General features: G+C 72.7%; 101 protein-coding genes, 4 pseudogenes and 1 riboswitch (2 of these 106 only partly in view). Of the genes and pseudogenes, 50 read left to right on the top strand and 55 right to left on the bottom strand.

The annotated features are described in order from the left end of the window. Together QIS99_RS15805 and QIS99_RS15800 are read left to right on the top strand one after the other, a co-directional pair. Positions 1-490, top strand: partial view of an IclR family transcriptional regulator gene (locus QIS99_RS15805; protein ID WP_282513976.1) — the 3' portion only. It extends 260 nt beyond the left edge of the window; the window shows 490 of its 750 coding nt (coding positions 261-750); its start codon lies off the left edge, out of view; it ends in the stop codon at positions 488-490. Positions 491-773: 283 nt separating this feature from the next. Continuing rightward, positions 774-2,135, top strand: a complete 1,362-nt coding sequence (locus QIS99_RS15800; protein WP_282513975.1) for an MFS transporter — start codon at positions 774-776, stop codon at positions 2,133-2,135. 254 nt (positions 2,136-2,389) lie between these two features. On the opposite strand, the gene QIS99_RS32335 is transcribed toward QIS99_RS15800, so the two are convergent. Next, positions 2,390-2,659, bottom strand: a complete 270-nt coding sequence (locus QIS99_RS32335) for an outer membrane protein assembly factor BamB family protein (protein ID WP_408909568.1) — start codon at positions 2,657-2,659, stop codon at positions 2,390-2,392. Between the two features lie 180 nt (positions 2,660-2,839). On the opposite strand from QIS99_RS32335, the pseudogene QIS99_RS15795 reads away from it, so the two are divergent. Further along, positions 2,840-3,477: pseudogene (locus QIS99_RS15795) on the top strand (transposase); the annotation flags it as partial. Here the strand turns inward: QIS99_RS15795 and QIS99_RS15790 are convergent. Together QIS99_RS15790 and QIS99_RS15785 are read right to left on the bottom strand one after the other, a co-directional pair. Continuing rightward, the gene (locus tag QIS99_RS15790; RefSeq protein WP_282513974.1) at positions 3,392-4,639 is read right to left on the bottom strand and encodes a hypothetical protein; all 1,248 of its coding nucleotides are present in this window, start codon (positions 4,637-4,639) and stop codon (positions 3,392-3,394) included. The pseudogene QIS99_RS15795 and the gene QIS99_RS15790 sit on opposite strands and share 86 nt — an antisense overlap. 370 nt (positions 4,640-5,009) lie before the next feature. Beyond that, the gene (locus tag QIS99_RS15785) at positions 5,010-5,606 is read right to left on the bottom strand and encodes a TetR/AcrR family transcriptional regulator (protein WP_282513973.1); all 597 of its coding nucleotides are present in this window, start codon (positions 5,604-5,606) and stop codon (positions 5,010-5,012) included. 125 nt (positions 5,607-5,731) lie between these two features. Here QIS99_RS15785 and QIS99_RS15780 point away from each other — a divergent pair, with 125 nt between their 5' ends. Continuing rightward, positions 5,732-6,802 (top strand): FAD-dependent monooxygenase, encoded by a 1,071-nt coding sequence (locus QIS99_RS15780; RefSeq protein WP_282513972.1) that lies wholly within the window; start codon positions 5,732-5,734, stop codon positions 6,800-6,802. Between the two features lie 900 nt (positions 6,803-7,702). Here the strand turns inward: QIS99_RS15780 and QIS99_RS15775 are convergent. Further along, a complete protein-coding gene (locus tag QIS99_RS15775; RefSeq protein WP_282513971.1) occupies positions 7,703-8,152 on the bottom strand; it encodes a spore-associated protein in 450 nt (149 codons plus the stop codon). 245 nt (positions 8,153-8,397) lie between these two features. On the opposite strand from QIS99_RS15775, the gene QIS99_RS15770 reads away from it, so the two are divergent. After that, on the top strand, positions 8,398-8,922 hold the full coding sequence (locus QIS99_RS15770) for a hypothetical protein (RefSeq protein ID WP_282513970.1): 525 nt from the start codon (positions 8,398-8,400) through the stop codon (positions 8,920-8,922). A 160-nt stretch (positions 8,923-9,082) separates the two neighbouring features. Next, positions 9,083-9,673, top strand: coding sequence for a hypothetical protein (locus QIS99_RS15765; RefSeq protein WP_282513968.1), 591 nt, complete (start codon positions 9,083-9,085; stop codon positions 9,671-9,673). A gap of 180 nt (positions 9,674-9,853) precedes the next feature. On the opposite strand, the gene QIS99_RS15760 is transcribed toward QIS99_RS15765, so the two are convergent. From QIS99_RS15760 to QIS99_RS15715, 10 genes and pseudogenes are all read right to left on the bottom strand, one after another. Further along, positions 9,854-10,777: a CobW family GTP-binding protein gene (locus QIS99_RS15760; RefSeq protein WP_282513967.1), complete on the bottom strand. Its 924-nt coding sequence runs from the start codon at positions 10,775-10,777 to the stop codon at positions 9,854-9,856. Between the two features lies 1 nt (position 10,778). After that, positions 10,779-12,446 (bottom strand): amidohydrolase, encoded by a 1,668-nt coding sequence (locus QIS99_RS15755; RefSeq protein ID WP_282513966.1) that lies wholly within the window; start codon positions 12,444-12,446, stop codon positions 10,779-10,781. A 100-nt stretch (positions 12,447-12,546) separates the two neighbouring features. Continuing rightward, a complete protein-coding gene (locus QIS99_RS15750; protein ID WP_282513965.1) occupies positions 12,547-13,920 on the bottom strand; it encodes an MFS transporter in 1,374 nt (457 codons plus the stop codon). Positions 13,921-14,037: 117 nt separating this feature from the next. After that, a complete protein-coding gene (locus QIS99_RS15745) occupies positions 14,038-14,460 on the bottom strand; it encodes an aldehyde dehydrogenase family protein (RefSeq protein ID WP_282514014.1) in 423 nt (140 codons plus the stop codon). A gap of 220 nt (positions 14,461-14,680) precedes the next feature. Beyond that, positions 14,681-14,869, bottom strand: a pseudogene (locus QIS99_RS15740) (aldehyde dehydrogenase family protein); the annotation flags it as partial. 94 nt (positions 14,870-14,963) lie between these two features. After that, positions 14,964-16,235 (bottom strand): annotated as a pseudogene (locus QIS99_RS15735) (amino acid permease); the annotation flags it as partial. Positions 16,236-16,359: 124 nt separating this feature from the next. Next, positions 16,360-16,941 (bottom strand): annotated as a pseudogene (locus QIS99_RS15730) (FAD-dependent oxidoreductase); the annotation flags it as partial. A gap of 8 nt (positions 16,942-16,949) precedes the next feature. Beyond that, entirely contained in the window at positions 16,950-17,318 is a 369-nt protein-coding gene (locus tag QIS99_RS15725; RefSeq protein ID WP_282513964.1) for a (2Fe-2S)-binding protein, read from the bottom strand. Then, positions 17,315-18,547 carry an NAD(P)/FAD-dependent oxidoreductase gene (locus QIS99_RS15720; protein WP_282513963.1) on the bottom strand — a complete coding sequence of 411 codons (1,233 nt, stop codon included), beginning with the start codon at positions 18,545-18,547 and terminating at the stop codon, positions 17,315-17,317. Before QIS99_RS15720 ends, QIS99_RS15725 begins: the two co-directional genes overlap by 4 nt. Positions 18,548-18,739: 192 nt before the next feature. Continuing rightward, complete coding sequence (locus QIS99_RS15715) at positions 18,740-19,342, bottom strand: helix-turn-helix domain-containing protein (RefSeq protein ID WP_282513962.1); 603 nt, start codon at positions 19,340-19,342, stop codon at positions 18,740-18,742. A 229-nt stretch (positions 19,343-19,571) separates the two neighbouring features. Between QIS99_RS15715 and QIS99_RS15710 the strand changes: the two genes are divergently transcribed. The 6 genes from QIS99_RS15710 to QIS99_RS15685 all read left to right on the top strand — a co-directional run bounded on the left by QIS99_RS15710 (position 19,572) and on the right by QIS99_RS15685 (position 28,233). After that, positions 19,572-20,771, top strand: coding sequence for a cytochrome P450 family protein (locus QIS99_RS15710; protein WP_282513961.1), 1,200 nt, complete (start codon positions 19,572-19,574; stop codon positions 20,769-20,771). 195 nt (positions 20,772-20,966) lie between these two features. Further along, complete coding sequence (locus QIS99_RS15705) at positions 20,967-22,124, top strand: acyl-CoA dehydrogenase family protein (protein ID WP_282513960.1); 1,158 nt, start codon at positions 20,967-20,969, stop codon at positions 22,122-22,124. A 1-nt stretch (position 22,125) separates the two neighbouring features. Further along, positions 22,126-23,802 carry a thiamine pyrophosphate-binding protein gene (locus tag QIS99_RS15700; RefSeq protein WP_282513959.1) on the top strand — a complete coding sequence of 559 codons (1,677 nt, stop codon included), beginning with the start codon at positions 22,126-22,128 and terminating at the stop codon, positions 23,800-23,802. A 62-nt stretch (positions 23,803-23,864) separates the two neighbouring features. Then, positions 23,865-25,049 carry a Glu/Leu/Phe/Val dehydrogenase dimerization domain-containing protein gene (locus QIS99_RS15695; RefSeq protein ID WP_282514013.1) on the top strand — a complete coding sequence of 395 codons (1,185 nt, stop codon included), beginning with the start codon at positions 23,865-23,867 and terminating at the stop codon, positions 25,047-25,049. Beyond that, positions 25,046-27,361: an acetate--CoA ligase gene (locus QIS99_RS15690; protein ID WP_282513958.1), complete on the top strand. Its 2,316-nt coding sequence runs from the start codon at positions 25,046-25,048 to the stop codon at positions 27,359-27,361. The genes QIS99_RS15695 and QIS99_RS15690 overlap by 4 nt, the downstream gene beginning before the upstream one ends. Further along, a complete protein-coding gene (locus QIS99_RS15685; RefSeq protein ID WP_282513957.1) occupies positions 27,358-28,233 on the top strand; it encodes an SDR family oxidoreductase in 876 nt (291 codons plus the stop codon). The genes QIS99_RS15690 and QIS99_RS15685 overlap by 4 nt, the downstream gene beginning before the upstream one ends. Positions 28,234-28,310: 77 nt before the next feature. On the opposite strand, the gene QIS99_RS15680 is transcribed toward QIS99_RS15685, so the two are convergent. Beyond that, positions 28,311-29,747: an APC family permease gene (locus QIS99_RS15680; RefSeq protein ID WP_349017301.1), complete on the bottom strand. Its 1,437-nt coding sequence runs from the start codon at positions 29,745-29,747 to the stop codon at positions 28,311-28,313. Between the two features lie 296 nt (positions 29,748-30,043). On the opposite strand from QIS99_RS15680, the gene QIS99_RS15675 reads away from it, so the two are divergent. Beyond that, the gene (locus QIS99_RS15675; protein ID WP_282513956.1) at positions 30,044-30,667 is read left to right on the top strand and encodes a TetR family transcriptional regulator C-terminal domain-containing protein; all 624 of its coding nucleotides are present in this window, start codon (positions 30,044-30,046) and stop codon (positions 30,665-30,667) included. A 196-nt stretch (positions 30,668-30,863) separates the two neighbouring features. On the opposite strand, the gene QIS99_RS15670 is transcribed toward QIS99_RS15675, so the two are convergent. From QIS99_RS15670 to QIS99_RS15660, 3 genes are all read right to left on the bottom strand, one after another. Next, entirely contained in the window at positions 30,864-32,144 is a 1,281-nt protein-coding gene (locus tag QIS99_RS15670; RefSeq protein WP_282513955.1) for a lipase family protein, read from the bottom strand. Between the two features lie 144 nt (positions 32,145-32,288). After that, positions 32,289-33,971 carry an amidohydrolase gene (locus QIS99_RS15665; protein ID WP_282513954.1) on the bottom strand — a complete coding sequence of 561 codons (1,683 nt, stop codon included), beginning with the start codon at positions 33,969-33,971 and terminating at the stop codon, positions 32,289-32,291. Between the two features lie 120 nt (positions 33,972-34,091). Then, a complete protein-coding gene (locus tag QIS99_RS15660) occupies positions 34,092-35,513 on the bottom strand; it encodes a purine-cytosine permease family protein (RefSeq protein ID WP_282513953.1) in 1,422 nt (473 codons plus the stop codon). A gap of 123 nt (positions 35,514-35,636) precedes the next feature. Here QIS99_RS15660 and QIS99_RS15655 point away from each other — a divergent pair, with 123 nt between their 5' ends. Further along, the gene (locus QIS99_RS15655) at positions 35,637-36,272 is read left to right on the top strand and encodes a TetR family transcriptional regulator C-terminal domain-containing protein (RefSeq protein WP_408909566.1); all 636 of its coding nucleotides are present in this window, start codon (positions 35,637-35,639) and stop codon (positions 36,270-36,272) included. Between the two features lie 54 nt (positions 36,273-36,326). Here the strand turns inward: QIS99_RS15655 and QIS99_RS15650 are convergent, their stop codons facing one another. The 3 genes from QIS99_RS15650 to QIS99_RS15640 are packed head-to-tail and all read right to left on the bottom strand — an operon-like array spanning position 36,327 to position 38,128. Next, positions 36,327-37,019 carry a DUF899 family protein gene (locus tag QIS99_RS15650; protein ID WP_282513951.1) on the bottom strand — a complete coding sequence of 231 codons (693 nt, stop codon included), beginning with the start codon at positions 37,017-37,019 and terminating at the stop codon, positions 36,327-36,329. Further along, on the bottom strand, positions 37,016-37,738 hold the full coding sequence (locus QIS99_RS15645; protein WP_282513950.1) for a S1 RNA-binding domain-containing protein: 723 nt from the start codon (positions 37,736-37,738) through the stop codon (positions 37,016-37,018). The genes QIS99_RS15650 and QIS99_RS15645 overlap by 4 nt, the downstream gene beginning before the upstream one ends. 51 nt (positions 37,739-37,789) lie before the next feature. Then, entirely contained in the window at positions 37,790-38,128 is a 339-nt protein-coding gene (locus QIS99_RS15640) for a hypothetical protein (RefSeq protein WP_282513949.1), read from the bottom strand. A 255-nt stretch (positions 38,129-38,383) separates the two neighbouring features. Between QIS99_RS15640 and QIS99_RS15635 the strand changes: the two genes are divergently transcribed. The 4 genes from QIS99_RS15635 (at position 38,384) to helR (ending at position 43,339) form a co-directional block, all read left to right on the top strand. After that, entirely contained in the window at positions 38,384-38,974 is a 591-nt protein-coding gene (locus QIS99_RS15635; RefSeq protein WP_282513948.1) for a TetR/AcrR family transcriptional regulator, read from the top strand. 30 nt (positions 38,975-39,004) lie between these two features. Further along, positions 39,005-39,226 (top strand): hypothetical protein, encoded by a 222-nt coding sequence (locus QIS99_RS15630; RefSeq protein ID WP_282513947.1) that lies wholly within the window; start codon positions 39,005-39,007, stop codon positions 39,224-39,226. A gap of 184 nt (positions 39,227-39,410) precedes the next feature. Further along, the gene (locus QIS99_RS15625) at positions 39,411-40,775 is read left to right on the top strand and encodes an FAD-dependent oxidoreductase (protein ID WP_282513946.1); all 1,365 of its coding nucleotides are present in this window, start codon (positions 39,411-39,413) and stop codon (positions 40,773-40,775) included. Between the two features lie 416 nt (positions 40,776-41,191). Further along, the gene (gene helR, locus QIS99_RS15620; protein WP_282513944.1) at positions 41,192-43,339 is read left to right on the top strand and encodes an RNA polymerase recycling motor ATPase HelR; all 2,148 of its coding nucleotides are present in this window, start codon (positions 41,192-41,194) and stop codon (positions 43,337-43,339) included. Here helR and QIS99_RS15615 read toward each other — a convergent pair. Beyond that, complete coding sequence (locus QIS99_RS15615; RefSeq protein ID WP_282513943.1) at positions 43,336-43,503, bottom strand: hypothetical protein; 168 nt, start codon at positions 43,501-43,503, stop codon at positions 43,336-43,338. The genes helR and QIS99_RS15615 overlap by 4 nt on opposite strands. 88 nt (positions 43,504-43,591) lie before the next feature. Next, positions 43,592-44,416 carry a metalloregulator ArsR/SmtB family transcription factor gene (locus QIS99_RS15610; protein WP_282513942.1) on the bottom strand — a complete coding sequence of 275 codons (825 nt, stop codon included), beginning with the start codon at positions 44,414-44,416 and terminating at the stop codon, positions 43,592-43,594. 288 nt (positions 44,417-44,704) lie between these two features. On the opposite strand from QIS99_RS15610, the gene QIS99_RS15605 reads away from it, so the two are divergent. From QIS99_RS15605 to QIS99_RS15590, 4 genes are all read left to right on the top strand, one after another. After that, positions 44,705-45,721 carry a mechanosensitive ion channel family protein gene (locus QIS99_RS15605; protein ID WP_282513941.1) on the top strand — a complete coding sequence of 339 codons (1,017 nt, stop codon included), beginning with the start codon at positions 44,705-44,707 and terminating at the stop codon, positions 45,719-45,721. A gap of 115 nt (positions 45,722-45,836) precedes the next feature. Further along, complete coding sequence (locus tag QIS99_RS15600; protein ID WP_282513940.1) at positions 45,837-46,349, top strand: hypothetical protein; 513 nt, start codon at positions 45,837-45,839, stop codon at positions 46,347-46,349. A gap of 163 nt (positions 46,350-46,512) precedes the next feature. After that, positions 46,513-47,646, top strand: a complete 1,134-nt coding sequence (locus QIS99_RS15595; protein WP_282513939.1) for a substrate-binding domain-containing protein — start codon at positions 46,513-46,515, stop codon at positions 47,644-47,646. 168 nt (positions 47,647-47,814) lie between these two features. Then, the gene (locus QIS99_RS15590; RefSeq protein WP_282513938.1) at positions 47,815-47,982 is read left to right on the top strand and encodes a hypothetical protein; all 168 of its coding nucleotides are present in this window, start codon (positions 47,815-47,817) and stop codon (positions 47,980-47,982) included. Here the strand turns inward: QIS99_RS15590 and QIS99_RS15585 are convergent. Then, complete coding sequence (locus QIS99_RS15585; RefSeq protein WP_282514011.1) at positions 47,958-49,187, bottom strand: erythromycin esterase family protein; 1,230 nt, start codon at positions 49,185-49,187, stop codon at positions 47,958-47,960. The two genes, QIS99_RS15590 and QIS99_RS15585, sit on opposite strands and share 25 nt — an antisense overlap. 75 nt (positions 49,188-49,262) lie before the next feature. Continuing rightward, entirely contained in the window at positions 49,263-49,424 is a 162-nt protein-coding gene (locus QIS99_RS15580; RefSeq protein WP_282513937.1) for a hypothetical protein, read from the bottom strand. On the opposite strand from QIS99_RS15580, the gene QIS99_RS15575 reads away from it, so the two are divergent. Further along, positions 49,423-50,169, top strand: a complete 747-nt coding sequence (locus QIS99_RS15575) for a TioE family transcriptional regulator (RefSeq protein WP_282513935.1) — start codon at positions 49,423-49,425, stop codon at positions 50,167-50,169. The two genes, QIS99_RS15580 and QIS99_RS15575, sit on opposite strands and share 2 nt — an antisense overlap. A gap of 375 nt (positions 50,170-50,544) precedes the next feature. Here QIS99_RS15575 and QIS99_RS15570 read toward each other — a convergent pair whose 3' ends face one another. The 3 genes from QIS99_RS15570 to QIS99_RS15560 all read right to left on the bottom strand — a co-directional run bounded on the left by QIS99_RS15570 (position 50,545) and on the right by QIS99_RS15560 (position 52,385). Beyond that, a complete protein-coding gene (locus tag QIS99_RS15570) occupies positions 50,545-51,093 on the bottom strand; it encodes a TetR/AcrR family transcriptional regulator (protein ID WP_282513934.1) in 549 nt (182 codons plus the stop codon). 166 nt (positions 51,094-51,259) lie between these two features. Continuing rightward, a complete protein-coding gene (locus tag QIS99_RS15565) occupies positions 51,260-51,850 on the bottom strand; it encodes a sugar O-acetyltransferase (RefSeq protein ID WP_282513933.1) in 591 nt (196 codons plus the stop codon). A gap of 76 nt (positions 51,851-51,926) precedes the next feature. Continuing rightward, the gene (locus QIS99_RS15560; RefSeq protein ID WP_282513932.1) at positions 51,927-52,385 is read right to left on the bottom strand and encodes an Lrp/AsnC family transcriptional regulator; all 459 of its coding nucleotides are present in this window, start codon (positions 52,383-52,385) and stop codon (positions 51,927-51,929) included. A gap of 62 nt (positions 52,386-52,447) precedes the next feature. Here QIS99_RS15560 and QIS99_RS15555 point away from each other — a divergent pair, with 62 nt between their 5' ends. The 8 genes from QIS99_RS15555 (at position 52,448) to QIS99_RS15520 (ending at position 62,077) form a co-directional block, all read left to right on the top strand. Beyond that, entirely contained in the window at positions 52,448-53,308 is an 861-nt protein-coding gene (locus QIS99_RS15555; RefSeq protein WP_282513931.1) for an AzlC family ABC transporter permease, read from the top strand. Beyond that, complete coding sequence (locus QIS99_RS15550; protein ID WP_282513929.1) at positions 53,301-53,630, top strand: branched-chain amino acid transporter permease; 330 nt, start codon at positions 53,301-53,303, stop codon at positions 53,628-53,630. Before QIS99_RS15555 ends, QIS99_RS15550 begins: the two co-directional genes overlap by 8 nt. 140 nt (positions 53,631-53,770) lie before the next feature. Beyond that, positions 53,771-55,381, top strand: coding sequence for a hypothetical protein (locus QIS99_RS15545; protein ID WP_282513928.1), 1,611 nt, complete (start codon positions 53,771-53,773; stop codon positions 55,379-55,381). 223 nt (positions 55,382-55,604) lie between these two features. Next, positions 55,605-56,720, top strand: coding sequence for an allantoicase (gene alc / locus QIS99_RS15540; protein ID WP_282513927.1), 1,116 nt, complete (start codon positions 55,605-55,607; stop codon positions 56,718-56,720). A 328-nt stretch (positions 56,721-57,048) separates the two neighbouring features. Beyond that, complete coding sequence (locus QIS99_RS15535; RefSeq protein WP_282513926.1) at positions 57,049-57,849, top strand: thioesterase family protein; 801 nt, start codon at positions 57,049-57,051, stop codon at positions 57,847-57,849. A gap of 115 nt (positions 57,850-57,964) precedes the next feature. Continuing rightward, on the top strand, positions 57,965-59,092 hold the full coding sequence (locus QIS99_RS15530; RefSeq protein WP_282513925.1) for an amidinotransferase: 1,128 nt from the start codon (positions 57,965-57,967) through the stop codon (positions 59,090-59,092). Between the two features lie 58 nt (positions 59,093-59,150). Further along, entirely contained in the window at positions 59,151-60,668 is a 1,518-nt protein-coding gene (locus QIS99_RS15525) for an FG-GAP repeat domain-containing protein (protein WP_282513924.1), read from the top strand. A 188-nt stretch (positions 60,669-60,856) separates the two neighbouring features. Further along, on the top strand, positions 60,857-62,077 hold the full coding sequence (locus QIS99_RS15520) for an LLM class flavin-dependent oxidoreductase (protein WP_282513923.1): 1,221 nt from the start codon (positions 60,857-60,859) through the stop codon (positions 62,075-62,077). On the opposite strand, the gene QIS99_RS15515 is transcribed toward QIS99_RS15520, so the two are convergent. Next, positions 62,040-63,257: an alkene reductase gene (locus tag QIS99_RS15515; protein ID WP_282513922.1), complete on the bottom strand. Its 1,218-nt coding sequence runs from the start codon at positions 63,255-63,257 to the stop codon at positions 62,040-62,042. The two genes, QIS99_RS15520 and QIS99_RS15515, sit on opposite strands and share 38 nt — an antisense overlap. A 61-nt stretch (positions 63,258-63,318) precedes the next feature. Between QIS99_RS15515 and QIS99_RS15510 the strand changes: the two genes are divergently transcribed. The 4 genes from QIS99_RS15510 (at position 63,319) to QIS99_RS15495 (ending at position 65,346) form a co-directional block, all read left to right on the top strand. Beyond that, complete coding sequence (locus tag QIS99_RS15510; RefSeq protein WP_282514010.1) at positions 63,319-63,696, top strand: MerR family transcriptional regulator; 378 nt, start codon at positions 63,319-63,321, stop codon at positions 63,694-63,696. 54 nt (positions 63,697-63,750) lie between these two features. Next, positions 63,751-63,873: a zinc-binding dehydrogenase gene (locus tag QIS99_RS15505; RefSeq protein ID WP_282513921.1), complete on the top strand. Its 123-nt coding sequence runs from the start codon at positions 63,751-63,753 to the stop codon at positions 63,871-63,873. A gap of 185 nt (positions 63,874-64,058) precedes the next feature. Next, a complete protein-coding gene (locus tag QIS99_RS15500; protein ID WP_282513920.1) occupies positions 64,059-65,159 on the top strand; it encodes a DUF4436 family protein in 1,101 nt (366 codons plus the stop codon). 37 nt (positions 65,160-65,196) lie between these two features. Further along, positions 65,197-65,346, top strand: coding sequence for a hypothetical protein (locus QIS99_RS15495; RefSeq protein ID WP_282513919.1), 150 nt, complete (start codon positions 65,197-65,199; stop codon positions 65,344-65,346). Positions 65,347-65,357: 11 nt separating this feature from the next. Here QIS99_RS15495 and QIS99_RS15490 read toward each other — a convergent pair whose 3' ends face one another. The 3 genes from QIS99_RS15490 to QIS99_RS15480 form a co-directional block, all read right to left on the bottom strand. Continuing rightward, a complete protein-coding gene (locus tag QIS99_RS15490; RefSeq protein WP_349017300.1) occupies positions 65,358-66,581 on the bottom strand; it encodes a low temperature requirement protein A in 1,224 nt (407 codons plus the stop codon). Between the two features lie 331 nt (positions 66,582-66,912). Then, positions 66,913-67,812, bottom strand: a complete 900-nt coding sequence (locus QIS99_RS15485) for a hypothetical protein (protein WP_282513917.1) — start codon at positions 67,810-67,812, stop codon at positions 66,913-66,915. A 212-nt stretch (positions 67,813-68,024) separates the two neighbouring features. Next, a complete protein-coding gene (locus QIS99_RS15480; RefSeq protein ID WP_282513916.1) occupies positions 68,025-68,816 on the bottom strand; it encodes a PepSY domain-containing protein in 792 nt (263 codons plus the stop codon). A 210-nt stretch (positions 68,817-69,026) separates the two neighbouring features. Here QIS99_RS15480 and QIS99_RS15475 point away from each other — a divergent pair, with 210 nt between their 5' ends. The 3 genes from QIS99_RS15475 to QIS99_RS15465 all read left to right on the top strand — a co-directional run bounded on the left by QIS99_RS15475 (position 69,027) and on the right by QIS99_RS15465 (position 71,018). Beyond that, positions 69,027-69,305, top strand: a complete 279-nt coding sequence (locus tag QIS99_RS15475) for a hypothetical protein (RefSeq protein WP_282513915.1) — start codon at positions 69,027-69,029, stop codon at positions 69,303-69,305. 52 nt (positions 69,306-69,357) lie between these two features. After that, positions 69,358-69,840 carry a GNAT family N-acetyltransferase gene (locus tag QIS99_RS15470; RefSeq protein WP_282513914.1) on the top strand — a complete coding sequence of 161 codons (483 nt, stop codon included), beginning with the start codon at positions 69,358-69,360 and terminating at the stop codon, positions 69,838-69,840. A gap of 320 nt (positions 69,841-70,160) precedes the next feature. Then, the gene (locus QIS99_RS15465; protein ID WP_282513913.1) at positions 70,161-71,018 is read left to right on the top strand and encodes an NAD(P)H-binding protein; all 858 of its coding nucleotides are present in this window, start codon (positions 70,161-70,163) and stop codon (positions 71,016-71,018) included. Between the two features lie 254 nt (positions 71,019-71,272). Here QIS99_RS15465 and QIS99_RS15460 read toward each other — a convergent pair whose 3' ends face one another. Continuing rightward, positions 71,273-71,854: a TMEM165/GDT1 family protein gene (locus QIS99_RS15460; RefSeq protein WP_282513912.1), complete on the bottom strand. Its 582-nt coding sequence runs from the start codon at positions 71,852-71,854 to the stop codon at positions 71,273-71,275. 433 nt (positions 71,855-72,287) lie between these two features. Between QIS99_RS15460 and QIS99_RS15455 the strand changes: the two genes are divergently transcribed. Beyond that, complete coding sequence (locus tag QIS99_RS15455) at positions 72,288-72,869, top strand: GNAT family N-acetyltransferase (protein WP_282513910.1); 582 nt, start codon at positions 72,288-72,290, stop codon at positions 72,867-72,869. A 67-nt stretch (positions 72,870-72,936) separates the two neighbouring features. Here QIS99_RS15455 and QIS99_RS15450 read toward each other — a convergent pair whose 3' ends face one another. Beyond that, on the bottom strand, positions 72,937-74,223 hold the full coding sequence (locus QIS99_RS15450; RefSeq protein ID WP_282513909.1) for an MFS transporter: 1,287 nt from the start codon (positions 74,221-74,223) through the stop codon (positions 72,937-72,939). A gap of 105 nt (positions 74,224-74,328) precedes the next feature. Here QIS99_RS15450 and QIS99_RS15445 point away from each other — a divergent pair, with 105 nt between their 5' ends. The 4 genes from QIS99_RS15445 (at position 74,329) to QIS99_RS15430 (ending at position 76,888) form a co-directional block, all read left to right on the top strand. After that, positions 74,329-74,688: an ArsR/SmtB family transcription factor gene (locus QIS99_RS15445; RefSeq protein WP_282513908.1), complete on the top strand. Its 360-nt coding sequence runs from the start codon at positions 74,329-74,331 to the stop codon at positions 74,686-74,688. 265 nt (positions 74,689-74,953) lie between these two features. Next, a complete protein-coding gene (pstS, locus tag QIS99_RS15440; RefSeq protein ID WP_282513907.1) occupies positions 74,954-76,036 on the top strand; it encodes a phosphate ABC transporter substrate-binding protein PstS in 1,083 nt (360 codons plus the stop codon). A 69-nt stretch (positions 76,037-76,105) separates the two neighbouring features. Then, complete coding sequence (locus QIS99_RS15435; RefSeq protein ID WP_282513906.1) at positions 76,106-76,507, top strand: ArsR/SmtB family transcription factor; 402 nt, start codon at positions 76,106-76,108, stop codon at positions 76,505-76,507. A 45-nt stretch (positions 76,508-76,552) separates the two neighbouring features. After that, complete coding sequence (locus tag QIS99_RS15430; RefSeq protein ID WP_282513905.1) at positions 76,553-76,888, top strand: YnfA family protein; 336 nt, start codon at positions 76,553-76,555, stop codon at positions 76,886-76,888. Between the two features lie 12 nt (positions 76,889-76,900). On the opposite strand, the gene QIS99_RS15425 is transcribed toward QIS99_RS15430, so the two are convergent. The 3 genes from QIS99_RS15425 to katG form a co-directional block, all read right to left on the bottom strand. After that, entirely contained in the window at positions 76,901-79,327 is a 2,427-nt protein-coding gene (locus QIS99_RS15425; protein ID WP_282513904.1) for a DUF6333 family protein, read from the bottom strand. Between the two features lie 136 nt (positions 79,328-79,463). Further along, positions 79,464-80,114, bottom strand: a complete 651-nt coding sequence (locus tag QIS99_RS15420; protein WP_282513903.1) for a GntR family transcriptional regulator — start codon at positions 80,112-80,114, stop codon at positions 79,464-79,466. A gap of 327 nt (positions 80,115-80,441) precedes the next feature. Next, complete coding sequence (gene katG, locus QIS99_RS15415; RefSeq protein ID WP_282513902.1) at positions 80,442-82,658, bottom strand: catalase/peroxidase HPI; 2,217 nt, start codon at positions 82,656-82,658, stop codon at positions 80,442-80,444. 249 nt (positions 82,659-82,907) lie between these two features. Here katG and QIS99_RS15410 point away from each other — a divergent pair, with 249 nt between their 5' ends. Further along, complete coding sequence (locus QIS99_RS15410) at positions 82,908-83,324, top strand: Fur family transcriptional regulator (RefSeq protein WP_282513901.1); 417 nt, start codon at positions 82,908-82,910, stop codon at positions 83,322-83,324. Positions 83,325-83,347: 23 nt separating this feature from the next. On the opposite strand, the gene QIS99_RS15405 is transcribed toward QIS99_RS15410, so the two are convergent. The 4 genes from QIS99_RS15405 to cobN form a co-directional block, all read right to left on the bottom strand. After that, positions 83,348-84,364 carry an ABC transporter substrate-binding protein gene (locus tag QIS99_RS15405; RefSeq protein WP_282513899.1) on the bottom strand — a complete coding sequence of 339 codons (1,017 nt, stop codon included), beginning with the start codon at positions 84,362-84,364 and terminating at the stop codon, positions 83,348-83,350. Beyond that, a complete protein-coding gene (locus QIS99_RS15400) occupies positions 84,352-85,191 on the bottom strand; it encodes an ABC transporter ATP-binding protein (protein WP_282513898.1) in 840 nt (279 codons plus the stop codon). The genes QIS99_RS15405 and QIS99_RS15400 overlap by 13 nt, the downstream gene beginning before the upstream one ends. A 48-nt stretch (positions 85,192-85,239) precedes the next feature. Further along, a complete protein-coding gene (locus tag QIS99_RS15395; RefSeq protein ID WP_408909565.1) occupies positions 85,240-86,322 on the bottom strand; it encodes a FecCD family ABC transporter permease in 1,083 nt (360 codons plus the stop codon). Positions 86,323-86,615: 293 nt separating this feature from the next. Beyond that, positions 86,616-90,212 (bottom strand): cobaltochelatase subunit CobN, encoded by a 3,597-nt coding sequence (gene cobN, locus QIS99_RS15390; protein ID WP_282513896.1) that lies wholly within the window; start codon positions 90,210-90,212, stop codon positions 86,616-86,618. A gap of 113 nt (positions 90,213-90,325) precedes the next feature. Further along, a riboswitch (cobalamin riboswitch) is annotated at positions 90,326-90,432 on the bottom strand. Between the two features lie 101 nt (positions 90,433-90,533). Between cobN and cobG the strand changes: the two genes are divergently transcribed. The 3 genes from cobG to QIS99_RS15375 are packed head-to-tail and all read left to right on the top strand — an operon-like array spanning position 90,534 to position 94,023. Then, on the top strand, positions 90,534-91,865 hold the full coding sequence (gene cobG / locus QIS99_RS15385; RefSeq protein WP_408909567.1) for a precorrin-3B synthase: 1,332 nt from the start codon (positions 90,534-90,536) through the stop codon (positions 91,863-91,865). Continuing rightward, entirely contained in the window at positions 91,862-92,524 is a 663-nt protein-coding gene (locus tag QIS99_RS15380) for a precorrin-8X methylmutase (protein WP_282513894.1), read from the top strand. The genes cobG and QIS99_RS15380 overlap by 4 nt, the downstream gene beginning before the upstream one ends. Continuing rightward, positions 92,521-94,023, top strand: a complete 1,503-nt coding sequence (locus tag QIS99_RS15375; RefSeq protein WP_282513893.1) for a precorrin-2 C(20)-methyltransferase — start codon at positions 92,521-92,523, stop codon at positions 94,021-94,023. The genes QIS99_RS15380 and QIS99_RS15375 overlap by 4 nt, the downstream gene beginning before the upstream one ends. Before the next feature lie 137 nt (positions 94,024-94,160). Here QIS99_RS15375 and QIS99_RS15370 read toward each other — a convergent pair whose 3' ends face one another. Next, positions 94,161-94,898, bottom strand: a complete 738-nt coding sequence (locus QIS99_RS15370) for a cobalt-precorrin-6A reductase (protein ID WP_282513892.1) — start codon at positions 94,896-94,898, stop codon at positions 94,161-94,163. Between the two features lie 18 nt (positions 94,899-94,916). Here QIS99_RS15370 and QIS99_RS15365 point away from each other — a divergent pair, with 18 nt between their 5' ends. Then, positions 94,917-96,110, top strand: a complete 1,194-nt coding sequence (locus QIS99_RS15365) for a cobalt-precorrin-5B (C(1))-methyltransferase (protein ID WP_282513891.1) — start codon at positions 94,917-94,919, stop codon at positions 96,108-96,110. Positions 96,111-96,119: 9 nt separating this feature from the next. On the opposite strand, the gene QIS99_RS15360 is transcribed toward QIS99_RS15365, so the two are convergent. The 12 genes from QIS99_RS15360 to QIS99_RS15305 all read right to left on the bottom strand — a co-directional run bounded on the left by QIS99_RS15360 (position 96,120) and on the right by QIS99_RS15305 (position 109,480). Beyond that, positions 96,120-96,317 carry a hypothetical protein gene (locus QIS99_RS15360; protein ID WP_282513890.1) on the bottom strand — a complete coding sequence of 66 codons (198 nt, stop codon included), beginning with the start codon at positions 96,315-96,317 and terminating at the stop codon, positions 96,120-96,122. 55 nt (positions 96,318-96,372) lie between these two features. Further along, the gene (cobM, locus tag QIS99_RS15355) at positions 96,373-97,122 is read right to left on the bottom strand and encodes a precorrin-4 C(11)-methyltransferase (protein WP_282513889.1); all 750 of its coding nucleotides are present in this window, start codon (positions 97,120-97,122) and stop codon (positions 96,373-96,375) included. Beyond that, entirely contained in the window at positions 97,119-98,420 is a 1,302-nt protein-coding gene (gene cbiE, locus QIS99_RS15350) for a precorrin-6y C5,15-methyltransferase (decarboxylating) subunit CbiE (RefSeq protein WP_282513888.1), read from the bottom strand. Before cbiE ends, cobM begins: the two co-directional genes overlap by 4 nt. Positions 98,421-98,673: 253 nt before the next feature. Continuing rightward, the gene (locus QIS99_RS15345) at positions 98,674-99,321 is read right to left on the bottom strand and encodes an HAD family hydrolase (RefSeq protein WP_282513887.1); all 648 of its coding nucleotides are present in this window, start codon (positions 99,319-99,321) and stop codon (positions 98,674-98,676) included. Between the two features lie 34 nt (positions 99,322-99,355). Beyond that, positions 99,356-100,111, bottom strand: a complete 756-nt coding sequence (locus QIS99_RS15340; protein WP_282514009.1) for an SDR family oxidoreductase — start codon at positions 100,109-100,111, stop codon at positions 99,356-99,358. A gap of 168 nt (positions 100,112-100,279) precedes the next feature. Further along, the gene (locus QIS99_RS15335; RefSeq protein WP_282514008.1) at positions 100,280-101,497 is read right to left on the bottom strand and encodes an acetyl-CoA C-acetyltransferase; all 1,218 of its coding nucleotides are present in this window, start codon (positions 101,495-101,497) and stop codon (positions 100,280-100,282) included. Positions 101,498-101,631: 134 nt separating this feature from the next. Then, positions 101,632-103,371, bottom strand: coding sequence for an AMP-binding protein (locus QIS99_RS15330; protein WP_282513886.1), 1,740 nt, complete (start codon positions 103,369-103,371; stop codon positions 101,632-101,634). Positions 103,372-103,439: 68 nt separating this feature from the next. Next, positions 103,440-106,724 (bottom strand): acetyl-CoA carboxylase family protein, encoded by a 3,285-nt coding sequence (locus QIS99_RS15325; RefSeq protein ID WP_282513885.1) that lies wholly within the window; start codon positions 106,722-106,724, stop codon positions 103,440-103,442. Positions 106,725-106,904: 180 nt separating this feature from the next. Further along, positions 106,905-107,273, bottom strand: a complete 369-nt coding sequence (locus QIS99_RS15320) for a VOC family protein (RefSeq protein WP_282513884.1) — start codon at positions 107,271-107,273, stop codon at positions 106,905-106,907. Between the two features lie 192 nt (positions 107,274-107,465). After that, the gene (locus tag QIS99_RS15315) at positions 107,466-107,954 is read right to left on the bottom strand and encodes a DedA family protein (RefSeq protein ID WP_282513883.1); all 489 of its coding nucleotides are present in this window, start codon (positions 107,952-107,954) and stop codon (positions 107,466-107,468) included. 447 nt (positions 107,955-108,401) lie between these two features. Then, a complete protein-coding gene (locus QIS99_RS15310) occupies positions 108,402-108,896 on the bottom strand; it encodes a peptidylprolyl isomerase (RefSeq protein WP_282513882.1) in 495 nt (164 codons plus the stop codon). Positions 108,897-108,991: 95 nt separating this feature from the next. Continuing rightward, positions 108,992-109,480 (bottom strand): HPP family protein, encoded by a 489-nt coding sequence (locus QIS99_RS15305; protein ID WP_282513881.1) that lies wholly within the window; start codon positions 109,478-109,480, stop codon positions 108,992-108,994. A 346-nt stretch (positions 109,481-109,826) separates the two neighbouring features. Here QIS99_RS15305 and QIS99_RS15300 point away from each other — a divergent pair, with 346 nt between their 5' ends. Further along, entirely contained in the window at positions 109,827-110,369 is a 543-nt protein-coding gene (locus QIS99_RS15300) for a type 1 glutamine amidotransferase domain-containing protein (RefSeq protein ID WP_282513880.1), read from the top strand. A gap of 43 nt (positions 110,370-110,412) precedes the next feature. Continuing rightward, positions 110,413-111,069 carry an HhH-GDP family DNA glycosylase gene (locus QIS99_RS15295; RefSeq protein ID WP_282513879.1) on the top strand — a complete coding sequence of 219 codons (657 nt, stop codon included), beginning with the start codon at positions 110,413-110,415 and terminating at the stop codon, positions 111,067-111,069. Between the two features lie 24 nt (positions 111,070-111,093). Here the strand turns inward: QIS99_RS15295 and QIS99_RS15290 are convergent, their stop codons facing one another. Beyond that, positions 111,094-112,214, bottom strand: partial view of a MalY/PatB family protein gene (locus QIS99_RS15290; protein WP_408909564.1) — the 3' portion only. It continues 205 nt past the right edge of the window; 1,121 of the gene's 1,326 nt are visible here — the last part of the coding sequence; its start codon lies off the right edge, out of view; its stop codon occupies positions 111,094-111,096.

Here is a 112,214-nt window from a genome sequence, read left to right as displayed (position 1 = left end):
CGGCCGTTACCGCGCAGGATCCGGCATGGTGACGCTGGCCCGGGGGTACGCGGCCGGCATCCGCGAGGCGGCCCTTCCGGTACTGCGGCGCACCGCCGACGAACTCGGCGCCACGGTCGCGCTGATCGCCGCGGAAGGCGATGAGCAGGTCGCGGTCGCGGTCGTCGAGCCCCGGACCGTCAGCTACCACCTCGGATACCGCGTGGGCAGCCGTCACCCCCTGGGGATCGGCGCCGCGGGTCTCGCACTGTCCTCGCTGCGTCTGCCCGCCCCGGGTGAACCGGCCGGTGCCGCCGAGGTGCGCGAGCGCGGATACGCCCGCACGTTCGGCGAGATCGAACCCGGCGCGTACGGCGTCGCCGTGCCGCTGCACACCGCCGACCCCGGCCTGCACCTGTGCGTCAACCTCATCACCACTCGCGAGGACGTGGCCGACGGCGCCGTACCGGCGATGCTGACGGTGGCCGAGGAGCTCTCAGCGCTGGGCTGAGCGACCGGGCCCGCTCGTCCGCCGCATCCGGAGTGCGGCTCCTGATGCGGCGGTATCCGGAGTGCGACTCCTGATGCCCCCTCGGGCGTGTCCCCCTATTTGATCGATCATTGCTGAGCCTCTTGACGACGCGCATTCTCCTGCCGGACTGTGTTCGCTATCTACACGCAGTAGTGCGGATTACGCACCATCCGAGGGTGGCGGCCAGGCGATCAGCTACCGGCCGCGTCCACCCGGCGCGTTTCCTCGTCCGCCGTGCGCCGACCCATCTCCGGAGCCACAGATGCCCACCCATGACGCTGCGCGTCGCACTGAATCCCGGCGAATCGCGCTGTCCAGTTTCGTCGGCAGCGCCATCGAGTTCTACGACTTCCTCCTGTACGGAGCCGCCGCCGCGCTCGTCTTCAACGAGCTCTTCTTCACCGATCTCAGTGCCCTCGCCGGAACCATCGCCGCCTTCGGCACCCTTGCCGTGGGCTACGTCGCCCGTCCGCTCGGCGGCATCGTCTTCGGTCACTTCGGCGACCGCGTCGGCCGCAAGTCGATGCTCGTGATGACCATGACGATCATGGCGATCGCCAGCTTCGCCATCGGCCTGCTGCCCACCTACGACGTGATCGGCAGCTGGGCACCGGTCCTGCTCGTCGCCTGCCGTCTTGTGCAGGGCATCGCGGTCGGCGGCGAATGGGGCGGCGCGGCCCTGATGGCGATGGAGCACGCGAGCGAGGGCCGGCGCGGGCTGATGGCCTCCTTCGCCAACATGGGCGGCCCGGCCGGCGCCGTGCTCGCCACCGCCGTCTTCGCCGGGTTCTCGGCGCTGCCCGAGGATCAGTTCCTGAGCTGGGGCTGGCGGGTGCCGTTCCTGCTCAGCCTCGGCCTGATGGCCATCGGCCTGTTCATCCGGCTCAAAGTCACCGAGAGCCCGATCTTCGTGGCGGCGCAGCAGCGCGCCGCTCAGGAGCAGAAGGCGGCCAAGCAAGAGGCACCGCTCGTCACCGTTCTGCGCCGCTACCCGAAGAACATCGTGCTGTCCTGCCTGAGCGGCTGTGCCGCACTGGTCATCCAGTCGCTGCTCGCCACCTTCATGCTCACGTACGCGACCGGGGTCGGCTTCGAACGATCCACGGTGCTCTGGGCCCAGGTCGTCTCCTCGGCGCTGCACATCTTCACGATCCCCGCCTTCGCGATGCTCTCGGACCGGATCGGGCGCCGACCGGTCATGATCGCCGGTGCGCTGGCCACCGCGGCGTGCGCGTATCCGCTGTTCGCTCTGGTCAACAGCGGTTCCACGACGCTGCTCTTCGCCGCCTACATCCTGGGCAACCCGATCCTGCAGGCTTCGATGTACGGCCCTATGGCGGCGTTCGTCAGCGAGATGTTCGGTACCAGGGCCCGCTACACCGGGGCCTCGCTCGGCTACCAGCTGGCGACCACACTGGGCGCGGGCACCGCCCCGCTGATCGCCTCCAGCCTTCTGGCGGCGTCGGGAGGCGGAACCAACTCCGGAACGGTCAGCCTCTACATCATCGGCGTGTGCCTGGTCAGCTCGGCCGCGATCGCCCTGACCAGGGAGTCGCATCGCGCCGACATCGGAGAGTCCGCCGAGCCCCGGGCCGAACGGGCCGACGAAGCGGCAACGGCCTGAGCGGTGTGCCACTGCCCCCGGGGCGCCTGGCCGGAGTTCGCCGGACTCAGGCGGGAGCGTCCCCGGGCAGTGGCTCCGCGCCGGAATCACGGCGTAAGCAGGCCAGCGCCACTCACCGCGCTCACGATCTCGCCGACCCGCTCCACCAAGTCGGATGTGACGGCCCGATCCGAAGTGGTCCCGGCCGACACGGCACGCTCACGTGAGGAACTCGTCCAGCCAGCGGGGCAGTTCGCGCCCGCCTGTCCGGCGCCTCAGGTGAGTATCGCGTGGATGCCCGAGTCCGTGGTGACGTACAGCCTGCCGCCCCCTACCAGCGGATCGACGCCCGCGGCCGTATCATCCGCCGTACCCCAGCGGGGAGTTCCGGTGCGGTCGTCGTAGGCCCACACCTCAGCCCGGTGGGAGACGAGGATACTGCTGCCTGCTTGCACCGGGCCGGAGGCGCATTCGTCGTCGCGGACCGTGCGCCACAGCCGCTCCCCCGTCGATGCGGAGTAGGCCGTGACGTAACCGCCAGGGATGGGCTCGTCCGGCGAGAAGAGAGCCGAGGCGAGGCCGGGGAGGCCGTCGGGTTGGACATTTCGCAGTCCATTTTCCGGGCGCTGCGGTATGAGTCGCCGGTGGCCACGTAGACCGCCTGTCCGCTCGGGAGTACCCCGTCGGCCGTGGGCGCGTCGGTGGTGGTGTGCCAGCGCCGGGGCGTGGACCTGCTCGAATGCGCCCGCCGCCTGGAACTGGCCCTGAACACCGTCAAACGCTACGCGCGAGCCGACCGGCCCGAGCGCATGCTCCGCGTCCCCAAGTACCGCGCCGGCCTCGTCGACCCCTACCGCAAGCGCCTGCGCAAACGCCGGGCCGAGGAACCCGGCGTCCCCGTCCAGCACCTCTTCGAAGAGATCAAGACCCTCGGGTTCACCGGCTGCCTGAACCTCCTGCACAAGTACATCAACCAGGGCCGTGCGGAGGCCGACCGCAGCCACATCTCCCCGCGCCGCCTCGCTCGGATGCTGCTCACCCGGGCCCGACAACCTCAAGACCGAGCATCGCGATCTTCTGGCCCAGCTCACCGGCGCGTGCCATGAGATGACCCAACTGGCCGCCTGCATCGGGGCCTTCGCCGAACTCCTGACTCCTCGCCCAGAACATGCCGCCAAGCTCGATCCCTGGATCACCCAGGTCCGCACAGCCTCTGCCTCATCTGCACGCCTTCACCCGCGGCCTGGACCGAGACCGCGACGCCGTGATCGCCGCGCTCACGCTTCCGTACAGCAACGGCCCCACCGAGGGCGTGAACACCAAGACCAAGCGGATCGCACGCCAGATGCACGGACGAGCAGGCGCTGGGCGCGCAGCGCCGGGGGTAGGTCTCCGAGTTCCTCGAAGTTCCGGGCGAGGCCGCTCAGCGGAGCTGTGGCCAGGGTGGGGGGCGTGTGGGGGCGGCGGAGTCTGCTCTGGTCCATGAAGATGCTGTCGAGTTCGCGGATCAGCGTCACCCGCGCGAGGTCCGTCATCCCCTGGTCCCGCGCCAGGTCGGTCCATGTGGAGACCGGTTCGTCCGACGGGTCCGGCCCGAACATTGACTTGTCGAGCGCCCGCGCCCACTGTTGCAGCTCGTCGGCGCTTGCACCCGGTTCCGGCATGTCGCTCAGGCCGCACGCGGTGTCGAAGTCCGTCTCCCGGGCCTGAAGGAGCAGCGGCAGATCTCCGGTGTCCCCGCGCAGCCCCACCAGTACGGCCGCGAGCCGCAGTTCGTCTGTCATCGATGACTGTGTCTCGTGTCTCAGCAGATGCCGCAGTAGCTCCAGATCGCCTTCTGCTCGGTCGAACTGCGCGGCCCGCAGGGTGATCCGGCGCCGCACCGGGTCTTCGGCGGCTTCACGCCATACCGCGCGGTCGCCTTCCCGCAGCCTGGCGAGATCGGCGCGGCCCGCCGCGAGCACTTGGTCCCACAGCGGTGGGCCGGCCGGGCCTATCCGGTCGTACGCGCACCCCTCATCCGCGTTGAGCAGTACGAAGTCCGGCTCGGTGCGCAGGAGCGCGGCGCGTAGCCTGCCCACCAGCTCGACCGGGGAGCGTTTCGGGAAGCCCAGCGCCGCACGGAGCTTGGCCCGCTCCTCGTCTATTCCGTAACACTCACGGATCTCGTCCTCGGTCTCCGCGACGCACGCCAGGATCTTCTCCTCGCCGTCGTCCGGCGACAGACGTGTGTAGCCGCGCCAGCCGGGCAGGCCGATCACGAGCTCCAGGGTCTCGTCGACACTGGAGCCGATGATCCCCGCGGCGCCCTCCGAGTCGGCGTAGAGCACCGAGCCGTCCGCGCACACGAAGAACGTACCGCCGGTGTCGTCCCCGGCGACCGTCTCCAGCGGCCCGCCCGAGGCGAGGCGGACCTCCTCGACGTGGCCGTGGGCGGCGCGGTCGAGGTCGAAGTCGAAGGGGAAGGCTGCCAGTTCGGCCAGGCGGCGGTCCTGCCGCAGCAGCCGTAGCGCGTGATCGGTCATGTCACAGAACGTAACACCGTCCACTGACAGTGGACTCGCGGCTCTGTACCAGGCCGTAGGTCCTGTTACAGAGGCCGTAGGGCCTGTCTTGCCGAGCCCGCCCTTCGGGCAACGGCGCGAATTTGAAGACACGGCCTGGTGTCCTGAGTCGGGGATTCACTTCAGACTCGTCGAACAGCCCGGTCACGCTGTCGCCGACGGCCTGTCCCGGCTCGCCGAACTCGCCGCGGGATGCATCGGCCTGCCGCTTGCGGGAATGCGTCGGCGCTCTCGCCGGCCACCAGCCGGGTTACGGCCGCCAGCCGGGTGACGGCCACGACGGCCTGGCCGTAGTCGCCCTGCGTACGCCGAACGCCTGACCCCGCCCGGGTTACGCACGCGGAAGAAGCCCCGTCAGTACGGCGCGGAGGCCGGGCTCGGGGTCGAAGTCCTCGGTGGGCAGGGTGACTTGGTGGAAGATCGCGCCGTCGACGTAGTCGAAGAGGATCCGGCCGTGGGCGGCCGGGTCGGTGGAGCCGAGGGATTCCAGCCAGGGCGCGAGCAGGCTCATGAGGGACTGCTGGGCGCGGGCGAGGGAGGTGCGGGCCGTGGGGCGGGCGAGGCCTTCGAGGGCGAGGGTGTAGCGGGCGGCGGTGCGGTGGCGGGCGGGGCCGAGGGCGTGCCGGACGAGTCCGGCGAGGGTCGCGCTCAGGGCCTCGGGCCCGTCGGGGGTGTGCCCGGATGCCGGCTCGGACGTCGGCTCGGGGGTGCGCTCGGCGGCGAGGCTCGCCCAGTCGCGGGCGTCGAGGGTTTCCAGGTGGTCCACGACACCGGCCACGAGTAGGTCGCGGCTGCGGAAATGATTGGACGTCGTGCCGACGGGCGCGTCCGCGGCGGCGTCGACGGCCTGGTACGTGAGGCGACGCAGGCCGCCCGTACCGAGGATCTCCACGGCCGCGTCCAGGACTTGCTCACGCCTGCCCGCCATACGAATCCAGCTCCGCTCTGTCGACCGCCACGCTCGCCCCGGTCCCCGTTCACGTCCGTGGCCGTCCGCGTTCACGTTGACTACAAACATAGTGCGGGCACTACAAACATAGTAGCCTCGCGGGCGTGACCGGAACAGCGATCGTCATCGGCGCCGGGATAGGCGGTCTCGCGGCCGCCGTCGGACTGCGCGCCGCGGGCTGGGACGTCGAGGTGCGCGAGCGCGCCCCCGCCCCGCCCGCCACGGGAACCTCCCTCGGCCTCTGGCCGGGCGGCCTGCACGCCCTCGACGCCCTCGGCCTCGGCGACACAGCCCGCGAACGCTCCCGCGCGGCGGCCGACGGCCGGTTCGTACGGGCCGGCGGCGCCCTGATCGGGAACGTCGACATGGCCGCGCTGCGCCGCCGCACCGGCGAGGGCGTGCGCGTGATCTCCCGCCCCGCGCTCCTCAGCGCGCTCGTTGACGCCCTCGACGAGGGCACCGTCCGCTACGGCGAGCCCGTACCCGACGTACGCGCCCTGGCGTCCCGGTACGACGTGGTCGTCGCCGCCGACGGACTGCGCAGCCGGGCCCGGTCCGTGCTGTTCGGCGGCGCGCACCGGCCCCGCTACTGCGGCGTGACCGCCTGGCACGGCACGGCCGACGTCGACGCGCCGGGCATGACCGAGACCTGGGGCGACAGCGCCCGCTTCGGGGTCACGCCGCGCGCCGGCAGCCGTGCGAACTGGTTCGCCTGCGTACGCGCCCCTGAGCGCGCGACTCCGGCGGGCGGTGAACTCGCCGCGCTGCGCCGCCGGTTCGGCCACTGGCACACGGGCGTGCGGGAGATCCTGGACCACCTCGGCGAGGCCCCCGTACACCGCAACGACCTGTACGACCTCGCCGTGCCCCTGCCCGCCTACGTCAGCGGGAACATCGCCCTCATCGGCGACGCCGCCCACGCCATGACCCCCGACCTGGGACGCGGCGCCTGCGAGGCACTGACCGACGCCGTCGCCCTGACCCGCCGGCTCACCGCCCGCACACGAGTACCGCAGGCCCTCACCGCCTACGACGCGCAACGCCGCCCACCCACCCAACGCCTCGCCCGCGCCGCCCGCCTGATGAACCGGGCCGTACACACCCGCCTGCCCGTCACCCCGGCACGGGACGCGGCGATGTGGCTGTTCCTGACGGCGGGCAGGCCACCTGCCTGAGACGACGGTCCCTGCCTGCCTCCGTCGGCGCTCGGCCCGCACATCGGCCCTGCAGGGCGCCACCCGCAGTGGCGGCCGAGTCCAGGACATAGAAGCCTGGGCCCGCGCATCGCCCCGTGCGGCCGCCTTTGCCCGTCCACGCTCATGACAGTGAAACTCATCCATCCCAGGCTCACGGCTTCATCGCGGCGGGACGTCCCGTCGCCTGCGCACGGCGGTGCAGCGAGCGCTCCGCTGCGTCCGGCGGCGGGCGCAGCCTCTGCGCCGCGTCCTGGCGGGCCTTCTGACGGTTCGTGCGGGCAGTGACCGCTACGGAGAGACCTCTGCGTGCGGGGCGTGCGGGGCGTGCGGGGCGTGCGGGGCGTGCGGGGCGTGCGGGGCGTGCGGGAAGGGTTGCTGCCCTCCGTGCCGGGAGCCGTCGGCAGGCCCAAGCCGTCGCAATCCGCGACCAGTTGCCTGCGCAACGGTGCGACCGGCCGGCCGTTCCCAGCCTGCAGGACCGCACGCCGAGCGAGGACGCACACACGATCACCCACCAGCGGCACTCACACAGCACCTCAGCCGGCAGCACCTCAGCCGGCGGACGGCACACCCATCGAGGCCCTCCACTCCACCAACACCGCCCGGCCCGCGACCCGGCAGAACGAACCGACCGTCAGGACGCCCGGCAGAAGGGGACCGACGGCGACGCAGTGGGGAATGCCGGGGCCGGGTCGTCAAGGATGCGCCCCAGCGCCGACGAGCCGGTGAGGAGTTGGTTGAGGTCGACTGGAAGCAGACCGACAGCCGGGGCCACAATCGCGTACGGGCACCTCAACTCTGTAACCGTCCATGGGCGCGAGGACCGCGGCCCGCCGCAGTCCTCGTCGCCCATGTCAGGTCCTGTCCGCCGCCTTCCTGTCAGCGGACGGTGGTTGTCCGGTGTTCCTTGAGGGCAGCGCAGTTGGAGCCGGTGATCTGGACGTACACGTTGCCGATGTTGCCTCCCCAGTCGACGCAGTGGGCCTTGCCGTAGACGTAGGCAGGGCCTGCGTAGGAGGTGTACGACCCGTAGTCCTCGGCCGCTTGACCGGTGTCCGGGACGTAGATCCAGGAGGACATCTCGATCTCCTCACCGGGGGTGTTGCGGATGGTCACGACGCAGTTCTTGCCGTTGGTCGCGTTGTACGTGAGATAGACCGTGCCCCGCGAGCCGACGGGGGCCGAGTTGACGGTCCGGTAGCTGCTGCCACAGACCTTCTGCGGAGTGGTGTTGGGGGCGGCAGAGGCGGGAGACGCCAGGGCTGTGGTGCCTCCGACGGTCAGTGTCGCCAGAACTACCGCGGTCAGGGCAGGACGATTGAGCAGCATATTTCCCCCTATATCGCTGTTGCAGTGGACTGTTCGCGATTGGTAGGACACACGCCACCGCCGGATGGTTGTGCCGTCCGCGCCGCGGGCGTCCGGAAGCGAGCGTCGATGGCTTCCTGGTACTGGACGGCTCCCTTTCTGACAGCCGAACCAGCGCCGGCTGCACTCGCTGCGGAAGTGGCCCCCGCGGTGCAACCACCGGCCGTTGCCCGGGCGTCGCTGTCAGGAGAGGGGGTGGCGTTGCCATGAGGTTCCTCGATGGGGTACTGCTCGGTGGGCGAGTGCTGGCTGCGGTCGCCCTGCTGGCGCTCGGCGGCCTGATGGTTCTGGCGGCGGGGGTGCTGGCGGTGCGCCAGGAGTTTGTCCCTGCGCTGGCCTGCGGTGTGCTGGCCACCGTGCCGCTCGGCCCTGGCGTGGTGATGACGGGTGACGCGATCCGGCTCCGCCGCGAGGCCCGCGACCCGTCAGCCTCGCTGCAACCGGTGCGGGAACGCCGGTCGCCAGGACTGTGGTCGACCCTCGGCCGGCTGCGCGTGGCAGTGCTGCACCTGACGCTCGGCCTGACGATGGTCGTCCTCGGTGTCGGCGGCCTGAGGGCGCACTCCGGCGCCGGCCAGGTGCTGTTCGCCCTGCTCCTCGTCCTCCTGGGCGTCACCGCCCTGGGCATCGGCCTGTCCGTACTGGTGAACCGGGGCTACTGGCTCTGGGACGAGGAAGGCGTCAGGGGCGGGCCCGTCAGCCAGTGGCGCGGCTCGAAACGGCGCTGGTGACGGAGGAGAGACAGAAGGGCGGAGAGAGAAGGGCGGAGAGACGGAAGGACGGAGAGACGGAAGGACGGGGAGACGGAAGGACGGGGAGACGGAAGGACGGAGAGACGGAAGGACGGGGAGACGGAAGGACGGGGAGACGGAAGGACGGAGAGGGGAACGCATGCCGGGCAGCGGACGCCGTGTCCTCAAGGCTGGATTGCTGGCCCTCGCCGTGACGTCGCTGCTGTTCGGGGCGTTCATGGCGCTGGTGACGGCGGGAGAGCTGACCCGTGCCGATTACGGCGGGGCACTGGTGGCCACTGCCTTGTCGGCCCTGCTGGTCTGGGCTGGGGTACGGCTGGTGCGCACCGCCCGCCGCCGGGGCCCGGTCCGGGTGCGTGGTGGCCGCAGTGACGCGGGGGCGCGATCCGGCGCGTACGGCCGGCGGCGGGCGGGCAGACCAGTCTCCCGGGGGCGGCGGATCATCCGCATCTGCTGTTCCGTACCGCTGCTGCTGGGCAGCGCCTTCCTGCTGGTGGGCGCGGTGCTGTCGTTGGTTCACGGTGAGGACAGCCGGTTGACGGGCCTGCTCGCCGGTTTCGGTCTGCTGGCCGGGCAGTGCGGCCTCCGGCTGGCCGGTATCCAGCGTTCTTCCGGTGGTGGCGGCGGTGACGCACCTGGCGGCAGCGGCTACGGCTGTGGGGGCGGCGCCGGTTGTGGTGCGGGTGGTGGTGGTGGAGCGGGTGGTGGTGGCTGCGGCGGCGCCGGATGACGGTGCGGTTCCCTCCTGCCCCCCGTGATGGCGTCGGCATTGCCCAGTACGTGCGCTGCTTCTCCGGCCCGGCAGCCTCCACGCCTCCACTTTCTCCGCGGCGGCAATCGGCATGCGTACGCCTATGAGCCCGGCATGCATACGCCAATGAGCCCCGGCATACAGGGGTACGGGGCCGGGTCAGCCGTTCAGGATCTCGGTGAGGCGGGCGGTCAGTGTGCGCAGGTCGGTGTCGGCGGCTTCGTCGCCGGCGGTGATGATCACCAGCGTGGTGGCGTCCGCGTCCCGCCAGGCGCCGTCGGTGGTGAGCGACAGTCTCCCGCCGGCGACCTGGACCACCGTGCGGGCCTGCGGGCTGTCGGCGCAGCGGACGAGGCCCTTGAGGCGGACCACCGAGCCCGGCAGGTCTTGCAGGGCCTTCAGGAGTGCGGGCCGGTCCGCCAGGCCGGCGCCGGTGACCGAGGCGGTGCGGTGCACCGAGCGGTGTGCGTCCCGTACATCCGCAGAGGACCGGCTGCGTGGCGCAGCGGGTGGCAGCAGGTCCTTGAGGTGTACGTCACCGCCGGTGGACGGCAGCATGCAGGCGTCCTTCGCGTGTGTGCCGCAGCGCTGCCGCGCGTCGGCCAGCCGGCCTGGTGAGGCCAGGTCCGCTTTGGTCAGCACCACGGTGTCCGCGCGGGTCAGCTGCCGGGCCACGGTGTCGCCGACGAACTCGTCGCAGAGCAGACGCGCGGCGGTGGTGCTGTCCACACAGACCACGGTGGGGCCGGGGGCGAAGCCCGGGTAGGTGCCCCAGGGGCGCAGGGACGCCGGGTCGCCGACGCCGCTGGTCTCCACCACCACGTGGTCCAGGTCGCCGCGCTCGGCCAGGCGGGTCATCACCGCCGAGGTGTCGTCCTGCAGGCTGCAGCAGATGCAGCCGTTGGCCAGTTCCACGGTGTCGCTCGTGGCCGAGGTGATCAACCGCCGGTCGATGTTGACGGACCCGAAGTCGTTGACCACGACGGCGATCCGTGCCGCGCCCGCGGCGGCCAGCAGCCCGTTGAGCAGGGTCGTCTTGCCCGCTCCGAGGTAGCCGCCGAGGACGGTCAGCCGCGCGGTCACCTCAGGCGCTCCGGTGGACGGCCGACGTGTGGTGCGTACCGCCGACAACCGTGCCCCGTACGGCGATCTCGCCGATCTCCTCGGCCGGGACCGCCAGCGGGTCGGCGCCAAGGACCGCCAGGTCGGCGAGCTTGCCCGGCTCCAGCGAGCCGACCTGGTGGTCCATCTTCAGCAGGTAGGCCCCGCCGAGCGTCACGGCTTCCAGGGCCTGTTCGGCGGTGATGCGCTCGTGCTCGCCCATGACGCGGCCCGACACGGTACGCCGGGTCACCGCGTGCTTCACCGTCCTCAGCGGCGACAGCGGTGTGACCGGTGTGTCGCAGTGCAGCGAGAACGGCACGCCGCAGCGCAGCGCGGTGGCCGTGGCGTTCATCCGGGCAGCACGGTCCGGGCCCACGGTGATGTCGATGTGCTGGTCCCCCCAGGCCCAGATGTGGTTGGCGAAGATGTTGGCGCACATGCCAAGTGCTGCCATCCGCTTGTACTGCGCGGGGGTGGTCATCTGCGCGTGGGTGACGGTGTGGCGGTGGTCCGGACGCGGGTGCGCGACGAGGACCTTCTCCATGGTGTTCAGGAAGAGTTCGGTGGCCTGGTCGCCGTTGCAGTGGACATGGACCAGCAGGCCGGCCCGGTGGTAGGTGCTCAGGGCGGTCTCGAACTCGGCAGGAGAGACGGTCCAGATCCCGTTGGGCCGGCCGTCGAGATAGCCGGGCTCCTGCAGCCGCGCGGTGAAACCCTGGATGGAACCGTCGAGCATGAGCTTGACATGCCCCATCCGCAGCTTGCCGGTGCTGCGTTCACGCAGCTCGGCCAGCCGGGCGGCGGCTTCGGCGGGTGCCAGTGTGCCGTTGCCCGCGCCGAAGTGGAACACGGACAGCCGGGCCGGGAAGTCCTCGCTCACCGCCTCCAGGTACGGCGTCATCGACTCGTCCGACGCCAGCAGCAGCGTGCCGAGGTCGGTCACCGTGGTGGTGCCGGTGTTGACCGCGTCCTGGCCGAAGGCGCGGATCGCCGCTGCGGTGATGCCGCCGGTGATGCCGCCGCCGGTGATGCGTTGCACCAGCGACATCGCGGCCCACTCCCGGAGCTCCCCGGTGGGTGTGCCGTCGGCGTGCTTGACCACGCCTTCCACCTGGGTGTCGCGGTCGACGCCTGCGACCTTCAGCGCGGCCGAATTGACCGCGGCCAGGTGCCCGTTGGCGTGCAGGACGTGGACCGGCCGGGCGGTGGAGACGGTGTCCAGCTCGCGCGCGAGCACCGCCTGGCCGGGGTAGTAGATCGGGTCGAGTGCCCACGCGAGGAGCGGCACCCCCGGATCGACGGGCAGCTGCTGCTCGGCTGTGCGCAGCCGTTCCAGGATGTCGGCGACCGTGGCGCAGCCGGGCCACAGCCTGCCGTCCGGGTCGGTCCGGTCGAAGCGGCCGACGTAGATGTGCTCCCACATGCCGCCGGAGCCCGCGTGGCTGTGGGCCTCGACGAAGCCGGGCAGCAGGACGTCGTCGGCGTAGCGGTCGTCCACCACGGTGCCGGGGTAGGCGCGCAGCTCGGCGAGGGAGCCGATCGCGCGGATGCGGTCGCCGCGCACCGCTACGGCTTCGGCCTCCGGCACCGCCGGGTCCATGGTGCGCACGATCTTGGCCGGGTAGATGACGGTCTGCTGCTCGTCCACCACTGTGCTTCCTCTCGGCTTGACTTGGCTCGGCTTGACTTGGCTTGACTCGGCTCGGCTTGGCTTGGCTTGGCTGTCGGCAGGTTCGGGCGGGCCCGTGTCAGGGTGCGACCGTGTCCTTCGCGAGGGTCTCGGGGCGCTGTGCGGTCGGTACGGGGCGGCTCTCCTTGACGAGCAGCGTGCATACGGTGGAGACAAGGCCGATGAAGATCAGGTAGACGGCGACGGGCCAGGAGCGGCCGTCCCCGAACCCGATCAGCCAGGTCGCGATGATGGGCGCGGTGCCACCGCCGATCACGGTGGCGACCTGGACGCCGAGCGCCGCGCCGGTGCAGCGCACTTCGGGGTCGAAGATCTCGGTGAAGAACGCGCCCTGGGTCTGGTACATCAGCACGTTCGCCAGACCGAGCAGCAGGATCGCCAGCAGTGCCAGCGGGAAGCTGCCGGTGTCGAACAGCCAGAACGCCGGGAACGCCGTGACGATCAGTCCGATCGTGCCGGCCAGGTACACCGGCCGGCGCCCGATGCGGTCCCCCAGTGCGGCCGCAGGCATCGACACCAGGCTCATCAGCAGCAGCCCGGAAGTGAACTTCGCCAGCAGGATGGTGCTCGACTCCATCCCGATGTGCGTGGTTCCGTACGCCAGCAGGAACACGCCGGTGAGGTAGGCAATCGTGGTGTTGGCCAGGTGCATGCCGATCACCAGCAGCACGGTCCTCCACTGCCGCTGCAGCACCGCCGCCAGCGGGATCCGTCGGTTGGTGCGGCCTTCGCGCTGCATCTGCTGGAAGACCGGGGTCTCCTCCACCTTCAGCCGGATGAACATGCCGACGACGACGAGGACGGCGCTGAACAGGAAGGGCACCCGCCAGCCCCACGCGAGGAATGACTCCTGGTCGAGGACGGTGGTGAGGAGCAGGACGGTCGCGGTCGCCAGGACGCTGCCGGCGGACGACCCGATCTGCACCCAGCCGCCGTAGAAGCCGCGCCTGCGGTCGTCGGCGTGCTCGGTCGCGAGGGCGGCGGCGCCCGCCCACTCGCCGCCGAGCGCGAAGCCCTGCAGCAGGCGCAGCACCGACAGCAGCACCGGGGCCAGGACACCGATGGACGTGTAGGTGGGCATGATCCCGATCAGGAACGTCGAGACGCCCATCAGGCTCAGCGACGCGATCAAGGACGCCTTGCGCCCCATCCGGTCCCCGAAGTAGCCGAACGCGATGCCGCCTATCGGGCGGGCCAGGAAGCCGGCCGCGAAGGTGGCCAGGGAGGCGATGGTCCCGGTGGCCGAGTCGAGCTTGGTGAAGAACAGCTCGCTGAAGACGAGGGCGGCCATCGTGCCATAGAGGAAGAAGTCGTACCACTCGATGGTCGTCCCGACGGAACTCGCGATCGCCACACGCGACATCCGTTTGCGGCGGGCGGCGTCTTCGGTGCTGCGGGGTGGGGTGTCGTCCGTACTGCTGTTGCTCCCCATGCTCGGCACTCCTTACGAGAGTTGAGTGGTACGGGTAGCTAGCAGCGGTAATTTTTCGTCCGGGTTGCCCGTCCGGCCAGATCCAGGCCGACGGAGTTCGATGGGACCAGGCGCCGCTCAGCCGCGTACCTCCTGGGGCACTTTCCAGGGGTTGTCGTCGCGCAGGGGCGGCGGGAGGAGCGGGGCGGGCCAGGACTGGTAGGTGACGGGGCGGAGGAAGCGGTCGAGGGCGGCTGTGCCAACGGATGTGGTGGTGGGGGCCGTGGTCGCGGGGAACGGGCCGCCGTGCTGCATGGCGTGGGTGACCGAGACGCCCGTCGGCCAGTCGTTCCACAGCACGCGGCCGCTGCGCTCCGCCAACGCCGCGGTGAGGCCGGTGAGTTCGGCGGCCTCACCGGGTTCGCCGTGCAGGGACGCGGTGAGCTGGCCGGGCAGTGCCGCCACCACGGCGGGCAGGTCCTCCGTGCGCTCGTACGTGATCACGAGGCCGAGGGGGCCGAAGCGCTCCTGGGCCAGATGTCCGATGTTCGCGTGGAACAACGGCAGGGTGGTGGCGAGGAGGCGCGGGGCCGTGTCCGAGTCGTCGGCCGGCCAGAGGAGCGTGCGGGTGGCCTCGTGCCCGGCGAGGCGGTTCGGGCCGGGGGCCGGTGGGCCAGTGCGGGGCGGCGCGGTCGATGCGGACGTCGAGGAACCCGCCGGCCCGCGCTTCGTCGGCGAACAGGCGCAACTGGAAGGCGGTGCGGGTCAGTTCACCGTTCAGGCGGGGCATGCCGAGGTGGGTCTCGGCGTCCGCGAGGGCGACGAGCCGGGCCCGCTCGGCCTCCAGGGCGTCGGCGACGGCCGCCAGCGCGTCGGCGCGTGCCGCCGGTCCGGTGTCGGCCCAGGTCCGGGCCGCCGCGGCGGCCGCGGTCACCGCCTGCTGGGGGTCGCGTACGACGGTGGTGTTCATGGTGTCTCCTCTCTGCAAGTCTGCTCGATCAGGTGGACCGACAGCAGCGGGGCGGTGCCGTCGGCGGTGGGGCGGAGCGCGGCCGGTTCGGGGGTCATGCGGAGCTCCCGTCCCGCGGTTCGGGCAGGTGGTCCTCGGCTTGTGAACGCGCCTTGTTCTCCTGTGAGTTGCGGACGCCGAACGCGAAGTAGACGAGCAGTCCGACGGCCATCCAGCCTGCGAAGCGGAACCAGGTGACCGGGTCCAGGCTGGCGATCAGCCAGACCGAGAACGCGACCCCGACGGCCGGTACCAGCGGTACGAGCGGGGTGCGGAAGGAGCGCGGCAGGTCGGGCCGGGTCCGGCGCAGCACCACCACGGCGACCGCGACGACGGAGAACGCCGCGAGGATGCCGATGTTGGTGAGGTCGGCGGCCTCCCGGATGGGCAGGAGCCCGGCGATGACGGCGGAGCCGATGCCCACCGGCCAGATCACCCGGGTCGGCACGTGCCGTTTCGGGTGATTCTTCGCGAAGTACCGGGGCAGCAGCCCGTCGCGGCTCATGGAGTACCAGACCCGCGACACAGCGAGCATGTTGGCGAACGCGGAGGTGGTGATGCCGATGATCGCGCCGACCGCGACGACGATGCCGAGGCCGCCGAGTCCGACCGCGCCGAGCGCGCTGGAGAACGGGCTCTGCGGGTCGATCTCGCGGTAGTCCTGCATGCCCAACAGCACGACACAGACCAGGAGATAGATGACCGCGGCGATGGCGAGGGAGATCACGATGGCCTTCGGCAGGACCTTCTTCGCCTCGGCGCTCTCCTCCGCGGCCGCGCTCATCGCGTCGTACCCGTACACGGCGAAGAACGCGGTCGCGGCGCCGGTGACCGCGCCGCCGATGCCGAACGGCAGGAACGGCGTGTAGTTGCCCGCCGAGATGTGGAAGGCGCCGGCGATCACGACCAGGGCGACGATGCCGAGCTTGACGACCACCAGGACGGTCTCGAAGCGGGCCGACTCCTTGGTGCCGCGGGACAGCACGAAGGCGAGCAGCAGGCAGAGTACGGCGGCGAACAGGTCGACCTGGTGGCCGGGTCCGGTGCCGGGTGCGCCGAGCATCCAGGCGGGCAGGTCGATGCCGATCCGCTCCAGGACGTACGAGAAGTAGCCGGACACGGCGATGGCCACCACCGCGACGATCGCGGTGTATTCGAGCAGCAGGTCCCAGCCGATCAGCCAGCCGACGACCTCGCCGAGCGCCGCGTACGAGTAGGTGTAGGCGGAGCCGGCCTTCGGGATGGTGCCGGCGAACTCGGCGTAGCACAGGGCGGCGGCGGTGCTGGCGATGATCGCGATGGGTGCGGCCAGTGCGGTACGGGACCCGGTGGCGCAGCAACAGGGCGCTGTACTGGGCGAGTTCGCCGGTCTTGGCGGCCTGCGCGGCGAGCTGCCAGGGGCGCTGCGACCAGCCGCGGGCGACGGTGGCCGGGGTGTTGGCCTCCAGGACTTCCAGGACCTGCGACCCGGCCTCCAGGAGTGCGGCGGCCACCGGGAGCAGGAACGGCCCGGTGCCCGCGATCAGCAGGCGGTCGCCGACCACGACCCGCTCCCCCTTGGCGAGCGCCTGAGCGGCGCCGGCGGTGAACACGCCGGGCAACTCCCAGCCGGGAAAGGGCAGTACGCGGTCGTGGGCGCCGGTCGCGAGCACCAGCGCGTCGGGGTCGAGCGTCGTACGCCGCCGCCCGCCTCCGTCGGCCGGTCCGCGCAGGATGTGCACCCGCGGGGGGCCGGGCTGCCCGGGGGCCGCGCGTTCGAGCGCCCACACCGCGCTCTCGGACCACCAGGCGCACCGCGGATGCCCGAGCACCCGGCGCAGCCGTTGCCCGAAGGCGGTACAGCCGTGCTGCAGCAGCTCGGGCCGGGCCGCCTCGTACGCCTCGTACGCCTCGGGCAGCATGCGGTGGTACTGCCCGCCGGGCCGGTCGGCGGAGTCGACGAGGGTCACCCGGGCCCCGGCGCTCAGGGCCCCCTCGGCGGCGGCGAGCCCTGCGGGCCCGGCTCCGACGACCACCACATGGCGGGGTGTCATCACCGTCATCACGACTCCCTGCCGGGCGAGTTGGGCTTGTGTGGGTCGATGGGCGGTTCGGATGCCGGTTCGGATGCCGGTGTGCGGCTCTGCGTGGTCACCACGTCGCCGGGCCGGGCGCGGCGGCGGCAGGCGCGTACGTCACGTTCGCCGCCCACCGTCACCAGGCAGTCGAAGCAGACGCCGATGCCGCAGAAGACCCCGCGGGGTGCGCCCGAGCGGGCCTGCCGCCAGGACAGGCGGCCGGCGGCGAGGAGGACGCCCGCGAGGGTCTGGCCCTCGATGCCGTCGACACACTCGCCGTCGACGGTGATCCGCAGCGGCCGGTCCTGTCTGCCGACGGCGTCGGACTCGGCGCGGACGCGTCTGGGGGTCATGCCGACTCCTCGCTTTCCGGGGTTTCCGGGCCGTCCGCGCCGTCCAGGCCGTCCCGTGCGCCCGCGCCGAGTACGGCCGGACGGTCCACCCGGAACGGGGTCGCGTCCATGACCGGCTGCTCGCCGAGCATCAGGTTCCGCAGCAGCCGTCCGGTGCCCACCGACAGGCCGATCCCGGCGCCCTCGTGCCCGCCCGCGTGCCAGAGGCCGTCGAGCCGCGGGTCTGCGCCGATCACCGGCAGGTGGTCGGGTACGTACGGCCGGAAGCCGCCGTACGCGCGCATCACCGGGACGCCCGCCAGGGACGGGAAGAGCCGGAGGGCCTTGGCGGCGACGGCGGAGAGGACCTCGGGGCGGAGCCGGTCGTCGAAGCCGACGCGGCGGCGCGAGGAGCCGATCAGGACGCTGCCGCCGCCCGTGGACTCCACGACCGCCGAGGTCTGCAGGTCCTCGGCGCTGCTGCCGACCGCGCCGACGTAGTCCGCGTCGTACACCTTGTGGAAGACGGTCGGCGGCAGCGGTGTCGTGACGAGGACGTCGCCGCGCCGGGACCGTACGTCCACGGGGGCGCCGAGGCGGGCGGAGAGTTCGCCGGCCCAGGGGCCCGCGGCGTTCACGAACCGGTCGGCCTCGATCAGTCCGGCCGAGGTGCGGACCGCGGTGATCCGGCCGCCTCGCGTGACCGCGCCTTGGACCTCGCAGGCGGTCCGCAGTCGCGCGCCGGCCGCGAGCGCGTCGCCGAGGAGCGCGGCGGCCGCCGCGGCGGGCTGCACCTGCGCGTCGTCCGGGTAGTGCAGGGCGGCGGTGTGGTCGCGGGTGACGTACGGCTCGGCCCGGGCGAGTGCGGCGGCGTCGAGGGTCTTGGCGTGGACGCCCGCCGCGCGCTGGGCCTCGGCGAAGGCGGTCAGGCCCTTCGCGCCCGCGTCGGTGGTCGCGACCACGATGCCGCCCTTGGGGTCCCACTCCACGGCCTGCGCCGCGTGCGCGGACCGCTCGGCGGTGGCGGCGAGCACTTCGGGCCACAACTTCCGTGAGATGCGGGCGAGTTCGAGCTCGGGGCCCGGGCCTTTGTCGGAGACGAGCACGTTGCCCTCGCCGTGCGCCGTGGTCGCCGAGGCGGGGGCGCCCCGGTCGACGACGGTGACGTCGAGTCCGGCCAGGGCCAGCTCACGGGCACAGGCGGAGCCGACGATCCCGGCGCCGAGCACCACGCCCCGTGTTCCGTACATCGAACCCTCCTCGTTCGTTAAACCGAACGACAGGAACGTACGACGGGTGTCGGGGTGTGTCAACGGTCACGTCGGGGCGAAGCTTTCCGGATGCCGGGAGGTCGCTTCGGAGGCCGGTGGGCGGCTTCGGCGGGGCGGCGGCGCGGGCGGTCAGTCCCGCTGCGTGGGGGGTCACTCCTGCTGCGTGGGGGGTCACTCCTGCTGCGTGGGGGGCGTGTCCGCGAGGTGCAGCCGCTGGTCGGCCCGGTACTGCAGGAGCAGCACGGAGCGGACGGCCGCCCCGGACGCCGTGTAGCTGTGCGGCAGCGACGCGTCGAAGCCGACGTAGTCGCCCGGGCCGAGCTCGACCTCCTGGCCGTCCACCTGGACCCGCAGCCGGCCGGCCTGCACGATGGTGTGCTCGGTGCCCACATGGCCGAGCGAATCCTGCCGGCAATCGGCGCGAACCTGCTGGTCGAAGACCTCGAACACGGTGTCGCCCGACTCGATCCGCTGCAGCTGACGCAGGTCCACGCCCTCACCGCTGAGCACCTCCTGCTGCTCGGCGCGGACCACCGTGAGCCCGCTGGTCGGCCTGGCGTCCAGGAGGTCGGAGATCGGCACCTCCAGGACGCGGGAGAGGCTGAACACCGTCTCGATGGTGGGGTTGCCCGCCCCCGACTCCAGCTGCGACAGGGTCGCCTTGCCGATCTTCGAGCGCCGCGACAGCTCGGAGATCGACAGCCCTCGCTCGTTCCGGGCCCGCTTGAGATTGGCGGCCAGCATGTTCCGGACGGAACCCTCGGAGACGCTCACGCCCTACCCCCTTCACCTTCGGTCATCGTTCGGTATAACGCACGATCGCTGCGGGATGCGTTCGTTATTCCGATCAGGATCGGGCCTCGGTCGACGGGATGGCAAGCGGCGCCCGGCGTGATGACCCGGCCGGGCGGCCGCAAGGAAAGCGAGGAGCACTCCCCGGTTCCTGCTAGGGTCGCCCATACATGGAAACGGGGACCGATCCCCACTTCAGAGGGAGTGCGCCATGTCCGCTCAGCAGACCGAGGAACTGGCCGCCTGGACCGGGGACTTCGCCGCCGACCCCTACTCGGCGTTCCGCGCCCTGCGCGCCCGGGGGCCCGTCCGGCACGTCCGCTTCCCCACTGGGGAGACGGCCTGGATGATCCTCGGCCACGAGCAGGCCCGTGCCGCGCTGGCGGATCCGCGGATGCGCCATGACGTACGGCACTCCGCCGAGTACGACAGCGACGGGCTGTACTCCGTCGGCCGCAACATGCTGCAGACCGACCCGCCCGACCACACCCGGCTGCGGTCCCTGGTCGCCCGCGAGTTCACCGCGCGGCGCATCAAGGCGCTGCGCTCCCGTGTGGCGCAGGCGGCGGACGAACTCCTGGACGCCATGGGCCCGTCGGGGCGCGCCGACCTCATCGACGCCTTCGCCTTCCCGCTGCCGCTGACCGTGATCTGCGAGCTGCTCGGCGTGCCCGGCGTCGACCACGACGCCTTCCGGGCCTGGTCCACGAAGGTCGTCGCCCTCGGCGAACCGGAGGCCTCGGGCCGGGCATCGCAGGAGATGGCGGTCTACCTGGCCGGCCTGATCGAGGAGAAGCGGCGCCGCGAAGAGGCCGCGGAGGGTGATCTGCTGCATGCCCTCGTGCGGGCCCATGACGAGGACGGCGGCCGGCTGAGCGACGAGGAACTGACCGGCATGGCCTTCCTGTTGCTCGTCGCCGGGCACGAGACGACGGTCAACCTCATCGCCAACACCGTCCAGTTGCTGCTCACCCACCCCGGCCAGCTCGCCGCGCTGCGGGCCGACGGGGGCCTCCTTGAGAACGCGGTGGAGGAGGCGCTGCGCTTCGAGCCGCCCACCCCGGCCGGTACGTACCGCTACACCGCCGAGGCCGTCACCGTCGCCGGCACCCGCATTCCGCAGGGCGCGCGCGTGGTCGTCTCGCTCGCCTCGGCCAACCGGGACCCCGCCCGCTTCCCCGACCCGGAGCGCTTCGACATCCACCGGGACCCGGCCCTGACCCGCTCCCACCTCGCCTTCGGGCACGGCATCCACCACTGCATCGGCGCACCGCTCGCCCGTCTCGAAGCGGGCATCGCCCTGCGCGCCCTCCTGGACCGCTGCCCGCGCCTCGCCCTCGACGGCGACCCCACGCCCGACTGGCGGCCCAGCCTCCTGCGCGGCCTGAACCGCCTCCCGGTGCGGTGGTGAGGGCGGCCCAGGGTTCGCGGGGTCCGGTGAGGTGGGGCTCAGGCAACGACGAGCCCCCGGACAGAGGCGAGGCCCCCCTCCTCCCCTGGAACTGATCGACGATTCAGTAAGCCGCCCTGTTGACGCAGTCGCGCACGTCTCCGGATACTGACTGGGCATTCAGTTGAGGCAACCTCGTCGTGCCTGGAGGCACCCATGGCTGACCTGCCCGCCGAGCTCGTTCCGCTGACTCCCGAGCAGCGCGACATCGTGGAGCTCACCCGCACCTTCGCCCGTGAGGAGATCAGGCCGCGGGCACGTTCCGTGGACGAGGCCGATGTCGAGACGCCCTGGGAACTGTGGCGGCGGGCCGGTGAGGTGGGGATCACCGGCTTCATGCTGCCCGAGGAGTACGGCGGCGGCGGCTTCACCGACGTGTTCACGCAGTGCCTCGTACAGGAGGAGCTGTGCGTCGGGGATCTGGGCATCGGCAATCTGCTCTGCTCCAACGGGTTCTTCGCCGATCCCGTGCTCGCGCTCGGCAGCGCCGAGCAGCGGCGCGAGTGGCTGACGCCGCTGGCGCAGGCGGACACCCCGATGACGTCGCTCGCCACCACCGAGCCCGGTTCGGGATCGGACGCCGCGTCCATCGTCACCACCGCGACGCGCACCGCGGGCGGCTACCTGCTCAACGGCCAGAAGGCGTGGATCTCCAACGCCGGCGAGGCCGGACAGTACGTCGTGTTCGCCAAGACCGACCCGGCGCTGCGCTCGCGCGGCGTGAGCGCGTTCCTGCTGCGCAAGGGCACGCCCGGAATGTCGTTCGGTGAGCCGATGCGGAAGATGGGGCAGCGGGCGATCGTGTGCCGGGAGATCTTCTTCGCGGACGCCTTCGTGCCCGAGTCCGACCGGCTCGGCGGGGAGGGCGAGGGGTTCAGCGGGCTGATGCGTACGTTCGACATCTCCCGCACCGTTCTCGGCGCGGCCGCCACGGGCGTGGCCAGGGCCGCGTACACGTACGCGCGGGACTACGCGAAGACCCGGCAGCAGTTCGGGAAGGCGATCGTCGAGCACCAGGCGGTCGCCTTCCGGCTCGCGGACATGCGCACCCGCGTCGAGCAGGCCAGGCTCATGACCTGGCGGGCCGCGAAGCGTCTCGACGCCGGTCTCGACGCGACGGCCGAGGCCGCGATGGCGAAGCTGACGGCATCGAAGACCGCGGCGTACTGCACCTGGGCCGCGGTCCAGACGCTCGGCGGCTGGGGGTACTCGCGCGAGTACCCGGTCGAGCAGTGGATGCGGGACGCCCGCCTTGAGGAGATCGAAGAGGGCACCTCGGACATCATGCGCCTGGTCATCTCGCGGAGCGTGTGACATGGGGGGAAGCGGTGAACTGGGCCCGGTCCAGAGTGAACTGGGCCCGGCCCAGGGCGTGTTCGGGCCCTCGGGCGCGATGAGCGGCGGCGAGGCGCTGGTCCGGGCGCTGGCGGCGCACGGCGTCGAGTGGGCGTTCGGCATCCCCGGCACGCACAACCTGGAGGTCTACCGGCATCTGCGGCCGTACGGCATCCGGCAGGTGGCGCCCCGGCACGAACAGGGCGCGGGGTACGCCGCCGACGGTTACGCCCGGGTGACCGGCCGGCCGGGCGTCGCGGTCACGACGACCGGGCCCGCGCTCCTGAACATCGCGGCGGCGGCCGGGCAGGCGTACTCGGACAGTGTGCCGCTGCTCGTCGTGTCGCCGGGGATGCCGCTCAGGCACCCCAGGCAGCCGACGGGCCTGCTGCACGAGATGCGCAGCCAGACGGAGGCGATGCGCGGGGTCACGGCTTTCAGCCACCGGGTGTCCTCCGTCGAGGAGATCGGGGCGGCCGTCGCGCGCGCGTTCACGCTGTTCCGGAGCGGGCGGCCCCGGCCGGTCCACATCGAGGTGCCGCTCGACCTGCTTGTGTCGCGGGAGCCGGTGGGGGCGGTGCGGGTCGCGCCGCCGGCCGCCGTGCCACGGCCCGATGCGACGGCCGTACGGGAGGCGGCCGGGGCGCTCGTGCGGGCCGGCCGGGTCGGGCTCGTCCTCGGCGGCGGGGCGCGGGGCGCCGTGGCCGAATCGCTCGCTCTGGCGGAGGAGTTGGGTGCTCTGGTCGTCACCTCGGCCAACGGCAAGGGCACGGTGGACGAGCGCCATCCGCTGTCGCTCGGCGTCTCCCTGCACGACCCCGGCGTGCGGAAGGCGCTCGGGGACTGCGATGCCGTCCTGGCCGTGGGCACGGAGCTCGCCGAGTCCGACCTGTGGTCGGATCCGCCGGCCGCGCTCGGCGGGACGCTGGTCCGGGTGGACGTGGATCCCGCGCAGATGTACGCCGGGGTGCCCGCGCAGGTGGCGCTGGTCGGCGACGCCCGGGAGTGCCTGCGGGAGCTGATCCGGGCCCTCGCGGCCGGACCCGGCGGTCATGCCCCGCCCGAATCCGCCGAACTCGTCGGCCGGCTGCGCCGGGAACGCGATGCCGCGACCGCCGCCCGGGACGGCCGCTGGCTGCCGTATCTGCGGGTGGTCCGGGCGGCCCTGGACGAGGACGCGGTGCTCACCTCGGACAGCGCGCAGTGCTGCTACTACGGCGCACTCCCGCACCTGCCGGTCGGCCCGCGCGGCCGGTTCCTGCACCCGACCGGGTTCGGGACGCTCGGTTACGCGCTGCCCGCGGCCGTCGGCGTGAAGGCCGCGCAGCCCGGGCGGCAGGTCGTCGCGCTGAGCGGGGACGGTGGGCTGCAGTTCACCGTCCAGGAGCTGGCGACCGCCGCGCAGCTCCGGCTGCCGCTGCCCGTCGTCGTGTTCGACAACGGCGGCTACGGCGAGATCCGCGACGAGATGGCCGCCCGCGGCGACACCCCGGTCGCCGTCGACCAGCCGCCCGTGGATCTGCCCGCGCTGTGCCGGGCGTACGGCGGGGCGGGCGAGCGCGTCACGACGCCCGGTGCGCTCGCCGACGCGCTGGCGCGGGCCCTGCGTCATCCCGGGCCCACTCTCATCACCGTTCCCGAGGAGGTCCCCGTATGAGTTCCCCCACCCCGAGTTCCCCCACCCCGAGTTCCCCCACCCCGAGTTCTCCCACCCCCCTGATCTCGCTGCCCCTGATCTCGCTGACCTGGACCGATCACGTCACCGGCCGCCAGGGCTTCCTCGTCGTCGACCGGCTGGTGCGCGGGGTGTCCAGCGGCGGGCTGCGGATGCGCGCGGGCTGCACGCTCGACGAGGTCGCGGGCCTGGCCCGGGGCATGACGATGAAGGAAGCCCTGCACTACCACCCCGATGCCCGGTACGTCCCGCTCGGCGGCGCCAAGGGCGGCATCGACTGCGATCCGCGGGACCCGGAGGCGTACGGGGTGCTGGTGCGCTACCTGCGGGCGATGCGGCCGCACATCGAGAGCTTCTGGACCACCGGCGAGGACCTGGGGCTCACCCAGGACGTCGTGGACAAGGCGGCCGCCGAGGCCGGTCTTGTGTCGTCCATCCAGGCCGTGTACCCGCTGCTCGACGACGAGGACACCGCGCGCGGGCGGCTCGCCGACGCGTTCGCCGTGGAGGTCGACGGCATCGGGCTCGACGAGCTGGTCGGCGGCTGCGGCGTCGCGGAGTCGGTGCTCGTGGCGCTCGACCGGGCCGGGGTGCCGTACGCGGGGACGCGGGTGTCGGTGCAGGGCTTCGGCACCATGGGCGGGGCGACGGCCCGGTTCCTGTCCCGGGCCGGTCTGCGGGTCGTCGCGGTGGCCGACGTGAAGGGCACCGTGGCCAACCCCGAGGGCCTGGACGTGGAGGCGCTGCTCGCCGGGCGCGACGGTCACGGGGCGGTGGACCGGGGCGTGCTGCGGGCCGGGGACGTGGAGTTGCCGGGTGAGGCGTGGCTGTCGGTGGCGGCGGAGGTGCTGGTGCCGGCCGCTGTCTCGTACGCGATCGACGGCCGGAACCAGGCGCGGATCGGGGCCGCCGCCCGCTGGGTCGTGGAGGCGGCCAACATGCCGGTGCTGCCCGAGGCGGAGGCGCTGCTCGCCGAGCGGGGAGTGCAGGTGCTGCCGGACGTGGTGGTCAACTCCGGTACGAACGCCTGGTGGTGGTGGACGCTCTTCGGCGACATCGGGGCGGACGCGGACGAGGCGTTCGCGTACACGCGCCGTTCGATGCGTGCCCTGATCGACCAGATGCTCGCGCGGGCCGCGGCCGACGGCACGACTCCGCGCACCGCGGCGCACGCGATCGTCGCCGACCGGCTGCCGCTGATCGCGGAGCGGTTCGGGTGGTACGGGTGACGGCCGGCGAGCGCGGCGAGCAGGCCGCCGCCTTGGGCTCCGCGGGGCGGGGCGGGCTCGACGTGCTCTTCGACCCGCGGTCGGTGGCCGTCGTCGGGGCCTCCGCGCATCCGGAGAAGTGGGGCTACTGGCTGGCCTCCGGGGCCCTCGACGGGCGCGAGCGCCGCGTGGTGCACCTGGTCAACCGGCGCGGCGGCGAACTGCGGGGCGTGCCCTTCCTGCCCGGCCTCGACGCACTGCCGACGGCGCCCGAGCAGGTCGTGGTGGCCGTGCCTGCGCCGCAGGTCAGGCCAGTGGTGGAGCAGGGGCTCGCGGCCGGGGCGCGCTGTTTCACCGTCATCACCTCGGGCGGGGCGGGCGCGGGCGAGGAGCGGGCGCTCGCCTCCCTGGTCACCGCGGGCGGGGCGCGGCTGCTCGGCCCCAACTGCATGGGCGTCGTCGACACCACCTCGGGGCTGAGGCTGAGCTGGGGCGACTTCCCGGCGGGCGCGGTCGGCCTGGTCTCCCAGAGCGGCAACCTGGCCCTGGAGATCGGGCGGCTCCTCGCCCGCGCAGGGCAGGGCTTCTCCCGCTTCGTCTCGCTCGGCAACCAGCGCGACATCGATGCCGCCGACGCCCTGGACGCGCTCATCGCGCACCCCCCGACACGCGTGGTCGCCGCGTACGTGGAGGACTTCCGCGACGGCCGACGCCTCGCCCGCACGCTCACCTCCGCGCACGCGGCGGGCAAGCCGGTGCTGCTCCTCACGGTCGGCCGCAGCGAGGCCTCCGGCCGCGCGGCCGCCTCCCACACCGGGGCGCTGGTCAGCACCCGCGCCACGGTGGCGGCGGTGTGCCGCGACGCGGGGGCGCTGCTCCTCGACACGGCGGGGGAACTGGTGGACACGGCGATGTGCCTGCTGGGCACGCCGGGTCTGGGCGGGGCGGGTCTTGGCGGGGCGAACCTTGGCGCGGCAGACCTTGGCGGGGCTGGCCCGAGCGCAACTGGCCAAGACCCAGCTGGACTTGGCGGGGCGGGCGGCCCGAGCGCGGCCGACCCGAGCGCGGGGGGACTGGGCGCGGCCGACCCGAGCGCGGCCGACGTTCAGGTGGTGTGCGTGGGGGCGCCTCGGGCGTTCCGTCCGCTCCACGTCGTCGTCGTAGGGGACAGCGGGGGTCAAGGGGCACTCGCCGCTGATGCGTTGGCGGCCCGCGGGCTCGCCGTGCCCGGCCTTCCGGCGGAGGCGGTACGGGCCGTGGCCGCCGAGCTGCCGCCGGGCGCGGCCTGCGGAAACCCGGTCGACCTGGCCGGGGCGGGCGAGGCCGACCTGGGCAGCTACGCCCGCGTCGTCCGTGCACTGCTGTCCACCACGGACGCGGACGCCGTGGTCCTGACCGGCTACTTCGGCGACTACGCGACGGCCAACCCCGCCCAGGCCGACCGGGAGTGCGCCATCGCCCGTGAACTCGCCGGTGCAGCAGAGGAGTTCGGCCGCCGACTGATCGTGCACAGCATGGCGCGCGGCACCCCCGCCCTGGCGGTGCTGCAGGAGCACGCGGTGCCGGTGTACGAGCGGATCGAGGAGGCGGCGGGTGCCCTTGCCGGGGCCGCCCGGCTGCACGTACCGGCGCCCGCGGACCCGGTAGACCCGGTAGACCCGGCAGACCCGGCGGAGCCCGAGCTCGCGGGCGCCGCCCACGCCGCCGGGGACGGGGGCTACGAGTCCGTACGGGAACTGCTCGCCTCGTACGGCCTCGGCTTCCCCGCGGCCGAGTTCGTGACCGACGCCGACGCGGCGGTGGCGGCGGCGCACCGCACCGGATACCCCCTGGCCCTCAAGGCGATGGGCCTGGCGCACAAGACGGAGGCGGGCGGTGTCGCGCTCGGCGTCGCCGGAGAGGACGGGCTGCGGGCCGCCTTCGCCCGGATGCGGGCCAGGACCGGCGCGGCGCGCTACGCGGTGGAGGCCATGGCGTCCCCGCCGTACGCCGTGGAGCTCATCGTCGGCGTACGGCGCGACCCGGCGTTCGGCCCGGTCGCGATGGTGGGCGTCGGCGGGGTCACCGCGGAGCTCCTCGCCGACACGGCGGTCGCGCTCGCGCCGCTCACGCCCGGGCGGGCCCGCGCGCTGCTGCTCTCGCTGCGGCACGCGCCACTGCTGACCGGCTGGCGCGGGGCGCCGCCCGTGCACCTGGACGCGGCCGCGGCGGCGCTGTGCGCGGTGGCGCGGGCCGGTGCGGCCCACCCCGAGCTGTCCGAGCTGGAAGTCAACCCCCTCCTTGTCCACCCGGGCGGCGCGATCGCCCTCGACGCACACGGAGTACTCGCATGAGCGACCTGAACGCGATCACGGACCAGCCGACCCCGGATGCGGTCGTGTCCGTCAACTCGGCCTATGTAAACCGTGGTTGGGGCTTCGAAGGCCGTACGTATCTCGTCACCGGGGGCGGCAGCGGCATCGGCCGGGCGATCTCCCTCGCGCTCGCGGCGGCCGGGGCGCACGTCGTGGTCGCGGGCCGCACCCCGGACAAGCTCGACGAGACCGTCGCGCTGATCGGGAAGAGCGGCAGCGGGCAGGGGCTTGCCGTGCCGGCCGACGTGCGCGATCCGGCCGCCGTGGACGACCTGGTGGCCGCCGCCGTGGAGCGGTTCGGGCGGATCGACGGCCTGGTCAACAACGCGGCCGGCAACTTCGTCGCGCCCGGCATCGACCTCAGCCCGAACGGCTGGCGGGCGGTCGTCGACATCGTCCTCAACGGCTCGTACTACTGCACCCGGGCCGTGGCACGGCAGTTGCGCGCGCAGGGCACCGGCGGTTCGGTGCTGTCGGTGATCGCGACGTACGCCTGGCACGGCCACCCGGGCACGGTGCACTCGGCCGCGGCGAAGGCCGGCGTGCTGGCCATGACGCGCACCCTCGCCGTCGAGCTGGCGCCGTACGGGATCCGCCTCAACTGCGTCGCCCCCGGCCCCACCGAGACGGAGGGTGCGGGCGCGGCGCTGTGGGGCACGGACGAGGCGCGGGCCGGGGTGCTCGCGACGGTTCCCGCGGGGCGTTTCGCCGACCCGGCCGAGGTCGCGGACGCCTCGCTGTTCCTGCTGAGCGAGCGGTCCTCGTATCTGACGGGCGACTGCCTGACGGTCGACGGCGGCCAGTGGCTCGGCAAGCAGGTCTACGGCCGTACGGCGGAGGCGCCGGTGTAGCTCAACTGCCTTTGGTTCAGTCACAGTTGATGCCCGGTACGACTCCCGAGGGGCCGTACCGGGCATCCGTGCATGCGCTACCGCCTGCTCTTGCGGGTCTTCGAGCCGAGGGCGTGGAAGACCAGGCCGACCGTGAGGAACAGGGTCAGCGGGACGACCTGGGTGAGGGTGTACGCGAGCCGCTCCCCCGCGAAGGACTCCGGCAGCGAGTCCGCGGGCGACCCGTCGGTGCCGAACCAGCCGACGCCGAATCCCGGCCAGATCAGCACGACCACGGTGAACGCGACGAGCCCAGTGGCGAGCAGCGTCACCAGCCACACCCCGAACCGTCCGCCCGGCACGCTGTAGGGCCGGTTGACGTCCGGGTACTTGCGGCGCAGCACCAGCAGGCTCGGGAACGTGATGACGTACGAGATGAAGGTGGTGCTGATGGTCAGGCCGAGGCCGGCGGCGAAGTACTTCTCGCCGTCGCCCTCGGTGAGGTTGAGCGCGACGACGAACAGCACCGAGGCGAGGACGGCGGAGAGCAGGTTGACCCGTACCGGAGTGCCGTGCTTCTCGGAGATCACGCCGAGCCAGGCCGGTCCCGCCCCGTCGGCGCAGGCGACGGCCTGCGCGCGGTGGGCACCCATGGCCCAGGCGACGCCGCTGGTCAGCAGGCCGACGATGAGCCCGGCGGCGGCGATGCCGCCGAGCACGGCGCCCGCGCCGGTGAGGGTGACGGTGCCGTCGGCGGCGATGGAACCCCCGTAGACGGTGAACACGGCCTTGCAGGCGTCGATGAAGCCGCCGAGGCTGCCGATGTCCTCGCTGGGCAGCACGAAGAGGATGCCGAGGATGGGCGCCCCGTACAGGAAGAGCGAGGCGAAGCCGGAGCGGAGGATGGCCAGGGGGATGTCCCGGCGCGGGTTCTTCATCTCCTCGGAGGCGGAGCTGGGCAGTTCGAAGCCGACGAAGTTGAAGATCAGGACGGGCACGAGGGCGACGAAGCCGACGTAAGTGGGCGTGAACTCGCCTGCGGGCAGTGTGTGCACGCCGTTCTGGAGGGCGAAGACGACGACGGAGACGAGGAAGAAGCCGAGCAGCACGATCCGCGCGAGCGCCCCCGCGATCGGCACCCACTTGCCGACGCGCACGGACTGGACGACGGTGAGCGCGCCGCCCCAGATGAAGACCAGACCGGCGGCGTACTTCCACAGGCCGGGCAGCGGCGTGAAGAACTCCTCCCAGGTGGAGAGGGCGATGATGCACAGACTGCCGCCCACCCACACGGGGTTGGAGATCCAGTACAGGATCTGGTTGACGCCTGCGGTGAGCCGCCCGAAGGCGAGGCGGGTCCAGACGTAGGGGCCGCCCTGGACGGGGAAGGCGGAGCCGAGCTCGGCGACGAGCAGGCCGTACGGGAGGAAGAACGCGACGGCGAGGATCGCCATCCACGTCAGGCCCTGCGGGCCCTGGGCGGCGACGGAGCCGATGGTGTCGAGGCCGACGAGTGTGCAGATGAGGAAGAACAGGACGTCCAGGCGGCGCAGGTCCTTGCGGAGCCTGCCGCGTTGCTCGCCCCAGCCCTAGGAGAGGTCCGGGGCCTCGGCTGTGGGCGGGCTCGCCCCGGTCACGGAGGTGGAAGGTGCTTGGGTCACGGGCTGACTCCTACGGCGGCGGTACGGGGGGTTCGTACGGGCGCGACTCACCTGACTGACTGAATGGACAGTCAGTAAAGGGGACTGTGAACCCGGGGCCGCGGGCTGTCAAGGGATCGCGCAACAGCGGCTCGGGCACGGGGTTGCCGGGGGCTGTGTAGGGTTGCCGGGTGGCACGAGTCCGGTTGAGCGTGGAGCAGCGGCGCGAGGAGATCCTGCGCGCGGCGGTCGAGCAGATCGACACGCGCGGCGTGAGCGCGGTGCGGATCGCCGACGTGGCCTCGGCGCTGTCCGTCAGCAACGCGCTGGTCCTCTACCACTTCGCGACGAAGGAGAGGCTCGTCGCCGCCGCGTACGCCTACGCCGCCGAGGGCGACCTAGCCCACCTGCGCAGGCTCCTCGGCCGCCGGACCACCGCCCTGCGCCGGCTGCGGGCCGCGGTGCGCTGGTACGCGCCGACGGGGCAGGCCAAGGGCTGGCGGGTGTGGATCGAGGGCTGGGCGGCGTCGCTGCGCGATGCGGCGCTGCGCGATGTGGCCCGCGAGCTGGACCAGCAGTGGAAGGCCGCCCTCGCCGAGGTCATCGCGGAGGGCGTGGCGGCAGGCGAGTTCCACTGCGACGACCCGGAGTCGACGGCCTGGCGCCTGACCGCCCTGCTCGACGGCCTCGCCGTCCAGATGACGGCGTACGCGGGCTCCCTGCCCCGTACGACGATGCTGCGGTGGACGGACGAGGCGCTGGCCCGCGAACTGGGCGTGGAACGCTCGGCGCTGACGGGCGGTGGCGGCCGGTAGGGACGGTGGTGGCCGGTAGGGGCGGCGGTGGCGGCCGGTAGGGACGGTGGCGGCCGGTAGGGGCGGTGGCGGCCCGCGGGGCCGGGACCGTCCCTACCGGGCTCGACTTCCGGGATTGTGCCGTACGCCCGTGGCGCTGCGGGCGTCGTCGTCGCTCAGCGGCCGGTGACGTCGGGCCGCTCCGGCAGGGTGGGCCTCACCTCTCCTTTCCCGTACCGCAGTTGCCCGTCGTCGGCTGGTCCGCGAAGCGTTGGCCGAGCCATTCCAGGGCCGGGCCGTTGCCCTGGATCGCCGTGCCCACGTGGGACTGGCCGGGGAAGGACTTCCACTCCACGGCGTGGCCCCGCGCGCACCAGTCGGAGCGGAGCTGCTGCCCGACGGTGTACGGGATCGTCTCGTCCGCGTCCCCGTGGTAGAGGAACACCGGCGCCGACGGCCGTACCGTTCCGATGCGTTGCTCGGCGATGGCCTGCTGCCACTCCGGGCGGTCCAGCGGGTTGGACGTGGTGACGTCGTCGATCGTCTTGCCGCGACCGGCCTCCAGGACGGTGCCGACGCACTCGTTGCGGACGACTTCGGCCAGTTGGCGGCCCTCGTCGTTCAAGTACTTGTCCAGGTCGAGGGCGGGCTTCGCGGCGTTCTGGCCGACGGCGGACATGAGCAGGTAGCCCGCGCTGTCGCCGCCCTCCAGGGACTCGGCGACCTTGGCGAGGTCGGCCGGTACGCCGCCGCTCGCGGTGCCCTTGACCTTCAGTTCGGGCGCGTAGACCGCGGCCATCTCGGCGGCTTTGGCGCTGGCGCCGCCGCCCTGCGAGTAGCCCATGATGCCGACGGGCGCCTGCGGGCTCACGCCGAACTTGGCGGCCTCCGGGTGCCGTTGGGCCGCCCGCGCCGCGTCGAGGACCGCACTGCCCTGGGCCGCGGCGACCATGTAGGTGTGGTCGCCGGGGGTGCCGAGGCCTTCGTAGTCCGTGACGACGACGGCGTAGCCGCGTACCAGAGCGGCGTTGACCAGGGGCGCCTCGGCCGTCGTGCCGCCCGGGAAACCGGCGGAGGGGGCGCACTTGTCGCCGAGGCCGACCGTGCCGACGGCATAGGTGATCAGGGGGCGCGGGGTGGTCCTGCCGTCGTCGGGGACGATCACCGTGCCGGTGACGGAGTTGGGGCTGCCGTCGGCGGAGGTGGAACGGTAGGTGATCTTCCAGGCCTTGGTGGGGGTGGGTACGCCCGGCGTGTACTGGAAGGAGGACGGCTCGGAGGTGAGGATGTCGCCGGGGGCGGTCCGGCGCTCGGTGGGGCTCGGGGTGGGGGTCGCGGTGGCGTGCCGGGTGGTTTCGGGCGCCTGGGGGGCGGGGTTCGGGGTGGCGTCGGGGGCCCTGGTGGTGCCCTGCGCGGCGGCGGACCCGGGGATTCCGAGCACCGCCGCCGCGAGCACGGCACCCGCGGCCAGTGGTCGCCTGCGTAACGCTGACGTCATGCGGCTCTCCCAACTCTCCTGTGGGGACGAGGGTTGGGCAGCACCGTACTGACGCGTCAGTAATACGGCCAGAGGCGTGCAGGGGCCGGCGGGCCGGACAGGCCACATCGTCACCCAGGCGCTCGTCCGGCCGACACCGCCTCCTCACCGCCGGTGCGCAACCTCCCCCGCCACCACCACCGTCTCCGCGACCGTCCCGGGAATGTGCTCCGCGGGCACGCGCAGGATGTCGCGGGACAGGATGACGAAGTCGGCCGCCTTGCCGACGGTCAGGGAACCCCGGTCGTCCTCCAGGAAGTTGGCGTAGGCGGAGCCCATCGTGTAGCCGTGCACGGCTGTCGCCACGTCGACCGTCTCCTCCGGCATCCACGGTTCGCCGCCGGTGAGAGGGCGGCGGGTGACCGCGGTGTAGATGCCGGTCATGGGGTCCATCTCGGCCACATTCCAGTCGCTGGAGAACGCCAGCCGGGCGCCCGTCTCGTGCAGGCTGCGCATCGGCCAGGCCTTCGCCCACCGCTCTGGGCCGACGTTGTCCGCCCAGTCCTTGCCGGGTCCGGCCACGTCCGGGGCGCAGTGCCGGGGCTGCATGCAGGCAACCACGCCGAGCTCCGCGAAGCGGGCCGTGTCCGCCGGGTCGAGGCACTCCACGTGGACGATCTGGTGGCGGGCGTCGCGCGGCCCGTTGACCCGGCGGGCGTGCTCGAACGCGTCGAGGGCCACGCGGATGCCCCGGTCGCCGGTGGCGTGCACGAAGCACTGGAAGCCGCGCGCGTCGAGCTTGGTGAGCAGCTCGGCGAACTCCTCGGGCGGGTAGTACGTGTCCCCGCGGTGGTGCCGGCAGCCCGCGTACGGTTCGAGGAGTGCCGCGGTCTGCGGCTCCACCACGTCGTCGATGTACAGCTTCAGGGGCCCGACCCGCAGCCGGTCGTCCGCGTGCCGCCGGGCCGCCGCGGCGAAGTCGTCCAGGTCGGCGTCGCTCGTGCCGCGCGGGTGGAACAGGGCGGCGACCAGGCGCGAGGCGAGGCGGCCCGCGCTGCGGGCGCGCTCGAAGAGGGCCAGGTCGTCGAGGGAGTTCTGCGGTTCGACCACGGTCGTGATGCCGTAACCGATCGCGTCGTCCAGGGACTTGGCGAGGCGCCGGTACTGGCGCTCGGCGGAGGCCCACGGCACGCCGAGGTCCTGGAGCGCCCGGTGGCCGTCGCGGGACAGGCCCTTGACGGCGAAGTCCTTGACCAGGCCGGTGGGTTCGCCGGTCTCCGGGTCCGTGTGCGCCGTGCCGAACGGCAGGTCCGTACGGTCCCGGCCGATGCCGAGGCGGTGCAGGGCGGCGGTGTTGAGCCAGGCGGTGTGGACGTCGTAGGAGAGGACGAAGGCGGGGACGCTGCCGGTGACCGGGTCCAGGTCGGCGGCGGTGGGCAGGCGTCCGCCGCCGAGCGCCGCGTAGTCGAACGCCTCGCCCTCGATCCACTCGGCCGTCGGGTTCGCCGCGCGCCAGTCCCGGATGCGCTCGTGCACCTCGGCGAGCGTGGTGGCTCCGGCGAGTTGGGCGCTGGCGTCGTCGGAGCCGAGGCGGACGTGGTTGTGGGCGTCGATGAAGCCGGGCAGGACCAGCCTGCCGCCCGCGTCGAGGATCCGGGTGTCCGGCCCGGTCCACTCCGCCGCGTCCGCGCCGTCGCCGAGCCAGACGATCCGGCCGCCGGTCACGGCCATGGCCTGCGCCTCGGGCAGGTCCGGGTCGACGGTGTGGATGCGGGCGCCGCGCAGGACGAGGTCGGCGGGGGCGGGGGCGGGGACGGCTCCGGTGGCGGCGTGGCCGTGCGGGGGCATGTGCGGTCAACTCCTGGTGCAGTGTGGGGTGTTGAAGGTGGTACGTGGGGTGCTGAAGGTGGTGCGTGGGGTGTTGCTGCGGTACTGAAGGTGGTGTGTGACCGGTGAAGGCGGGCTCTTTCAGTCCGTCGCCGGGGTGACCGTACGTGCGGCGAGGGCCCAGTGGACGAGGGCGGCCACGAGGGACGAGGCGAGGCTCAGGTCGGCGCCGCCGAGAGGGGCGACCAGGGGGCCGGTCCACAGCTCCGAGTCGCAGGTCAGCGCGGCGAACACGATGCCGGTGAGGAGGGCGGCGACGCCGGCCGGGTGGTAGCCGCCGCGGTACCAGTACGCGCCCGCGGCTCCGGAGTGCAGCGCGGCGGTGTCGTACCGGCAGCGGCGCAGCAGCATGTCGGCGAGGAAGACGCCGCCCCAGGGCGCGAACACGATCACGAGGAGGGACAGGAAGGACAGCAGGGCGGTGGTGAAGTCGGTGAGGAAGAGCGCGTAGAGGCAGCCCGCCGCGGTGACGGCCGCGCTGATGACGATGGTCTTCGCGCGGCTCCAGGGGATGCCGAGGACCTGCAGGTTCAGGCTCGACGAGTACAGCGTGATGATCGAGTTGGTGACGCAGCCGCCAAGGACCAGGGCGAGGAACAGCGGCTTGAACCAGCCGGGCAGCAGGCTCTCCGTACCGGCCACGGCGTCGGTGAGGTCGGCCTGGGTGGCGGCCGCCGCGCCGGCCGCGCCGAGCGCCACGGACGAGGTGAAGCCGCCGAGCGCACCGGCCCAGGTGAGCGAGCGCAGCGAGGTGCGGGCGGGCAGGTAGCGGGTGTAGTCGGCGGGCATCGGCAGGTACGAGAAGGGCCCGGCGAGCGCGACGACGAAGGCGAGGCTCCACCCGGCGGCGCCGGGCGCGGGCCCGCTCGCCGCGGTGTCCGTGCCGGGAAGCAGCAGGACGAGGAGCGTGGCGAAGCCGGCGGCGAGGACGTACGCCATCCAGCGCTCGGCGAACTGCACGGTGGCGTGGCCCCAGAGCGCGACGGCGAAGGTCAGCGCCATGGTCACGGCCAGGGCGAAGGCGCGGGCCGGGGCACCGGTCCAGCCGAGGTGGGCGCAGAACGCTTCGAGGGCGAGGGCGCCGACCACGGTGTTGACGACGGTGTAGCCGATCGAGACGACCCAGTTCAGCAGTCCCGCGGGCCAGTTGCCGCGGACGCCGAACGCGGCGCGGGAGATGACGAGGGTGGCGGTGCCGGTGCGGACGCCGCTGTAGCCCGCCGCGCTGATGACGAAGAAGGCGAGGCCGCCGACGGCGATCACGGCGACGGCCTGCCAGAAGGTGAGCCCGAAGGCGACGGCGAGGGCGCCGTTGATCACGTACGTGAAGGTGAGGTTGGAGCCGAACCAGAGCCAGAACAGGTCCTTGGCGCTGCCGTGGCGCTCGGCCTCGGGGATCGGCTCGATGCCGTGTGTCTCGATCCGGAACACCTGGTCGGCATGGGCCTGCTGGGTTTCCGGTCCGGTGTCCGGTTCTCGCTGGGTCGTCGGCGGCTGTGTCATCGGCTGGCCCTCTCCAGGCTCCTTGAACGTCGTTCAAATTTTTGGAACGTCATTCAAGATGAGGGGTGGAAGGGCCGCGGTCAAGACCTGGAGCTGCACGGATAAGGTCGGGAGGCAGCAGCCATGTGGTGCACGTACGGGAGGAAGGACGCCGCGGTGACGGTGCGAGCGCGGGAGCGCGACGGGCGGCCCTCGCCGGAGCGGATCCTGGCGGAGGTCATGGCCGCCGTGGCCGAACACGGCCTGGCGGAGCTGACGATGGCCTCGCTCGGCCGCCGCCTGGGCATGAGCGGCGGCCATATCCTGTACTACTTCGGCAGCAAGGACCGGATCTTCCTGGAGGCGTTGCGCTGGAGCGAGGGGCGGCTCGCGGAGGAGCGGCGCGCGCTGCTGGCCCGCCCGATCCCCGCCGACCGCAAGCTCGACCGGTTTCTGGCCCTGTATCTGCCGCTCGGGCCGCGCGATCCGCGCTGGGTGCTGTGGGTCGAGCTGTGGGCGCGGACCCCGGCGGACGAGGCGCTGCGCGAGCCGCAGGACGAGCTCGACGCGGGCTGGCAGGACGACCTGGCGGCGCTGCTCGACCGCGGCGTCCGGCAGCGCCGCTTCGCCCCGCACGACACGGCGGCAGCGGCTGCCCAACTCCTGGCGCTGCTCGACGGGTTGAGCACACGCGTGGTACTCGGCCTGCGCGGCGCGGACCGCGAGGGCGCGCTCGCACATGCGCGGGAGGCGGCGCGGTCACTCGTGCCGCGGGTGTGACGCCTTCGGCGTCGGCTCACGCACTCGGTGTCGGCTCACGCCCTCGGTGTCGGCTCAGGCACCGGCGCCGGGGCCGTACCAGGCGGCGAACTGCTGGGAGCTGGGCCAGCGGCTGGACGTCGGCGACTGCGGCCAGCCGTCCGGGACGTCCTGCCACTCCTCCTGACGCCCGTACGGCAACGTGTCGACCAGGGCGAAGGTGTGGCTGAGCTGCTCGACGCCGCGGCCGTCGGTGTGCCAGGTGCGGTAGACGGTGTCGCCGTCGCGCAGGAAGACGTTGAGGGCGAAGCCGGCGCCGGGAGGTGCGCCCACGTCGGCACCGAAGGAGCTGTTCGCGGTCGAGTACCAGGTCATCTGGTTGCCGACGCGACGCTTGTACGCGAGGGCGTCCTCGATCGGGCCCTGGGTGACGATCACGAAACCGGCGTCGTAAGGTTCGAGGAATTCCTGCCGGGTGAACTGGGCGGTGAAGCCGGTGCACCCCGGGCACTGCCACTCCTCGCCTTCGAACCACATGTGGCTGTAGACGATCAGCTGGGACTTGTCCCCGAAGATGTCGACCAGGCGGACGGGCCCGTCCTCGCCCTCCAGGGTGTAGTCGGGCATCTCGACCATCGGCATACGGCGCCGCTGCGCGGCGATCGCGTCGAGCTCCCGGGTCGCGGCCTTCTCCCGAATGCGCAGGTCGTCGAGGTGCCGCTGCCAGGTCTCGGCATCGACGACGTCGGGGAGTGCCTTGGCACTCATGGGTACCTCCAAGGGTCGCGCGGTACGGTTTCAAGGGGTAGACGGTGCGCGGGAGGGGAACTCATCGGTGCCGTGGTGAGGGGAGCGGGCGAGGAGCACCCTGCGGCGATGGCGGTCCACGGCGACGACGACCACCGGCATCTCGTCCCCGGGCCGGAGTGCCGCCGCGGAGCCGCGGTCTTCGTGGCCTTCGTGGCCTCCGCGGCCTCCGCGGCCTCCGCGGCCTCCGTGGCCTCCGTGGCCTCCGCGGCCTCCGTGGCCTCCGCGGCCTCCGTGGCCTTCGTTTGGGACCAGGCCGACGATCCCCCGTCGCCGATGTCGCCGATGTCGACGAAGACACCGAAGGGGACCACCTTGTCGACGGTCCCGAGCAGGGCACGCCCCTCTTCGGTGCGGTACGCGAAGGCCAGGAACGGGTCGGGCAGGAGTGCGCGGAGGGACAGCCTGGCCTCGGCGTTGTGGGTGTCGAACTGCAGGAACTCGCAGGTGACGCGCTGGCCGACCGCGACGACGTCGGTGACGGCGTCGATGTGACGCCAGGTCAGCTCGGGGACGGTGATGAAGCCGACGCCGGGGTACACAGGGTGCTCCGGGGCGCCGTCCAGGGCCACGAAGACCCCGATGCGCTCGATCGCGGCGACCGTGCCGGTCAGGATCTCGCCGCAGTACAGCGACTCCAGGTACGCCCAGAGGCGCGGGCTCTCAGACTGCCAGTCCATGCCCGGCACCCTGGCACAGGGCGGTGAGGTATGGGGCCCGGGAGGGAGGGCCTAGCTGTAGCGGGGGTGGATGTGGTCAAGGACCGCGCCCAGGGCGTCGTTGATGTCGTGCAGGTGGGCGGCGACCTCGGGGCGGCCGGGGAGGTGGGGGGTGGTCGACGCGTGGGCGGCCCAGTGTTCGACGATGCGGCCCATGAGCCCGCGGCGGTAGCGGGTGCGGATCATGTGGCCGACGGGCAGGCCGTACTCGTCGACGCCGTCCTGCCAGCACACCTGGATCACGGTCTGGTGGGGCGGGTCGGCGGGCGCGGGCTCCGGCGCCCGGAGGTAGAGGTGGCGGCTCTCCAGCCTGCGCAGGAGGCGTGGGGCGACGTCGTCGAGGTCACTCATGGTCGTCCTCCGCTGTCGGCGGAACAGGGTCGTCGTCGACGTATCAGCAACAGCAACCGCTCCCTGAAGTGTGCGTCGGCCGTGGCGGGAAGCCGTAGGCACGGCGCGACAACTGGCCAGTTCGGACCCGGCAGTTGACCGGATCCCGCTCCACGTGTCTGTTCCTGCACAAACCTCTCCGGAAAGGGTCCTCTAGGCTTCGGCTGCGCCGTACACCACCGTCACTCCGCACCGACCCCCGAGGACGCCCCGCAGATGAGTCCGAAGCAGAAGCGCGGCGAAGCAACCGTCGAGCAGGTCCTTGACGCCGCGCTGCGGATCTACGCCGCCTCCGGCGAGGGCGGCCTCACCGTGGAGGCGGTGACCCGTACCAGCGGCGTCAGTTCGGGGAGCGTCTACCACCACTTCGGCAGCATGCACGGCGTGGTCCTCGCGCTCGCCCAGCGCTGGCTCGGGCAGCTCCTCGGCGAGCTGGTCACCGCGCTGACGCAGGCGCCGGGTCCGCGGGCCGCCGTCGACGGGATCGTGCGCGCCTACCTCGCGTTCGTCCGCCGCAACCCGGACGCGGCGCGGCTGCTGCACTCGGCCACCGCCGACCAGAACGTGATGGCGGACATCGAGTCCGTCCGCGACTCCCAGGAGGCCCGCCTCTCGCCGGTCGCCGAGTGGATCGACGCCCGTGTGGCAGCCGGTGAACTCGCCGCGCTGCCCGCCCCGTTGATCGAGGCGCTGATCCTGGGGCCGGTGGTGGCGGTCGCCCGCCGCTGGCTGACGCTCGGGGACGTGGATCTGGACGTGGCCACGGAGTCCCTGCCCGAGCGGATCTGGCAGTCGGTCAGCCCCTGACAGCACAACTGTCGTGGGGGCCGTTTCGTCGTGTGGGGGCCGTTTCGTCGTACCGGATGTGATCGAGACGCCGACGGCGGCCCGCACGCCCTCGCCTTCGACGTGCTGCTGTCGTTGCTCGCCGGCCGCACGGAGTACGAGTGGGACGACCTCGACGGGAGCGGTGCGGACCCCGATGAGGTCCGCTCCAGATGGCGCTGCCCGCGGAACGTGGCGGGCTTCGCCGAGTGGGCCGGGGGCGGCGTGCGGTGAGGACCGCCGGCGGAGGGGCCTGCTCAAGGGGCTAGGGTGGACACCTCGGAGCCCAAAGCCATGCTTGGCGAACCCATAACCCTGCCTTATGACCTCATAAACAGGACCCGCCTACCGACTTAGGCTTGCCTTACTTTAGGCTTTCCCCTTGAGTACCCAGCCGTCACTCGAAGGGAACCTGAACATGCCGCGCCCTCTGCGGGTCGCCATTGTCGGAGCCGGCCCCGCCGGCATCTACGCCGCCGACGCTCTGCTGAAGTCCGCGGCGGCTGCCGAACCGGGGGTGTCCATCGACCTCTTCGAGCGCATGCCGGCCCCCTTCGGCCTGATCCGCTACGGCGTCGCCCCCGACCACCCCCGGATCAAGGGCATCGTCACCGCCCTGCACCAGGTCCTGGACAAGCCGCAGGTCCGCCTCTTCGGCAACGTCGAGTACGGCACCGACATCCACCTCGACGACCTGCGCGCCTTCTACGACGCGGTGGTCTTCTCCACCGGCGCCATGGCCGACCGCGAGCTCCGCATCCCCGGCGTGGAACTCGACGGCTCCCTCGGCGCCGCGGACTTCGCCTCCTGGTACGACGGCCACCCGGACGTGCCGCGCGACTGGGACCTGTCGGCCGAGAAGGTCGCCGTCCTCGGCGTCGGCAACGTGGCCCTCGACATCGCGCGCATCCTCGCCAAGACCGCCGAGGAGCTGCTGCCGACCGAGATACCGCCGAACGTCCACGAGGGCCTGAAGGCCAACCGCGCCAAGGAAATCCACGTCTTCGGCCGCCGCGGCCCGGCGCAGGCCAAGTTCTCCCCGATGGAGCTGCGCGAGCTGGACCACTCGCCGAACATCGAGGTCATCGTCAACCCCGAGGACATCGACTACGACGAGGGCTCGATCGCCGAGCGGCGCAAGAACAAGCAGACCGACATGGTCGCGAAGACCCTGGAGAACTGGGCGATCCGCGACGTCGGCGACCGCCCGCACAAAATGTTCCTGCACTTCTTCGAGTCGCCGCAGGAGATCCTCGGCGAGGACGGCAAGGTCGTCGGCCTGCGCACCGAGCGCACCGAGCTGGACGGCACCGGCAACGTCAAGGGCACGGGGCAGACGACCGACTGGGACGTCAGCGCCGTCTACCGCGCCGTGGGGTACCTCTCCGACGAGCTGCCCAAGCTGCCCTGGGACGTCGCGTCCGGCACCGTCCCTGACGCGGGCGGCCGCGTGATCGAGGAGGGCGGCGCGCACCTGTCGTCCACGTACGTCACCGGCTGGATCCGGCGCGGTCCGGTCGGCCTCATCGGCCATACGAAGGGCGACGCCAACGAGACCGTCGCCAACCTCCTGGAGGACCACGCCGAGGGCCGACTGCAGACCCCGTCGGCCCCCGCCCCCGAGGCCGTCGAGGCGTTCCTCGGTGAGCGCGGCGTGCGCTTCACCACGTGGGAGGGCTGGTACCGGCTCGACGCCGCGGAGAAGGCGCTCGGCGAGCCGCAGGGCCGTGAGCGCGTGAAGATCGTGGAGCGCGAGGAGATGCTCGACGCGAGCGGCGCCTGATCCGTACGTACGCGGGTGAGTCGAGCGGTGTGCCCCGGTCCCGGAGTCTTCCGGACCGGGGCACACCCGTTCTCGCGATCGGTGCGTACGGTCGGTCGGCAGACCGGTCTCGGCGCCAGGGCTTGGGCCTGGCGCCGAGACCGGCCCGGGCAGGACGGTGAACTCCACGTTCGGGCCGTGACCGGGCCGTAACGGGGGGCTGCGGTGGAAGGGGTCCGGTCGAGGCCGGTGGGGGCGAGGCCGGTGGGGGCAAGGGGGCATACCCACTCCTTGCCACTCTCAACGTATAGCGCAGTGGGGGCCTTGCGGCAAGGCCCCCACGATGGCTCAGAATCGCTCCCCTGATGCCACCACCGACGCCGTCACCCCACGCCACCGCCGACGCCACCACCTGCGGATACCGGAGTTCACCGACCATGGCCGCACTGACCACCACCAGCGTTTTCGACCTGCCGGGGAACCTGTCCGCCAAGGCCGCCCCGGCGCTGATCGCCGCCGACGAGCAGCACTTCGCGGCCGTGTCGGAGAGCCTCGAACGGTCGGTCGCCGAGCTGTCCGAGCAGCTCGACGCCCACCTCACGTCCCCCGGCGGCGTCGGCCGGGCGGCCATGGAGCGGGACGTGCAGGTGCGCCGGCTGACCGGCCGGCTGCGCACGCTGCGGCGGTTCGGCCTGGACCTGTGCCTGGGCCGCATCGTCACCGCCGACGGCGCGGAGCCCGTCTACATCGGGCGGCTCGGCCTCACCGACCCCTCGGGGCGCCGACTGCTCGTCGACTGGCGCTCCCCCGCCGCCGAGCCGTTCTTCGCGGCGACCCACGCCGAACCGATGGGCCTGGCCAGCCGCCGCCGTTACCGCTGGTCGGGCGGGCGGATCGGGGACTACTGGGACGAGGTGTTCACCGCCGAGGGCCTTCAGGGGCATGCGGCGCTCGACGACCAGTCGGCGTTCCTCGCGAGCCTCGGCGGCAGCCGGTCGAGCCGGATGCGGGACGTGCTCGGCACCCTCCAGTCCGACCAGGACGCGGTCATCCGGGCCGGTTCGCGAGGTGCGCTCGTCGTGGACGGCGGGCCCGGCACCGGCAAGACCGTGGTCGCCCTGCACCGCACGGCGCACCTGCTCTACTCCGACCCGCGCCTCGGGCACCGCAAGGGCGGCGTGCTGTTCGTCGGTCCGCACCAGCCGTACCTCGCGTACGTCGCGGACGTACTGCCCAGCCTCGGTGAGGAGGGGGTGCGGACGTGCACGGTGCGGGATCTCGTCGCGGAGGGTGCGGGCGCGCCGGAGGAGAGCGATCCGGAGGTGGCGCGCCTGAAGTCGTCCGCGCAGTTGGTGCGGGCGATCGAGACGGCCGTCCGGTTCTACGAGGACCCGCCGACGGAGCCGATGACCGTCACGACGCCCTGGTCCGACGTACGCCTCACGGCAGACGACTGGGCCGAGGCGTTCCGCGCGCCCGGTCCCGGCACGCCGCACAACGAGGCGCGGGACGTGATCTGGGACGAGCTGGTGACGCTGCTGCTCGACCAGCAGGACGAGGGTGTTCCGCCCGAGCAGTTCCGTCGTGTGCTGCGGCAGGACCGGGAGCTGGTGCAGGCCCTGAACCGTGCGTGGCCACTGCTCGAACCCGCCGATCTGGTGGGCGACTTGTGGTCGGTGCCCGCGTATCTGCGGCTGTGTGCGCCGTGGCTTGAGCGGACGGACGTACGCAGGCTGCAGCGGGCCGCGCCGCAGGCGTGGACGGTGTCGGACCTGCCGTTGCTTGACGCGGCGCGGCAGCGGCTCGGCGATCCGCAGGCGTCGCGGCTCAGGCGCCGGCACGAGGCCGCGGTGGCCGCCGAGCGGGAGCGGATGGCGGGGGTCATCGAGAACGTGGTCGCGGCCGACGCGGACGGCGAGGGCGCGGTGACGATGCTGCGCGGCCGGGATCTGCAGGACAGTCTGATCGACGAGAGCGCGCTGCCCGGCGCCGAACCGGACCTACTGGCCGGGCCGTTCGCTCATGTCGTCGTGGACGAGGCGCAGGAGTTGACCGACGCGGAGTGGCAGATGCTGCTGCTTCGCTGCCCGTCGCGGAGCTTCACGATCGTCGGGGACCGGGCGCAGGCCAGGCACGGCTTCATGGAGTCGTGGCAGGAGCGGCTTGAGCGGGTCGGCCTCGACCGGGTCGAGGTGGCGTCGCTGAGCGTCAACTACCGCACGCCGCAGGAGGTGATGGCGGTGGCGGAGCCGGCCATCCGGGAGGCGCTGCCGGACGCGAACGTGCCGACGTCGGTCCGCGGCAGCGGCGTTCCCGTCACGTACGGGGCGGTCGCCGAGCTCGGCTCGGTCCTGGATGCGTGGCTGGCCGAGCACGCGGAGGGGGTGGCGTGCGTGATCGGCGCCCCCGGTTTCGCGGAGCGGCCGCGGGTCCGGTCGCTGACGCCGGGGCTGTCGAAGGGGCTGGAGTTCGACCTGGTGGTGCTGGTGGATCCGGAGTCGTTCGGTACGGGCATCGAGGGTGCGGTGGACCGCTATGTGGCGATGACGCGGGCCACGCAGCGGCTGGTGGTCCTCAGGAGCTAGGAGCCGCCGGGGCCCGCCGTCCCGACGGCCAGGGCGCGGGCCAGCGCACCGGTCAACTCCGGTGCGAGTTCGGGGAGTTGGGCGGTGCACCAGGCCGCGGCGAGACCGTGGAAGGCGAGCAGGTCGTGTTCGGCGGCCGCGCGGAGGCGACGGAGCCGGGTCACCGGGAGGCCGATGCGAGGGTTGTCGTCGCGCTCGGTGTCGACGGTCAGCCGGACGGTGTCGCCGAGGCTAGGGGGCAGCTGGAGACAGCTAGGGGGTGTCCGTGGCGAGGATCGCGGCCAGCTTGTCGAGGCTCTGGCCGAAGCCGAGTTCGATGCCCGCGACGAAGTCGGAGTCGACCGTGCTGTCGGTGATGCGGTAGCGCACGTTCAGGTCGGTTCCGGCCCCGGCCCCGGTGGGCCTGAGGGCGTGTTCGACGTGGGCGGTGAAGGCGACGGAGCCGTCGGGCAGGCGCGGGGAGAGCCGGTAGGCGAGGCGCTCGCCGGGGCGGACCTCCTCGACGACGCCCGCTCCGCGCCCGGCGACCAGGTCGGTGCCGTCCGCGTCCCCGGCGTCCCGGTACTCCAGGACGACCCGGCCGCCCGGCCTCGCCTCGAAGACCAGCTCGGACACCCTCAGGTCGTCCGGCGCCCACCAGCGGCGGAGCAGGTCTGGCTCGGTGAGGTGGCGCCAGACCCGTCCGGGGCTCCCGGCCAGCGGGCGGTGGAAGTCGAAGGTACGGCCGTCCGCCCAGCCCTGCCGGTCCGCCGCGGCGCGTTCCACGTCGAGGGTGCGCCCGTGGCGCTCGTACGTCTCGTGTGCACCGCCGCCCTGGTCCACGCCGTCGGCGAGCCGGGTCAGGGCTTCGGCGAGTTCGGTCAGCGGCGCGGAGCGGAGGGTGTAGATGCGGCGCTGGCCGGTGCGCTGCGCGGTGACGAGGCCGGCCCGCTCCAGGGTCTGGAGGTGCTTGGTGGTCTGGGGTTGCCGCGCCTCGGCGAGCTGGGCGAGGACCCCGACGGAACGGGGCCGCTCGGCGAGCAGGCCCACGAGCCGCCAGCGGACGGGGTCGGCCAGGGCGGAGAGGAGTGCGTCCATGGGCACGAGTATTCACCTGCACGAATATTCCTGTCAAGGAATATCGCGCTCGGAGGGTTGACTCAAATCCCCACGGCCTGCGGGAGCCCGCCCGCCCCGCGTTCGCCCGGCCCGCCCCCATTCGCCCGGCCCGCCCCCGTGCATCTGGCCCGCCCCCGTTCGTCCGGTCCGTGATGCGTTCACGCGGCCCGTGCGCGCTCTCTACACTTTTTTGACCTCGACGGGAGCCCATAAATAGGTTCGGGCCCCTAGCTAGTACTGCAGCCACCGATCGAACGGAGTCCCCCCGTGCCATCCGTCGACGCGTCCGCGTCGTACCTCCTGAGCAGCAACGACAACCCGGCGATCGCCGCCCCGGATTGGCTGAAGGACAACCTCGGCACCCTGGTGGGCGTGCCGTTGCGCATCCTGCTGATCGTGCTGGGGGCGATGCTGGTCCGTGCGCTCGCCCGGCGAGCCATCACCCGCGTCGTGGAGCGGGTCCTGAACAACGGCGCCGGGCGGGGCGACGAGCCCCGCCGCTCCACCCGCGGCCCCGCGGTGCTGCAGCGGGACGCGTCCCGCGCGGACGAGCGCCGCGAGCAGCGGGCCCGCACGATCGGCTCGGTGCTGAGCAGCATCGTGACCATCGTCATCGCCGTGATGGGCCTGGCCATGGTCCTCGACCAGATCGGCATCGCCCTCGGCCCGCTGCTCGCCAGCGCCGGTGTGGTCGGTCTGGCGATCGGTTTCGGTGCGCAGAGCCTCGTCGCGGACTACCTGGCGGGCATGCTGATCATGGTCGAGGACCAGTACGGCGTGGGCGACTCGGTCGACCTGGGCGAGGCCGTCGGCGAGGTCGAGCACGTCGGCCTGCGCCTCACGCAGATCCGCGACCTCAACGGCGGCCTGTGGCACATCCGCAACGGCGAGATCATGCGGGTCCGCAACGACAGCCAGGAGTGGGCCCGCGCGGTCCTCGACGTGTCCGTGGCCTACGACTCCAACCTGGAGAAGGTCTTCGACGTCCTGGAGGAGACCGGCCTCGCCCTGCGGGAGGACAAGGAGTACGAGGGTGTCCTCCTTGAGGACCCGTCGGTCTGGGGTGTGCAGTCGCTGAGCCCGGACGGCGTCGTCGTACGCCTGGTCGTGAAGACCGCCCCGCTCAAGCAGTGGGGTGTCACGCGCGAGCTGCGCCGCCGCGCCAAGGAAGCCCTGGACGCGGCCGGCATCGAAATGCCGTTCCCGCAGCGCACGGTGTGGCTGCGGGGCGGCGAGAAGGCGGACTCCGAGGGCGAGCGCCCCTCGATCCCCGTCTCGCGCTGAACCTGCGCGACGCCCGGTCCCAGTCCCGGTCCAGGTCCCGGTCCCGGTCTTCCTGCCTCCGTACGAGGGCGGGGAGGCCGGGACCGCCGCGTTGCGCCTGCCTAGGATCGACGCCGTGACCACCGACCCCCGCCCCGTTCCCCGCCCCGATCCCCACGCGGACACCGACTCCGGCTCCCGCTCCGGCTCCGGTTCCGGCTCCGGCGACGCCCCGCCCGCGCCCCTCACCCGCGACGCGTTCCGGCGCCTCCGCCCGATCATCGAACCAAGGCCGCTGTCGCCGCTGCCCGGGCGGGTGTGGACGGAGGCCGAGTGGGAGCGGATCCGCCGCGGGCGTCACGCCTGGTCGATGGATGAGCGGTGGAATGCCTTCGCCGAGGGCAACACCCTGTTCCTGCACCGCAGTTGGACCGGGCGCGGCATCTACGAGGCGACCTTCGGGCCCGCCCCCGAGGGCGGGCTGCGGATCGTCGCCGCGGTGGTCGAGGGCGACCGGCAGCACTACAAGCCGCTGAGCGACGCGTACGACCTGCTGATGCTGGAATTCGTCCTCAGCGCGATCATCCTGGGCGAGCCGGCCACCGAACTCCGGGCGCGCTTGCGGGCGTCGGCACGACCGCAGCCGTAGCAGCGCCCGCACCGGCCCGCACCGGGGGCCGCGCTTTCACCCGGCGAAGGCTCGAACCCAGTTCGATTGCGTTGTGGCTTCACCTCTTGACTCGGGTGGAGTGACCGAGTTTGCTGCCCTCCATTCGGCCGCACCGTCGCGGTCGTGCCAGGGAGGCACCCACATGAACACGCGCATGCGATGCGCGGCCGCGACCTGCCTCGCATCCGTCCAGCTGGTCACGCTCACGGCCTGCGCCGGGCTGCTGCCCGGAGGCGAGAGCACCGGCACCCCGGACGTACGCAAGGGTGACGACGTGACGATCGGTCTGCTGCTCCCGGAGAACGACACGGTCCGCTACGAAAAGTTCGACCGGCCCATCATCGAGGAGCAGGTCGAGGAGCTCACCCACGGCAAGGGCCGGGTCGTGTACGCCAACGCCGGTCGGGACGCGAAGCGGCAGAGCGGCCAGATGCGCTCGATGGTCGCCGACCGGGTGGACACGATCGTCGTGGACCCGGTGGACGCCCACGCCATCGCGCCCGCCGTGCGGGCCGCCAAGAAGGCGGGCGTCCACGTCATCGCGTACGACCGCCTCGCGGAGGGGCCGATCGACGCGTACATCGGCTTCGACAACACCCTGGTCGGCGAGGTCCAGGGCAAGTCGATCCTGGACGCGCTCGGCGACGACGCGTCGAAGAAGAGCAAGATCGTGATGATCAACGGCTCGCCGACCGACCCGAACAGCGCACAGCTGAAGAAGGGTGCGCTGCGCCGGCTCGGGCTCACGGTGACGGTCGCCAAGTCGTACGACACCGCGGGGTGGAAGCCGGAGACCGCCAAGCGGCACATGGAGCAGGCGATCTCCGAGCTCGGCGCCGAGAACATCGATGCGGTCTACTCCGCCAACGACGGCATGGCCGGCGGCATCATCGAGGCCCTGAAGTCCTCCGGCCTCGGCACGCTGCCCCCGGTCACCGGCCAGGACGCCGAACTTGCCGCCGTACAGCGAATCCTGACGGGCGATCAGTACATGAGTGTGTACAAGCCCTATACGGAGGAGGCCGCGACGGCCGCCGAGATGGCGGTACGCCTCTCGCAGGGCCGCGACATCGAGTTCGAGGCGATGACCTCCGACCGCGTGGACAGCCCGACCCACCGGGACATCCGGGCGCACACGGTGGTGGTGGAGCCTCTGACCCGCAAGAACATCAAGAGCACCGTCGTCGAGGACGGCATCCTCCAGGTGTCGGACATCTGCACGCCGAAGTACGCGGCGGCGTGCGCGGAGGCCGGGTTGACGAAGAGCGGTTCCTGAGCCCGGCGCGCGACCTGTTCCGCGGCAGCGGCCGCGCCGCTACGCTCGTGCGAGCGACACCCATCGGAACGGGGCCGGTGCAGGAGTCGCGGAACTGACGGCGCGCCGGCCCGTACGCGAACGCCCTGGCCCTTGCACGGCCTGGGCGCGACACGCGGGAGGACCGCCATGACCGAGCGTCGGCGACACCCCGCGGTGCGGGCCGGGGACGAAGGCGCCCGCCACCAGATCCTCACCCGGTACAACGGCACCAACGACAGCGCGGAGGAGTACGGCGACCGGGCCGTGAAGCTCTACGACATCTTCGAGCGCTACAACGCGCCGCTGCGCGGCTGAGTCTCCGGTACGTCCCGCAGGAACACGACGCCGTCGACGGACGCCAAGTGGGCCGGGTCCAGCGGGGCGTAGCCGAACCACGGGGACGTGCGGGGTTGCGGGCGGCGGTCGGCGAGGGCGGTGGCGAGGCGGGAGGCGTCGAGGAGGGCGGGCCGGTCCGGGAGGTCGTACAGGAGTCCTTCGAGGGTGTCCGCGGGCGGGGTGTCCACGCCCCGGTGGCGGATGGTGCCGAGGGCCGTGGCCAGGAAGGCGTACTCCCCGCCGAGCCGGGCGCTCACCAGCGCGCCGGCGCTCCACCACTCCACCGGCGGCTGGTCCCACATCCGCATCGAGCTCTGCTCCCGCTGGAGGTGGGCGTTCTGGGCGTGGACGAGCACCCGGCCGCGCTCGGCGAGGGCCAGGAGGCTGGCGGCCATCATGTGGTCCCGCACTCCGATGAGCCGGGACATGCGCAGGGGTGAGGGGTCGGCCAGCCAGTGGTGGTAGCGCAGCAGACCGGTCGCGGTCCGCGCGTGCAGGTGGGCACGGTGCCGTTCCTCGCCGGGGGCCAGGGCGGTGAGTCGGGGTGCCTGTGCTTCGAGCAGGACCGTCAAGTCGTCGGCGTACGCGCGTAGCCTGCGTGCCTCGGGCGACTGTCCGACGGAGCGTGCCGGGTCCGTCATGGCGGCGGGGTCGGCCCAGCGGTCGTCGGCGCCGAGCAGGTCGTCGAGGGTGGCCGCGGTGCAGGGCAGGAGGGCGGCGTCCAGGTGCGCCGCGAGGTGGGCGTGCAGTGCGGTGAGGGCCTGGCGGGGGCTCTCGGCGTGGGTGATCTCCAGGGGGCCGTCGAAGCCCGCGAAGCGGAGGCGGTCGGAGGCGGGGCGGCCGTCGCGGTCCGCCCGGACGTTGTACGCGCGCATCCAGCGTACGAGTGCGCGGTTGGCGGCCGAGGCGCCCCAGCCGTGGCTGAAGCCGTGCGCCATGGCGTCGTCGAGGGTGCCGGTGCCGGAGGTGACGTACGCGTCCACGACCAGGCCGCGCAGGCAGTCCGTCTCCAGGGCGATCGTGCGGTAGCCCTCGTGCTCGACGAGTTGCCGGAACAGGTCGTTGCGCAGGTCGAGCAGCGCGTCCTCGCCATGCGTGGGTTCGCCGAGGCCGAGGACCCGGGGCCGGGCGGGGAGCAGGCGCAGGACGGCGGCGGCGTCGAGGACGTGGGCGGCTTCGCTGATGTGCTTGCTGGCGGTGGTGTGCTCGCTGCCGGTGGTGTGCTCGCGGAGGGTGGTGTGCTCGCTGGCGGTGGTGTGCTACCTGTCGGTGCTGTGCTTCCTGCCGGTGCTGTGCTTCCTGCCGGTGCTGTGCTTCCTGCCGGTGCTGTGCTTCCTGTCGGTGGCCATGACATCAACGGTATCGTTGAACTTTCGGTGGAGACTTTTGCTGACGGCAGCATGCGGGAGTGCGGTGGTCATGGCGTCGAACCTTCAAACCCGAGTGCGGCTGCGGCCGGTGGATCTGGCGCGCGGGAACGGTCTGTCCACGCAGGCGGTACGGAACTACGAGGAGGCCGGCATCCTCCCGCCCGCGGACCGCACCGCCGCCGGCTACCGCGCGTACACCCCGCTGCACGCGAGCGCCTTGCGCGCGTTCCTCGCGCTGCTGCCCGGCCATGGGCACGCCACGGCCGCGTCGGTTCTGCGGGCGGTGAACGCGGGTGCGGACGGCGAGGCGTACCGCCTGATCGACGAGAGCCACGCCCAACTCCTCGACGACCGGCGGACCTTGCGGGCCGTGGAGAACGCATTGCGCGACCTGGAGCCCACGACGACGCGCGACCGGTCCACGCCCTGCGACACACCCGGCGGCACCCCCGGCGGCACGTTCATCGGCCCGCTGGCGGGCCGGCTCGGCATCCGGCCCGCGACGCTCCGCAAGTGGGAGCACGCCGGGCTCCTCCGCCCGCGCCGCGACCCCCGGACCGGGTACCGGGTGTACGACGAGGACGACGTACGGGACGCCCTGCTCGTCCACCAACTCCGGCGCGGGGGTTACCTGTTGGAGCAGATCGCCCCGCTGATCGCCCAGGTGCGGTCGGTCGGCGGGCTGGCCCCGCTGGAGGGCGCCCTGTCGGACTGGCACGGCCGCCTGTCCGCCCGCGGCCGGGCGATGCTCAGCGGCGCCGCGGAGTTGGACGCGTACCTGCGTGAACGCGGCTGAGTCCGCTCGCTTCTCGCGCAGGTGAAGGTCGGCGTGGACGACATCCGGCTGGTCGGCCGCCTGCCCGGGGCGGGCGAGCGGCAGGAGGCGACGGGGCTGCGGAAGGTGCGGGAGCCGAAGGTGGCGGAGGCGAGGGAGTTCTCGGCCCGGCTGCCGGACGGCATGCCGGTCGACCTGCAGCTGCGGGCTGCGGGCTGCGGGCTGCGGGCTGCGGGCTGCGGGCTGCGGGCTGCGGGCTGCGGGCTGCGAACCTTCCGTGACACGGGACGGGGTGGCGGCGAAGCTGTCGGGCCGGGAGGTCGAGGTGGGGCAGGGGGCGGGGCGCCTCCCCGAGGGTCAGGGTGCACGCCCCATGGGCGGTCTTCGGGGCGGGGGTCAGCTGCTCGGCGTGACGATGCGGTGGATCGCCTCGCGGGTCAGGGCGCGGTCGTGCGGGGCCGGGTCGAGGGCGCGGTGCAGGGTCAACCCCTCGATGAGCGCGTCGAGTTGGCGTGCCGTGGCCGCGTCGAAGTGGCGTTCCAGGTGGTGGCGACTGCGGCGCATCCAGGCCTGGGTGAGCTCCCGGTACTCGGGACGGCGCGCCGCCAGGGTGTACAGCTCCTGGGTCAGGACCAGGTCGCGGCGGGGCCCTTCGGACAGCGTGTGCACGAGATCCGTGACGGCCTCGCGCGCCTCCTCGGCCGTGCGGGCGCGGCCCAGGTGGTCCTCGAAGACGGTCACGACGTGGTCCGCGAAACCGGTGAAGGCCTCGCGCAGCAGCTCGTCGATGCCGGAGAAGTGGTACGTCATCGAGCCGAGCGGCACCCCGGCGCGCGCGGCGATCTTCCGGTGCGAGACGCCCGCGACGCCCTCCTCCGCGATGTGGTCGAGGGTGGCGGCGAGGATGCGGGCGCGCCGCTGCGGGTCCGTGTGCCCGGTGGCCATGACGGTGCTCCTCGGAGGGGTTCGGGGGCTGACAGGGCTGACAGAGCTGGCGGAGCTGGCAGAGCTGACAAGGCCGACAGAGTTGGCAGGGCTGAGGGGACTGACGGGGCTGAAGGGACTGACGGGGCTGAGGGGACTGACGGAGCTCAGAGGGGACTGACGGAGCTCAGAGGGTGCGGACCGGGCGGACCGGGCGGGCCGGGTTGCCGACGGCCACGACGCCCGCCGGAACGTCCTTGGTGACCACCGCCCCGGCGCCGATGACGCTGTTGTCGCCGATGGTCACGCCTGGGCAGACGATCACGCCGCCGCCGAGCCAGACGTTGTCCCCGATGGTGATGGGCAGCGCCGCCTCCAGCTTGTCGCGCCGAGGGCCGGGCTCCACCGGGTGGGTGGGCGTGAGGAGTTGGACGTTCGGGCCGATCTGGCAGTCCTCGCCGATGGTGATCGCGGCGACGTCCAGGGCGGTCAGGTGGTAGTTGACGAAGGTGCGCGCGCCGACGGTGATGTTGCTGCCGTAGTCGACGTACAGCGGCGGCCGCAGGTCCACGCCCTCCCCCACCCCGGCGAACAGCTCGTCGAGCACGGTCCCGGCCTTGGCGCGGTCCTCCAGGTAGAGCTCCTGGTACCGGGCGGCCAGGCGCATCGCGCGCTGCTGGCGGACCCCGATCTCCGGGTCGTCGGCGATGTAGAGGTCACCCGCGAGCATCCGCTCCAGGTTGGTGCGGGGGTCGTCGGCAAAGTGGTCCGTCGGCATGCGTACGACCGTACACTTCAGAAGGTACGAACGTACACTCGACTGGTTGGCGGCGGGCCACTGCGGGGCGGATCGGTCAAGGTCCGCCCTTGATGCGCTTCATGGTCAGGTGGGACACCACCCGCAGCACGCAGGCCTGGGCGCTCAGCTTGTCGGTGAGGAAGACCTCGTAGGCCGCGTGGTCCGCGACGGCCACGCGGATGAAGTAGTCCGGGCGGCCGAACATGCGGCGGAACTCCACGACTTCCTCGAAGGACGTCACCGTCTCCTCGAACTCCAGGAACGTCCTGCGGTCGTTCGCGCTCACCTCTACGTCGATCAGGACGTCCAGCCCCCGGCCGAGCGGTTCGGGGTCGATGACGGCCCGGTATCCGGAGATCACGCCGCTCTCCTCCAGGCGCTTCACCCGGCGCAGACAGGGCGGCGGAGTCAGCCCCACGCGCTTGGCGAGTTCGACGTTGGTCAGGCGCCCGTCCTGGCTCAGATGAAACAAGATTTCGCTGTCGATCTCATCGATATGCACTTCATTGCCCATACGGAGATCATACGGCCATCATCAGCAACCAAATTAGGCCGAATCTTTCCTAAAATTGCGGCATGCCCATACCTACCCCGGTCGTCGACGACCTTGTCCGGCCCGTCGACCCGCAGCCGGTCGCCCTTCCGTCGGCGCCCGCTGCCCCGCCGCCTCCGGCCCCCGACCCCGCGTCGGAGCGGCCGCCCGCCGTCGCGGCACTCAAGGACTCCGCGAGTGTGGGCCTGGCGCTCGTACCGCTCGGGCTCGCCTTCGGCGTGCTCGTGACGCAGGCCGACCTGGCCTGGTGGTGGGCGACCGCGTTCACCGCGTTCATCTACGCCGGCTCGCTGGAGTTCCTGCTCATCGGGCTGGTCGCGGCCGTGGTCCCGCTGGCGACCGTGGCACTGACGGCCTTCCTGGTCAACATCCGGCACGTCTTCTACGCGCTGTCCTTCCCGCTGCACCGCGTCAAGGGCCGGGCGGCCAGGGCGTACAGCACCTTCGCCCTCACCGACGAGGCGTTCGCGCTGGCCACGAGCGAGCGGGCGCGGTCCTGGTCCGGGCGGCGGACGGTCTTCCTGCAGCTGTACATGCACCTCTACTGGGTCGGCGGCGCCACCCTCGGGGGGCTGCTCGGCTCGCTCGTGCCCGAGGGGGTCACGGGCCTGGACTTCGCCCTGACCGCGCTGTTCACCGTCCTCGCGCTCGACGCGGTCCGTGACCGCCTGGACGACCTGCCCACGCCCGCGCTCGCCCTGCTCAGCGCGGTGATCGCGCGTGTGCTCTTCCCCTCCCAGATGATGCTCGCCGCCTGCTCGCTGTTCGCCATCGCGCTGACGGCCCGGCACTTCGCGGGCCGACACTTCACGGGCCGACACCTCGCGGGCCGACACCTCGCGGGCAGGCGCGCCTCGGACGCCGCGAGGAGCCGTCGTGCCTGACACGCCCTACCTGCTGGCCGCGGTCGCCCTGTCCGCCGCCATCACCTGGGCCCTGCGCGCCCTGCCGTTCGCCGCCCTCGCGCCGCTGCGCGCCAGCAGCACCGTGCAGTACCTGAGTACGCGCATGCCCGCGGGGATCATGGTCATCCTGCTGGTGTACTGCCTGCGCGACCTGCCGGTGACCGAGACCCGGGCCCTCGCCCCGGTGATCGCCCTCGCGGTGACCGTCGGGCTGCACCTGTGGCGGCGCAACGCACTCCTGAGCATCCTCGGCGGCACCGCCGTCCATGTGGTGCTCGCGAGTGCGGTCTTCGCGCAATAGGCGTACCCGCCACCGAGGCTGAACCACCCCGTTGGGTACCCCGCGTTGGGTACCCCGCCACCGAGGCTGAACCACCCCTTCCGGACAACGGAGTTCGGCGGTCGGGCGGCGTTGTCAGTGGTCGCCTCTAGGGTGGCCGTATGACCAGTGAGACGCGTGCGGACGGGGCGGTCGAGGCCCTGGATCCGGAGCAGTTGCTGCAGCGGTGGACCGGCCGGCTGCCGTACCGGCTGCTGCTCCTGGACAAGGTGCTGCTGCCCGACGGGGAGTGGTTCGACTTCACACCGGGTTCTCTGGACGCCCTGGAGAGAGAGCTGTTGAGGCGCTTCGGGCCGTCGGCCCCACCGCCCCCGGCGTCCGACGGCCCAGGGGCCTCGGATGCTTCGCGGACACCGGTTCGGGCCGAGTGGACCGAGTGGACCGAGTCGGCCGCTGCGTACGTGGGTGAGGTGCTGCTCGGCGTCGCGGGCGGGGCCTGGGGTTGGCACACGCGGCCCGTGGACGGCGCCCCGGGGCAGCCGGTGGTGTGCCCCGACGCCGAGTTGGGGCTCTCGCCGCTCGCGCCGAAGCTGCTGATCGCGCATGCGCTGCGGGGTGGTTCGGGCGGGGCGTTCGCGGCGGAGGTGGCCCGGCTGCGGGCCGCGGTCGCCGCGCTGGCCGAGCAGGTTCCGGGCTGGTCCCCGGTCAAGGCGCACACTCCGCAGGTCGATCCGGTGGGCCCGCTCGCCGAGCACCCCTTCCTGGCGCGGTGGACGGCCGAGCGGCGCGAAGCCCTGTCGGACTGGTCCGAGGAGGCGTTCCGCGGGGCCTGGCGGTGGAACTTCCACCCCGGGACGCTGGACCTGCTGGAGAGTGTCGTACGTGAACGGTTCGCCACCGTCGAGGAGTTCGACGCCTCCCGGGACGAGCCGTTCGTGCAGGGCGCCTGCTGGTACCTGGGCGAGGTGATCCGCCGGAACTTCGGCGCGATGTGGCAGTACGCCCCGTTAGACGCGGCCGCCGAGCCGGGCGCCCTGGGGTCGCGGGAGCACGGCTGGACCGGGGTGCCGTTCGTGGACCAGCCCGGCAAGCGGCTCCCCGGCGCGGCGGAGCCGCTGGGCTGCCTGCGCGAACTCCTTGCAGAACCCGAACCCGGCCGCCCCGCGGAGTCGTTGCGGGACGTGCTGTTCTGGTTCAGACCGTCGACGTATGCGTATGTGGGCGAGGTGCTGGCGGACATCGGCATGGTGCCGGCGGCGCGGGTAGCCGAGGTGCTCGACGACTTCGCACCGTGGGCGCACGACCCGATGGACGACCCGTCCTGGGTCTTCGACGCCCTGCAGTCGTTCGGAGTGGCCGTCTCGGCCCACGGCGACGACGTGGACGACCTGGAGGAGAGCTACGCCCACCTCCTGGACGAGGCCGCGGCGCTCACCGGTGGGGCGGTCACGATCACCGACGTACGGCTGCGGCGGGACGGCGCGGACGGTGAGGGCGGCGAGGGCGGCGAGGGCGGCGAATCCCTCGAATTCCGGCGGAACGGCGTCCTGGTCAGCGAGTCCGTCGACCACCTGTCGGACCGGTACCTCGACCACCTGGCCGTCCCGGAGATCGTCGGCCACGTCGACCCGGACCCGGAGGTCGACCGGCGCAGGTTCCGCGTAGGCGATCACGTGCGGCTGCAGGACGGGGGCGGCGACACGTTCATGGTGTTCGCGACGGACGAGCAGGCCGAGCTGCTGGAGAAGGCGCTGGGGGTGGAGCTGCACTGAGACCGCACTGAGTGCCGTGCCGGGTTCCGTACCGGATTCCGTGCCGGGTTCCGTACCGGATTCCGTAGCGAGTTCCGTCGAACCGGAGTGAAGCGTGCAGGATCATTCACTTCTGCTGAATGTATCGTTCGCAAACTTTCGATGGACCTACGCGCTCGCCGTCTGTGACAGTCGAATCACCGCGCACCGCGACCAGCGCGCGCACCCGCACGGAAGGCAGGCCATGACCCTCGACCCGTCCCGCAAGAACGACGCGAACCCGTACGGCGGAGGCGACCCGTACGCCGACTTCCGCGACGGGGACTTCGGCTTCACCCAGCTGCCCGACCTCGCCGACCGGCGGCTCGGGGGCGGCGTGATCGCCGCCAACGACGAGTTCTTCGCGCAGCGCGAGAACCTGCTCCTTCCGCACCGCGCCGTGTTCGACCCGGAGGCCTTCGGCCACAAGGGCAAGGTCATGGACGGCTGGGAGACCCGGCGGCGGCGCGGCGCGGGCGCCGACACCCCGCACCCGGAGGCCGAGGAGCACGACTGGGCGGTGATCCGGCTCGGCGTTCCCGGCATCGTCCGCGGCGTCATCGTCGACACCGCGCACTTCCGCGGCAACTACCCGCAGCAGATCAGCATCGAGGGCGCCTGCGCCCGCCCGGACGCCGGTCCGGAGGAGCTGCTGTCCGACGCCGTGAAGTGGGAGGAGATCGTGCCCCGCACGGCGGTGCGCGGTCACGCAGCCAACGGCTTCGAGGTCACGGCGGAGCGCCGCTTCACGCACCTGCGCCTGAACCAGCACCCCGACGGCGGCATCGCGCGCCTCCGCGTGCACGGCGAGGTCGTGCCCGACCCGGCGTGGCTGGCGCTCCTGGGCAGCTTCGACCTGGCGTGCGTGGTCAACGGCGGTACGGTCACCGACGCCTCGGACGCGTTCTACTCCTCCCCCGGCAACACGATCCTGCCCGGCACCTCCCGCAAGATGGACGACGGCTGGGAGACCCGCCGCCGCCGCGACAAGGGCAACGACTGGATCGAGTACCGCCTGCCGGCGCAGGGCGAGATCCGTGCCGTCGAGGTCGACACGGCCTACCTGAAGGGCAACTCGGCGGGCTGGATCAGCCTGTCCGTGCGGGACGGCGAGAGCGGCGAGTGGACCGAGATCGTCCCGCGCACCCGCCTTCAGCCCGACACCCTGCACCGGCTGCCGCTGGCCGCGCCGGCCACGGCCACCGCTGTGCGCCTGGACGTGTACCCCGACGGCGGCATCTCCCGGCTGCGCCTGCACGGCAGCCTGACCGAGCAGGGCAGCGCCGAGCTGACCCGCCGCTTCACCGAACTCACCCGCTGAACCGGGCGGCTCACCCGCTGAGTCGAGGGATTCCCGGCGCGTGCGAGCGCGCCGGGGCAACGGGGGCAGGCCGGCCGGGTCTCAGGGGAGCCCGGCCGGCCGATCCGTCGGAGGACACATCGGCCGACCCGTCGGGGTCACGTCGGCCCATGCGACGGGGTCACGCCGGCCGATCCGTCGAGGTCACATCGGTCGGGGCTGGCGCCGAGACCTGTGTATGCCGCACCCTTCTCGCTGGGGCACTCCACCGCGCGGACCGGGCTCGACCGGCCCGGATCGCTTCGCGGTGCCGCGCCCGAACGTCCGCGAGCCGAGAGGGAACCACCCGTTGAACACCGGCAGTTACTTCGAGTCCATCGACGAGCACCGCTACAAGCCCACCCCGCACGCGAGCGGTGCCTGGAGCGTCGACGAGCAGCACTTCAGCCCGCTCGGCGGCCTCCTTGTGCACGCCATGGACCGGCACCTCGCTCAGCGGAGGCGCACGCAGGACCTCCCGGACGACGGGCTGCTGCTGTCGCGGATCAGCTTCGACATCCTCGGCCGGCTCGCCCTGGACGAGATCGAGATCCGGGTGGAGACGCTGCGGCCCGGCCGTACGATCGAGCTGCTTGAGGCCGTGGCGCTGATCGCCGGGCGGCCCGTGGTACGGGCGAGGGCCTGGCGGCTCGCCGCCGCCGACACGTCCTCGGTCGCCGGGGGCGCGGCGGGCCGGCTGACGTCGCCGCAGGAGGTGGCGCCCTGGCCGATGGAGTCCGTGTGGCCCGGCGGGTACATCGCCTCCATCGACGTGCGACCGCTCGCGCCGCCGCAGCCCGGCCGCACCACCGCCTGGATCTCCACCCCGCTGGACCTCGTCGCAGGTCAGCCCAGCAGCGCGCTCGCCTCGTACGTGGCGCTCGTGGACACCGCCAACGGCATCGCCGTACGCCGGTCGCCCACGGAGTGGATGTTCCCCAACGTCGACCTGACCCTTCATCTGCACCGGCAGCCGGTCGGCGGGTGGACGGGCCTGGACACCACGGTCACGTTCGGGCCGACCGGGCAGGGCATCACCAGCACCGTCCTGCACGACGTCGAGGGGGCCGTCGGCCACGCGCAGCAGGTCCTCACCGTCCGCCCGATGTGACCGGGCGGCGCGGCGGGCCTTCCGGGACGGGCCCGCAGCGCCGCTGCCGAACCGGTCCGTCTCCCTCGCCTATTCTCGAAAGGGTCCGTGTCGGGGAAAAGGCGCTGGAGTACGTATGACTTCTTCTTCCGCTCTCTCTCCTGTCGCTTCCTCTCCCTTCGCTCCCTCTCCGGTGAACTCCCACAACGAATGGGACCCGTTGGAGGAAGTCGTCGTGGGGCGGCTCGAAGGCGCGACGATTCCGTCCAGCCATCCCGTGGTGACGTGCAACATCCCGCCGTGGGCCGCGCGGTTTCAGCGGCTCGCGGCGGGTTCTCGTTATCCGCGGATACTGGTGGAACGGGCGCAGGACGAACTCGACGGATTCATCGCGCTGCTCGAATCCCTCGGCGTCACCGTGCGGCGGCCCGAAGTGGCCGATCACCGCCGCCGGTTCACCACTCCCGCATGGTCCTCGCGCGGATTCTGCAACACGTGCCCGCGCGACAGTCTGCTCGTGATCGGCGACGAGATCATCGAGACACCGATGGCCTGGCCGTGCCGCTCGTACGAGACCGACTCCTACCGGCCGTTGCTCAAGGAGTACTTCCGGGGCGGCGCCCGCTGGACGGCGGCGCCGCGGCCGCAGCTCACCGACGAGCTGTTCGTGCCGGGGTTCCGCCCGCCGGGGCCGGGCGAGGAGATGCGGTACATCCTCACCGAGTTCGAGCCGGTCTTCGACGCGGCGGACTTCGTGCGGGCGGGCCGCGATCTGTTCGTCACACGGAGCAATGTCACCAACGCGACGGGCATCGACTGGCTGCGCCGCCACCTCGGCCCCGGATTCCGTATCCACGAGATCGAGAGCAGCTGCCGCACCCCCATGCACATCGACACGACCTTTCTCGTACTGGCTCCGGGAAAGGCCCTGATCAATCCCGAGTACGTGAATCCCGACCGGCTGCCGGCGGCGCTCGACTCCTGGGACATCCTGATCGCGCCCGAGCCGGAGCCGATCGACGGGAAACTCCTCAAACTCACGTCGCTGTGCGGGAAATGGCTGAGCCTGAACGTCCTGATGATCGACGAGAAACGCGTCATCGCGGACCGGCACCACACCGGAATGCTGCGTTCCCTGGAGCGGTGGGGATTCGAGCCGATCCCCTGCGACCTGTTGCATTACGCGCCGTTCGGCGGTTCCTTCCACTGCGCCACGCTCGACGTCCGGCGCCGCGGCACGCTGGAGTCGTACTGCGGGGCTTGAGCTGGAGTCGTACTGCGGGGGCTTGAGCGGTCCGCGTCCGGGTGTGAAGGTGGTCCGCATGACCTCTCCTACCCCTGTTCGTGCCGTCTCGCGTGCCGCCCTGTCCGGTGCCGCGCTCTGTGCCGTGTCCCTGCTGCTCGTGCCGCTGGCCGGCTGCGGCGGCGCAGCGGGCGGGGACTCGGCCACGGGCGGCGCAACACCGGCGGCGAAGGAGCCCGCCGTGCCGGGCGAGAGCCGGCCGCCCGAGGCGGGCGAGGGCACGAAGGACCCCGACGACGTGAACGGGGACGGCCACCGCGACCTCCTGGTGCCGGTGTCGGCCGGTACGGGCGACCAGGCCGCCGCCGACCAGCGGGTGGCCGTGGTGTACGGCTCGGCGAAGGGCCTCGACCCGGCGACGCGCACCGTGTACGGGCGCAGGGACCTGGGGCTGCCCGCCTCGCCCGGGGAGCACGGCCGGGACTCGCTCGCGGCCGGGGACGTGCTGACGGCCGATCTGGACGGGGACGGGTTCCCGGACTTCGTGTCGTCGGTGGGCGGGACGACCAAGACGGACGGGCGGGTGCACGCGTCGCGTGCGTTCCCGCGCGTCACCTGGGGCGGGCCCGAGGGCCCGCAGGCTCAGGGCGAGGCCACCGCGATCCCGCTGCCGCAGGACGTGGCGGCGCTCGGCATGACGTCCCTGGTGCGCGGCGACTTCGACGGCGACGGGCACCACGATCTGGCGGGCATCGCGCAGAACGGCCTGGCGGGCGTCCCGCACAACGAGAGCACGCGGCCGGTCGTCCTCTACGGCCCGTTCACGCGGGCCGGGGCCCCCGCCCGTACCGACGCCGGTCTGCCGTATGCCGACGGCACGCTGGTCGCCGACGCCATCGACCCGTCGGGCGAGCCGCGCGCGACGTCGCTGCTCGTGCAGGGCCCGAGCGACGGCGAGCAGTCGCAGAACACGCTGTACCGGGCCCGTGAGGGCAGCCCGCTGACCGCGCGCGGCGAGGAGTTGCGCGCCGGCAGCGCGCACGCCTTCGGCGACTTCGACGGCGACGGCGTACGGGACGTGGCGATCGGCGACGACGGCGGCCGCAACAACGAGCCCGGCTACGAGTCCGAGGCCCCGGACGTCGACGGTTCGCTCGCCGTGTACCCGGGCAAGGGCGGCGCGCCCGTCACCCACCGGCTGCCGGAACCGCCGAAGGGCCGCAGCACGGACTACGGTCCCGGCGGCTTCGTGACCGCGGACCCGGACGGCGACGGCCGCGACGCGATCCTCGTCGCCACGTACGAGGGCGCCACCCTGATCGAAGGGGACCGGCGCACGCCCGTGCTCCGCGAGGGCCCGGAGGTGAGCGGCGGCGAGAAGACGTCCGCGAAGTGGCGCCACGCACGCCCGGCCGCGGCCGCGGACTTCGACGGCGACGGCAAGGACGAGCTGGTGCTGCACTGGGCCGCGGACACGTCGTTCGGCCTGTACGGCGAGCACCCCACGCACTGGTGGATCACCGAGGGCACGACGGCGCGGGACCAGTCGGCGTTCAGCACGGTGGGGTTGGCCAAGGGCACGGAAGGCGCTCGCTGACGCCCCATCAGGCTCTGACCTGACGGTTCGTCACTTCACGCTCTGGTCAGGTCTTTTCATCGCGCGCGCAGCCGCCCCCGTACGCACCGGAAGACTTTGATCCAGATACGCCGTACCCATGGCTCCCTGACGTTGTCTGGTGCATCCTTCGCGCATCCAGAACCGCGTACGCACCACGGAGGCTCCTCATGGAGTTCGGCATCTTCCTGAACGGATTCGTCCCCGGTCCGGCCGCGCACGACCGGCCCTCCGAACATCTCGCCCTGAAGCGGGAGCTGGACCTCGCGATCAAGGCGGACCGGCACAACTGGAAGTACGCCTGGTTCGGCGAACACCACTCGCTGACCGAGTACAGCCACATGTCGGCGCCGGAGGTCCTGATGGGCTATGTCGCCGGGAAGACCGAGCGCATCCACCTCGGCACCGGCATCAACAGCCTCTCCCCGCGCAAGGAGCACCCCGTCCGGTACGCGGAGCGGGCCGCGATGCTGGACCACATCACCGAGGGCCGCTTCGAGTGGGGCACCGGGCGGGGCGCGGGCAGCCACGAGGTGGCGTCGTTCAACATCATGGACACGGCCACCACCAAGGCCGAGTGGGACGAGGTCGCGCCGGAGATCGTGCGCATGTGGGAGCAGTACGACTACTCCTTCCACGGCGAGCACTTCACGGTGCCGACCCCGCACAACATCCTGCCGAAGCCGTACGGGCACTCGCATCCGCCGATCTGGATGGCGTGCGGCAACCCGCCGTCGTTCGCGAAGGCCGGGTCGCTCGGGATCGGGGCGATCGCGTTCAACTTCGAGCCGATCTTCGAGCTGAAGGGGCGGATCGACGCGTACAAGGAGGCGGCGGCGGACCCGGTCGAGATCCTGGGCGACTACCAGAACAACAACGTGATGATGACCAACACCGTCATCTGCCTGAACGACCGCAAGCGGGCCCGTGAGATCGCCATGAACGCGGGGCTCGGCTACCTGGTGACGCTGGTCAACCTGTACCACGACACGATGCCGAAGTCCCTGGACGCGATCACCTGGCCGCAACCCCCCATCGCGCTCAGCCAGTTGGGCGGCGAGGAGATCCTCGACGAGGTCATCAAGGCCGGTCTGATGCTGTGCGGCACGCCCGAGGAGGTGTGCGAGCAGGTCGCCGCGTACCAGACCGTCGGCTGCGACCAGGTGGTGTTCGGGCTCACGGGCGGGATGACGTACGAGGAGCACCTGGAGATGCTGGAGGTCTTCGGCGACAAGGTCATCCCCGAGTTCGACACCGACCCCGAGCACTCGACGGCCGTGTACCGGAGGAACGCTCAGGGCCCCAAGTACCCCTCGCACAACGGTCCCGTCCCGGCGGACCTGAAGCACAGCGTCATCCCCGAGAGCGCGATCCTGCCGTTGCAGCAGTGAGCGCCGGGTAGTCCGTGTAGCCGGTCGGGCCCCCGGTGTACATGAAGTACTTGTCGCGTACGGGGTTCAGGGGTGCGCCGGTGCGGATGCGGGCGACGAGGTCGGGGTTGGCGAGGAAGGCCCGGCCGAGGGCGACCAGGTCGGCGCCCTCGGCGAGGAGGCGCTCCCCGGCCGCCCGGCCCCCGTCGGCGGGGAGTCCGGCGGGCAGGGCGGGGTTGGCGATGAGGGTGCCGGGCCAGGCGGCGCGCAGGCGGGCGTAGAGCGGCTGGTCGGGGTCGGCGAAGACGAGGTGCAGATAGGCGAGGTCCTTCCCGGCGTTGGCCTCGATCAGCGCCGGGTAGAGCAGCTCGGTGTCGGTCTCGGCGATGCCGTTGACGGCGTTGCCGGGTGAGATGCGCAGGCCGGTGCGCTCGGGTCCGACGGCGTCCGCCACGGCGTCCAGGACCTCGGTGGTGAAGCGGATGCGGTTCTCGACGCTGCCGCCGTAGGCGTCGGTGCGCCGGTTGGTGTTGCCCGCGAGGAACTGGTGCAGCAGATGTCCGTTGGCGCTGTGCACCTCGACCCCGGCGAAGCCCGCGTCGACGGCACGGCGGGCCGCGGCGGCGAAGTCGGCCACGGTGCGGCGGATGTCGGCGAGGTCCATCTCCCGTGGCACGACGGCCTGTTGGCGCCCGGTCGGGGTGTGGATGGTCTCGGGCAGCGGCACCGCCGAGGGGGCCACGGGCACGTACCCGCTGGTGTCGGGGTGTCCGGCGCGGCCGCCGTGCTGGAGCTGCAGGAACATCGGGCCGCCGCCCGCCGCGTCCACGGCCTTGACCACCTGGCGCCAGCCCTCGGTGTGCCGGTCGGTGTGGAGGGCCGTGATGTTCGGGTACGTCTGGCCTTCGGCGTTGGGAGTGGACGCCTCGGCGATGATCAGTCCGGCGGTGGCGCGCTGCGCGTAGTACTCGGCCATCAGCGGCGTCGCGGTGCCGTCGCGCTCGGCGCGGTTGCGGGTCAGGGGCGCCATCACGAGGTGGTTGGCGAGGCGGTGGGCGCCGAGGCGGGCGGGGGCGAGGAGGGGGCTCGGGGCGGTGGTGGGCTCGGGGGTGGTCTCTGGAGTGGCCTCTGGAGTGGCCTCTGGAGTGGCCTCTGGGGTGGTCTCTGGGGTGGTCTCTGTGGTGGTCTCTGTGTGCGTCATGCAGGTACCGTAGAACCTGACATGCATGTTAGATTCAAGGTTTCGGAGTGTGAGCTGCGTCATGCGCATCGGTGAGCTGGCCCGCCGGACCGGAGTGAGCGAGCGCTCCCTTCGCTACTACGAGCAGGAGGGCCTCCTGTCGGCCGAGCGCACCCCCGGCGGGCACCGCGCGTACGCCGAGGCGGCGGTGGACCGGGTGCGGCGGATCCAGGAGTTGTACGCGGCGGGACTGTGCAGCGCGAAGATCGTGCAGCTGCTGCCCTGCATGCGGGACAGCGACGGCGGCCCTTCCGAGACGGCGGACGCCAGTCTCGTCAGGGAGTTGACGGTGGAGCGGGACCGGATCGACCGGATGATCGAGGATCTGCGGCGGTCCCGGTCACTGCTCGACTCGGTGATCGAGGCGGCGTCGCAGCCGCTGCCCGAGGCGGTGAAGTGACCGTGTGCGGCGGGGTGCTGACGTGCCGTCGACTGTGAGGCGCCGCAGCGGCAGGTGAGCGGGGCGGGGCGGATCCGCCCGGCCATCGGGGCGGCCTTCCCGCTGGAGCGCGCCGCGGACGCGCACCGGTCGCTCGAAGGGCGGGCGACGGTGGGCAAGTCACTGCTCCTGCCCTGAACCCCGTCAGGAGCGGCCTCAGGAGCGGCCCCAGGACCGGCCCCAGGACCGGCCCCAGGGGGCGATCCCCTCCGTCGATCCGGCTCCACGCGCGCTCCTGCGCGGTCGTGGTGGTTGTGGTGGTCGTGGCTGCGGAGGGAGGCGGTCGCCTGGCGCGGCCGGTTGCGGCGGCCGAGGATCGACTCATGTCCGGTTCGTCCGCCCGCCGCAGCGCCCGGGGCTCCAGCAGCGTCCGCGCCTCCCGCAGCGCCCGGGCCGGGGACCGGGCGGCCCGGCTGCCGTGGCGTCGGCTGCTCGTCGGCGTGGGCCTGCTGCTCACGCTGTTCGGGCTCGGCATCGGCCTGTACGTGGACGAGCGCCAGACGCGGCAGAAGGTGGTGGCCGCGGGCGCGCGCGAGGTCCGCGACCGGATCGAGGTGAGCGCCGCCGTGCAGCGCGTCGACACCGAGATGCGGCGCGCGACGGTGCAGCTGAAGGTCGTTCCGCAGGGCCGGTACGCCGACCGGTTCGGGGTGCCCGTCAAGGACGTCACCCTGCACACCAACGCCCCCGGCCAGGAGCGGCTGACGTTCCGTCGTGACTCCGTGGAGTGGCTGAAGGACGTCGACGTGGCGCTGTTCGAGGGCACGCCGTCGGACTATCCGTTCGACCGGTACGACACCCGGATCACGCTGTCCGCCACCTCGGGTGCGGAACAGGTGCCCGTGGCCCTGCGGTTCCGGGACCAGAACGCGCACTTCAGCGTCGAGTCGGGCACCGTCGACGAGGGCGGGGCCACGGTGGCGTTCGAGGGCACGGTCACGCGGTCCCGGAGCACGTTCATCCTGGCCTGGTTCATGATCGGCTCGATGTGGGCGGTCGGGCTCGCCGTCGCGGTGGCGTGCTGGCTGGTGGTCGGGCAGCGGCGCGGGCTGCAGTGGGGTGCGCTCGGCTGGGCGGCGGCGAGCCTGTTCGCGCTGGTCGGCCTGCGCGGCGCGGCGCCCGGTTCGCCGCCCAACGGCTGCCTGTTGGACTACGCGGCGTTCTACTGGGCCGAGGCGCTGATCGCGTTGAGCCTGGTGCGGCTTGTCGTGCACGGGGTCCGCCTGGAGCATCACGCGGGCGCCCCGGTGGAGCTCGCCCCCGCCGCTCCCCCGCCCCCTCGTGGCGGCCGTCGGAGCCGGGGGCGGCGCGGTCGGGCGGCGGGCGGTCGCGTACGGGCGCAGGGGCGGGCGCGGGGGCGGGAACGGGCGCGGGAACGGGTGCGGGAACGGGTGCGGCGGCGGGGCCTGCCGGGGCGAGGTTGAGAGGGCACGGAGCCGTGCCCGGATCGCGGTGCCGACCATGCGCAAGCTGATCGTCTGCGACATCGTGTCGCTCGACGGCTCCTACGAGGGCCCTGGCGGCGACGTGACGGCCCTGCCGACGATCCCGAGCCGCCCGCCCGGCAGGCTCCGGTCTCAGCCGTCCCGGCCTCAACCGTCCTTGGTCTGAACCGTCCTGTCTCAACCGTCCCGGCCGAAGCCCGCCAGCACGGCTCGCTGATGGCGGTGGCCGATCGTCTCGAAGCCGATGACCGTGACGAACGGGGCGAGCGTCACCACGAGCAGGCAGACCGACAGCGCGACGCCCGCCGTCGACAGGAGGACCGCCGCGACGAGGACCAGCACGCTCAGGGCGATGAGCAGCGCGTGGAAGCGGTCGGCGCCGGACAGCAGGAGCGTGTGGAGCACGTAGACCATGAGGATGTAGAGGCCGACGGGGACGGCGAGCGAGAGGACCACCGCGGGCTCGCCGAGCTTCGTGTGGTGCTCCAGCTGCAGCCCCGCCACGTGCAGCCCCGCTCCGGCGCCCGCGATGCCGATGAACAGCAGGATGTGCCCGTATCCGAAGAGGTAGCCGCGGCCGCGGCGGAAGACCAGGATGTCGCCGAAGGGCGTCGCGAAGTACACCCACCACATGGCGAAGGTGAGGCCGACGCCCGCGACGACGACGGCCACCGCGTCCGCGCTCCAGTGCGTGCCGTCCGCCCCGCCGAACAGCTCGCCCGAGGAGGCGACGGTGCCGACGACGCCCTCGCCGAGGGTGATGATGGCGAACAGGGCGTACCGCTCGGCGACGTGGTGCGGGTGCCACGGTGTGCCGCCCGCCCTGCCCTGGCTGAGGACGGGCAGGAGCAGCTCCAGGGCGCCGAGCAGGATGAACGCGGCGAAGGCGAGGCCGAGCGGGAGCCCGGTGGCGAAGGCGAGCGCGATCCAGCCGAGCTGCGCGATCACGGTCCAGCGGATGTTGGCGCGGCCGACGTGCCGGAACCCGGGCGACTCGCGGGACGCGCGCCACCACTGCGAGACCATCGCGACGCGCATGATCACGTACCCGATGACGATGCCCCGCAGTTCGAGGTGGTCGCCCTCCTCGACGGCGTGGAAGAACGCGGGCAGACCGAGCGCGAACACGACGACGCCCATCATCTGGACCATCGTCAGAACCCGGTCGAGCCAGTCGTCGGTGCCGAACGCGGAGGCGAACCAGGTGAAGCTGATCCAGGCGACGCTGATGGCGAACATCGCCATGACGAACGCCGTGACCGCCTGCACCGCGTGGTCCTCCGCGAGCATCTCGGCGAAGTGGTGCGCGGCGGTGCCGACGGCGACGACGAAGGTCAGGTCGAAGAGCAGTTCAAGGGGGGTGGCGGCGCGGTGGTGTTCGGCGGGGTCGCGGCCGGCCATGCGGATCCGGCTGTGCGCCACGCGGCCGCGCCCACCGCCCGCAGCGGCGGCGGCACTGTCATCGGGGGTGCCCATGTGCACGATGATCCCGGATGTCCCTGCGCCTTCAAGTCGGCCAGGCTCCCGTTCGGGCGGGGTCTGCCGGGTCTCCGTCGGCGCGGGGTGCCGCCTCTCGGCCGGGCGGGGTCTGCCGGCTCTCAGTCGGGGCGGGGTCTGCCAGCACCCGGGACCAGGGTCCCTGGCGCCCGCCGACACCCGCCGACACCCGCCGACACCCGCCGACGCCCCCGGGGCACGGTGCCGCCGTACGGCCCCGTGCCGGGGCAGGGGCTCAGCCGAGGTCGACCTGGCCGGGCGAGGCCGGGGCCGGGACCGGCGTGGGGTCCGGGGCCGGTGCGGGGTCGTTGTCCGGGGCCGGGGCCGGGGCCGGGTCCGCGTCAGGCGCGGGGGCGGGCTCCGGGGCGACGTCCGGGACCGGGACCGGGACCGGGTCCACGTCCGGGACCGGGTCGGCGTCGGGCTCGGGGGCCGGGGCCACGTCGGGGACCGGGGCGGGGTCGGGCTCGGGGGCCGGGTCGGTCCGGACCGAACTGATGCCACCCGTGTCGGTCAGCTCCACGCGGACGCCGTTGTTCTCGGCCGAGTCGGTGAACCCGTCGGCATCCAGGAGACCTATCTGCAGGTTGCCGCCGATCTCGGCCTGCCAGTGGTGCGCGGACAGCTTGTAGACCTTGGCGGGGGTGCCGTCGACCAGCGTGGCGATCCGCACGAGTTCCCGCCGCTCCACCGGCTCCGGCTTGGGCTCGGGCTTGGGGGCGGGCTTCGGCTCGGGCTTGGGGGCGGGCTTCGGCTTGGGGGCGGGCTTCGCGCGGTCGGCCCAGGAGCTGACCGCTCCGGCCGAACTGAGCTTGATGTGCAGCCCGTTGAGGTTCGCCGTCGCCGCGCGGCCCTTCGCCGTCAGCGTGCCCACCTGCTTGCCGTGGAACAGGACGACGGCCTGGTAGTGGGCCTTGCCGAGCTTGTACACCTTCGCGGTGTGCCCCTTCGCGGCCAGCTTCACGGTCTTCACGTAGACGCGCTTCGCCTTGCCGTGGGCGACGGCGCTCTCGACGGAGACCGGCGCGTGCTGACCGGTGGCGGCGACCGCCCCGGAGGCGGCGCCGAGGGAGAGGGCGGCTGCCGCGGTCGTGGCGATGATGCTGACGCGCAGGGCGCGGGGAGTCGTACGCATGGCGGGAGGGACCCTTCAGGGACTCGGTTTCAGGAGGTGCGCCGCCCGTTCGGGGCGACATCCATGAAGGTACGCAGCCCACATCAAAGCCATGCGTAAGGAATGTAACGGGACATATGCATGCACATTGCGAACTCCGCGGTAACGGAGACGGCCATGACAGGGCCCCGGTACCGGCTCTCTCCGGCACCGGGGCCCCACCCGCGAGACGCTCAGTCGCGGTCCACTTCCTCCTTCAGCACCTTCTTGTTCGTCGCATCGATGTCGTACGAGGTCTTGTTCCAGGTCTTGGTATCGATCACGTCGACGGACCAGATGGTCGCGCCCTGGTCGGTGTCGTCGAGCTCGACGGAGCTCACCGTGCCCTCCGCCTGACCGGTGGCGACGTCGGCCGCCTCCTGCGGCGTGATCTTGGCCTTGCCCAGGAGGTCGGCGAGCTGCCGCTTTTCGTCGGCGTCCGCGTCGGAATCGGCCTGCGGCTCGTCCGCCTGGCCGGAGACGGCGTCGACGCGCACGGTGGACGCGCTGCCGTCCGCCTTGGCCACCTCCGCCTCCCACCACGGCGCACCGTCAGGGTCGGCCTGGAGCTCGATCGCCACCGGCTTGGATTCCGGCACGGCCTCGACCGCGGCCGTGAGCGCCTTGTCGTAGGTCACCTTGACCTTGGGCAGCAGGGCCTTGCGCTCGGCCCGGTCGTCGGTGAGCGTGCTGCCGGGGCTCGGGGAGGCGGTGCCGCCGGGCGATTCGGTCGGGGACGCGGCGGGGCTCGGCGACTCGGTCGGGGACGTGGCAGGGCTCGGCGACTCGGTCGGGGACGCGGCGGGGCTCGGCGACTCGGTCTGGGCGGCTGCTGCGGCCTGCTTCGCCGCCGCGGCCTCGGACGTCTTCTCGCCGCCGCTGCCGTCGCTCCCGCAGCCGGTCACCAGACCGCCCGCCGCGGCGACGGCACACAGGTATCCGACCGCGCGCAGCCTGCGGGGCGCGCGAACGCGTTGAGTAAGCATGGGTGCACTTTCGGTTGCCATGCCCCTCAAGGTAGCCAGCGGCGATAAAAGGCGCATTCCGGACTCATCTGAGCGGTGGCGGTACGGATTTCACCGGCAACCGACCCGTCGCGTCCGCACCCCGGAAACCCGGCGGGACCTGCGACGGAAACCCGTTCCCAGCCCTTCGGTGCGGCCTGCCTGGGGCCGCCGGGCTTCGCGGTGTACGGAGTGGGGCTCGCGCCGGTGCACGTCTTCCGTACGGCCGACATCCACGACTTCCTGCCGCCCGTACTGGCCACGCTGCTCGCGTGGGAGATGGCACTGATCGACGTCATCACCGGGGCGTACGCCGAGGTGCCCGGGCTGGTCCGTACGATGTTCGTCCCGGGCGCGCCGCTGACGGTGACCGCGCTGTCCGCCCGGGAGGCGTACCGCCTCCGCCGCCGCCACGGCCTCACCCTGCGCGGCGCGGTGGCAGGGCCCGCGTTGCCCCCGTCCGGCGACTGAGGGCGAGCCGCGCAGGGCGACGTCCGTACGTTCACCCACCCCAGGAGCCCCCATGCCCGTCTCACCTCGTCTGGAAAAGATCACCGAGGACAACCTCGAAGTGGCACTCGGCATCCAAGTGCGTCCCGATCAGGCGCATTTGGTGGCCCCGGTCGTGAAGTCGCTCGCCGAGGCGTACGTACATCCCCGGTTGGCCTGGCCGCGGCTCATCCTCGACGGAGACCGGGCCGTCGGCTTCCTGATGGCGTTCCTCGACGCCGACTTCGAGCCGGACAGGGCGTCCCCCGCGGCTATCGACCTGCGTTCCGGCCTGTGGCGGCTGAACATCGCGGCGGATGAACAGGGCCGCGGATACGGCAGGTTCGCCGTCCAGTGCGTCTCCGACGAGATCCGCAGGCGGGGCGGCGAGCGGCTGACCGTCACCTGGCACCCGGGCGAGGACGGCCCCGAGAAGTTCTACGTGAAGCTGGGCTTCGTGCCGACGGGCGAGTTCAGCGGGGGCCAAGTGGTGGGCGAGCGCGGGCTGTTGCCGTAGGCGTCGATGCCGGTGCCGCCAGCCGCTGGAAGTCGCCGTACGAGAGCACCCCCGCCCCGCCAGGCCGCCCGTCCCGACAGGCCGCAGCGCACGCCGAGCGCGGCGAGCTCCGGGTGCGCCCTGCGCGTGGCGCCGACCGCCGCGGCCGCCCGTGTTGCGCTCGCCGTCCCGCGCACCGCCGACCGCCACTGCCCCGAACCCGCATGCCTCGCCGACGCGTTGACGGCACCGCCGTGCATGGCCTGCGGGGGTGGCTGGTGCAGACGGCGACAGGAGCGCCGGCGCGGAATATCTTCCCCTCCCGCACAGCTCTCCCGATCATGAACACACAGAACGACGGCATCCTCGTCACCGGCTCAACCGGCAACCTGGGCCGCGAAGTAGTGGCCCGCCTCGACGCGTACGAGACCCCGCTCCGGGCCCTCGTACGGGACCCCGGGACCGCCCGGCTGCCGGACGGCGTCGCCGTGGCCACCGGCGACCTGTCAGCTCCGGGCGGCCTGGAGGACGCCGTCAAGGGGTGCGGGACCGTGTTCCTGATCTGGCCGTTCCTCACGACCGAGTACGCGCCCGCCGTCCTCGACGTACTCACCCGCCACGTGCGGCGCGTCGTGTACGTCTCCTCCTCCGGCGTGGCCGAGCACACTCGGCGGCAGAGCGACCCCATCAACCAACTGCACGCGGACATGGAGCAGTTGATCGCGTCGTCCGGCCTGGAGTGGACCTTTCTGAGGGCCGACACGCTCGCGTCCAACGCGCGCGCGTGGGCCGGGCAGATCCGGTCCACGCGGACCGTGCGGGGGCCGGACATCGCACCCACCGCCGTGGTGCACGAGCGGGACGTCGCCGAGGTCGCGGCGCTCGCGCTGACCGGTGACGGGCACGCGGGCGCCCGGCACGTCCTGACCGGCCCGCAGGTGCTGAGCCGGGCCGACCTGGTGCGCGCCGTCGGGGAGGCGACCGGCGTTCCGGCTCGCTTCGAGCCCGTGTCCGTGGAGGTCGCGCGCGAGCGCATGCTGGCCGACGGGCGGCCGCCCGCCCTCGTGGAGGCGCTGCTCGCCGCCGCCGCGGACCGGCCGGCCTCCGGCCTCGTCACCTCCACCGTCCAGGACCTCACCGGCGCCCCCGCGCGCACCTTCCGGTCCTGGGCCGAGGAGTATGCGTACCTCTTCCGCTGACGCGCCCCACGGACGACGCGCCCCACGGACGAGGCGGCCCGCCGGACCCGTGGTCCGGGGGCCGAGGTCCTGGGCGGTGCCGCCGACGCCGAGGACGTGCTGACGGAGGCGATCCGGACCGCGCCCGAGGTGAGCGAGGACGTGAGCGCCGGACCTTCGGCGCGACCCTCGACGCCGCGGGCGCGGCGGGCGCTGCGGGCGCGGTGCCGAATCGAGCACCGCGCCCGCAGCGTCAGCTCCAGGAGGTGTCTCCGCTAACCCGTGAACGCCTCGACGAGGGTCCAGATCGCGAGGACCGCCATGCAGGCCGCGCCGATGCGCTGCACGGTCTTCAGCGGGACGCGCTGTGCGATGAACTTGCCGACCAGGAGGGCCAGGGCCGAGACCGACATCAGCGCCGCGGCCGAGCCGATGGCGGTGGGGAGCCAGCCGTTGGTGGCGGCGAGGTTGGCGGTGGTGATCTGGGTGAGGTCGCCCCACTCGCTGATGAAGACCGCCATGAAGGCCGTGGTGTAGACGGGCCAGAAGCCGGTGACGGCGCGGCTCGCGCCGTCCTCGTCCTCGTCGTCCCCGCCGCGCAGCAGCACGAACGCGCCGAAGGCGAACAGGGCCGCCGAGACGAGCTTGACCACCATGGCCGGAAGGAGGCCGAGGAGGCTGCCTGCGCCCACGGCGATGGCGACATGGACGGCGAACGCGGTGGCCGTGCCGAACCACACGTACAAGGGGCGCATGCGGGTGCCCATGGCGAGCGACGCGAACATGGTCTTGTCGGGCAGTTCGGCGAGGAAGATCAGCCCGAAGGCGGTGAGGATCGCCAGGGGGTCGAGAGTCATGCCGGTACGGGTGCTTTCTGCTGGGCCGGGCCGGCGGGCTCGTGCGGCACCCGGTCGGGCGGCGGGGAGAACCCTTTCGGCCCGGCACGACGGAACCGCCCGCACGGTCGTGCGGGCAGGGTCATGCCTGGCCGAAGGTCTCGTCCGCCCCCGCACTCCGTGCGGCGGCCCGGTGGCCGGGACGTCTCGGACGTCCAGTGTGTCGACCAGCGGTTCTCGGGACTACTCCCCTTCGCGAACATCCATGCTACACACACCTTCCCGCGCGGTGAACCGGTGGACGGCGGAACGCGGCCCGGGCCCCGGCGGGACGGTCGGTCGTCGCAGTCCTCGGCCGGGGGCGTGGGCCATGCCGAGGCGCCGCGCCGCCGTGCGGTTCTGCTGGGGGCGTCCGCTCGGCGCGGCTGGGCGCGGACCGTGGCATCGTGAGGCCATGCCCCTCACCGTCCGCCCGGCCACCGCGTTCGCGGACGTCCGCGCCCTGGTCGGCCCCAAGTCACCACAGGCCAACGTGTGCTGGTGCCTCAGCTACCGGATTCCGTCGAAGCTCAACAACGAGCTGCGGGGCCCTGCGCGGGGTGCGTACATGGCCGAACTGTGCCGCGCCGAGCCCGCGCCGGGGGTCATCGCGTACGACGGGGACGTGCCGGTCGGCTGGGCGGCGGTGGCGCCGCGCTCGGTGACCGCGTTCGCGCACAGCCGGAAGATCCCGTACGTGGACGACCTGCCGGTGTGGTCGCTGTGGTGCGTCCGCGTCCGCCCCGGCCACCGCAAGCAGGGCGTCTCGCACACGCTGATCGCCGGCGCCGTCGACTACGCCCGCGCGTGCGGCGCCCCGGCGATCGAGGCCTATCCCCTGGACAACGGGGACGCCCGGGTGGATTTGACGATGGCGTACCCGGGCCTGCGCAGGAACTTCGAGCGCGCGGGTTTCACGTACGCGTCCGACACGACGTCCGTGCTCGCCGGGCACCCCCGCGTGATCATGCGGCGCCTGCTCGTGCCTGGGCCGTAGAGGCGTCTCCCCGAGGGCTGGGCGGCGACCGGCGCGGGCACCGCCGCTCGCCGTCCACTCCGCGAACTCAGCCCGGCCGGCGCTTGAGGGCGAGCCCGGAGGGCGCTGGGGCACCCCCGGCCGACGGCACGGATGGCGGTCCGGAAGAGACCGCGTCCCCGCTCGGCCAGAGCCACGTCGCCGCGACCGCCCCCGTCAGCGCCACCGCACCGAGCACCCACCCCGCGACCCCCGCCCCCGCGCTCGCCCCGACCCAGCCCGCCAGCGGGTACGTGAGCAGCCAGCACGCGTGGCTCAGCGAGAACTGTGCCGCGAACGCCGCCGGCAGGCCGCTGGGCGGGGTCGAGCGGCGCAGCAGGCGGCCGGTCGGGGTGAGGAGCGCCGAGCTCGCCGCGCCGAACGCGCACCAGGCGGTGAGCAGGGCCGGCCAGGACGGTCCGCCGAGCGTGGCGAGTCCGTACGCGGTGAACACGGCGGGCAGCGCGAACGCCGCGGGCAGCATCACCGCACGGTCGCCCACCCGGTCCAGGACGCGCGGCAGCAGCAGGGCGACGGCCATCGACCCCGCCCCGTACGCGGCGAGCGCGACCGAGACCGCGCCGGCGGAGCGGCCGAGGTCGTGGCGGACCAGGACCACGGTGTGCACGATGACCATGGCGCCCGCGGCCGCCACCGCCAGGTCGAGGGCGAGCAGCGCCCGCAGCCGGGGCGTGGCGCAGAACAGGCGGATGCCGCACGTCGCCCGGCGGACGGATCCGCGCGGACCGTCGGCGCGCGCGGAAGGCGGCGGCAGGACGCAGGAGACGACGAGCGCGGCGGAGGCGAGGAAGCCCGCACTCGTGCCTGCGAACAGCCAGTCGTACGAGACAAGGGACAGCAGGCCCGCCGCCAGGGCCGGGCTGAACAGGCTCTCCAGGTCGTAGGCGAGCCGGGACAGGGACAGGGCGCGGGTGTAGTCCCGCTCGTCCGGCAGCACGGCGGGCAGCGCGGCCTGGAACGTCGGCGTGAACGCGGCCGAGGCGGCCTGGAGCAGCAGGATCAGGACGTAGACCTGCCAGATCTGCGTGACGAACGGAAGGGCCAGGGCGACCGTCGCGCGGGCCAGGTCCGTGGCCACGAGCAGCGTGCGCCGGGGTATGCGGTGCGCGACCGCGTCGACCAGCGGCGCGACCGTCACGTACGCCACCATCTTGATCGCAAGCGCGGTGCCGAGGACCGCCGAGGCGTCCTCGCCCGCGAGGTCGTACGCGAGCAGCCCGAGCGCCACCGTGGCAAGCCCGGTGCCGACCAGGGCCACGACCTGGGCGGTGAACAGGCGGCGGTAGGTGCGGTTGCGCAGCGGCACGGCCGGCACGGGGCCTCCCCTCGCCTGGGTTCAGAAGCAGCACCTCCACGGTACCTATAGGTGCGCACCTGCGCACGTATGCATACGACGAGGGCGGCGGTCTACGATGAACGCATGCCGGGACGCGAACCGACCTCAGTTGCGAGCAGTACGCATGAACGCGCGCCGGGGCCCGAGCAGTTGCGGACCGCCTCGTCGGTCTTCGCGCTGCTCGCCGACCCGACGCGGCTGCACGTGCTGTGGCTCCTGGCCCAGGGCGAGCGGGACGTGACCGAGCTGACCACCGCGAGCGGCGCCGCCCGTACCGCCGTCAGCCAGCACCTCGCCAAGCTGCGCCTCGCCGGACTCGTGCACGCCCGCAAGGAGGGGCGGCGCGCGGTCTACGCCCTCACCGACGGGCACCTGCGCCGCCTGGTCGTCGAGGCGCTGAGCCACGCCGACCATCAGGTCACCGGGGAACCCTGGCACTCCTGAGCGGGCGCGACCTGCGCACGGCACCTGTCATTGATGTGTACGTAACCTTCCGTTTCCCTGGATTCCGCCCCGCCGCCCCTCTGGTCCGTGATCATCCCTGATCATCCGTGATCGATCACCGGAGCCGAGCAGGGACTCCGGGCAGGGCTCCGAGCAGGCCTGCGGGCAGGGCTCCGAGCAGGACCGCCGAGAAGGACTGGGGACACAGGTGCAGCGCCGTCGCAGGGTAGGCAGCAGCCGCAAGGCCGTTCGGAGCACGAGTGCCGTGGCGGTGGGCAGTCTGCTGCTCGCGGGCTGCGGGCTCGTGGGCTCGTCCGACGACGGGGCGGAACGGCCCGCCGCGAAGCCCGCCTCGGTCGTCGAGCTGGACTGCGCGGAGCGCGGGCAGGTCGCGGGCGCCGGGTCGAGCGCGCAGCAGAACGCGATGAAGTACTGGATGAAGGAGTACCAACGGGCCTGCCCGGGCGTGCAGATCGCCTACAACCCGCTGGGCTCCGGGGCCGGGGTCGCCCAGTTCCTGCGCGGCGCCACCGCGTTCGGCGGCTCGGACAGCGCGCTCAGGGACGACGAGGTGCGGCTCTCCGAGAAGATCTGCGCGGGCGGGCGGGCCATCAACCTGCCGATGGCCGGCGGGCCCGTCGCCATCGGCTTCAACCTGCCGGGCGTGGACGAGCTGGTCCTCGACGCCCCGACCCTCGCGCGGCTCTTCGACGGGCGCATCACCAGCTGGGACGACCCGCGGATCAAGAAGCTCAACCCGGGCGTCGACCTGCCCGCCACACCGGTCGACCCGGTGCACCGCTCGGACGACTCGGGCACCACGCAGAACTTCCAGGCGTACCTGTCGGAGGCGGCCGGGGACGCCTGGCCCTACCCGGCGGAGAAGAAGTGGCAGGGGCGCGGCGGCAGTTCGGCGTCCGGGTCGAAGGGGGTGGCCACGGCGGTGAGCTCGACGACCGGGGCGATCGGCTATCTCGACCTGTCCGTGGCCGTGCAGCGGCACGTCGGCACGGTCAGCGTGGACACCGGCGCCGAGCGGCCCGTCGCCCCGACCCCGCAGAGCGCGTCGAAGGGCATCGCCGAGGCGCGCACCGTCGGCCGGGGCAAGGACCTGTCCCTGGAGTTCGACTACGAGACCTCCGCCGAAGGCGCGTACCCGATCGTCCTTGTCACGTACGAGATCGTCTGCGACCGGGGCAACCAGGCAGGTTCCCTGCCCGGCCTCAAGTCCTTCCTCACGTACACGGCGAGCACGGAGGGCCAGCGGGTGCTGCCGCGCCTGCACTACGCGCCGCTGCCGAAACAGCTGGCGACCGAGGTGCGGCAGGTCATCCGTACGCTGGCGTAGGCCGGACCCGAGGGAAACCGCCCCGGACCGCACCCCTCTCCGTAATTCGACGTATGCCAAAATAGGTGTATGTCGAATGCTGAGGCTGTTCCCTCGGAGACTGTGATTCCGGTTCCCTCGGAGGATGCGGTTCCGGTTCCCTGCTGCCCTCCCCTCACTGAGCGTCCGTTCTCGACGGAGGAGGCCGAGCGGGCGGCGCCGATGTTCAAGGCGCTCGGTGATCCGGTGCGGCTGCGCCTGTTCTCGCTCGTGGCCTCGCACGCGGGCGGCGAGGCCTGTGTCTGCGACATCTCGGACGTCGGCGTCTCGCAGCCGACGGTCTCGCACCACCTGAAGAAGCTGAAGCAGGCAGGCCTGCTGTCGTCCGAGCGCCGGGGCACCTGGGTCTACTACCGGGTCGAGCCGTCCGTACTCGCCGCGATGGGGCACCTCCTTTCGCCTGGTTCGCCCTCTGGTTCTGGTTCCGTCTGAGGATTTCGTCCGTCCACCGCTCTCTTCCCCAAGGACCCTCCCGCCGTGCTCGTCGCCCGCTCCGTCGCCCTGTTCCTCGTCGCCGCCCTGTTCGAGATCGGCGGTGCCTGGCTGGTGTGGCAGGGCATCCGTGAGCACAAGGGCTGGATCTGGATCGGCGCGGGGGTGATCGCCCTCGGCCTGTACGGCGTGGTCGCCACCCTTCAGTCCGACGACAACTTCGGGCGCATCCTCGCCGCGTACGGCGGGATCTTCGTGGCCGGGTCGATCGCCTGGGGCATGGTCGCCGACGGCTACCGGCCCGACCGCTTCGACGTCATCGGCTCCCTCATCTGCCTGGCCGGAATGGCCGTGATCATGTACGCCCCACGGGGCCACTGAGTCCGGGCCGCCTCAGCTTCCGAACCACACCTCCCCCAGGTGGAACTCGGCGTCGTCCGTGCGCCGGACGTGGAACACCGAGACCTGCCGGCCGGCCTGCCACGCGGGCCGGTCGCCGCCGAGGGCGAGCACGCCGAGTTCCGGCCATTCCCGCTGGCTGGGCCGCTCGTCGAGGTCGAAGCCCGCTTCCGCCGCCGACGCCGGGTCCACTCCGAGGGCGCGCAGCACGGCCTCCGGGTCGCCTACGACCTCCCAGTCCTCGTCGCAGTCCCAGCCGCCGGCGATCACCTCCTCGCCGCTCGGCAGGACCACGGCGTCCTGGAGGTAACTGTTGCCGTAGTCCATGTCCACCGAGCCGACGATCCGGGCCTCCGCGTGACGGGCCCGCTGGCGGTCCACCTCCCGGGCCAGGGCCTCCGTCAGCAGGTCGCTGCCGAGCGCCGGCTCGACGATGTGGACGACGTTGCCCCAGCAGCCGACCGCGACCCGGTCGAGGTCGGCCCGGACCTCGACCATCGGCAGCTCCGTCGCCGGTACACAGGGCAATTCCTCCACGACCTCCGCGACCGTGCCCAGCGCCGCCACGAACTGCCGGGCCCGCACCGGGTCGTGGGCGGTCGGAGCCGCGGACGTTTCCGCGGGCTGGTCGCGGGACGGATTCGGGAAGGGCGGGAAGAGCAGGGTCAGAGTGGCGCCGCTGCCCCACTTGGGCCGCACCTCGTCGGTGGGGCTCGGGGCCCGCTCCTCCTCTCGCGCCGTCCCGGTCCCCCGCCTCCCGTAGCCGTCCAGGACCTCGCTGAGGCGTTCGTCCGGGTCGTCGCGGGCGATCAGGCCGCGCAGGTGGCCCAGGGGTGCGCAGACGTATTCCTGGTCGTCCTCCGGGTCGTCGAGTTCGTCGAGTTCATTCAGGCCGTCGAGTTCGTCCAGGTCGTCCAGGCCGGATGTGTCGTCCCCGTCGGACTCGGAGTCGGCCTCGTCCCGGTTCCGTTCGAGCACCACGGGCTCGTCGTACGGGTCGGCGTCCTCCGGTTCGGGGCACAGGCTCCAGCGGGCGTCGCGGTGGCGGACCTGGACCTCGCCCAGGTACCAGGCCGCGCCCTGGACGAAGGGGTCCTGCCCTGCGGCCGCGATGTCCTCGTACGTGGCGAAGCGTTCGCGGACGAGGGCGCCGAGGCGGTCCAGGCTCTCCGGTGAGAAGTCCCAGGCCTCGGGTCCGCCGCCGGCCACTTCGGCCCAGGCGGGGAAGGCCTCACGACGCTCGGCGAGGTAGGCGTTCAGGCGCGGGTTGTCGTGCCAGTCCGGGTCCTTGAGGTGCGGGTCGGCCTCCAACTCGCCAAGTTCCGCGGCCAGTTCCTCGCGCTGGTCGTCGGTGAGGGGCGGGGGCAGGTGTTCCGGCGCCACCAGGGGCCACAGGATCTCGGGCCAGGGCTCGCCCGACGTCTTCTTCGGCCGGCCGCCGGCCCGGTGCTCCTCGCCGGGGTCGGGGAACCTGTCGACCACATCGCGCAGCCGCTCGCCGCGCAGGACGGCCCGCACCATCTCGGTGGGGTGCTCGGCCCAACCTGCGTAGCGCAGGGGCTGGGAGACGTAGATGGAGTCCGTCCAGTACGAGTCCACCGCGTACCAGGTCCCTGGTGGGGCCTCGGGGTTGGACTTGCGGAACTGCCAGTCGGCGTCCTTGGCGCGGACCACGCACTCCCCCACGTACCAGGCGACCATGATCCAGAAGTCGCGGTGGGCCACTCGGTCGTACTGCTCGACCGTGCCGAGGCGGTCGCGCAGCAGCTCTTCGAGGGCGTCGAGGGAGGCGCGTGAGAAGTCCCAGCGTTCGCGGCCGCCGCCCATCTGGTCGGCCCAGCCGCTCACGTACTCGTGGAAGCGTTCGTTCGGCCACTGCTGCCAGCGGTGGTAGGGCGCGTCGAGTTCGTGGCTTCGGACCCACGGGGTGCGGACGCGGTCGGGTTTCCAGCCCGCTCCGGCCGCCTTGCGGGCCACGACGGCCTTGCGCAGGCGCAGGGCCACCGTCGCGAAGATGTTCTCCGTCTTCTCGTAGACCGCCTGGCCGACCAGGAGGATCGGCACGATCGGCGCCAGGCCGAGGGCGGGGTCCGGCTGGACTGCGGGCATGCCGACGGAGCCCGCCTCCTCGTCCCACACCCAGCGGCCGCCGCCCTCGGCGAGCAGGGCCTCGCCGAGGTAGCCCGCGAGGCACTCCATGTACAGGGCCTGCGCGTGCGTGCCGTCGTCGGTGCCGTACAGCTGGACCAGGTCCTGTTCGAGGAGTCTCAGCGAGCCGATCGAGTAGTCGTGCTCCCAGTCCTCGCCGGTGAACTGGTCCACGAGCAGGTTCATGCGCTCGTGGAGGGTTTCGATCCAGATGTACAACGTGTGGGCGGGCGTGCCCTCTTGAGCGTCCTTGCCCGCGAGATAGGCGTCCATGGGTTCGAACGTAGGGCACGGCACTGACATCGCCGTGCGAGTGCGCTGCTCTCCCCTCCCCGCCCCTTCCCGAAGTCCTCAACGAACGGCTCCCCGGGGGCTGCGCCCCCAGCCGGCGCCGCCCTGGCCGCCGCACTCAGTCCTTGGCGGCCCGCAGGTGTGCGGCCGCCGCGCTGCGGCCCGACTCCAGGTGCTTCAGCACCAGCTCCTCGACGCGCGGCACGTCCCGGGCCGCGATCGCGTCGTACAGCTCCTCGTGCTCCTGCGCCACGGCGAGCAGGTCGTCGTGCCTGCTGAGCAGCCAGCGCATCCGGCTGCGCAGGGTCCGCTCCAACTCGCTGAGCAGCTCGTTCGCGGCCAGCCAGGTCACCGTCTGGTGGAAGTCGGCCGCGGCGCGGCGGGCGCGTACGGCGTCGCCCTCGCGGGCGGCCTCCAGCTCGGCGTCGAGGTCGGCGCGGAGCCGGTCGAGGCCGGCGCGGGTGCTGCGCTGCGCCGCGAGCCGGAACGTGAGCGTCTCCAGCGCGGACCGCACCTCGTCCAGGTCGGAGATGTCGGTGGGGCTGAACTCCCTTACGACCGCCCAGGTGCGGGGGCGGGGCGTCACCAGGCCCTCGTTCACGAGCACCTTGAGGGCGTCACGGACGGGCAGCCGGCTCACCCCGAGCTCGGCCGCGAGTTCACGCTCGACGAGCTTGCTGCCGGGGCGGCGCACACCGTCCAGAATGTCGTCCCGGAGCTGACGCGTGACCCGGTCCGACTCGGGCTCGAAGCCTTCACTACCTGCCATGCGGCACATTCTCTCATCAGGTCCAGGCCGAACAGCTTTGGTATACCACCGGAATCCCTCCGAATTTTCGCCGGAGCCCCCGTAGGAACCTCCGAGCCCCCTTCGTCCTACGCGGGTGCGTACCCCGGGTCCAGGGCGACGGGGTCAGGTGGGGCGGTCTTCGGTATGAGGCCACCCCAAACCCCTTGATGGCGAGCCCGGTTGGCCGCGCGGCGGGCTACGTCCCGTGGTCGTACATGGCGGTGGCCCCCGCCCGGCTGCTGTGCGCCGGGCGGGGGCCACCGCTCGTTCCTGTCGGCTCGGGCCCTGACTCTCAGGCCCGGGGCCTCACTTGAGGTCGAACCGGTCCAGCTCCATGACCTTCGTCCAGGCCGCGGCGAAGTCCTTGACGAACTTCTGCTTCGCGTCGTCGGAGGCGTACACCTCGGCGACGGCGCGGAGTTCGGAGTTGGAGCCGAAGACCAGGTCGGCACGGGTGCCGGTCCACTTGACGGCGCCGGAGGCGTCGCGGGCCTCGAACTGGTCCTGGGCCTCGGTCGTGGACTTCCACGTGGTGTCCAGGTCGAGCAGGTTGACGAAGAAGTCGTTCGTCAGCGTGCCCGGGTTGTCCGTGAGGACACCGTGCTTCGAACCGGCGTGGTTGGCGCCCAGGACGCGCAGGCCGCCGACGAGGACGGTCAGCTCGGGGGCGCTCAGGGTGAGCAGGTTGCCCTTGTCGAGCAGCAGGTACTCGGCGGGGAGGCGGTTGCCCTTGCCGACGTAGTTGCGGAAGCCGTCCGCGGCGGGCTCCAGGGCGGCGAAGGACTCGACGTCCGTCTGCTCCTGCGCGGCGTCCACACGGCCCGGCGTGAAGCCGACCTCGACCTCGACGCCGCCGTCCTTCGCGGCCTGCTCGACGGCCGCGGTGCCCGCGAGCACGATCAGGTCGGCCAGCGAAACCTGCTTGCCGCCCTTGGCGTTGAAGGACTCCTGGACGCCCTCAAGGGCGCGCAGGACGTGCGCGAGGCCGTCCGGGTTGTTGACCTCCCAGCTGCGCTGCGGCTCCAGGCGGATGCGGGCGCCGTTGGCACCGCCGCGCTTGTCGCTGCCGCGGAACGAGGACGCCGAGGCCCAGGCGGCCGAGACCAGCTGGGAGACGGTCAGGTCCGAGCCGAGGATCTGCTCCTTGAGGGAGGCGATGTCCGCGGCGTCGATCAGCTCACCCTCGCGGGCGGGCAGCGGGTCCTGCCAGAGCAGCTCCTCGGCGGGGACCTCCGGGCCGAGGTAGCGGACGACCGGGCCCATGTCACGGTGCGTCAGCTTGTACCAGGCGCGGGCGAAGGCGTCCGCGAATTCCTCCGGGTTCTCGTAGAACCGGCGGGAGATGGGCTCGTAGACCGGGTCGAGGCGCAGCGACAGGTCGGTCGTGAGCATCGTCGGCAGCTGCTTCTTCGACGCGTCGTACGCGTCCGGGATGATCGCCTCGGCGTTCTTCGCCACCCACTGGTTGGCGCCGGCCGGGCTCTGCGTCAGCTCGTACTCGTACTCGAAGAGGTTCTTGAAGAAGCCGTTGCTCCACTGGGTGGGCGTGGTGGTCCAGGTGACCTCAAGGCCGGACGTAATCGCGTCCTTGCCGACGCCGGTGTTGTGCGAGCTCTTCCAGCCGAGGCCCATCTGCTCCATCGGGGCGGCCTCGGGGTCGTCGCCGACCTTGGCGGCGTCACCGGCGCCGTGGGTCTTGCCGAAGGTGTGGCCGCCGGCGATGAGGGCGACGGTCTCCTCGTCGTTCATCGCCATGCGGCGGAAGGTCTCACGGATGTCGCGGGCCGCGGCGATCGGGTCCGGGTTGCCGTTGGGGCCCTCCGGGTTGACGTAGATGAGGCCCATCTGGACGGCGCCGAGCGGGTTCTCCAGCTCGCGGTCGCCGGTGTAGCGCTTGTCGTCGAGCCACACGGACTCGGGGCCCCAGTACACGTCCTCCTCGGGCTCCCACACGTCCTCGCGGCCGCCGGCGAAGCCGAAGGTCTTGAAGCCCATGGTCTCCAGGGCGACGTTGCCCGTGAGGATCATGAGGTCGGCCCAGGAGATGTTCTTGCCGTACTTCTTCTTGACGGGCCACAGCAGGCGGCGGGCCTTGTCGAGGCTGGCGTTGTCCGGCCAGCTGTTGAGCGGGGCGAAGCGCTGCTGGCCGGCGCCCGCGCCGCCGCGGCCGTCGCTGATGCGGTAGGTGCCGGCGCTGTGCCAGGCCATCCGGATCATCAGGGGGCCGTAGTTGCCGAAGTCGGCGGGCCACCAGTCCTGGGAGGTGGTGAGCACCTCGGCGATGTCCCGCTTGACGGCGGGAAGGTCGAGGGACTTGAACGCCTCGGCGTAGTCGAACTCCTCGCCCAGCGGGTTGGCCACCGCCGGGTTCTTGGCGAGGATCTTGAGGTTCAGCCGGTCCGGCCACCACTGGCGGTTGCCGCCGCCCTGGGTCGGGTGGGGCGCGCGCTGGTGCGCGACGGGGCAGCCACCCGCCTCCTCCGCCTTCGGGTCTGTGACGATCGCGTCGTGGTTCTCAGTCATGGAAATCCCTCTGCACTGTGACTATGCGGATCACGGTCTGGAACTTGGCGGCGGTGGGGTGGGGCGAGGCCGGGACTGAAGTCCCTCAACTCTCCTGCCCGCTCCCTTGGCTGTCGCTGGTGTCGATCCTACGATGGACGAAGTCCAAGTCAATACGACAGACAGAGCCGTACGCATTCCCGTATAGGTTCCGGGTAGGCGTTCATGCGGTGTTCGACGCACGCATACGCACAGTTAGGTGGGGTGGGGATGAGTGACCTGCTGGGACGACTTCGCGGGAGGGGCTGGCGGATGACCGCCCAGCGCCGTGTGGTGGCCGAGGTCCTGGACGGCGAGCATGTCCATCTGACGGCGGACGAGGTCCTGGCGCGGGCCACGGACCGGCTGCCGGAGATCTCCCGGGCGACGGTCTACAACACGCTCGGTGAGCTGGTGTCACTGGGCGAGGTCATCGAGGTGGCGACGGACGGCCGCGCGAAGCGGTACGACCCGAACGCGCACCGCCCGCACCAGCACCTGATCTGCTCGGGCTGCGGTGCGATCCGGGACGTGCACCCCGGCGGCGACCCGCTGGCCGACCTGCCGTCCTCGGAACGGTTCGGTTTCGCGGTCGCCGAGGCCGAGGTCACGTACCGGGGGCTGTGCCCGGGGTGTGCGACGGTCTGAGTGTGTCCCGGGTTCGGGCCGGGTCAGCGCTCGTCGGCGACCTTCCGCAGATAGGCGCCGAGGCGTTCGACGGCCGAGGGGTTGCGGGGGCTCTCGACGAGGTCCACGTAGTCCAGGGTGAAGATCCGGTCGTGCTTGACGGCGGACACGTCGCGCAGCGCGGGGTGCGACCGCAGGAAGTCCCGCTTCTGCCCGGCGCTCACCTCGCCGTAGTCGCAGACCACGATGACCTCGGGGTTCCGCTTGACGACGGTCTCCCAGCCGACGGTCGTCCAGGAGTCGGCCACGTCGTGCATCACGTTGACCCCGCCGGCCTTGCTGATGATCTGCTCCGGCGCGGCGTACCGGCCGCTGGTGAACGGCTGGTCCCTGCCGCTGTCGTACAGGAACACCCTGGGGCGGTCCGCGCCCTTGGGGGCCTCGGCCTGGACCGCGGCGACCCGCTGCTTGAAGTCGGCGATCAGCTTCTGCGCGCGCTCCTCGACGCCGAAGAGCTTCCCGAGGTTGGCGAGGTCGGTGTACAGGGCGTCGAGCGGCGGCATGATGCCGCGGGCGTCGTCGGCGCGGCCGCCCCGGCAGGACTCGGTGAGGACGTACGAGGAGATGCCGAGCTTCTTGAGGGCGTCCGGGGTGAGGCCCGCCTCCTCGCGGAAGCCGTAGTCCCAGCCCGCGAACACGAAGTCGCCCTTCGCGGCGAGCACGTTCTCCTTGGTCAGCTGGTCCTTGGACAGCCAGCGGACCTGGTCGTAACCGTCCTTCCACGGCACGGACTTGAGGTCGCCCTTGTCGTCGGGCATGGCGAACCCGGCCATGCGGTCCTCAAGGCCGAGCGCGAACATCAGCTCGGTGATGCCGACGTCGTTGGTGACGACCCGCTCGGGGACCTTGTCGTACGTGACCTTCTTGCCGCAGTTGGTGAGGGTCACCGCCGAGGACTTCGTCGACGGCTTCGCGGTGCCGGACGGCTCGACCTGCGCGCCGCAGCCGGCGGCGGTGAGGGTCGTGGCGAGGCAGAGGGCGGCGGCGGTCAGCTTGCGCATGGGGTCCTCACGGTGGGGTCGGGGGAAGGGGCGGGCGAGGAGGCGGGGCCGGTCGAGGCGCCGGGGCCGGACGGCAGCAGGTCGAAGAGGAGCTGGACGGCGCCGGTCTCCGGATGGCGTACGGGGTGGGCGCGGACGCCGAAGACCTCGGCGAGGAGCCCCGGGTCGAGGACGTCGTGCGGCGGGCCGGAGGCGACGATGCGGCCGGCGGCGATGACATAGAGGACGTCGCAGTGCGCGGCGGCCAGGTTGAGGTCGTGCAGGGCGGCGAGGACGGTGGGGCCGCTGTCGCGGACCAGGGACAGGACGTCCAGCTGGTGGGCGATGTCCAGGTGGTTGGTGGGTTCGTCGAGGACGAGGACCTGCGGTTCCTGGGCGAGGGCGCGGGCGAGCAGGACGCGCTGTTTCTCGCCGCCGGACAGGGCGAGGAAGCCGCGGTCGGCGAGGTGGCCGACGCCGGTGCGGGCGAGGGCGCGGGCGCAGATGTCGCGGTCCCCGGCGGCGGTGCGCTCGCGGTGCGGGAGGCGTCCCATGGCGACGACCTCGGCGACGGTGAAGTCGAACTCGGCGGTCGTCTCCTGCGGCAGCGCGGCCAGGACGCGGGCGGCGCTGCGCGGTTTCATCGCGTGCAGGTCGTCCCCGCCGAGCCGGACCGTTCCGGCGGCGGGCTTCAGGGCCCGGTACGCGCAGCGCAGCAGGGTCGACTTGCCGCTGCCGTTGGGGCCGACGAGGCCGACGAACGCGCCCTGTTCGACGGTGACGTGAATGTCCTCGACGAGGCGGGCCCCGGCGATCTCGACGGCGACGTCGTCCAGTTCAAGCCGCATGTGTCTCTCCTCTCAGCTGTGTCTCGCGTACGGCCGGGGTCACGTTCATCAGCGGCCGCCGAACGCGTAGCCGCCGCGCCGCATCAGCAGCAGGAAGGCGGGGACCCCGACCACGGCGGTGATCACTCCGACGGGCAGTTCGGCCGGGGCGAGCAGCACGCGGGACAGGACGTCCGCCCACACCAGGAGGGCCGCCCCGAGCAGCGGCGCGACGGCGAGGACGCGCCGGTGGTCGGCGCCGACGAGCATCCGTACGACGTGCGGGACCATCAGGCCGACGAAGCCGATGGCGCCGCTGACGGCGACGACCGTGCCGGTGACGGCGGCGGTGACGAAGAACAACTCGCGCCGCAGCCGCTCGGGTTGGACGCCGAGCGCGGCGGCGGTCTCGTCGCCGACCGAGAGGGCGTTGAGCGCTTCGGCGCGGGTGCGCAGCCAGGCCCACCCGGCGAGGACGGTGGCGCCGGCCAGCGGGACCGCCGCCCAGGTGGCGCCGCCGAGGCTGCCGAGCAGCCACATCATCACGGAGCGGGCGGCCTCGCCGCGGGCGGCCCCGAACACCATGACGGTGGTGACGGCCTCGAAGCCGAAGGCGAGTGCGGTGCCGGTGAGGATGAGGCGCAGCGGGGTGAAGCCGTACGGGGAGCGGGCCACGGCGTAGACGAGGACCATCGCGGCGAGCGCGGACAGGAACGCGGACGCGGACAGGGCCCACACGCCGAGACCGGCGAACGCGCCGAGCAGGATCACCAGGTTGGCGCCGACGGCGGCTCCGGAGGAGATGCCGAGGACGAACGGGTCGGCGAGGGCGTTGCGGACCATGGCCTGCACGGCCACGCCGACGGCGGCGAGCCCGGCCCCGACGACGGCGCCGAGGACGACGCGGGGCAGCCGGATCTCCCAGACGATGGTGTACGCCGCGGCGTCGCCCGCGGGCAGGGTGCCGCCGGTGAGTCCGGCGCGCAGGAAGCGGAGGACGTCGGACCGGGCGATGCTCGCGTCGCCGAGTGCGACGCCGCAGACGAGGGAGACGAGCAGCAGCGCGAGGAGTCCGAGGACCAGGGGTGGCAAGGGTATGCGGCTGGGGGTCCGCGGGGTACTCGGGGTGCTCTTGGTGGGACTTCGGCGCACGGTGGGGGCGGTCCTTCGCCTGGGGCCGCCTGCTGGACGGCGGTCAGGAGTCGCCCCGCAGTGCCGGATCGGCCGCGCGGTGCCCCCCTCTCGCAGTCCACGGCGAGCAGTCTTCGGGTCGCGGCCTCCCCCGGGCGATCGGGCTCGCGCGAGGACCGTGCGGTCCCCGCGCACACCGTTGCGGGTCAGCGCCGGACTTTCACCGGACTTCCCCCGCGGGAGGCGGGTTGGAGCGTAGCAAGCGGGCTTTGTCTTCCCCTACCCGCCCCTTGGGGAGCAGCACGCCGAGGCGGTCACTCCTCGCCGCCCTCCAGGTCCCCCTCCGTCTCCAGGTACGCCTGGCGCAGCGCTTCGAGGACCGCCGGGTCGGGCTTGGCCCACATGCCGCGGGACTCGGCCTCCAACAGCCGCTCCGCGATGCCGTGCAGGGCCCACGGGTTGGCCTCCTGCAGGAACTCGCGGTTGACCGGGTCGAGTACGTACGTCTCGGTGAGCTTGTCGTACATCCAGTCGGCGATCACGCCGGTCGTGGCGTCGTACCCGAAGAGGTAGTCGACCGTCGCCGCCAGCTCGAACGCGCCCTTGTAGCCGTGGCGGCGCATCGCCTCGATCCACTTGGGGTTGACCACGCGGGCGCGGAAGACGCGGCTGGTCTCCTCGACCAGCGTCCGCGTGCGGACCGTCTCGGGGCGGGTCGAGTCGCCGATGTACGCCTCGGGGGCCGTGCCGCGCAGGGCGCGGACCGTGGCGACCATGCCGCCGTGGTACTGGAAGTAGTCGTCGGAGTCGGCGATGTCGTGCTCGCGGGTGTCGGTGTTCTTGGCCGCGACCGCGATGCGCTTGTACGCCGTCTCCATCTGCTCGCGCGCCGGGCAGCCGTCCAGCTCACGGCCGTACGCGTAGCCGCCCCAGACCGAGTAGACCTCGGCGAGGTCGGCGTCGGTGCGCCAGTCGCGGGAGTCGATCAGCTGGAGGATGCCCGCGCCGTACGTGCCGGGGCGTGAGCCGAAGATGCGGGTGGTGGCGCGGCGTTCGTCGCCGTGTTCGGCCAGGTCGGCCTGGACGTGGGCGCGTACGTGGTTGACGGAGGCCGGTTCGTCGAGCGAGGCGGCCAGGCGTACCGCATCGTCGAGCAGCCCGATCGTGTGCGGGAACGCGTCCCGGAAGAAGCCGGAGATGCGCAGCGTCACGTCGATGCGGGGGCGGCCCAACTCCTCGGCGGGGACGGGCTCAAGGCCCGTGACGCGGCGGGAGGCGTCGTCCCAGACGGGGCGGACGCCGAGCAGGGCCAGGGCTTCGGCCACGTCGTCGCCCGCGGTACGCATCGCGCTCGTGCCCCAGAGAGAGAGGCCGACGGAGACGGGGTACTCGCCGTTGTCGTCCTTGTAGCGCTGGACGAGTGAGTCCGCGAGCGCCTGGCCCGTCTCCCAGGCGAGGCGGGACGGGACGGCCTTCGGGTCGACCGAGTAGAAGTTGCGGCCGGTCGGCAGGACGTTGACGAGGCCGCGCAGGGGCGAGCCGGACGGGCCCGCCGGGACGAAGCCGCCGTTCAGGGCGTGCAGGGCGTGGTCGAGCTCGGCGGTGGTGGCGGCGAGGCGGGGGACGACCTCGCGGGCGGCGAACTCCAGGATGGCGGCGACCTGTTCACCGTGTTCCGTGGGTACGGCGGCCGGGTCCCAGCCCGCGTCGTCCATGGCCTGGACGAGGGCGCGGGCCTTGTCCTCGGCCTCGTCGGCGGTGGTGCGGGTGGCGGCGGACTCGTCCAGGCCGAGGGCTTCGCGCAGGCCGGGCAGGGCCGTCGTACCGCCCCAGATCTGGCGGGCGCGGAGGATGGCGAGGACCAGGTTGACGCGGTCGGCGCCCGCGGGCGGGTTGCCGAGGACGTGCAGGCCGTCGCGGATCTGGGCGTCCTTGACCTCGCAGAGCCAGCCGTCGACGTGCAGCAGGAAGTCGTCGAAGCCGTCGTCGTCGGGGCGGTCCTGCAGCCCCAGGTCGTGGTCGAGCTTGGCGGCCTGGATGAGGGTCCAGATCTGGGCGCGGATGGCGGGCAGCTTGGCCGGGTCCATCGAGCTGATCTGGGCGTACTCGTCGAGGAGTTGCTCAAGTCGCGCGATGTCGCCGTACGAGTCGGCGCGGGCCATCGGCGGTACGAGGTGGTCGATCAGGGTGGCGTGCACACGGCGCTTGGCCTGGGTGCCCTCGCCCGGGTCGTTGACCAGGAACGGGTAGATGAGGGGGAGGTCGCCGAGGGCGGCGTCGGGGCCGCAGGCGGCGGAGAGGCCCGCGTTCTTGCCGGGCAGCCACTCCAGGTTGCCGTGCTTGCCGAGGTGGATCATCGCGTCCGCGCCGAAGCCGCCGTCGGCCGCGGAGGCGGCGATCCAGCGGTAGGCGGCGAGGTAGTGGTGCGAGGGCGGCAGGTCCGGGTCGTGGTAGATGGCGATGGGGTTCTCGCCGAAGCCGCGCGGGGGCTGGATGAGGATGAGGAGACTGCCGAAGCGGAGGGCGGCGAGGACGATGTCGCCGTCCGGGTTGCTGCTGCGGTCGACGAACATCTCGCCGGGCGCCGGGCCCCAGTGCTCCTCGACCGCCGTGCGCAGGTCCTCGGGCAGGGTCGCGTACCAGCGGCGGTAGTCGGCGGCCGGGATGCGGACGGGGTTGCGGGCCAGCTGCTCCTCGGTCAGCCACTCCTGGTCGTGGCCGCCCGCCTCGATGAGGGCGCGGATCAGCTCGTCCCCGTCGCCGGAGACGAGTCCCGGGATCTCGGCCTCGGACCCGAAGTCGTACCCCTCCTCCTTCAGGCGGCGCAGGAGCGCGACCGCGCTCGCGGGGGTGTCCAGGCCGACGGCGTTGCCGATGCGGGAGTGCTTCGTCGGGTACGCGGAGAGGACGAGGGCGAGGCGCTTCTCGGCGGCCGGAATGTGCCGAAGTCGCGCGTGGCGCACGGCGATTCCGGCGACGCGGGCGGCGCGCTCGGCGTCGGGGACGTACGCGGGCAGGCCGTCGGCGTCGATCTCCTTGAAGGAGAACGGGACGGTGATCAGGCGGCCGTCGAACTCCGGGACTGCGATCTGGCTGGCGGCGTCCAGCGGCGAGACGCCCTCGTCGTTCTCCTCCCAGGCGGCGCGCGAACCGGTCAGGCAGAGGGCCTGCAGGATCGGTACGTCGAGCTGGGTGAGGGCGCCCGCGTCCCAGGACTCGTCGTCGCCACCGGCGGAGGCCTCGGCGGGCTTGGTGCCGCCCGCGGCGAGGACGGTGGTGACGATGGCGTCCACCGAGCGCAGCTCGTCGACGAGTTCGGGCTCGGGGGCGCGAAGGGAGGCCACGTACAGCGGCTTGGGACGGCCGCCCGCCTCCTCGATGGCGTCGCAGAGGGCGCCGACGAAGGCGGTGTTGCCGCTCATGTGGTGGGCGCGGTAGTAGAGCACGGCGACGGACGGGCCGTCGATGCCGTCACGCGCGGTGCGCTCCAGGGGGCCCCAGGTCGGCGCGGCGGCGGGCGACTCGAAGCCGTGGCCGGTGAGCAGGACCGTGTCGGAGAGGAAGCGGGCGAGCTGCTCCAGGTTGGCCGGGCCGCCGTGCGCGAGGTACGCGTGCGCCTCGGCGGCGATGCCGACCGGCACCGTGGAGGCGGCCATCAGCTGGGCGTCCGGGGCCTGTTCACCGGTGAGGACGACGACGGGGCGGCCGTCGGCGAGGAGCAGGTCGAGCCCGTCCTGCCAGGCGCGGATGCCGCCGAGGAGGCGGACCACGACCAGGCCGACGCCGTCGAGGAGCGCGGGCAGCTCGTCCAGGGAGAGCCGCGAGGGGTTGGCGAAGCGGTACGGGACCGGTCCGTCGGCCGCACGGGCGCTCAGCAGGTCGGTGTCGGAGGTCGACAGGAGCAGGATCATGCGCGTGACGCCTTCCTCGGGGTCCGCGCCCCGGGTGGTGGAGGAGTGAGGTCTCCCTGCTCCGCGGCCCTCCCCCGGGGTCGGCCCGGGGGGAAACGTGAAGCGGGGAAAGGGAGTTCCTGACTCACCCGCGCCTTCAGGGACGTACCGCTTCGGTACATACCCCTTCGGAACGGGCTCACAGTGGCGGGACCGCGCCGGATTCGCACCGGGCTTCCTCCCCTGTCGCCGTGGTGGCGACGGCGGACCGGGTGATCCGCCGAGAGCATAGTAAGGGGCCAGGGCAAACGGGCGGGGGGTGCGGCCCGTATGACGGTAGGTATGCTCGCCGCCATGTCCTCGCCAGCCCCCCGCTCATCGTCCCAGGCCACAGCGGTCGCACGGGACCGCGGTGACGCCTGCCCGGGGTCGCTCAGGCTGCACGCGGCGGACGACGGTGCGCTGGCCCGCATCCGGATCCCCGGCGGAGTCCTCGCCGTGGGGCAGGCCGACGCGCTGGCCTCGGCGGCCCGAGAGCTGGGCGACGGCGCGCTGCATCTGACTTCGCGCGGGAACGTGCAGCTGCGGGGCCTTCGCGACGGGTGCGGGGGCGAACTCGCCGGTCTGCTGGACGCGGTGGGGCTGCTGCCCTCGTACGCGCACGAGCGGGTCCGGAACGTCGTGGCCTCGCCCCTCGCGGGCCTGGACGGCGCCGGCTTCGCCGACGTACGGCCGTGGCTGGCGGGTCTGGACGCGGCGCTGTGCGCGAGTGACGCCGCGCGCGCGCTGTCGGGGCGTTTCCTGTTCGCCCTCGACGACGGCCGTGGCGATGTGTCCGGTCTCGACGCCGATGTGACGGTACGGGCTGTCGCCGGTGGCGCCGCACTGCTGTCCCTCGGCTCGTCCGCCGAGGCGATCGAGGTGGCCTCGGCCGATGTGGCCCGGTCCGCGCTGATCGCCGCCGAGACGTTTCTCACGTCGGCGGCGGGGAGCACCGAGCGCGGCCGACAGGTGTGGCGGGTGGACGAACTGGGCGTACCGGTCGAGGAGTTGACTCGTGCGGTCGCCGACGGGCTGTCCGCCGCGGGGATCGGCTGCGCGATACGCGTGCGGGATGTCACCGTCACGGACGGGCCGATGCCCGGAATTTCCGCTGACGCCCTGTCCGTACACATTCCTCTCGGCCGCCTCTCGGCCCGCCAGTGGGACGAGTTGACGCGGACCGCCGAGCAGTACGGCGGGGAGCTGCGGCTGACCCCCTGGAGCGGAGCGGTGCTCCCCGCGCCGGGCCTCGACCACTCCGAGGCCCCGTACGCGCTGGCCCGGCTCGCCGCCGCCGGGCTCGTGACCTCCCCCGACTCGCCGTGGCTGCGGGTCGGCGCCTGCATCGGCCGGCCCGGCTGCGCCAAGTCGCACGCCGACGTGCAGGCGGACGCGGCCCGCGCCCTTGACGCCGTGGGCCGCGACCACCTCCCCCTGTACTGGTCGGGCTGCGAGCGCCGCTGCGGTCATCCGCGGGCCGGGCACATCGACGTCGTCGCCTCGCCCGGCGGCGGCTACCGGCTGGGCCGTTCCACCTCCCGTACGCCCCAAGTCCCGGGCCCCACCGTCCGGTTGGACGACCCCTCAGAACTCGCCACCGCCCTGGTGGCGCTCACCGATCGAACCGCATGACGACCGAGAGCAGCGAGAAGAAGACCGTGACCACTGCCTACGACTACGAGAAGGACGGCGCGGCCATCTACCGCCAGTCCTTCGCCACGATCCGATCGGAGGCCGACCTCGCGGGCCTGCCCGCCGACGTCAGCCAGGTCGCGGTCCGGATGATCCACGCCTGCGGCATGACCGACCTCGTACGGGACCTCTCGTACACGCCGGACGCGGTCGCGCGCGCCCGCGCGGCGCTGCGGGGCGGGGCGCCGATCTTCACCGATGTGCAGATGGTCGCCAGCGGGGTGACCCGCAAGCGGCTGCCCGCCGACAACGACGTGCTGTGCACGCTCTCCGACCCGGCCGTGCCCGAGCTGGCCGCGCGGCTGGGCACCACGCGCAGCGCCGCCGCGCTCGAACTGTGGCGGGACCGCCTGGAGGGCTCCGTCGTCGCCGTCGGCAACGCGCCGACCGCGCTGTTCCGGCTCCTGGAGATGATCGAGGAGGGCGCACCGAAGCCCGCCGCGATCATCGGTGTCCCGGTCGGCTTCATCGGCGCCGCCGAGTCCAAGGACGCGCTGGCCGAGTTCCCGGGCGTGGAGCACCTGGTGGTGCGCGGCCGTCGTGGCGGCAGCGCCATCGCCGCCGCCGCCCTCAACGCGATCGCGAGCGAGGAAGAATGAGCGGCAAGCTGTACGGCGTGGGGCTCGGCCCCGGCGACCCGTCCCTGATGACCGTCCGCGCCGTCGAGATCATCGGCGAGGCGGATGTGGTCGCGTACCACAGCGCACGGCACGGCCGGTCCATCGCGCGGTCCATCGCGGAGAAGCACCTGCGCGCCGACCACATCGAGGAGCGCCTGGTCTACCCCGTCACGACGGAGACCACGGACCACCCGGGCGGCTACAAGGGCGCCATGGAGGAGTTCTACGCCAAGGCCGCCGAGCGGCTTGCCGTGCACCTGGAAGCGGGCCGCACGGTCGCCGTCCTCGCCGAGGGCGACCCGATGTTCTACGGCTCGTACATGCACATGCACAAGCGGCTCGCCGACCGCTTCGACACCGAGGTCATTCCCGGTGTCACCTCCGTGTCCGCCGCCGCGGCGCGGCTCGGCACGCCGCTCGCCGAAGGCGAGGAGGTGCTGACCATCCTGCCGGGCACGCTGCCCGAGGAGGAGCTGACGGCACGGCTCGCCGCGACGGACGCCGCGGTCGTGATGAAGCTGGGGCGTACGTTCCCCAAGGTCCGCCGGGCGATGGAGAGTTCGGGCCGTCTGGAGGCCGCGCGGTATGTGGAGCGGGCCACGATGCCCGGCCAGCGGCTCGCGCGGCTCGCGGACGTCGACGAGGCGTCGGTGCCGTACTTCTCGGTGGCGGTGCTGCCGAGCGAGGTCGACGTGCAGCGGCCGGTGCGGGAGGTCGGCGAGGTCGGCGAGGTCGTCGTGGTGGGCACCGGGCCGGCCGGGCCGCTGTGGCTGACGCCTCAGTCGCGGGGCGCGCTGGCGGCCGCGGACGACCTGGTCGGCTACACCACCTACCTGGACCGGGTGCCGCTGCGCCCGGGGCAGGTGCGGCACGGGTCGGACAACAAGGTCGAGTCGGAGCGCGCCGAGTTCGCCCTGGACCTGGCGCGGCGCGGGCGTCGGGTCGCGGTCGTCTCGGGCGGTGACCCGGGTGTGTTCGCGATGGCCACGGCGGTGCTTGAGGTGGCCTCGCAGGAGGAGTACGCGCAGGTGCCGGTGCGGGTGCTGCCCGGGGTGACCGCCGCCAACGCGGCCGCGGCGCGTGCGGGTGCGCCGCTCGGACACGACTACGCGACGCTTTCCCTCTCGGACCGCCTCAAGCCGTGGGAGGTCATCGCCGAGCGGTTGCGGGCGGCGGCGTCGGCGGACCTGGTGCTCGCGCTGTACAACCCCGGTTCACGCAGCCGTACTTGGCAGGTCGGCAAGGCGCGGGAGCTGCTGCTTGAGCATCGGGCGCCGGACACGCCGGTGGTGGTGGCGCGGGATGTGGGCGGTTCGGGCGAGCGGGTCCGGATCGTGCGGCTTGCGGACCTGGACCCGGCCGAGGTGGACATGCGGACGTTGCTGCTTGTCGGCTCCTCGCAGACCCAGGTCGTGCGCAGGGGCGCTGCGGGTGAGCAAGTGGTGTGGACGCCGCGGAGGTATCCGGAGGGGACCTGATTCCTCCGCGCCCGGACCCCGCTCCCCGAAAGGGGCGCGGGGACCTGCGCGACCAGCCACGACGGCGCGGCAGCCGAACGACAGCGCCGCAGGCTTTCGGGAAGGCGCGGGGTGGGGAAACCGAAGCGCCCGCCACATCAGAGGTGCAGCCTCACCCACCCCACGGCCTGCTCCGGCTCGGCGACCTCCCGCACCCCCTCCGGGACCGGCGGCCGACGGACCACGACCACCGGCAACCCCGCCTCACGGGCGGCCGTGAGTTTGGGGGCCGTCGCCGCGCCGCCGCTGTCCTTCGTGACGACGACATCGATCCCGTACCGCCGCAGCACCTCCCGCTCCCCCTCCAGCGTGAACGGCCCCCGGTCGAGCAGCAGCTCGCTACGGGCAGGCCGCGGGCCCGAGGGCGCGTCCACGGACCGTACGAGGAACCACAGCTCGTCCAGGTCCGCGAAGGCCGCGAGGCCCATGCGGCCCGTGGTGAGGAAGATCCGCTCGCCGAGGGCGGGCAGCAGGGCCGCGGCGGCCTCCAGGGACGCGGCCTCGTGCCAGTCGTCGCCGTCGACGGGGACCCAGCCGGGGCGCCGCAGGGCGAGCAGGGGAACATGGACAGCAGCGGCGGCGCGCGCCGCGTGGAAACTGATCGTCCCGGCGAAGGGGTGGGTGGCGTCGATGAGCAGGCCGACCCGGTGTTCCCGCAGCCACGCGGTCAGCCCCTCGGTCCCGCCGAAGCCGCCGATGCGGACCTCGCCCGGCGGCAGGCGCGGGCTCGCGACGCGTCCGGCCAGGGAGTTGGTCACCGTCAGGGCGGGTGTGCCGTGGAGCAGTTCGGCGAGTCGGCGGGCTTCCGTGGTCCCGCCGAGTATCAGTACGTGCATGGAAGTTCGGGTCCGATCATGAACGGTGACGGTGACGGTGACGTGCAGGGCGTCGACGATACGTCCGGCGGTGCGCAGGAGAGCGGCCGGGGCGGCGGTGCCGCGCCCAAGGGCGGGCGCGGCGCCCAGCTGCAGCACACCGGCCTCCGGCCCGGCTGGACGACCGGCGCCTGCGCCACGGCGGCCACCACCGCCGCGTACTCCGCGCTGCTGACCGGCGACTTCCCCGACCCGGTGACGATCACGCTGCCGAAGGGCCAGACCCCGTCCTTCGCGCTCGCCGCCGAGGAGTTGACGGAGACGTACGCGATGGCGGGGATCGTCAAGGACGCCGGGGACGACCCGGACGTGACGCACGGGGCGCTGGTGCGGGCGACGCTGCGGCTGCTGCCCGCCGGGTCCGGGGTGGTGTTCAAGGCGGGGCCCGGGGTCGGGACGATCACGCTGCCGGGGCTGCCGCTGCCCGTCGGGGAGCCCGCGATCAACCCCGTGCCGCGGCGGCTGATGCGCGAGCATGTGGCTCAGGTCGCGGCGCGGCACGGCGGCAGCGGGGACGTGGAGATCACCGTCTCCGTCGACCACGGCGAGGAGATCGCCCGTTCCACGTGGAACCCGCGGCTCGGCATCCTCGGCGGACTGTCGATCCTCGGTACGACGGGGGTCGTGGTGCCGTACTCGTGCTCGGCGTGGATCGACTCGATCCGGCGCGGGGTGGACGTGGCGCGGGCGGCGGGGCGTACCCATGTGGCGGGGTGCACGGGGTCGACGTCGGAGAGGACGGTCGTCGCCGAGTACGCGCTGCCCGAGGACGCGCTGCTCGACATGGGGGACTTCGCGGGCGCGGTGCTCAAGTACGTCCGCCGCCACCCCGTGGACCGGCTGACCGTGTGCGGCGGCTTCGCCAAGCTGTCCAAGCTGGCCGCCGGGCACCTCGACCTGCACTCCGCGCGCTCGCAGGTCGACAAGGGCTTCCTCGCCGAGCTGGCCCGCCGGGGCGGTGCGGACGAGGCGCTCGCCGGGCAGATCGCCGAGGCGAACACGGGCCTCGCGGCGCTGCAGTTGTGCATGGCCGCCGGGGTGCCGCTCGGCGACCTCGTCGCCACGGCCGCCCGGGACGAGGCGCTGTCGGTGCTGCGCGGGGCGCCGGTCGCGGTCGACGTGATCTGCATCGACCGGGCCGGGACGGTGGTGGGGCGCAGCTCGGTGGCCTGAGCGGGCTGCTCAGCCGCCCGCCTCGCCCACCCGGACCCGGTTGCCGTCCGGGTCGGTCAGCTCCAGCTCGTGCGCGACCTCCGTGAGCACCGGGAAGCCCGGCTCGAAGCGGTGCTCCCACTGCTGTGCGAAGCCGAGTCGCGCGTACCGGCCGACGGCTCGTGCCGCGTCCTCGGCCCGGAGGGCCGGGATGATCTCTTCGTCCATGGCGGCCACGCTATGTCGGCGCGTCAGGGCGTCAGGGCGTCAGGGCGTCAGAGCGTCAGCAGGCGTGCCGGTCGCGTTCCGCCGAGTACAGATGGCTGTCGCGGAACTGTTCGGCGCCCAGCGTGCGGCCGACGATGATCACGGCGGTGCGCTGGATGCCGGCGGCCTTGACCTGGGCGGCCATCTCGTCGAGCCGCCCGCGCAGGACGACCTCGTCCGGGCGGGAGGCGTAGGCGACGACGGCGGCGGGGCAGTCGGCGCCGTAGTGCGGGAGGAGTTCGCCCACGACGCGGTCCACGAGCCCGGCGGCCAGGTGCAGCACGATCAGCGCGCCGCTGCGGCCGAGCGTGGCCAGGTCCTCGCCCTCCGGCATGGCGGTGGCGCGCTGCGCGACGCGGGTCAGGATGACGGTCTGGCCGACGGTCGGGACGGTCAGCTCCCGCTTCAGGGACGCCGCGGCCGCCGCGAACGCGGGCACGCCCGGCACGACCTCGTACGGCACTCCGGCCGCGTCGAGCCGCCGCATCTGCTCGGCGACGGCGCTGAACACGGACGGGTCGCCGGAGTGCAGCCGCGCCACGTCGAGCCCCTGCTCGTGGGCGGCGACCAGCTCGGCGGTGATCTCGTCGAGGGTGAGCTGTGCGGTGTCGACGAGGCGGGCGCCGGGCGGGCACTCGGCGAGGAGTTCGCGCGGGACGAGGCTGCCCGCGTACAGGCAGACCTGGCAGGCGGCGAGCGTGCGGGCGCCGCGCACGGTGATCAGGTCGGCGGCGCCGGGGCCGGCTCCGATGAAGTGGACGGTCATCGTTCTGCTCCTGCGGGGTCGGTGTCCGACGCGGGGTCTGCGTACTCGGAATCGCGTACGGATGTCTTCTGTACGGCCCACTGCGTGACGGGCATCGCCTGCCGCCAGCCGGTGAAGCTGCCGACCGGCACGGCGTGGGCGACCGCGAGCTTCACCAGCTCGCCGCCGAGGCGCCGGTGGTGGGCGGCGAGCTGCGCCTCCGACTCCAGCGTCACGGTGTTGGCGACGAGGCGTCCGCCGGCGGGCAGCGCGTCCCAGCAGGCCTTCAGGAGTCCGGGCGCGGTGAGGCCGCCGCCGATGAACACCGCGTCGGGCTGCGGGAGTCCGGCGAGCGCGGCGGGCGCGGCGCCGGTGACGACGCGCAGGGCCGGGACGCCGAGGCGGTCGGCGTTGCGGGCGATGCGCTCGGCCCGCACGGGGTCGCGCTCGACGGTGACGGCCCGGCAGGAGGGGTGCGTACGCATCCACTCGACGGCGATGGAACCCGAGCCCGATCCCACGTCCCAGAGCAGTTCGCCGGGCGCGGGCGCGAGCGCGGCGAGCGTGGCGGCCCGTATGTGGCGCTTGGTGAGCTGCCCGTCGTGCTCGTAGGCGGCGTCCGGCAGTCCGGGCACGGCGCCGATGCGCAGGGCGTCGGGGGCGCGGCGGCAGTCGACGGCGACGATGTTGAGGGGGTCGCGGGGCCGGTCCAACGGCCAGGCTTCGGCGGGCAGTTCGTCGCTCGCGTCCTCGTCCGGGCCGCCGAGCCGTTCGAGGACCCGCATCCGGCTGGGACCGAAGCCGCGGTCACGCAGCAGGGCGGCGATCTCGCCGGGGGTGGCGGCGCCGGCGCTGAGGACGAGCAGCCGCCGCCCGTCGTGCAGCGCGGCGGCGATCCGGGCGACCGGCCGGCCCACGGCGGACACGACCTCCACGTCCTCCTGCGGCCAGCCGAGGCGGGCGCAGGCGTACGCGACGGACGAGGGGTGCGGCAGGACCCGCAGCGCGTCCGGGCCGAGCTCTTCGGTGAGGGCCCGCCCGATGCCGTAGAACATCGGGTCCCCGCTGGCCAGTACGGCGATGCGGCGGCCCGCGTGCGCGGCGAGCAGGCCGGGGACGGCGGGGCGCAACGGCGAGGGCCAGGCGAGGCGTTCGCCGGCGCACTGCTCGGGCAGCAGGTCGAGCTGGCGCGGCCCGCCGATGACGACTTCGGCGTCGCGCAGGGCCGTCCGGGAGGCGTCCGCGATGCCGTCCCAGCCGTCGGCGCCGATCCCTACGACGGTGACAGCGGGGGTCGGTCGTGGTCGTACGGGCGTCACGGCGGGCGGTACCTCGGGGTTCGGGGAGCGTTCGGGGTGTCGGGGATCCGGGTGTCAGGTTCCGGGCGTCAGGGTTCGGGTGTCAGGTTCCGGGTGTCCTGGGTTCGGGGGCGCACTCTACTGGGCGCGGGCCTGCGGTTCTGTGGCCGGGGGCGCCTTTGCCCTCACAGCACCCGCGACGGGTGCGTGAGGTTCCGTTCCGCGGACCGGAACCTCACGCGTCCGTTTCCCCCCTGGCTCCCCCGCCCCCGGCTCACCCCAGCCCGGGCACCAGCTCCGCCAGCGCCGCCCGGGTGGACGGCGCGTCCGCGTGCAGGACGGCGCGCAGGCCGGCGGCCCGGGCGCCGAGGACGTTCGGCTCGGCGTCGTCGACGAACACCACGCGGCCGGCGGGCAGGTGGAGCCGGTCGAGGGTGAGCTCGAAGATCGCCGCGTGCGGCTTGCGCAGGCCGACCTCCTCCGAGATCACCACCGGGTCGAACAGCGCGTCGAGGCGTTCGCGCGGGTAGATGTTGCCCCAGCTGTTGGACAACACGCCGACGCGGACACCGAGTCGGCGCAGCTCGTCCGCCAGGCCGAACATCGCCTCGTCCGGGCGCAGCTCCGCGAAGAGCCGGCCGAGCACGCCCACCGGGTCGACGGGGCCGCCGTCCACCGTGGTGAGCTCGGCGGCGAGCAGCGCGTCGAAGTCCGTCGCGCTCAGCTCGCCCGTCTCCAGGCGGTGGATGGGCGTGCCGTCGGGGGCGCCGCGGGACAGCCAGGCCTTGAGGGTGCGGGAGAACGACGCCGGGTCGATGCCGTCGCGGTCCAGCCAGGCGCCGATCGACTCCCGCACCGGCCCGGTGAGGACGCCGCCGAAGTCGAACACGACGGCGTCCACGAGGCGGCCTCCGCCGGTCATCGCCCCGCCTCCGATCCCACCGGCCGACCGCGCATCACACGCCCCCGGTGAGGGTCACGCCGCCGTCGACGACGAGGAGTTGGCCCGTCAGCCAGGCCGCGTCGGCGGAGAGCAGGAACGCGACCACGCTGCCGATGTCGTCCGGCACGCCGAGCCGCTTGAGCGGGTAGGCGGCCGCGACCTCCTCCTCCCGGCCGTCGTACAGCGCGGTCGCGAACTGGGTCTTCACCACGGCCGGGGCGACCGCGTTGACCCGGATGCCGGGGCCCAGCTCGACCGCCAGCTCCTGGGTGATGTGGGTGAGCATCGCCTTGGAGGCGCCGTAGAAGCCGATGCCGGGCGCGGGGCGGACGCCCGCCACCGAGGAGACGTTGACGACCGCGCCGCCGTGGTCCTTCATCCAGGCGGCGTGGATCTGCTGCACCCAGGAGAGCGCGGCGAGGCAGTTGACCTCGACGATCTTGCGGGCGGCGGCCAGGTCGAGGTCGACCAGGGGGCCGTAGACGGGGTTGATCCCGGTGTTGTTGACGAGGAGGTCGGCGCTGCCGAAGGTGTCGATGGCGCGCTTGATCACCTCGGCCTGGTGTCCGGTGTCGTCGGCGTGGCCCGCGACGCCGAGGGCGTACTCGGGCCCGCCGAGGCTCGCGACCGCCTCGTCGAGCGCCTCCTGCTTGCGGGCGGTGACGACGACCTTCGCGCCCTCGGCGACCAGCCGTTCGGCGATGGCGAGGCCGATGCCCCGGCTGGCTCCGGTGACGACGGCGGTACGTCCTGCGAAACGCGTACTCATGGGGTCCTTGCTCGTGGGGTCGGTGCGGGTGGGGTCGGTGCGGGTGGGGTCGGTGCGGGTGAGGTCGGTGCGGGTGAGGTCGGTGCGGGTGAGGTCGGGGGGTGTCGGGTCGGGGGGTGTCGGGTCGGGAGGTGTCGGGTCGGGAGGTGTCTTCATCGTGGTCGTCTCTCAGCTCAGCCGCTCGATGACCATGGCCATGCCCTGGCCGCCGCCCACGCACATGGTCTCCAGGCCGAACTGCTTGTCGTGGTGGCGCAGGGAGTTGATCAGGGTGCTGGTGATGCGCGCCCCGGTCATGCCGAAGGGGTGGCCGACGGCGATCGCTCCGCCGTTGACGTTGAGCCGGTCCTCGTCGATGCCCAACTCCCGGGCGGACGGGATGACTTGGGCGGCGAACGCCTCGTTGATCTCGACCAGGTCGATGTCGCCGATGCCGAGCCCGGCGCGCTTCAGGGCCTGCCGGGACGCCTCCACCGGGCCGAGGCCCATGATCTCGGGCGACAGCCCGGAGACACCGGTGGCGACGATCCGCGCGAGCGGGGTCAGGCCCAGCTCGCGGGCCTTCGTGTCGGACATGATCACGAGGGCCGCGGCGCCGTCGTTGAGCGGGCAGCAGTTGCCCGCGGTGACCGTGCCGTCGGGCCGGAACACCGGCTTCAGGGCGGACACCGCGTCCAGGGTCACGCCCGCGCGCGGGCCGTCGTCCCGGCTGACCACGGTGCCGTCGGGCAGCGTGACCGGGGTGATGTCGCGGGCCCAGAAGCCGTCCGCGAGGGCCTGCTCGGCGCGGTTCTGGCTGCGCACGCCGAAGGCGTCCTGGTCGGCGCGGGTCACGCCCCTCAGCTGGGCGACGTTCTCGGCGGTCTGGCCCATCGCGATGTACGCGTCGGGCACCAGGCCGGACTCGCGCGGGTCGGCCCAGGCCTGACCGCCCGCGGCGAACTTCTCGGTACGGGTCTGCGCCTCGGCGAACAGCGGGTTCTGCGTGTCCGGCAGGCCGTCCGCGCTGCCTTTGCCGTACCGGCTGACGGTCTCCACGCCGACGGAGAGGAACACGTCGCCCTCGCCCGCCTTGATGGCGTGCAGCGCCATCCGGGTGCTCTGCAGGCTGGACGAGCAGTAGCGGTTGACGGTGGTGCCGGGCAGGTGGTCCATCCCGGCGAGCACGGCGACGATGCGGCCCATGTTGAAGCCGGACTCGCCGCCGGGCTGGCCGCAGCCGAGGACGAGGTCGTCGATGTCGGCGGAGTCGAGCTCCGGCACCTTGTCGAGGGCAGCGCGCACCATCCGGACGGCGAGGTCGTCGGGGCGCATGTCCTTGAGCGAGCCCTTGAACGCCCGGCCGATGGGCGAGCGGGCGGTGGCGACGATCACGGCTTCCGGCATCATGAACCCTTCCGAACCTGTCCCATACTAAGCAGTTGCTTAGAGATACGTCTCACCTTCGCGCAGCGGACGAGCGGCGTCAACGGTCGCCACCGCCCTGTAAGCCGCGTCACACGGGAACCCCGCTCGTCGGCTCAGCCCGCGTCGACGATCTCCTGCGCCCGCTCGGCCAGTTCGACCTTGCGGATCTTCCCGGTGGCCGTCATCGGGAACTCTCCGACGACCCGCACGCGCGGCACCTTGTACGCGGCCATCGCCGAGCGCGCCCAGCCCTCCAGGCCCTCGGCGGTGAGCGTCGCGCCCGGCTCCGGGCTCACGAACGCGACCGGCACCTGCCCCTTCTCCGGGTGCCGGCCCGGCACGACCGCCGCCGTGCGGACGCCCGGGTGCCGGGTCAGGAGCAGTTCGACCTCGGCCGGGAACACGCTCATCCCCTTGACCTTGATCATGTCCTTGTCGCGGCCCAGATAGCGCAGACAGCCGTCCCCGCCGATCCGGCCGTTGTCGCCCGTGTGCAGCCAGCCGTCCCGCAGCTGTGCGGCCGTCGCCTCGGGGTTCCGCCAGTACCGGGTCAGCACCGAGGGGCTGCGGACGACGATCTCGCCGACCTCGCCGAGCGGCAGCGGCTCGCCGGTCTCGAACGACACGACCGCGATGTCGGTGCCGGGCACGGGCACCCCGCAGAACACCGGCTCGGCGAGCAGGTCCCGGTCGTCCTTGGCGAGTCCGTACGGCGTGGCGTCAAAGGTGTGCGTCTCGGTCATCCCATACGCGCCCTCGCGGAGCACCGAGTGCGCGCCCGCGGCGGCCTGCCAGCGGTGGCGGACCTCGGGGCTGAGTTTGCGTACGAAGGACACGGCCATCGGGTCGTCCAGGGCGGAGAGGTCCGCGGCGGGGAACTCGGGGCGTTCAAGGAGCTCCAGGTAGTTCTCGACCGTGCCGACCATCGTGGAGACGCGGTGCCGGGCGAGCAGGCCGAGGGCGGCGGCCGGGTCCCAGCGGGGCATCAGGACCGAGGTGCCGCCGAGGACGAGGGGGCTGAGGATGCCGAGGTTCTCGCCCGCGATCCAGAAGACCGGGATGTAGCAGAGCGCGATGAAGCCGCCGTCGGCGCCGCGTCCCATGGCGGTCGCGCTGGAGGCGGTGGTGTAGAGCATGTGGCGCTGGGTGTGCTCGCAGCCCTTGGGAAGGCCGGTGGTGCCGCCGGTGTAGTTGAGCGCGGCCAGGGCGTCCAGGTCCGTGGGGTGCGCGGGCGCGGGGGCGTGCGCGGTGGCCGTGGCCCAGGGGGTGAGGCCGGGGGCTGGGGCGGGGAGTTCGGGTGCGGTCGCGGCGGCGGCCATCTCGTCCGCGCCGGTGACGAGGATCTGCCGTACGGGGACGCGGTCGAGGACCTGGTCGAGGAGGGGCAGCAGCCGGTCGAGGGTGATGACGACCTCGGCGCCGCTGTCGGCCAGCTCGTGCGCCAGCTCGGCCGCCTGGAACATGGGGTTGACGGGCACGTGCACCGCGCCGAGCCGCAGCACCGCCATCATCGCGACGATGAACTGCGGGGTGTTCGGCAGGTGCACGGCCACCCGGTCGCCGGGCCGTACGCCGGTTGCGTCCAGCCAGCCCGCGACGGCGCCGATCAGCGCGTCGAGCTCGGCGTAGGCCGTGCTGCGGCCCTCGAAGACGATCGCCGGGCGGTCCGGGACCGTACGGGCCCAGTGGGCGACGTGCTCGGGGATGCCCCTCTCGCCGAGCGGATAGTGCACGGTCGCGGGGATGCCGGGCGGGCGGGAGGCGGCCTGCCGGGTGCGCAGGTCACGCAGGTACTGCTCCAGCTTCTCACTGTTCAGGGGGTCCAGGGGGTCCAGGGGGTCCAGGGGGTCCAAGGGGCGCTCCTCCACAGTCACGGTTGCGTGCGTACGCTCACGGGTGACGGTTGCGTGCGTACGCCCGCTCACCAGGTGTCCACGAACGACCGGCGGCCGGGCGGCAGTTGACCGGTCGCGGACGGCAGCGTCCCGGCGATCCAGGCCCTGGTGTCCGCCGGGTCGATCACGTCGTCCAGCTCGAAGACGGTGGCCGCGTTGACCGCCTTGCCGCGGTCGTAGTGCTCGGCGACCAGCTCGTCGAAGGCGCGCTGCCGGGCGGCCGGGTCGTCGATCGCCGCCAGCTCCCGCCGGTAGCCGAGCCGTACCGCGCCCTCCAGGCCCATCGGGCCGACCTCGCCCGTGGGCCAGGCCACGGTGGCGGCCGGGGTACGGAAGCCGCCGCCGACCATCGCCATCGCGCCGAGCCCGTACGCCTTGCGCAGCACCACCGCCACCACCGGCACCCGCAGGTGGGCGCCGACCACGAAGAGCCGGCTGAAGTGCCGTACCGTCGCGGTGTGTTCGGCGTCCGGGCCGACCATGAAGCCCGGGGTGTCGCACAGGGACACCACCGGCAGGCCGTGCGCGTCGCAGAGCTGCAGGAAGCGGGCGAGCTTGTCGGCCGAGGGCGAGTCGATGGCGCCGCCGAGGTGGGCGGGGTCGTTGGCGATCAGGCCCATCGGGCGGCCCTCGACCCGGACCAGGGCGGTGACGACGCTCCGCCCGAACGCGGGGCGCAGTTCCAGGACCGAGTCCGCGTCGGCGATCCCGCGCACGGCCGCGCGCACGTCGTACACCCGCACCCGGCTCTGGGGGACCACGTGCCGCAGCGCGCGCGGGTCGGGGGCCGTCCAGCTTCCCGTCGGGCCCTGGAAGTACGACAGGTAGCGGCGGGCCACGTCGACGGCCTCGGCCTCGTCGGCCACCAGGACGTCGACGACGCCGTTCGGCACCTGCACGGACATCGGGCCGACCTCCTTTGGCCGGTAGCGGCCGAGGCCGCCGCCCTCGATCATCGCCGGGCCGCCCATGCCGACGTTGGCGTCCTCGGTGGCGATGATGACGTCGCAGCAGCCGAGCAGCGCGGCGTTGCCCGCGAAGCAGCGGCCGGAGGCGATGCCGACGGTGGGCACGGCGCCGCTGAGCCGGCCCATCGTGGCGAACGTCGGCACGTCCAGGCCGGAGGCGGTGTTGCTGTCCGTGTCGCCCGGCCGTCCGCCGCCGCCCTCGGCGAAGAGGACCACGGGAATCCGCTGCCGCTCGGCGAGTTCGAGCATCCGGTCGGTCTTGTGGTGGTTGACGTGCCCCTGGGTTCCGGCGAGGACCGTGTAGTCGTACGCCATGACCACGCAGCGGGCGGCGTTGACCCGGCCGACCCCGGTGACCATGCCGTCGGCGGGGGTGTTGGCGATCAGGTCGTCGAGGGAGCGGCGGCGGCGCTGGGCGGCCACGGCGAGCGCGCCGTACTCGACGAAGGAGCCCTCGTCGCACAGGTCCTGGACGTTCTCGCGGGCGGTGCGGTGGCCGGTGGCGTGGCGGCGGGCGACCGCTTCGGGCCGGTTCTCGTCGCGGCCGACGGCGTGCCGCCGCGCGGTCTCCGCGAGGTCGGGACGGATCGCGTCGAGGTCCAACTCCTCGGCCACGTCGCACTGTTCGTGCTGACCGGCGTCCGGTTCGAGGCGCAGCAGCAGCCCGCCCTCGGCGACCGTCTCCCCGACGGCGGCCCGCACCTCGCGCACGGTGCCCGCGACGTCCGCGGCGACGACGTGCTCCATCTTCATGGACTCCAGGACCACCAACGGCGCGCCCGCGGCGACGCGTTCGCCCGCCTGTACGGGCACGGAGACGACGGTGGCGACGAAGTCCGCGCACACGTCGGTGCCGTCGGCCCGTTCCTCCGGCTCGGTGGTCTCGGCGGTCCCGGCGGTCTCGGCGGTCCCGGCGGTCTCGGCGGTCTCGGCGGTCTCGGCGGTCGCGGCGGTCTCGGCGGGCAGGAGCGTGTCCAGGTGGTCGTCCACGAAGCGGGTGGTGGCCTCGCCGGTGCGGAACGCCGGGTGGTCCAGGATGGCGCGCAGGGCGGGGATGTTGGTGGCGGGGCCCTCGACGCGGAACTCGGCGAGCGTGGCCGCCGCGCGTGCGGCGGCCCGGTCGAGCCCGCCGCGGGGCGTGGACACGATCACCTTCGCGAGCAGCGAGTCGTACCGGCCGTCGGCGACCAGGCCCGCGTGCCCGTGGGTGTCGACGCGCACGCCGGGTCCGGTCGGCACCTCGAAGACCTCGATGCGGCCGGAGGTGGCGCGCGCGGTGCCGTCGCGCCGCAGCGTCTCCAGGTTGACCCGCGCCTGCACGGCGACGCCGCGCGGCTCCGGGACGGCGTCCTGGGTGAGGCCGAGGTCGTCCAGGGTGCGGCCGAGGGCGACGTCCAGCTGGGCGGCGACCAGGTCGACCCCGGTGACCTCCTCGGTCACGGTGTGCTCGACCTGGACCCTCGGGTTGGCCTCCATGAAGTACCAGCGGCCGGGGTCGCGGGAGTCGACCAGGAACTCGAAGGTGCCGAGGCCCCGGTAGCCGACGGCGCCGGCCATCCGGCGGGCCGCGTCGAGCAGGGGCGCACGCTCCGCCGGGCGGAGGGTCGTGCACGGCGCCACCTCGATCAGCTTCTGGTGCCGCCGCTGAACCGTGCACTCCCGGTCCCACAGATGGCTGACGGCGCCGCTGCCGTCGCCGAGCACCTGCACCTCGACGTGCCGGGCCGACTCCAGCAGCTCCTCCACGTACAACGCCCCGTCGCCGAAGGCCCGTTCGGCCTCGGAACGGCACCGCGCGAAGGCTTCCGCAAGCTCCTCGGGCCGCCGTACGACGCGCATGCCGCGGCCGCCGCCGCCCGAGGCCGCCTTGACCATCACGGCCGCGGCGGGACCGAGGTGGGCCAGGAACGCGGCCGCCCCGTCGAGCGTCGTACCGGCCGGGGTGGCCCGCAGCACCGGGACCCCCTGGGCCTCGGCGAGCGCCCGCGCCCGCGCCTTGTCGCCGAACTCGGCCAGGACCTCGGGTGAGGGGCCGACGAAGGTGAGCCCGGCCTTGCGGCAGAGCCGGGCGAACTCGGCGTTCTCGCTGAGGAATCCGTAGCCGGGGTGGACCAGTGCGCAGTCGGCCCGCCGAGCCACGGCGACCAGCTGCTCGGCGTCCAGGTAGCCGGCGCCCGCGCCGTCGCCGCCGGCCAGTTCGTGCGCCTCGTCGGCCAGGCGTACGTGCAGCGCGTCCCGGTCGCCCGGCGTGTGCACCGCGACCGGCCGCAGCCCCGAGGCGCGTGCGGCACGGACGACGCGGACGGCGATCTCGCCTCGGTTGGCGATCAGAACACTGGTCACGATGCGGGTTCTCCAGACAGTCCGGGCCACGGCGACGGACGGGTGGCCCCGGACTTCTCTCGCCATCCGCATGGTGACCACACATACCGCCCAGTCGGTACGCATGCTGCCCTCCGCCGTCGAACAGCGTCAAGGGGTGTGCGGCGGGCGGATTCGGAGCTCTGCGCGCGGCGCCCTCGGCTACGAGTCCGGGTGGCTCACGATGTTCAGTACGTTGCCGTCGGGCGCCCGGACGAAGAAGCGCCGCAGGCCCCACGGCTCCTCGGTCAGCGGGTGCACGATCTCGAAGCCGCGCCGTCTCGCCTCCTCGTACGCCGCGCCGACGCCCGCGCCGACCATGACCGAGACGACCGGGTTGCGGGGCGCCGTGGCGTCGTGGGTGACGAGTTGGATCTCGGCGCGGCCGTCCGGCGAGCAGTAGCGGGCGACCCAGCCGAGGTCGAAGCCCTCGACGCTCAGGCCGAGATAGCCGGTGTAGAAGCCGCGGGCGGCGGCGATGTCCGGGACGGTCAGGTCCGCGGTGATGCCGTTGACGGTGAAGCCGGTCATGGTTCCTCCGGGGGCGTGCGGAGACGGGGCCTGCGGGGCGGCGTACGGGGCTCAGCCTGCCAGTGCGGCCCGGGGAACCGGCGTAGGACGACGCCTCACTGCGCCTTCCGGAACAGCTCCGAGCTGCGGCCTGTCAGGTGCACGCGGGCCCTGAGTCCCGCTGACCGGGCAGGTCGGGCGGGGGCGCCGGGCTCAGGACTCGTCGGCCGTCGCGTCCTGAGCGGGGCGTTCGGCGGCGGCGCGCCTGCGGCGGTGCAGCACCAGCGCGCCCACCGCGAGCAGCAGCGCCACCACGGCCCCGACGCCGAGCGCCGCGTGCTCGGCGAAGAGGCGGCCAAGGAGCTCCAGGGCGCCGATCCCGGCCGTCGCGTACAGCATGGCCCAGCAGGCGCCGCCGGCGAACAGGGCCGGGAGGTAGCGGGTGAGCGGCATGCGCATGCTGCCCGCGAGGAAGTTGGCGGCGGTCTGGAAGCCGATGGTCAGGAAGGACACGGCGACGACGGGGGCGCCCCAGCGCTGGATCGCGCGCTCCACGCGCTGGAACTTGGACTGCGAGATCCGCTCGCCGAACCTGCTGCGCCGGGCTCCGGCGCCCGCGAGCCAGCCGACGGCGAAGGTGCCGCCGGCGCGGAGCAGGACGATCACGTACAGGCCGGCGGCCGTGAGCAGGACCTTATCCACGGTGCCCCGCCCCCGAACCGGCCCGGTGCCCCGCCCCCGTACGCCGAAGGGCGTGCCCGGTCGGCGCCGGCCCCGTCACCGGTCCCTCGCTTTCCGCCGCGGCCGCGCCGCCTCGCGCACGGGCCTGCTGTGCATTCCTCACCTGCATCCGCCTGCATCCGCCTCTGCCGGTTCCGCGCGCCCGCGTGCCGGGTCGGCGCCGGTTCCCCCGGGCCCTGCGCAGCGTACCGCTGCGTCCGGGCCTGCCCTTACGGCCCCTCACCGGGGCCGTCTGACACTGCCAGGTTAAGCGAACGGCCGTACGCTCCGGCGGGCCGGTCGGCCACGATCCACGGCCAGGGGCCGGTTTCGGCCGCCGGAACGCGCGAGCACCCGGTGAACGGGTCACCGGGTGCTCGGAGTTCATCGGTGCGCCGGGGTACGGGCGCCGCCGACGGGTGGGCGGGGTCAGGCGTCGACGACACCGGACTTGCTGATGCGGACGTCCGACTTGGTGGCGCCGCTGCGCGAGCCCTCCGCCTCGATGGTCTTGACGACGTCCATGCCCTCGACGACCTCGCCGAAGACGACGTGCTTGCCGTCCAGCCAGGAGGTGATGATCGTCGTGATGAAGAACTGCGAACCGTTGGTGTTCGGCCCGGCGTTGGCCATGGAGAGCTGGCCCGGCTTGGTGTGCTGCAGCTGGAAGTTCTCGTCGGCGAACTTCTCGCCGTAGATGCTCTTGCCGCCGGTGCCGTTGCCGGCGGTGAAGTCGCCGCCCTGCAGCATGAACTCGGGGATGACCCGGTGGAAGCCGGAGCCCTCGTAGCCGAAGCCGTGCTCGCCGGTGGCCAGCTCACGGAAGTTCTTGGCGGTCTGGGGGACCACGTCGTCGTACAGCTTGAAGACGATCCGCCCGGCGGGCTTGTCGTCGATGGTGATGTCGAAGAACACGTTGCTCATGCCCGTATCCTCACATCTTCCCTGCCGGATGGTGAAACGCTCCCGCCCGAGAGCCGTGCGGAAGCATGAGAACCGTACGCACGAAGGCGGGCGCGCTACCAGCTGACCGGATACCGGACCGGGTGGCCGCCTATGCGGCCGGGCAGCAGGCCGATCGCGACGAGCAGGCAGGCGCCGAGCGCGAGGAGCGGCAGGAACGGGACCGGGTGCGGGGCCTGCAGCACCACGATCACCGCGGTGGCCACCGCCGGGGAGTGCGACAGGTGGGTCAGCATCATCGCCCCGAGCGAGAGGCCCGCCGCGACGGCCGCCGCCCACGCGCTGCTCCCGGCCACCGCCAGGGTCGCGAAGCCGATCGCCGCGGACATCAGGTGTCCGCCGACGAGGTTGCGCGGCTGCGCGAGGGGCAGGCCGGGAGCACCGTGCACGAGGGCGGCGCTGGCCGCCAACGGCGGGATCAGCAGCGGCTGGTGGAGCACCACGCCCACCGTCACGAGCAGCATGAGCGCACCGATCGCGAAGACGGTGACCCGCAGCAGGTGCGGGAAGCTCGGCCTGGTGGCGGCGGACGGCGGCGTGGTCATGCGTACTCCGGGGCGGTACGGGGGCGGTACGGGGCAGTGCGGGGCAGTGCGGGGTGGTTCGGGCGGGACGCACAGATCCTAAACAGATTGTTTAACTCGCAGCACAGGCGGTCCCCATGGCGAGACGCGCTCTCCCGCCGGGTTCCGGCGGGCGGAGGTGTCGGGGGCGGGCGCACGGGTACTCGGCGGTATTCGGAACTTCCGGGCCTCCGTTTTCCTACGGGACTTCCGAGAACTGCCCTACGGGACTTCCGAGGACTTCCCTACGGGACTTCCGAGGACTGCCCTACGGGACGAGAATTGCGGGGAGAACGAGGAGAGAGCGAGGAGAAGGCGAGGAAAAGTCATGCGTGTCGCGTTCCTGGCGGCGCCCGAGGGCGTCGAGCAGATCGAACTCACCGAACCCTTGAAGGCGGTGTCCGAAGCGGGCGGTACTCCCGTACTCGTCTCCACCGAGCCAGGCCGGATCCAGGCCTTCCACCATCTCGACAAGGCGGACACGTTCCCCGTGGACGAGGTGGTCGGCGACGCCACCGCAGGTGCCTTCGACGGGCTCGTGCTGCCGGGCGGCCTGGCCAACCCGGACGCGCTGCGCCTGGACGACCGGGCCGTGTCGTTCGTACGGGACTTCTTCGACCTGGGCCTGCCGGTCGCCGCGATCTGCCACGCGCCGTGGATGCTGGTCGAGGCCGACGTCGTCTCCGGCCGCGTGCTCACCTCGTGGCCGAGCCTGCGCACCGACATCCGCAACGCGGGCGGCACCTGGGTCGACGAGCAGGTCAAGATCTGCGACCACGGGCTGAACGCCCTGGTCACCAGCCGGAAGCCGGGCGACCTGCGGGCGTTCGGCGCGGCGCTCCTGGAGGTGTTCAGCCGCCAGAGCGTGTGAGCGGAATGACCGCCTTCTTCCAGGGATGCTTCGGGACGTCACCATGGGCAACGACACGAGCCGGAGAGTGCTGGGCGCACTGCTGCACGGCCACGGGCGGACGTACGCGGCCGAAGCCGGAATCCGGTTGCGGAACACCCCCCAGCCGCTCTACCGCACACTCGTCCTGGCGCATCTGCTGAGCGCCCGTATCCGCGCCTCGGTCGCCGTCGCCACATCGCAGGCGTTGTACGAGGCCGGGATGCGCGACGCGAGACGGATGACGGAAGCCGGCTGGCAACAGCGCGTCGACGCCCTCGGCCGCGGCGGCTACCGCCGCTACGACGAACGCACGGCGACCCAACTGGGCGACGCGGCCCGGCTGCTGCTCGACCGCTGGGACGGGGACCTGCGGGGCCTGCGGGACGCGTCCGACGGCGACATCGACCACCTGCGCCGGCTGCTGCGGGAACTGCCGGGATTCGGACCGGTGGGCGCCGACATCTTCGTACGCGAAGTCCAGGACGTATGGCCGGAGTTCGGCCCGTTGCTTGACGCGAAGGCGCTGCAGGGCGCCGAGCGGCTCGGGTTGCCGCGGGAGGCCCCCGCGCTCCGGCGGCTGGCCGAGGGGCAGGGGGCGACGGACGCGGAGCTGGCCTCGGCGCTCGTGCGGGCCGCCCTGGACAAGGAGATCGCGGAGGAGTGCCGGGACGCCGGCTGATGGCAGGGGGTGCCGGCGCGGTGCTCAGTGCGCGTGTCCGGCGAGCGCCCGCCCCATCCGCGTCAGCGCCTGAGTGAGGACGGACCGGGACGTGGCGAAGTTCAGGCGTACGTGGCCCGCTCCGCCCGTGCCGAAGATGTGGCCGGAGGAGAGGGCCACCCTGGCGTGGTCCAGGAAGAACCGGGCGGGGCCTGCCAGATCCGTGACCACGGCGGGATCGGCGGCGCCGGGATCGGCGGCACCGCGTTCGGCGGCGCCGGGTTCGGGGGCGAGGCCGAGGGCGCGGCAGTCCAGCCACGCCAGGTACGTGCCCTCCGGCCGGGCGTACCCGGCCCCGGGCAGGTGCGCGGCGACCAGTCGGCCGAGCAGCGCGCGGTTCGCGTCGAGGCCCGCGAGGAGTGCATCCAGCCACGCGTCCCCGTCCCGGTAGGCCGCGGTGTGGGCGATGACGCCGAGGTGGCTGGCGCCGTGTGCAACCTCCTCCGGCATCCGGCGCAGGTCGGCCGCCGCCTCAGGCCCGGCGAGGGCGAGCGCCGCCTTGATCCCGGCGAGGTTCCAGCCCTTGGTCGCCGACATGAGCGAGAACGCGTCCTCGGCGCCGGGCACGCTCAGGTAGGGCGTGAACGCGGCGCCCGGCAGGACCAGCGGGGCGTGGATCTCGTCGGCGACGACCCGGACCCCGTACCGCCGCGCCAACCCGGCGACGGCCGACAGCTCCTCGTGGGTGTGCACCGTGCCGGTGGGATTGTGGGGGTTGCTGAGGAGGTGAGCGATCCGGCCGTGGGGGTCGCGGGCGCGGGCGCGCCGGTACGTGTCCTCCAGGACGGCCGGGTCGATGCGCAGGCCGGGACCGAGGGGGGCTTCGACGACGCGGCGGTCGTCGTGGGTGATGAAGGCGTAGAACGGCGCGTACACCGGGGAGTTGACGACGACGGGGTCGCCGGGTCCGGTGATCAGGCGCAGCACCTGGACCGCGCCCGTCATCACGTCCGGGATCATCGCGGCGCGGTCCGTGGCCACCCCGTCCCACTTCCAGCGGCGCGCGGCGAAGCCGGCCAGGGACTCGGCGAACTCGGTTCCGGCGGGGTATCCGGTGTCCCCCGCGTCGATCGCCTCGCGCAGCGCGTCCGCGACAGGCCGGGCGA

Origin of the sequence: Streptomyces solicavernae, from assembly GCF_029968095.1 — a bacterium.
GTDB classification, from domain to species: Bacteria; Actinomycetota; Actinomycetes; order Streptomycetales; family Streptomycetaceae; genus Streptomyces; species Streptomyces solicavernae.
The sequence above is the reverse complement of the archived record's forward strand: the minus strand, read 5'-3'. Positions and strand labels throughout refer to the sequence as shown.

Coding starts and splice junctions, on each gene's coding strand:
- QIS99_RS15800 (WP_282513975.1), top strand. CDS start 774: ATGCCCACCCATGACGCTGCGCGTCGCACTGAATCCCGGCGAATCGCG.
- QIS99_RS15790 (WP_282513974.1), bottom strand. CDS start 4,639: ATGACCGATCACGCGCTACGGCTGCTGCGGCAGGACCGCCGCCTGGCC.
- QIS99_RS15785 (WP_282513973.1), bottom strand. CDS start 5,606: ATGGCGGGCAGGCGTGAGCAAGTCCTGGACGCGGCCGTGGAGATCCTC.
- QIS99_RS15775 (WP_282513971.1), bottom strand. CDS start 8,152: ATGCTGCTCAATCGTCCTGCCCTGACCGCGGTAGTTCTGGCGACACTG.
- QIS99_RS15770 (WP_282513970.1), top strand. CDS start 8,398: ATGAGGTTCCTCGATGGGGTACTGCTCGGTGGGCGAGTGCTGGCTGCG.
- QIS99_RS15765 (WP_282513968.1), top strand. CDS start 9,083: ATGCCGGGCAGCGGACGCCGTGTCCTCAAGGCTGGATTGCTGGCCCTC.
- QIS99_RS15750 (WP_282513965.1), bottom strand. CDS start 13,920: ATGGGGAGCAACAGCAGTACGGACGACACCCCACCCCGCAGCACCGAA.
- QIS99_RS15725 (WP_282513964.1), bottom strand. CDS start 17,318: ATGACCCCCAGACGCGTCCGCGCCGAGTCCGACGCCGTCGGCAGACAG.
- QIS99_RS15720 (WP_282513963.1), bottom strand. CDS start 18,547: ATGTACGGAACACGGGGCGTGGTGCTCGGCGCCGGGATCGTCGGCTCC.
- QIS99_RS15710 (WP_282513961.1), top strand. CDS start 19,572: ATGTCCGCTCAGCAGACCGAGGAACTGGCCGCCTGGACCGGGGACTTC.
- QIS99_RS15705 (WP_282513960.1), top strand. CDS start 20,967: ATGGCTGACCTGCCCGCCGAGCTCGTTCCGCTGACTCCCGAGCAGCGC.
- QIS99_RS15700 (WP_282513959.1), top strand. CDS start 22,126: ATGGGGGGAAGCGGTGAACTGGGCCCGGTCCAGAGTGAACTGGGCCCG.
- QIS99_RS15685 (WP_282513957.1), top strand. CDS start 27,358: ATGAGCGACCTGAACGCGATCACGGACCAGCCGACCCCGGATGCGGTC.
- QIS99_RS15670 (WP_282513955.1), bottom strand. CDS start 32,144: ATGACGTCAGCGTTACGCAGGCGACCACTGGCCGCGGGTGCCGTGCTC.
- QIS99_RS15665 (WP_282513954.1), bottom strand. CDS start 33,971: ATGCCCCCGCACGGCCACGCCGCCACCGGAGCCGTCCCCGCCCCCGCC.
- QIS99_RS15660 (WP_282513953.1), bottom strand. CDS start 35,513: ATGACACAGCCGCCGACGACCCAGCGAGAACCGGACACCGGACCGGAA.
- QIS99_RS15655 (WP_408909566.1), top strand. CDS start 35,637: ATGTGGTGCACGTACGGGAGGAAGGACGCCGCGGTGACGGTGCGAGCG.
- QIS99_RS15650 (WP_282513951.1), bottom strand. CDS start 37,019: ATGAGTGCCAAGGCACTCCCCGACGTCGTCGATGCCGAGACCTGGCAG.
- QIS99_RS15645 (WP_282513950.1), bottom strand. CDS start 37,738: ATGGACTGGCAGTCTGAGAGCCCGCGCCTCTGGGCGTACCTGGAGTCG.
- QIS99_RS15640 (WP_282513949.1), bottom strand. CDS start 38,128: ATGAGTGACCTCGACGACGTCGCCCCACGCCTCCTGCGCAGGCTGGAG.
- QIS99_RS15635 (WP_282513948.1), top strand. CDS start 38,384: ATGAGTCCGAAGCAGAAGCGCGGCGAAGCAACCGTCGAGCAGGTCCTT.
- QIS99_RS15625 (WP_282513946.1), top strand. CDS start 39,411: ATGCCGCGCCCTCTGCGGGTCGCCATTGTCGGAGCCGGCCCCGCCGGC.
- helR (WP_282513944.1), top strand. CDS start 41,192: ATGGCCGCACTGACCACCACCAGCGTTTTCGACCTGCCGGGGAACCTG.
- QIS99_RS15610 (WP_282513942.1), bottom strand. CDS start 44,416: ATGGACGCACTCCTCTCCGCCCTGGCCGACCCCGTCCGCTGGCGGCTC.
- QIS99_RS15595 (WP_282513939.1), top strand. CDS start 46,513: ATGAACACGCGCATGCGATGCGCGGCCGCGACCTGCCTCGCATCCGTC.
- QIS99_RS15590 (WP_282513938.1), top strand. CDS start 47,815: ATGACCGAGCGTCGGCGACACCCCGCGGTGCGGGCCGGGGACGAAGGC.
- QIS99_RS15575 (WP_282513935.1), top strand. CDS start 49,423: ATGGCGTCGAACCTTCAAACCCGAGTGCGGCTGCGGCCGGTGGATCTG.
- QIS99_RS15580 (WP_282513937.1), bottom strand. CDS start 49,424: ATGACCACCGCACTCCCGCATGCTGCCGTCAGCAAAAGTCTCCACCGA.
- QIS99_RS15570 (WP_282513934.1), bottom strand. CDS start 51,093: ATGGCCACCGGGCACACGGACCCGCAGCGGCGCGCCCGCATCCTCGCC.
- QIS99_RS15565 (WP_282513933.1), bottom strand. CDS start 51,850: ATGCCGACGGACCACTTTGCCGACGACCCCCGCACCAACCTGGAGCGG.
- QIS99_RS15560 (WP_282513932.1), bottom strand. CDS start 52,385: ATGGGCAATGAAGTGCATATCGATGAGATCGACAGCGAAATCTTGTTT.
- QIS99_RS15555 (WP_282513931.1), top strand. CDS start 52,448: ATGCCCATACCTACCCCGGTCGTCGACGACCTTGTCCGGCCCGTCGAC.
- QIS99_RS15545 (WP_282513928.1), top strand. CDS start 53,771: ATGACCAGTGAGACGCGTGCGGACGGGGCGGTCGAGGCCCTGGATCCG.
- alc (WP_282513927.1), top strand. CDS start 55,605: ATGACCCTCGACCCGTCCCGCAAGAACGACGCGAACCCGTACGGCGGA.
- QIS99_RS15530 (WP_282513925.1), top strand. CDS start 57,965: ATGACTTCTTCTTCCGCTCTCTCTCCTGTCGCTTCCTCTCCCTTCGCT.
- QIS99_RS15525 (WP_282513924.1), top strand. CDS start 59,151: ATGACCTCTCCTACCCCTGTTCGTGCCGTCTCGCGTGCCGCCCTGTCC.
- QIS99_RS15520 (WP_282513923.1), top strand. CDS start 60,857: ATGGAGTTCGGCATCTTCCTGAACGGATTCGTCCCCGGTCCGGCCGCG.
- QIS99_RS15515 (WP_282513922.1), bottom strand. CDS start 63,257: ATGACGCACACAGAGACCACCACAGAGACCACCCCAGAGACCACCCCA.
- QIS99_RS15510 (WP_282514010.1), top strand. CDS start 63,319: ATGCGCATCGGTGAGCTGGCCCGCCGGACCGGAGTGAGCGAGCGCTCC.
- QIS99_RS15500 (WP_282513920.1), top strand. CDS start 64,059: ATGTCCGGTTCGTCCGCCCGCCGCAGCGCCCGGGGCTCCAGCAGCGTC.
- QIS99_RS15495 (WP_282513919.1), top strand. CDS start 65,197: ATGCGCAAGCTGATCGTCTGCGACATCGTGTCGCTCGACGGCTCCTAC.
- QIS99_RS15490 (WP_349017300.1), bottom strand. CDS start 66,581: ATGGCCGGCCGCGACCCCGCCGAACACCACCGCGCCGCCACCCCCCTT.
- QIS99_RS15485 (WP_282513917.1), bottom strand. CDS start 67,812: ATGCGTACGACTCCCCGCGCCCTGCGCGTCAGCATCATCGCCACGACC.
- QIS99_RS15480 (WP_282513916.1), bottom strand. CDS start 68,816: ATGCTTACTCAACGCGTTCGCGCGCCCCGCAGGCTGCGCGCGGTCGGA.
- QIS99_RS15470 (WP_282513914.1), top strand. CDS start 69,358: ATGCCCGTCTCACCTCGTCTGGAAAAGATCACCGAGGACAACCTCGAA.
- QIS99_RS15465 (WP_282513913.1), top strand. CDS start 70,161: ATGAACACACAGAACGACGGCATCCTCGTCACCGGCTCAACCGGCAAC.
- QIS99_RS15460 (WP_282513912.1), bottom strand. CDS start 71,854: ATGACTCTCGACCCCCTGGCGATCCTCACCGCCTTCGGGCTGATCTTC.
- QIS99_RS15455 (WP_282513910.1), top strand. CDS start 72,288: ATGCCCCTCACCGTCCGCCCGGCCACCGCGTTCGCGGACGTCCGCGCC.
- QIS99_RS15445 (WP_282513908.1), top strand. CDS start 74,329: ATGCCGGGACGCGAACCGACCTCAGTTGCGAGCAGTACGCATGAACGC.
- QIS99_RS15435 (WP_282513906.1), top strand. CDS start 76,106: ATGTCGAATGCTGAGGCTGTTCCCTCGGAGACTGTGATTCCGGTTCCC.
- QIS99_RS15425 (WP_282513904.1), bottom strand. CDS start 79,327: ATGGACGCCTATCTCGCGGGCAAGGACGCTCAAGAGGGCACGCCCGCC.
- QIS99_RS15420 (WP_282513903.1), bottom strand. CDS start 80,114: ATGGCAGGTAGTGAAGGCTTCGAGCCCGAGTCGGACCGGGTCACGCGT.
- katG (WP_282513902.1), bottom strand. CDS start 82,658: ATGACTGAGAACCACGACGCGATCGTCACAGACCCGAAGGCGGAGGAG.
- QIS99_RS15410 (WP_282513901.1), top strand. CDS start 82,908: ATGAGTGACCTGCTGGGACGACTTCGCGGGAGGGGCTGGCGGATGACC.
- QIS99_RS15405 (WP_282513899.1), bottom strand. CDS start 84,364: ATGCGCAAGCTGACCGCCGCCGCCCTCTGCCTCGCCACGACCCTCACC.
- QIS99_RS15400 (WP_282513898.1), bottom strand. CDS start 85,191: ATGCGGCTTGAACTGGACGACGTCGCCGTCGAGATCGCCGGGGCCCGC.
- cobN (WP_282513896.1), bottom strand. CDS start 90,212: ATGATCCTGCTCCTGTCGACCTCCGACACCGACCTGCTGAGCGCCCGT.
- cobG (WP_408909567.1), top strand. CDS start 90,534: ATGCTCGCCGCCATGTCCTCGCCAGCCCCCCGCTCATCGTCCCAGGCC.
- QIS99_RS15380 (WP_282513894.1), top strand. CDS start 91,862: ATGACGACCGAGAGCAGCGAGAAGAAGACCGTGACCACTGCCTACGAC.
- QIS99_RS15375 (WP_282513893.1), top strand. CDS start 92,521: ATGAGCGGCAAGCTGTACGGCGTGGGGCTCGGCCCCGGCGACCCGTCC.
- QIS99_RS15370 (WP_282513892.1), bottom strand. CDS start 94,898: ATGCACGTACTGATACTCGGCGGGACCACGGAAGCCCGCCGACTCGCC.
- QIS99_RS15365 (WP_282513891.1), top strand. CDS start 94,917: ATGAACGGTGACGGTGACGGTGACGTGCAGGGCGTCGACGATACGTCC.
- QIS99_RS15360 (WP_282513890.1), bottom strand. CDS start 96,317: ATGGACGAAGAGATCATCCCGGCCCTCCGGGCCGAGGACGCGGCACGA.
- cobM (WP_282513889.1), bottom strand. CDS start 97,122: ATGACCGTCCACTTCATCGGAGCCGGCCCCGGCGCCGCCGACCTGATC.
- QIS99_RS15345 (WP_282513887.1), bottom strand. CDS start 99,321: ATGACCGGCGGAGGCCGCCTCGTGGACGCCGTCGTGTTCGACTTCGGC.
- QIS99_RS15340 (WP_282514009.1), bottom strand. CDS start 100,111: ATGAGTACGCGTTTCGCAGGACGTACCGCCGTCGTCACCGGAGCCAGC.
- QIS99_RS15335 (WP_282514008.1), bottom strand. CDS start 101,497: ATGCCGGAAGCCGTGATCGTCGCCACCGCCCGCTCGCCCATCGGCCGG.
- QIS99_RS15320 (WP_282513884.1), bottom strand. CDS start 107,273: ATGACCGGCTTCACCGTCAACGGCATCACCGCGGACCTGACCGTCCCG.
- QIS99_RS15310 (WP_282513882.1), bottom strand. CDS start 108,896: ATGAGCAACGTGTTCTTCGACATCACCATCGACGACAAGCCCGCCGGG.
- QIS99_RS15305 (WP_282513881.1), bottom strand. CDS start 109,480: ATGACCACGCCGCCGTCCGCCGCCACCAGGCCGAGCTTCCCGCACCTG.
- QIS99_RS15300 (WP_282513880.1), top strand. CDS start 109,827: ATGCGTGTCGCGTTCCTGGCGGCGCCCGAGGGCGTCGAGCAGATCGAA.
- QIS99_RS15295 (WP_282513879.1), top strand. CDS start 110,413: ATGGGCAACGACACGAGCCGGAGAGTGCTGGGCGCACTGCTGCACGGC.